The following is a 115,343-nucleotide window of genomic DNA, read 5'->3' on the forward strand; positions in this document are numbered from 1 at the left end:
GAGTCTCGCCCGCAGCGTGCGCGGTCCGTGGAGGGGAGTCACCCGCTGCGCCGCCCCGGCCCGTGCTCGCAGACCTGCCTGTCCCGCCTGAGGTGAAACCGGATGGCCGGCCGCCCTTCCGCCCGCCTCGGGTTCCGGCCCCTGCCCGCGCCGGAGTCGGTGCCCGCCATGCGAGCCCTCCTGTCGCAGTCGGAGTGATGACCCTACAATCACTCGCATGCGGTCTTTGCATAGTGCAATAAGTCTGAGGTCGACAGGTCGGCTACGAGCCGTGTGGACCTCACGTCGGGGTCTGCTGGTGCTCGCGGTGGTGGTGGGCGCGGGTGCAGGTGGTGGGGCGATCGTCTTCCGGTGGATGGTGATGACGTTCACCCGCCTGCTGTCCGGCCACGCCGACTACGCCGCGGCCGGACGTGCCGCCAATCCGTACGTCCCGTGGCTGGGGCAGTACTTCGTCCTGGTGGTGCCGGTACTGTCGGCGCTGGTGTACGGGCCACTGGTGTACCGGTTCGCCCGGGAGGCGCGCGGGCACGGGGTGCCCGAGGTGATGTACGCCGTGGCCCGCAAGCAGGGGCGGATCGCGCCGCAGGTCGCCGTGGTGAAGGCGCTGGCCTCGGCGCTGACGATCGGCGGCGGCGGGTCGGTCGGCCGGGAGGGGCCGATCGTGCAGATCGGCTCCGCGCTCGGCTCCTCGATGGGGTCGGCCCTGCGGGTGCCGGTCGAGCGGCTGCGGCTGCTCGTGGCGTGCGGCGCGGCAGGCGGCATCGCCGCGACGTTCAACGCCCCGCTGGCCGGCGTGGTCTTCGCGATGGAGCTCATCCTGCGCGACTTCGCCGCCGAGAGCTTCGGAGCCCTCGTGCTCGCCTCGGTCACCGCCAGCGTCATCGGCCGGTCGGTGCTCGGCGACACCCCCTTCCTGCGGCTGCCCGCCTTCCACGTCGACCACCTCGCCCAGTACGCCCTGTTCGCCGCGCTCGGTCTGCTCGGCGGCGCGGTCGGCGTGGTGTTCAGCAAGGTCCTCTACCTGATCGAGGACGCGTGCGACGCGCTGTGGCGCGGCCCCGAGTGGCTGCGGCCGGCAGTGGGCGGTCTGCTGCTCGGAGTGGTCCTGCTCCTCCTTCCGGAGATGTACGGCGTCGGCTACCCCGTCCTGGAGCACGCGGTCGGCGGCGGTTACGCGGTCGGGTTCCTGCTGCTCCTGCTGGTCGGCAAGATGTTCGCCACGTCGCTGACGATCGGCATCGGCGGCTCCGGCGGTGTGTTCGCCCCGAGCCTGTTCATCGGCGCGATGCTCGGATCCGCCTTCGGCCAGAGCGCCCACGCCCTGCTGCCGGGTGTGGCGGGTCTCGTCGGTGCGTACGGGCTGGTCGGGATGGGCGCGGTGTTCGCCGGTGCGGCGCGCGCGCCGATCACCGCGGTGATGATCCTCTTCGAGCTCACCGGCGAGTACACGATCATCCTGCCGCTCATGGCCGCCATCGTGCTGGCCGAGCTCGCCAGCCGGAGGCTGTCCCGCGACACGGTCTACACCGCCAAGCTCCGCCGCCGCGGCATCGACCTCGACCAGGTCGCCCCGCAGCCGGACGCGGCGCAGCCGCAGCCCGTGCCCGCCGGTGCGTAGCAGGCCGCCCGGCCGCATCCGCCTCCCGCGCCGCCGCAGTCGCGCCGCACCATCCTGCACCGATCGCCCACGCACCGGGGAACCCTGACCATGTCGATGACCGAAGAGCGAACCGTGCCGCCTGTGCACGGATCGGACGAACTGCAGACGGAGAGCGCAGGCGCGGCACGCGCCCGTCGACGGGCTCTGGTGCCGGACGGCGCCGCCGTGGTCGCGGTCGTGTCGCTGCTGCTCCTTGCCGTGATACCGCTCGCAGGCCTGGCCTCCGGCGCGACTCCACAGCGTCAGCCGCCCGCCTCGCGGGCACGGGTGGAACAGCCCGGGCACGTCCGTCACTGTCCGATCGTCCGCAGACGCCACCTGCTCTGCCTGCCCCACTCCACCCGTCACCGCCGTGGAAGCCCGTCGCGGTAAGGGACGTGCCCGTCACTTCCGAGGGCGCTGGGGGGCGGCGACCTGGTGGTGGTCGCCGCCACGCGGGAGGGTCTGGGGCTGCTGCTGGGGCGTGACGGCGGTCTGCGGTGAGCCGTCACCAGCCGAGCAGGTCGGCCGGGTTCCGGTCGGGTGCCGACGGCTCGCCGCCCGCCTCGGCGAAGGCCTGCAGTGCGTCGACGAGGCCGGTGCGCTGTTTCGCGGGCATGGCGGCGACGATCCGGGAGATCTCCTCGCGGCGGCGGTCGGTGGCGTCGACCACGGTCCGGACCCCGGCCTCGGTCAGGGTGATGCGTACTTCGCGGCGGTCCCCGGGGCTGACCTCCCGGGCGACGACGCCGGCGGCGACGAGCCGTTCGATCATCCGCATGGCGGTCGACGGGTTGACGGCCAGGAGCTCGGCCAGGCGTGACATGCTCATCGGGCCCCGCGAGTGCAGGACGACGAGCATCCGGAACTGGGGCAGGGTGAGCGCCTCGGCGACCTCCCCCAGCGATCGCGCGGAGATCGCCACCAGGACCCGGGAGGCGGTCAGCACGGCGGTGACCAGGTCCTCCTCGACGGGGCCGGAGGGCCGGTCGCGGGAGGCGTGCACGGTGAGGTCGTCGGACATGTGTCCTTTTTACCTCCCCGACGCGTCCGTGCACACGTTCATTCGATCTTCCCGCCGTCGCGCAGCGGCCTCGTGCCGCTTCGAGTTCACCCGCAGGGAACTGGCGTCCCGTCCGATTTCTTTGCATAATGCAAAGAGTGCGCCGGTGCTCCGGCCGGCCGCAGGCGCCCCGCGTCCGCGATCGGCCGACGTCCGCCCGCCAACCGAAGGCGCACAGCGGGATCGGCGCGCGACAGCCGGGCGAGTGGCGGACGGAGGTGGATGTCCAGGTGTCAGGGGATTCGCCCCGGCGGCCCGGCCGTTCAGATCGGGAGCGGGCCGCCGGCGGCAGGTTGGGCGGCGCGGATGACCGCGACCGGCTGGACTTCATCCACACCATGGAACTGGCGCGTGTTCCCGATGGTGACGCCCGGGCCATGCTCGATGTCTTCGACGCCCTGCGGGCTCTCGGAGTCCGTACGGCGGCGCGCGTGGAACGACTCGCGGCCGAGGCCCCGGAGTTCGAGGGGGGCCGGGCGTGAGCGGCCCACTCGCGGGATGCGGCGGGGAGCCGCCGAAACCCCGGTGGACCGTTCATCGGCGTCGGAGGGGGTGCCGGACGCCGGGTCGTCCGGCCGCGATGCACGGCGGCCGGTGGTGTCCGCCGGGGCCGGCCCGCCGGGGGCGGAATCGGAGCGGCCGGGCGTGCGCCCGACGGGGAGCGGGCGGTGTGACCACGTGGTTGAAGCGCAGGCCGGCACTGCGGAAGCTGGCGCTCGCCGCGTCGTGGCTCACGGCGCTCACCCTGGTGTCGAGGTTCGCGAGCGGAGTGGTCGACCCCTCGCCGGTCCCCGGGTGCGGAGGATCACTGGCCGGGTCCTACCTGCGGGGTGTCGCCGTCGGAGCCTGGTTGGCGGCCCGTACCTGCCTGTTCGTGGCCGCGCTGCTGTTCGCCGGCGGCGTGGTCTCCGCGGTGGCGGGTGCGCTCCGGGGCCTTCTGCTGTCGATCGGCCGTCGGCCCTGGTGAGGTCGTGGTCCGCCGTGGCGGGGCCGGCCGCGGAGGTCGACGACGGGCCGGCCCCGGCCGGCGTGCCCTAATCGGCCGGTCGCGCGGCGCGGGAGGTGAGGCGCTCCCAGTTGCGGTGACCGATGTCGGCCTTCTGGTCGTCGGTGAACGGCGAGTCCTCCAGGAAGGAGCGGGCGCTGCCGTTGCTGGTGTCGACGTAGGGGAAGCCGCCGGGGCGGAAGCCGTAGGTGAAGGGGTAGTCGGTGGAGTACAGCATCCGGTCGGTTCCGATGACCTCCGACGTCCAGCGCAGGTACCGGGGGCTGTTGGTGCCGCTTCCCGCCACCCAGAAGTTCCGCTTCCAGTAGTCGGCGAGAGGCTGCGTCAGACCGCCCGCCTCGGCGAAGAAGCCGATGTGGTCGAGGTAGAACATGGTGACCTCGCCCCAGTGTCCGGCGATGACCTGGAGGTCGGGGAAGCGGTCGAAGACGCCGGAGAAGATCATGCGCAGGTACTGGATGCCGAGGTCGTAGTACCAGCCGATCCCGGCTCCGGCCAGGATCGGGCCGATGTCACCGAGGCCGGAGTAGTAGGCGTCGACGACGGGTTCGACCGGTGTCTGCGGGTGGAAGTGCAGTGGCACGCCGAGGCGCTCGGCCGTGGCGTACAACTCGTCGTTGTCGGGATGGTCGGCCAGCTTGTCGCCCGTGCGGCCGTAGAGCATCGCGCCGGGGAAGCCCGACTCGATCACCGCGCGTTCCAGCTCGGCCGCGGCCGCGGCCGGCGACTGGGTGGGAATAGCGGCGAACGCCTGGAAGCGGTCGGGGCGGGAGGCGACGATCGCGGCGAGCTCGTCGTTGGCGTCGCGGGCCACGGCGATCGCGTCCGCCTCGGGCAGGTCCTGCACGCCCGGCGACGACAGGGACAGTACGGCCACGTCGATGCCCTGGTCGTCCATGTGGGCCAGGCGCCGCTCGCCGACCTCGTGCAGGTTCCTCGCGATGGTGCCGTCACCGAAGCCGCGGGCCGGGACCTGCGGTGATCCGGCCCGCCGGTAGGCCTCGAAGACGGAAGGGACGATGACGGTCTCCTCCAAGCCGATGATCTTGAGACGACCGGACACGGGTGCCCCCCTTGAGGTGTTTTCAGTGGAACTGACCTGGTGGTTCCATTGATAGTAACAATGGAATCGCTATCTGGGTATCGCCGATATCGCGGCGGTGTCGTCCGGTGGTTAACATTGATCATGGCCATGGACCCCACGCCCGGGCGGCGCGTCGCGGAGACCGCCCCCTCGCCGCGCGAACGAACCCGCCGCAGGATCGTCGAAGCGGCGATCGACCTGCTGGAGCGCGGGGGGCGTGATGCGGTCACCACCCGTGCCGTCGCCGACGCGGCCGGGCTCCAGCCGCCCGCGCTGTACCGGCTGTTCGGCGACAAGGAGGGTCTGCTCGATGCCGTGGCCGAGCACGGCTTCGCGCAGTTCCTGGCCGCGAAGGACCACGTCGGTGAGGATGCCGACCCGGTCCGCGCCCTGCGGTCCGGCTGGGACGTGGCGGTCGAGTTCGGTCTGGCCAATCCCGCGCTCTACGTGCTGATGTACGGTGAGCCCACCCGGGCTTCGGCCGTCTACCGGGTGGGTGTCGAGATCCTCATGGCGCGCATCCGCCGCCTGGCCGTCGCGGGCCTGCTGCGCGTGGGGGAGGACCTCGCGGCCCAGATCGTCAACGCCACCGCGCGCGGCGCCGTCCTGACGTGGCTGTCCCTGCCCGAGGGCGACCGCGATCCGGCCCTGCTGACCGCGATGCGCGAGGCGATGGTCGGCGCCGTCACCAGTGCGGAGCCGGCAGTCCGCGAACGCGGGCCGGCCGGCGCGGCCCGCGCCCTGCGGGCGTCACTGCCTGAGCAGAGTGTCCTCACCCCCGCCGAACAGCACCTCCTGGCCGAGTGGCTCACGCGGCTGTACGAGTAGTCCGCGTGGCGGGATCGCCGCACGGGTCGGGGTGTGCCGCGGTCGGACCGGCCGCGGAGGCCCGAGGGGGCGCCGCCGGTGCGGCGTTCGTTCCGCAGCCTCGCGGAGAGGGGGCGGGTGGGTGGCGGGTGAGCGCCCGTGCCGGCTGCCCTCACCCCCGGGGTCGGTCGGCGTCCGACGGTACGAGGGTCGCGAAGGGGATGTGGTCGCGTCCGGCGAGGAAGTAGTCGCGTTGTGTCCCGTCGACGTGCAGGCCGCAGAAGCGCATCAGCGACCGGGCCGCGCGCGGGTGCTGTTCCGCGTAGCGGGCCAGGGCCAGCCCCGACCCCGTCGGGTTCAGCGGGTGGGCGGTCGCGGTGAAGGCGTGTCGGCCGATCTGGACCGTCACCTCCGGCGTGTGCGCGATGTTGCGGTACCACTGCGAGGACGGGCCGAACCCGGAGGCCACGAGGTAGCCCCCGCTCAGCGGGTCGCGGCCGGTGACTTCGAGGACCACTCGGCGGTGTGCACCGCTCGTGCGGCCGATGTGTGTCAGCAGGAGGAATCGGCTCCCGAGGAGCCATCCGAGGCGCCACCGGTACAGGTGGATCGGGGCCCGCAGGAGCAGGCGGCGCAGGCCCGAGGGGGCGGCGGCGGTCCGGGTTCTGATGACCATGGTCCGGCTGCCTCCTGTGCGTGATGGGGCGTTGCTCGCCCGTGAGCGGCCCCGGCTTGCTAGTCATATTATTTGCATAATGCAAAGGCGTCTGGCGATCGCGCAACCTCGCAGGTGCCGCCGGGCGGCGACGCTCCTGCCGCCGCACATCGACACGGCGGGGCGGATCCGGTCCGGGCCCCGGCGGACGGCTTCGTCCTCCCACTGTCCGGTCAGGACCTTCCCGCCCTCGGGACGCCGACCCACGCGCGTCCGCTTGCGTGACGGCGGGGTGCCACGCCGGTGGCGCCGTCCGGCGAGGCGGGACCGCTGAGCCCGTCCTTCAGGGGCCGACCCCGCACGATGCCCCGGACGAGGCGCCGGACGAGACGCCGTCGCCGGGCACCGGTAACCCCGAGGGCGCGCTGCGTCTGTTCCGGGCGGTGAAGGGCCGGGGCGGGGAGGTGTAGGGCCGTCCGGCCCAGTCGGGGTGGCGGTCGGGTGGTCGGGGGCGAAGGCTCGGTTGCGTTGCCGACGTGGAGGCGCCCGTGAGACTGCTCCTGATCCATCCGAGCGCGCTGATGTACTCGGAGATCTTCCTCCGGCTGGAGCCGTTGGGCCTGGAGCGGGTCGCGGCGGCGGCCCGTGAGGCCGGGCACCAGGTCCGGCTCGTCGACCTGCAGGTGACCCGGCGCTCGCGCCTGGAGGCCGTCGTCGAGTCGTTCGCGCCGGACGCGGTGGGCGTCTCGCTGAACTACCTGGCGAACATTCCGGAAGCGATCGAGATCGCGCAACACGTGAAGCGGGTGCTGCCGGGCTGTTTCGTGTTCTTCGGCGGCCACAGTGTCTCCTTCGTCGCGGAGCACGTCCTCGACCAGGCCGGCGGTGCGCTCGACGCGGTGGTCCGCGGCGAGGGCGAACCGGCGGTGCGCCCCCTGCTGGAAGCGGTGCGCGACGGCGGCCTGGCCGAGGTCCCGGGCATCGTCACCCGTGAGGGGCGCGGCCCGGCGCCCCGGATGATGCACGGCCTCGACGAACCCCGCCCGGCCCGTGACCTCACCGCGCACCGCCGCCGCTACTTCATCGGGGAACTCGAACCCTGCGCCTCGATCGAGTTCACCCGCGGCTGTCCGTGGGACTGCTCGTTCTGTTCCGCCTGGACGTTCTACGGCCGCAGCTACCGCAAGGCCACCCCCGAGGCGGCCGCCGCCGAACTCGCCTCGATCCGTGAGCCGAACGTGTTCATCGTCGACGACGTGGCCTTCATCCGTCCCGAGCACGGCGACGCCATCGCCGCGGAACTCGAACGCCGCCGTATCCGCAAGCAGTACTACCTGGAGACCCGCTCCGACGTCCTGCTGCGCAACCGGGAGGTCTTCGAACGCTGGGCCCGGCTGGGTCTGCGCTACATGTTCCTCGGCATGGAGGCCCTCGATGCGGAGGGCCTGGAGCTCTACCGCAAGCGCGTCGACCCGGACGAGAACTTCCGCGCCCTGAAGGTGGCCCGGAGCCTGGGCATCAACGTCGCCGTCAACCTCATCGTCGACCCCGCATGGGACGCCGAACGGTTCCGAACGGTACGGGAGTTCGCCCTGTCCGTGCCCGAGATCGTCCACCTGACCGTGATGACCCCCTACCCCGGCACGGAGATCTGGCACACCGAGTCCCGGCGCCTGACCACCCTGGACTACCGGCTCTTCGACATCCAGCACGCCGTCGTCCCCACCGCCCTGCCGCTGGAGGAGTTCTACCGCGAACTGGTCCGCACCCAGGCCGTCATCAACCGCAAGCACCTCGGCCTGAGCAACGCATGGGGAGCGGCCCGCATCCTGGGCGGCAACCTGCTGCGGGGACGGACCAACTTCGCCCGGATGCTGTTCAGGTTCAACAGCGTCTACAACCCGGAGCGGCAGATCGCCGACCACGCCCGGCCCGTGCACCACGAACTGCCCCGGCCCGTCCACACCGCACCCGCGGGCCGGCGCGAGCTCTACGTGCACGCCGCACCCGCCGCGCACCGCAGGCCCCCCACCCCGCCGCCGGCCTGAACCGGCCCCGCCGCTCCTGCCCGAACGATCCGCAACCACTGGGAGAACCCATGCCTGACGACCGGCCGGCGGACGAGGCGGAGCCGCCCGCCCCGAAGACCGAAGACGGCGGCAGCAGCCTCCGAGCCGGCGTCGACCTCAGGCGCGTCGGCATCAACCCCGACTTCTGGTACCCGGTCGCCGTGGCCCGCAAGGTACGCAAGGGCCGGACGCTCGCCGCCGTGTTCGCCGGCGAGCGGATCGCCCTGTTCCGCGGCGAGAGCGGCACCGTCCACGCCCTGGAGGACCGCTGTGCCCACCGCCAGGTGCCGCTGAGCATGGGCGTGGTGGAAGGCGAGACGCTCCGCTGCTGCTACCACGCCTGGGCCTACCGCGGGAACGGCCGCATCTCGCAGATCCCGTACCTGTCCAAGGAGACCGGGCGGCCGCCCAGAGGCGTGCGGGCCTACCCGGTCCGGGAGGCGTACGGCCTGGTGTTCGTCTTCCCGGGGGACCCGGGCAAGGCCGCGGACACGCCCTTCCCCGAACTGCCCGCCCTCGGCTCCGCCGGGCACCGGACCATGACGTTCTCCCGGCTCGTGCGCTGCCACTACTCGTTCATGCACGAGAACCTGCTCGACATGAACCACCAGTTCCTGCACCGGCGCATCCTCGGCAGGATCCGTCCCGAACTCCTGGAACACCGCAGCACCCCCGTCTCGGTGGAGGCCCGCTACCTCTTCACCCACACCGGAGGGAAGAGGAACCGCGGAGCCGGCTTCCTCGCCGCCGAGGGGATCGGCGGCAAGGACTCGGCGGACGTCATGACGATCCGGACCGAGTACCCGTACCAGACCCTCGAACTGGTGCCGGAGGACGCCCGGGCCCCCTCCTTCTCCCTCTGGGCCGCCTACGTGCCCAAGGACGCCGAACAGCGCACCAGCCACGCCTACGGCCTGCTCACGATCGCCAAACCGCCCGTCCCGGGCGCACTCCACCTCGCCTGGCCGGTCATCCGGCGCTTCACCGAGCGTGTGTTCGCCCAGGACCGGATGGCGGTCGAAGCCGAGCAGAAGGCATGGGAGGAACAGGGCGAGGACTGGAACCACGAGGTGTTCCCCCTGATCCTCGACGTACGGAAGCTCCTGCGCGTCAACGGAGTCCCGCTGCGCCCCGTGCCGCGGCGTACGGAGTCCGTGTCGCCGCCCCACCCGCCGGCCACTTCCGCGGCACCGGTCGACGAGCGCCGCCCGGCCGACCCGGACGCTCCGGCACGGCCGTAGCCGCCGCCCGTCGCGCGGCCGCCCCGCCTGTCCGCCCCGCCCCCGTCCCACGACTCTCGGTGCGGGCGGCGGTGGCGGCGAGGTCGCCCGGGAAGGCCCTGGGCGCGGTCAGCCCGGGCGGGCCGGCGCCCGGCGACGCGCACAGGGCGAGGCGGACGCGCCGGCGGGGACGGCCCCGGCGCCGTTGCGAAGGCCGCCTCCGCGCCCACGTCGAGCGCGACGTCCGCGACCGCGCCGACCTCGTGCCTCCCCACGTGATCCGGCCGTGGAGGGGCGCCGGGTGAGGACGGGGTGCCAGCCGGTACCGGGCGACTGCCACCTGCCGTACGATCCGGTCGGCCCGGGCCGCTCACTGCTCCCGGTCACGGCCTTCACCGGTCGGAGGCTGTGCCGAGAAGCCGTCCTTGATGGCCCTCCACCGCTCGGCCTGAAGCGGGGTGAGCGCTCCGCGGAGCTCGGCGAGTTTGAGGAGCTGGGCCTCGGCTTCGGGGCCGAGGGCCTGGGCTTCGGCCCGGTAGTGGTCGGTGATCAGGGCTTCGACCTCGGCGTCGTCCATGACCGGGACGATGCGCTGGGTGAGCTTGGCCATGTTGCGGTAGGAGCCCTGGAGGCGGAAGGGGGGTTCGGTGCGGGTGTGGTCGGCCTGGGCGGCGGAGCCGATGTAGGCGCGGTTGACGGCGAGGACGGTCTCGCGGACGCGCAGAAGTCTGGCGAGGACCGCGATCATCCGTTCGGTCCGGTCGGCCGGCCACGGGAGGGACACGGACGGGGTGCCGGTCCCGCCGGCCGCGCGATGGAGGAGGGCATCGAGCTGGGGACGTTCGGCGCCGGCGAGCGGTGCGAGGTGCGGGTTGGAGGTGAGGGCGTTCTCGATGAAGCTGAGGGCGAAGAGGTCCTGGCGGCCGGCGATCGCGTCGCCGAGGTTCCACACGTCGGCGCGGTTGGCCAGCATGTCGGGGATGCGGAAGAGCCGTCCCGTCTCGGTGTAGGGGTTGGCGGCCATGACGACGGCGAACCGCTTGCCACGCAGGTCCCACTCGCGGGCCTGGCCCTCCCAGACACCGTCGATGCGGCGCTGGGCGTCGCACAGCGGGATGAACCGCTGCAGGAATTCGGGCGAGGTGTGCTGGACGTCGTCGACGTAGAGCAGCACGTTGTTGCCCGCGTGGAGCGCGAAGTTGAGCTTCTCGACCTCGCGGCGGGCGGTGGCGTTCGGCGCCTCGGCGGGGTCGAGGGAGGTGACCCGGTGGCCGAGCGCCGGGCCGCTGATCCGGACGAGGAGCAGTCCGAGCCGCTCGGCGAGGTACTCGACGAGGGTGGTCTTGCCGTAGCCGGGCGGGGAGACGAGCAGCAGGAGCCCGCTGCGGTCGGTGCGGGCGGTGCCGCCCGCGGTACCGAGCTGTTTGGCGAGGTTGTCGCCGACCAGGGGGAGGTAGACCTCGTCGATGAGGCGGTTGCGGACGAAGCCGTTGAGGGTCGCCGGTCGGTACTGGTCCAGGCGCAGCCGGGTGCGTTCGGCCTCCAGCAGGTTGGTGCGCAGTCGCTGGTACGCGCGGAAGCCGGGCACCTGGGTGGCGCAGAAGTCGGCTGTGCGGGTGAGGAGTTCGTCCAGGCGCACGGTGAGGTTGCCGGAGTGGATGCGGGGGTGGTCGCCGATGAGGCCGGTCACGGTGGTCTCGGTGGTGGCGGCGGCGGGGTAACGGGGCAGACCGGGGCCGAGGAGGACGGCGGCGGCCTCGGCGAGGTCGCCGGCGGTGGCCCGGTGGCCGGTGGCGGTGGTGAAGGCCTTCAGCCAGGCGAGGGCGAGTTGGCGGCGCGCGGGCAGCAGCGCGGGCTCGTCGGGCAGGGCGGCGAGGGCCTCGCCGAGACCGGCGGACTCCGCCTGGGCGTGGAACTTGTCGAGCAGCGCCGTGGTGGCGGGCCGGGTGGCGAAGCCGAACACCGGGCCGGCGAGTTCCTCGACGAGGTACCGGCCGGCCTGGTGCGCCGGTGTTCCGGTTCGGGCCGCGAACTCGTCGATGCTCTGCTGGAGTTCGGCGGCGAGGTCGTCGAGGGCCGGGATCGCGCCGAAGGCGCGGCGCGCCAGGCCGAGGGAACGGGCGCGGCTGCTCCACACGGCTCTGGCCGCCTCGGTGGTGCCGTGCACCCAGTAGAGCTGGGCGGCGGTTCGGGCGGTGGCCGGGTGGCGGAGCGTTCCGGCGTCCGAGTGCCGCTGGAGGAGCGCGGTGAGGATCGCGGCGGCGTCGTGGTCGTGGACGCCGCGCTGGTAGCCCTCGTCGTGCCGTGCCTCGGCGGCGTGGCGGACGAGTTCGAGGAGCCGGCCGTCCGCGGCGGCGTCGTGGAGGGTGTGGAGACCGTCCGGCTCGGCTTCGAGGAGCAGCGAGGCGGCGAGGTACTCGGCGCGGTACATGCCCGGGGTTTCGGAGACGAGCCGCTGGTCCCAGTAGCCGCTGGTCGCATCGAAGGCCGGGTCGGCGACGGGGGAGCGGTAGTCGGTGCCCGTGAGGGCGAAGGCGGGGCGGCCGTGCCACGGGACGAGGCTGAGTTCGGGCTCCCGGGAGGCGGCGGTGAACAGGTGGCGGCCCAGTCGTACGGTGCCGGGCCCGTCGGCGGAGAGGTCGGCGCGGTCGCGCAGCGAACGGCGGGCCTGTTCGCCGGCTGCGCGCAGCCGGCCGAGCAGTTCCTCGGCGCGTATCGGGTCGTCGAGGTCGCGGAGCTGGTCGGCGAGTTGGCGGGTCTTGACCGCCATGGGGTCGGAAGCGAGGGCGGCCTCGATCTCACCGGGGGACTGGAGGGCTGCGAGGTGGCGGCGCAGTGCGTCGAGGATGCGGTCGGCCGAGGCGGCGAGCCGGTCGGCGCGTCGGGCTTGTTCGTCGAGCAGGGCCTGGCGGCGGGTGGTGAGGGTGTCGTGGATCTCGGTGCGGCGGGTGGTGAGCTGCTCGGTGAGGGTGGGGTCGGCGTCGGCGAAGCGGGTTTCGAGCTGTTCGATGCGCAGCAGGAGCCGGCCGAGCTGTTCGTCGCAGCCCTGCGGGGTGTCGGCCGCGGCGAGGGCGGCGGCGGTGGCCTGGGCGAGCAGGGCGGTCTCGGCGGCGAACTCGGCGGCGGACTCGCGGGTACGCAGTTCGCGGCGGCGGGTGACGAGGGCGGTCCGGGCGCGGTTGAGCAGGCCGAGCACGTCGGCGAGGCGGTCGAGGATTCCGGTGCGGACGGTGGTGTCGGCCACGTCGAGGGTGGTGACCAGGTCGGCGACGGTCTGCAGCGCCTCGGTCTGGGCCGTGAGCTGTTCGGCGAGCGTGTCGGCCTCGGCGGTCGCGGTCAGAGCCTCGGCGCGGGAGGCCAGCTCCTCGGCCTGTCGGCGGTGACCGGTGAAGGCGTCCGGTTCGGCGAGGAACGCGGCGGCTCGGGCGGCGGCCTCGGCGAGGCCGCCGGCGAGGTGGGCGGCGAGCTCGTCGATCCGGTCCGTGTCCGCGCGGGGGACATCACGCAGGGATTCCACCTGGCCCTGGGCGCGGTGGAGTTCGGTCAGCTTGGCCACCCAGTCGGCGGCCGACGCGAGGGTCTCGCCGCGGGTGAGCCGCAGCAGGCCCTCGATCCGCTCGCGAGTCGCCTCGACCGATCGTGCGGCGTCGGCGGTGAGCCGGCTGACGGTCTCGTGCTCGGCGATGACCTGCCGGGCGGCCTCGCGGATCGCCTCCAGAGGCCGGTACAGGTCGCCGAGTTCGGGCTCGGTGAGCCAGTGGTGACGGTCGGCGGTACGGTTGCACGCGGCGAGGACGGCCCGGTATCCCTCGGTGGTGCCGGTGCGGGCGGCGGCCAGCCGGGTGAGGGCGAGGCAGTCGGCGAGGCCGGCCACGAGGTCGGTGTTGCCGATCCGGGCCAGCGGGCCGTGGCCGATCGGCTGTTCGGCGGCGTACCGCTCGCCGGTGAACGGGGTCCGCCAGATCTGCACCGGGTGCAGCCGGGCCTGCGCGTCGACCGTCCGGGGCAGGATGAGGGTGCCGTCCTCCAGGAGCGCGCAGCCCTGGCCGACCAGTGGTGCGGCGGCCTCCTGGCGGACGCTGTTGTACGGCAGCAGCAGGGTGCGGCCGTCCACGGGGTCGCGGAAGGCGAACAGGACGTCCTCGCCGTTGGGGGAGGCCACCGTCCGCTCGTGGCGCAGTCCGTCGGCGGGCTGGTCGAAGACCCGGACGGTCCCGTCGACGAGGACGTAGCCGCCGGGGAAGGCCACACCCTGGTCACCGGGCAGCCGCAGACAGGACTGCCCGAGCGCGTCGAGCCGGGTCACGCGCCCGGTGGGCAGGTGACAGGCCAGGTACCGGACCGTCCGCTCCTGGTAGGGCCGGATCCGTACCAGCAGCAGCGTGCCGAGCCGGCCGTACGCGATCTGCGCATCGGCCAGCGTCTGCAGCGCCTCGTCCAGCGACTCCTCGTGGATCGTGGTGCCCGCGGGGGTGGCGAGCCGAAGGGTACCGCCCTCGGTGGCGAGCAGGAGCTCACCGCCGAGGGACACCTGCGGAGGCCGGCCCGGAAGCCGGTCCTCACGGGTGGTCGCCGTCCAGTCGAGCTGCTGACCGTCGGGCAGCGCGTGGTCGCGCTCACCCCGGGCGTCGACGTAGACCGGGGTGCCGTCGGCGGTGAGCTGCCAGCGCAGCACCCGCAGGTCACCGGCGGCCGGTCCGGTCCGGAAGACGGCCAGCAGCTGGCCCCCGACCAGTCGGAGCTGTTCGAGGCGGGCGTCGCGGTAGTACCGGTGCAGCTCGTCGAAGTCCTGCCCGAGGCGCGGGTCGTCGAGCAGACCCGGCAGCACCTGTGCGGGCGCCTCGCTCAGATCCGGGTGGTGGAGGGTGAGGACGTCGCCGAGGCGGGCGGCGGTTCCGGCGGCGGGCCGGTGTCCGGCCAGCACCAGGCCGCCGACCGCCACCACGTCCCGCAGCACGCCGGCGTTCGGGGTGGCCAGACGCGCGGTGCCGGACAGGGCCAGCTCCCCGCCGCCGAACTCCGCCACCCGCCGGGCGTTCAACGCCTGGGCGCGCTCGGTCAGGTCCGCGGCCGCCCGGGCCAGACGGGCCCGCAGCACCTCGTACGTGCCCGCGTCGACGACGTCCTCGCTCACCTGCAGCTCCTTCTACTTCTTCGTGCCGTTGAGTGCCGCGAGCGGCGTCTCCGCGATGCCCAGCTGCTGAGCGGAGGCGAGCAACTGCTTCAGCGGACCGCTCTGGTCGCCCCCCGAGGCGATGAGCTTCATCAGCAGGGCCGAGACGGTGAGGTTCTGCACGTCGGCGGTGGAGACCGAGGACAGCACCCGGGTGAGGTCCTCGGTGAAGTTCGCGCTGCCGTCGAGCCAGGGCCCGGCCAGGGTGCGGGCGGTGTCGGAGTGGGCGACGAACGCGTCCATGCTCCGGCCGGCCGTCACGGACTGCACCAGGCGGTCGAAGAAGACGCTGTCACCGCCGACGATGTCGATGTTCGCCTTCTCCAGCCCGGCCGCGACCAGGGTGGCCTGGGCTTCGGCGATCTGCCGCTGGGCGTCCAGGCCGGCGAGGCGGATGTCCTTCTCGGCGGCCAGACGCAGCCGGTACTCCTCGTGCGTGCGGGTCGCGTCGTCGAGGGCGGCCATGGCGGCGGCCTTCTCGGTCAGGCCCTCGGCCTCGGCCTTGAGCTTCGCGCCGATCTCCAGCGCCGCAGCCTGGGCCTTCTCGGCGAGGACGGCGGCTTCCGCCCGGCCGACCCTCTCGATCGCGGCGGCCTCCTGCTCGCGCACCTGCACCCGGGCGAGGCCCTCGGCGGCGGCCTCCGCCTGGACGCCCTCGGCGAGGCGGATCTTCGCTGCGGCGTCCAGCTCGGAGGTCTGGCGGCGGGCCTCGGCGAGGACCAGGGACTCCTTGGCCCGGTGCTCGGCGGCCTGCTCGGCGGCCTCGGCCGCCTTGATGTCCTTGACCAGCTTCTCCTGCGCCTCGGCCTCGGCCTGGATGACCGTCGACTTCCGCAGCCGTTCCGCCTCCTCGACCGTGCGGAGGGTCTTGATGGACTCCTCCTGCTCGGCGACGGTACGGTCCACCGCGACCCGCTCGCGGATCACGTCCGCGATCTCCCGCTTCTGCGTCTCGACCTCCTTGTCCTTGGCGATGCGGGCGAGCTCGGTCTCCCGGTCGCGGCCGATCACCTCCAACAGGCGGTCCTTCTCGATCCGCTCCGTCTCCACGGCGATGACCCGCTCGCGGTTCTTCTGCGCGACGGCCACCTCGCGGGCCTGGTTCTCGCGCTGGATGCCGAGCTGCTCCTCGGTCTTGAGGAACGCTCCCTGGGCGCTGAGCCGCTCCTCCTCCTGGACGCGGGCGATCGCCGCCTCCTCCTTGGCGCGCAAGGTCTCGATCTCGCGGTGCTGGCGGATCTCCGCGTCAGCCTGCCGGCGTTCCAGTTCGAGGACGGCCTCGCGGGCGTCGACGTTCTGCCGCGTGATCTCCTTCTCTTCGGTGCGCTGGTACTCGTTGGTGCGGACGTGTTCGAGCGCCGTGAGCTCGGTGATCTTGCGGATGCCCTGGGCATCGAGGATGTTGTCGGCGTCCAGCTGCTTCATCGGGGTCTGTTCGAGGTGGTCGATCGCCGCGTCCTCCAGGCTGTAGCCGTTGAGGTCGGTGCCGATCACGGCGATGATCTGGTCGCGGAACTCGTGCCGGTGGGTGTAGAGGTCGGTGAAGTCCATCTGCTTGCCGACGGTCTTCAGCGCCTCGGAGAACTTGGCGGAGAAGAAGTCCTGCACGGCGGCCTGCTGGCTGGCCCGGGCGGTACCGATGGCCTGCGCGACCTTGATGACGTCCTCGACGGTCTTGTTGACCCGGACGAAGAACGAGATCCGGATGTCGGCCCGGATGTTGTCCCGGCAGATCAGGCCGTCGCGGCCGGTGCGGGAGATCTCGATGGTCTTCACCGAGATGTCCATCAGCTCGGCTTTGTGCAGGACGGGCAGGACGACCGCGCCGGTGAAGGTCACGTCGACCTTCTTCGTCTTGGAGACGATCAGCGCCTTGCCCTGTTCGACCTTCCGGTATAGCCGGCTGGTGAGCAGCAGCAGAGCGAGCACGATGAGCAGGGCGACGGCGACGAGTACGCCGAGGCCCACAGCGATGGCGTCCATCACGGGTCCTTTGAATGAAGAGAAGTCACGGCCGCGCGGAGCGCGCGGTCACCGTCCGAACAGCACCGGATCGAACGGGGCGACGAGGAAGTACTCGCCGTCGGGGTCGTAGTCGAAGACCAGTGCCGTGCGGCCGACGGACAGGCCCGCTTCCTCGGTGTGGGAACGGACCTGGATCACCGCGGTCGACCCGTCGGCGGCGGCCACCTCGGCCTGCCCGAAGTCCTCGGTGACCCGACCGGTGCGCACGACGCAGATCCGCCCCACGAAGTCGTGCCGCCGCGCCGCGCGTTCCTGCGGGAACAGCCGCGTGAGCGGCCGCAGCAGCGCCCTCGTCCCGGCCCACGCCGAACCGAGCGCCGCCACCAGGACGGCGGTGCGGGCCGGCAGACCGGTGGTCAGAGCCGAGCCGGACAGGCTCACGAACCAGGCAATGGCGACCAGCAGCGAAACCGCCACCGTCACCGGCACCCCGCCCAGGCCCAGACCCGCGAGTGCACCCCCGTGGGTGTCGACGCCCTGCCCCCCGTCCAGGGCGTCGACACCCAGGCCACCGAGCACCACAAGCCCCCAGTACCCGATGACCACCAGCAGCGCGAAGCTGAACAGGGCCGCTGGGAAACCCAGCGCGGCTTCAAAGAACCCGTGCATCCGCCCCGCCCCCCATGCCTCGCGCCGCGGCGCCGAACCGCTCGGCGCCATGGAGATCGTGACAGTCGGCGCACTGCCCGCACATTGCCAGGATCCGGCAATCTTTATGCGACTTTGACGCCTGGAACGCTCAGGGCCCGACCGTCGTCAGAGCGGCAGCCGCGGCCATCCCAGCAGCCGTGCGCCCATCGCCGCGGTCTCCAGGGTGTAACGGTGCAGGGCGTCCGAAGGGTCGTAACCCGTCAGGGTCTTGATGCGTTCGATCCGGTAGGCGAGGGTCCGTACGCTGACCCCCAGGCGCCGCGCCGCCTCCGCGTTCACATACCCCGCCTCGGCGTGCGCGGCGATCGTGTCCAGCAACGGCCGGGCGCCTCCGCGAGCACTGTTCAGGGGCCCGAGCACACTGCGCACCAGGTCCGCCATCGCGGCCCGGTCGCGCATCAGCACCGGGAACACGAGCAGCTCCTCCGCCTTCAGCAGCGCTGCGGGCAGGTCCAGCCGGTCCGCGAAGTCGAGCGCGTCCAGCGCTTCCTCGTAGCTGCGAACGACGCCGCTCGCCCCCGAATGCCGCCGCCCGGTCGCCACCCGCCGTGCGGGCCGGTACCCGGCTCCCGGGCGGAGCGTCAGCTGGGCGAACGCATCCAGCACCGCCCGCTCGCTCTCCGGGGCGACGCACACCAGCCGGCCGTCCTTGCTGGCCAGCAGCACATCCCGCTCGCCGAAGCGGCCCACCAGCTCCCGCTCCACCCTCCGCGCCAGCGGGTGCACGTCGTCGTACGGCTCTTCGCCGACCGCCACCGCCACCGCATGCGTACGAGCCAGCCGCAACCCGAACCGCTCCGCCCGCTCCGCCAGCGCTCCGAGGTCGCTCCGGCCGAACAGCAGGTCGTCGATGAACTCCCGGCGTGCCGCCTCTTCCTGCCGCATCGCCAGCCGCTGCGCCCGCTCGTGCCCCTCGCCGAGCGCGGCCAGGGCGGCGTCCGCCGTGGCGATCACCGCCTCGCCGGCCTGTCGCAGTTCGCTGAGCGTGGTGGCGGCGGCGACGCCGGGGAGGGACTGCCACGCCCGGCGGCCGGCACCGAGGCAGTGCGAGACCAGCTCGCGCAGGCCGTGCCCGGCCTCCGCGCTGCGTTCCCCGAAGGCTCGAAGGGTCTCCAGCTCCGACCGCCGCAGATGCCGGCCGGAGCGCGAGACGTCGGCGAGCAGTTCCAGGTACTGGGCTGTCAACTCGGTCGGGATGGTCTCGTCTTGCACGTGTCTACTCCGCTACCCGCATGGCCGGTGTGAAGGCCAGTTCGCGAAGCCCCTCGGCCCGCTCCGAGCCCCCGGCGCGAGCACCGCTCCCGCCGGCGTGCCGGCAGACGGCGATGAGCCCCCGAAACCCGCCAGCAGGGATGAAACCACACCCGTCCGGCGGCCGACCACGCTGCCGGCGCGGAGGCGGACCGCGGCCGCGAGCGTCGACGGGCTCCCGCCCCGGCTCGCCTGCGGGCGTCCGTGCGGGCCCGACCCACCCGGGCGTGTCACGGCCGGTGACAGGGTTGCGGCGGCTCCTGGCCCGGGGCGTCGGATGCGTTGGCCGTTAAAGGACTATCAGGGAGCGGTAAAAGTCGTATAAAGTTCGGGGCGGAGTGCCGGGAAGCCTGGTCGGCGATCAAGGGACAGTTCTCTTCGTCGATCCGGGGGTGACCTCTCGTGGTGCTCGTTGCGTGCTTCGGAGCCGCACTGCTTGTCGCAGTTCTTCTGTCGGGCTTGGCAGCCCGGTCCGTGCTCTCCACCTCGCTGCTGTTTCTCGTGGCAGGTGCGCTGGTCAGCGACGGCTTTCTCGGCCTGATCCACATCACGCCGGACAGCCCGATCGTCGCCGCCACCGCGGACCTCGCGCTGTTCACGGTGCTGTTCACGGACGGCATGCACGTCGCCTTCTCGTCGCTGCGCAGCGCGTGGCGCAACCCCGCGCGGGCGCTCGGCCTGGGGATGCCGCTGGCGTTCGTCGGCATGGCGCTCGTGACGCACTTCCTGGTCGGACTCGACTGGACCACGTCGTTCCTGGTGGGCGCGGTGCTGGCGCCGACCGACCCGGTGTTCGCGTCGGCGATCGTGGGCCGAAAGGAGGTCCCGGCCCGGTTGCGGCAGCTCCTGAACGTCGAGTCGGGGCTGAACGACGGCCTGGCACTGCCGGTCGTGCTGGTGCTGATCGCCGCGGCGGGACCCACCTCGCCCCACTTCGAGGCCTCCCTGCCGACGATCGGTCTGGAACTGGCCGGCGGCCTGGTCCTGGGCGTCGCGCTGCCGGTCCTGGTCCACCTTCTGGTGCGAGTGCCGGTCCTGGGCGCGGAGGCGAAGCTGCAGCCGCTGCTGCCGCTGGCGACCGGCGTCCTCCTGTACGCGGCCTGCCACCTCACCGGTGCCAACCCCTACCTCGCCGCCTTCTCGGCCGGCGCCGTCCTCGCCTCCGTGTCCCCGGAGTCCAAGGCGACCTTCGAGCCGCTCGGCGAGGCACTGGCCGAGCTCTCCAAGTTCGCCGCCCTCCTGGTCTTCGGCGCACTGCTCACCCCGCGCCTGTTCGGAGACCTGTCGCTCGGGGGGTACGTCGCGGTGGCGCTGGCGATCCTGCTCATCCGCCCGGCCTCACTGCTGATCTCCCTGGTCCGCTCCCGCATCGACCGGCGAGAGCAGCTGGTCGCGGCCTGGTTCGGGCCCAAGGGCTTCGCGTCCGTCGTCTACGGGCTGCTCGTCCTCCAGGCCGGCATCCCACAGGGCGAGCAGGCGTACACCCTGATCGCCGTGTGCATCGCCGCCTCGATCGCGGTGCACTCCAGCTCGGACGTACCCGTCGCCAGGCTCTTCCACGTCGACGTGCCGGTCCTGCCCGCGCCGGTCGACGATGGAGAGGGCGCCCCGGCGCGCGGACCACGGACCACGCCCGCGATCCCGACCCAGGCGACCGCCGACACCCTCGCGAAGGAGCACCCCGATGCGCGCACGTGACCTCGCCGAGCCCTACCCCGTGGTGAGCTTGGACGATCAGGCCCTGGACGCGGCCAGCCTGTTGGCCGAGCATCGGTTGCCCGGCATCCTCGTCGTCGACTCCGCAGACGTACCGGTGGCGGTCCTGCCGGGCTCCCAACTGGTACGTCTGCTGGTCCCGGGCTACGTGATGGAGGACCCGACGTTGGCCGCCGTGATCGACGAGGCGCACGCCGACAGGCTGTGCGCCGCCCTCACCGACCTGAGGGTGCGGGACTGCCTGCCGGCGGACGCGCCCGCACCGACGGTCGCACGTGCCGACGACACCGCGATGGAGATCGCCGCGCTGATGGCCCGGGCCCACAGCCCCCTCGTGGCCGTCGTCGACCACCCCGCCGGCCGACACGCCACGGGCGGCGGACGGTTGCTCGGCGTCATCACCGCCTCCCACCTGCTGCACCGACTCCTGGGGAACCCGTGAACAACTGGCAGGCCTGGGCCTCGCTCGCCGTCTTCGCCGCCGCCTACGTCCTGATCATCACCGAGTGGGTGCACCGGGTCGCCGCCGCCCTCGGCGGCGCGGGCCTGATGCTCGCGATCGGCGCCACGGACGACGAGGCCGCGTTCTTCTCGACGCACTCCGGCATCGACTGGAACGTCATCTTCCTGCTGATGGGCATGATGATGATCGTCGGGGTGCTGAGGAGAACCGGCGTCTTCGAGTACCTGGCGATCTGGGCGGTCAAACGCGGCAAGGGGCGCCCTTTCAGGGTGATGGCCATGCTGATGGTGATCACGGCCGTGGCCTCGGCGCTGCTGGACAACGTCACCACGGTGCTGCTGGTGGCTCCGGTCACCCTGCTGGTGTGCGACCGGCTCGCACTGAAGGCCGCACCGTTCCTCATCGCCGAGGTGTTCGCCTCCAACGTCGGCGGCATAGCGACCCTGGTGGGCGACCCGCCGAACATCATCGTCGCCAGCCGGGCCGGACTCACGTTCAACGACTTCCTCGTCCACCTCGCCCCCCTGGCGGTCGTGCTGACCGCGGTGCTGGTCCTGATGTGCCGGTTCATGTTCCGCCGCTTCTTCGTCTACGACGAGGACCGCGCGGAGGAGGTGATGTCCCTCGACGAGCGCGAGGCCATCAGCGACCCCCGGCTGCTCACGCAGGGCCTCGTGGTGCTCGCCCTGGTCATCGCCGGGTTCGTCCTGCACCCGGTCGTCCACTACGCCCCGTCGGTGGTCGCCCTCCTGGGCGCGGGCCTGCTGGTCGCGGTTTCGAAGGTCGAGATCAAGGACGTCCTCGGCGAGGTCGAGTGGCCCACCCTCGCCTTCTTCGCGGGCCTGTTCATCATGGTCGGCGCCCTCATCGAGACCGGTGTCATCGGAGAGGTCTCGCGCGCCCTCGCCGACGCCACCGGCGGCAGGGCACTGGCCTCGGTGATGGCGCTGCTGGGCGCCTCCGCCGTACTCTCGGCGATCGTCGACAACATCCCCTACGTCGCGACCATGGCACCGATCACCGCAGACCTCGTGAACACCGTCGGCGAGCCCCACGGTGTGGTGCTGTGGTGGGCCCTGGCCCTCGGTGCGGACCTGGGGGGCAACGCCACGGCCATCGGCGCCTCGGCCAACGTCGTCGTCCTCGGCATCGCCGAACGCAACCGCCAGCCGATCAGTTTCTGGACCTTCACCCGCTACGGCATCCCCGTCACCGTCGTGACCGTCGCCATCTCCGCGCTCTACCTCTGGATGCGGTACTTCCTCCTCGCCTGAGGGAGCCGCGGCCGTGCGGTGCGGACCGGCCGCGGCCACCGGTGCACTCCGAGAGCATCCGCCGGTCTCGAAACTCGGGGATGTCCACGGGACATCGGCATCGCGTGCTGCCGAAGCGGAGCCGTCAGCGCTGTGACACCGCACGCCCGCCGGCCGGAGCGGCTCCGCACCGGCCGGCGAGGCCTCGATCTCGTCGAGGAGTGCCGGCGCGTGCGCCGTTCGACGGCACGCCGTTCGACGGCACGCCGTTCGACGGCACGCCGTTCGACGACGTCCACGCCGTGCGCAATCTCCTCCTCGTTCCTCCTCGCCGAGCGCGTCGTGGCCCCACGGCGCCGAACCGCGGATGCCCCGGCGCTCGTGAAGGCCGCGAAGGCCGCTGACCGGCCTGTGGCCGCCGCAGACCGGGACGGCGCGTCTTGCCTCGGCGTTTGCACAGTGCAAAAGTAGCGTCCGGAGTCCGAGCCGTCCGAGTCGTCAGGAGGGGAACGTGAAGTACCAGCAGTCCGCCCGCCGTGCGCAGCTCGCCGGGCTGCCGTTCGGCGCGATGGCCGCGGTCGCGCTCGTCGACCTCCTGGCGGGCCCCGAGATCGGCTTCCTGGCCCTCTTCTCGATCGGGCCGGCGTTCGCCTGCGTGAGTGGCACCGTGCGCCGGGCCCTGGTGGTCGGCGCACTCGGCTTCCTGCTGTGCCTCTGCATCGCCTGGTACGACGGCATGCTCGACACCCGCCGGGCGGCGGTGGCCCTGGCCACGGTTGCCGGGGTGACCGGCGCTGCGGCCCTCGCGGCCACGCTGCGCGGCCGGTTCGAGCGCGAGCTCGCCGACGTCCGCTCCGTCGCCGAAGCGGCACAACGCGTGCTGCTGCGTCCGGTGCCGCGCCGTGCCGGGCGGATGCGCGTCGCGGTCTCGTACACGTCGGCAGCGGCCGAGGCGCGCATCGGAGGGGACCTGTACGAGGTCGTGCTCACACCGTCAGGCTCCACCAGGGTGATCGTGGGCGATGTCCAGGGCAAGGGACTGGAGGCGGTGGAGACCGCCGCCGTCGTCCTCGGCGCCTTCCGCGAGGCGGCACCGGACGAACCCGTCCTCGAAGCCGTCGGCGCCCGGTTGGAGCGTGCTCTCAACCGACGCCTGGAGGGCGAGGAGTTCGTCACCGCCGTGCTCGCCGAGGTCGACACCGACCACACCGTGACCCTCCTCGACTACGGTCATCCGCCGCCCCTGCTCCTGCGCGGCGACGGCGCGGTGCAGTTCGCGGAACCGTCGCTCACCGCACCTCCCCTCGGCCTCGCGGCGCTCGGCCCGGACGGCCCCAGGCCCTATCGGGTGGAACTCGCCCCCGGCGACCAGATGCTGCTCTACACCGACGGCGTCACCGAGGCCCGGGACGCGCGCGGATGCTTCTACCCGCTGGAACGCAGGGCCTTCCTGCTCAAGGACGACGATCCGGACAGCGCTCTGGAGGCGCTGCGCCGTGACCTGGTGGGGCACACGGCGGGGCCGTTGAAGGACGACGCGGCGATGCTGCTGCTGCGGTACCGCGACGACGGGCCCGCGACCCGCTGACCCGTCCGACCTGTGACCCGTCCGACCTGTGACCCGCCGAGCGCGTGGGCTTCCCCGGGGCTCGCCACCGGGTCGGCACTCTCCTGCCGTCCGGGCGGGCGGTGCCACCCGACGCCGGTGGGTGATCACCGCGGTCGGGGTTCCACGTGGTCGGGCTGAGCCGGTCACCCGGGAGCACCCACCGGTCGGAGTGGGTGCCGGGCGCCGTCGCGGCGGCGCGGTCGACCCGGGCGCGTGTGTTCCTCCGTGGCGGCTGCGGTTCCGGTGGACGAGTCCCGGATCGGTCCGCGGCGTTGCGTGCGTCGAGGGCCCTCGCCCGGCCCGCCCGTGCGCCACGTGCAGTGCGAGCCGGGTGAATGGCCGGGCGGGTGGGGAGGGGACTACGACGAAGCCTCCACCACCCGCCCGCTCCGGAGGGCCGTGCGACGTGGCGGGGATGCCGCGTCGAGCCTGTCCGGGCATGCCGGTCCGGTCTCCGGGTGGGGGTCCACCCGCGGCGCGAAGCACCTCGTGACCGTCGGAGCACCGACACTGCCTTTGCATTATGCAAAGAAGTTCGCCGGAGTGCCAGTAGGCGGGAGGTGAACGGCACGAGCGGGTGAAGCGAATGTGCGGCAGCTTGACCTGCTCGGTCGGTGGCGCCCCTGGACGGTGGTCCGGGGCCCGGGCGGGGCGACATCCCGAGCCCCTCGCGGGTTGCGGCGACCGCCGTCAGGTCGCCGTCGACGGGCCTGGAGGTCTCCGCCGGTGTCCGCGGGGGTTCGGGCGTGCCCGGGCGGGCGTCGGCGGCCCCGGGCGCGTCCGGCGTGGTCGGCCGCGTGGCCCGGGCGGCGCGGTGAGGTCATCCGCGCTGTTGCGCCATCGGGGCCGTCAGCACGGGACCGGCGTTCGCGTCGCGGCGGGCGGCGATGACCGCACTGCTGAGCGTCCGGTCGTCGGCGACCGCTTCGGCTGCGGTCTCGCGGATGTCGAACACGCGGCCCGCGCCGCAGGCGCCGAGTGTGTGCCTCGCCGGGGTGTCCGGGGCGGGAAGGACCAGACGCAGCTCGCCGCCGCGGGCGGCCATGTGCCTGCGGGCGGCCGCCAACACGGCGAACACGCCGGTGTCGCAGGAGTGCAGGCCTGCGAGGTCGATCACCAGGTGGCGGCAGCCCTGCCAGATGAGCCGGAGCAGGCGCTCGCGCGAGGCGTTGACCGCCGGGGTGTCCAGGTCGCCGCTGATGTGCACCGTCATCCAGCCGTGCCGTTCACCGTAGGTCAAGCGTGCTGCGGTCACTTGGGGCCTTTCGTCGGTCTTCGCCGCCAGGTCCGAACGAGGCGTTCTGTGCCCGCTCGTTTCGGCATGCGGTTCGTGGGGCAGGGGGGAGAGTCGTGCGGGGCGGCCGTGGCCGCCGGGACTTGCGAGGTCCCGGCAGCCTCGGCCGCTCTTGAACGGACCCTGTCCCGTGGCGGGGATTGTGCACGGTCGGGGCGTCCAGTCATCGCGGTCGGGGCAGGCTGGGGCGCCCGTGTGGGAGGCGGCTCCGCCGGGCCGGCCGAGAATGACCTTTGCATTATGCAAAGAATTTCCCCCGTTGGCCAGGCCTCCAGCCCGGTGGACGCGTCGTTCGATCGCGCGGTGCGGCCCGCGGTGTCCGGCTGGGCGGCGCGGACGGTGCCGGGTGCACCCGGCGCTCTTCCGTCGGGTGTGGCGGTCGGCCGCGGGCTGCGCTGTGCGGTGCCGTCCTCCGCCCGGATGCGTGGAATCGTCCGATCCTTCGGATCGGCCCGATCCGGGCACGTGTGCAGGCGTCGGCGCCCGGCGGCCGAACGGGTGAACTCGGGCATGGTGTCGTCGGCGTGGCGGCGCGCCCGCGTACTGTTGCACAGCGCAAAGGTTCCTTCGCCGGGGCGGCGCGTCCGCTCGGGGGAGGTCTGCGGACAGCCCTCGACTCCCGTCCCGCCGGATACCTCGCTCCGGAGCCCGTGGCTGAAGCGGGGAAGCTCCGGGCTCCACCCGCATCCGCAGATTGTGCGCACGTCCGATGCCGGGATGTAGAAAGGACGTATGAGCGACGGCCCGCCCGAGTCACACGACCTGCCTCCGGTTTCGGACTGGGTGGAGGCAGACCTGGTCACTGCTGTGCTCACCGCGTCCCGTGTGCTGGTCGCGATCTCGGCACGCTCGCTCGGCGATGTGGCCGACTCCGTCACGCTTCCCCTGTTCAGGACGCTCGTGGTCCTGCACACGCGGGGGCCGATGACTCCTTCCGCGCTGGCCGAACAGGTGGCGGTCAGCCCCTCCACGCTGGCGGGAATGATCGAACGTCTGGAGGTGGACGGGATGGTGGTGAGTCAGGCGGCCGAGCTGGACCGGGGCCGCCGGGAGGCGATCGTCACCCTGACGGAGCAGGGCGCGCGGACCGTCACCGAGGTCACCGAGCGCCGCCGGGCCGAGATCGCGCGGATCGTCGCGGCGATGCCGCCCAACGACCGGGCCGGGTTGGTCGTCGCCCTCCACTCCTTCGCCCGTGCCGCCAGCGAGCCACAGGCCGGCCCCTATCGGCAGCCGGACCTGCTCGGCTGGTAGCGGTCGCGCTGCTCCCGGGAGCGTGTGCCGATCGTGTGCCGGGGCGTCCGAAGGGATGCGGGGGCTGCCCGGCCGTCCGGGGTGGTCGACGCGGCGTGGTGCGGCACCGGGAACCCGGTGCCGCACCACGCCCTGGGCGTCCGCCCCGCTGATGTCAGGAGCCGGCCTGCTTGAGCTGGCTCGCCGCTTCGCCGCGCTCCCGGTCGGTGGTGGTGCGGGCCCGGTCCTGGAGTGCGGGCAGACCGATCCGGTCCTTGTCCTGGTGCGCGGCCTCGGCCCACAGACCGACCAGGTCGGAGGCCTGGTCGCGGAGGCGGGCGAAGCGGTCGGGAGCCGAGCCCACCTGCTGCAGCCAGCCCTGGGTGAGGCTTCCGGTCGGGTCGGCGGTGAATGCCGGGCGGTCACCCGAGGGCGCGAGCCCACGCAAGACCGCTTCCTGCCAGGCGATGCGGGCCTTGCCGTCGCGTCCGCGCAGGGCGTCGTCGGCGATCCCGTCGTAGACGCCGGCCGGAGCCGCCGCCCGGCTCAGCGGGTCGGTGATCACCGCCCCGACCGGGTCGGCGCCGATCGCGGCGAAGCCGGCCGCGCCCTGCCGGAGGTCGGCCGCGCGGAGGCCAGCGTACGCCGCAGGATCCTCCGACAGGCCCCGCAGGACGCCGATCAGTTGGTTCTTCGGGACGGCGACGTGGACGCCGCCGCCGTCCTGCCAGGCGTCGGCATCCGCGGCGTCGTGCGTCAGGTAGGTGTCGTTGATGCCGGTGAGCACCGCGTGGGTGTCGGCGGCGTAGTCGGCGAGGGCTGCGGCGAGCGGACCGCGTACGTCGGGATGGACGCGGTGGTCCGGGCGCGCGGCGACGGCCAGCAGGACGGTGCGCATGGCCCGGGCCTGTTCGAGGGTGTGGGTTCCGGGCTGACCGCCGGTCGTGGCCTTGCGCAGGCCGTCGGCCAGTTCGCCGCACGGCAGGTCGGAGCGCCAGGTGGCGCCGAGCACCGTGCGGACCCGGTCATCGCCGCGCAGTCCGGCGCAGTCCCGGTCCGGGTCGTCTCGGCCGAGCGCCCACCAGAGCCCCGCGCCGACCGCGGCCACCACCACGAGGACGGTGGCCGCGGCCACGCGGGCGGACGGCCGGGTGGCCGGCATCAGGCGTTGCCCCGGCCGAGGTAGCGGCTCGCGGTGTCGTTGCTGCGGTTGCGGCTGTTGAGCATGTCGTCCTGGAGGGAGTTGATGTCCGGGCTGTCGGGGTCCATGCCGCGGTCCCGGGCCCAGATGCCGACCATGTCCGACATCTGGCGGTTGGCGCCGAGGTAGGTGTCGGAGATCTTCGCGTTGGCCTCGGAGTTGTTCTGGTCCTTCTCCTCCAGGCTGACGGCGTAGGTCCAGGTGTCGACCAGGCGCTGGGCGGCGTCGCCGAGCGGGGCGATCGGGGTGATCGGCGTGCCGATGGTGTGGTACAGCACCTTGGCCTTCCAGTCGGCCTCGGCGTTCTTGTCGTCGCGCAGGTCCATCGCGGTGTCGGCGCGGATGGCGTCGAAGACGCCGAGCGCGGCCGCGCCCTTGCCCATCGGGTCCTTCATCTGGGCCTCGGTGGGGTGGGGCCCGATGGCGGCGAGCTCCTGGTCGATCCGGCCCGTCTCGGCGCGGTGCAGGGTGCCGTAGGCGGCCGGGTCGTCCGACAGGCCGCGCATGAACCGGACCAGGCTGTCCTGGCCGACCGCCATCCGTACCGTGTCGCCGTCCTTCCACACCGAGTCGTGCCCGGTGTGGCCGTTGTAGACGTCGTTGCGGCCGTTGAGCAGCTCGTGGGTGTCCCCGACGTAGTCGGCGAGCGCGTTGGCGAGCGGCTGGCGCAGGGTGGCCGTGACCTTGTCGCCGCCGTGGTCCTCGTCCAGGGTGACGATGGTGTCGTGCATGACCCGGGCCTGGGCCTCGGAGTGCTTGCCGTCGTGGGCGGTGCCGGCCCGCTCGCCGGTGGAGGCGGCCTCGATCGCGGCGGCCAGGCCGCTCTGCGACAGCGGGTCGTCGATCTTGATCACGCCGGTGTAGCCGGTGATGTAGCCCTGCGGCCAGTCCCGTTCCTTCAACAGGAAGTGCAGTCGCTTGTTGCCGCCGTCGGCGCCCGGGTCCAGGTAGGACGTCGCGGCCTCGGGCTGGCGGCCCATCACGCCGAGCACCTCGTCCAGCGGGTCCGCGCCCAGCGAGGTGCCGTCGTGGGAGGCCTTGTAGCTCCACAGCCCCGGGTGCTTCTTCTCGCTCGCGATGATGTCGTCGGCGAGGTCGGTGAGGAAGGGCGTGGAGTACTTCGCGTCGCCCTTGGACATCAGCGTGCCGAGGATCTGGTAGCCGTAGACCGGCTCCGTGTTGGAGCCGAAGTTCTTCGTCCCGTTCTCCTTCAGCCCCTCGCGCCACTTCCGGTAGAACTCGGTGTTCGGGTCCTGGGTGGCCGAGGCGATGACGCGGGTCAGGTCGGTCTGCAGGCCCGGGTAGGCGGCCTTCTTCCCGCCGTCCTTGCCGGGGTTGTTGAGCTTCTCGGCGAGGTCGAGCGTCTTCTCGGGGCCGAGCCGGTCGAGCAGGGTCTGCGAGAACTGCGGGCTGTCGGCGTTGGCCCGCATCAGGTTCGCCAGCTGCGCCCGCTCGTCGTCGTTCAGGCTGTCGATCCGGGTGGCGAGGTCGGCCGCGCGCTGCGCGTCGGCCGCGTCTCCGCCACCCAGGGCCTGGCCGTTGAAGGTGTTGTCGGCGCTGCCGGCCTTCGACGCGCTGCGCAGGGCGCGGGCGGCACGCTGGTCGGCGTCGGTGGCCCGCTGGATGCCGGCCTCGATGGCCTGCGTCCACTTGCCCGCGGCCTCCTGGTAGGCCCGCTGGGTGTCGGGGTCGTGGTGGAGGTCGTTCAGGGTGCCCTTGTCGAGCGTGCTCGGGTCGAGCACGGCGACCCCGGTGCCGGTCACCTTGAAGCCGGCCTTGACCGCGCCGTCCGCTGCCTCGCGCACCTGCTTCTGCGCGGCCTCGAAGTCCGCGCGCGCGTCGTCGAGCAGGGAGGCCATCGCGTTCGCCTCGACCTGGGCGGCGGCGATCTGGTCCTTGGTGAGCACGAGCTGGAAGTTGGCCAGACCGGCGGTGCCGCCCGTCCAGAGCCCGTTGCGGGTCACCGAGAGCACGTCCCGGTCGAAATTGCCCTCCATCGTGTGGAACTTCTGGGCCATCTCCCGCCACTTGGTCGCGGCGGTGGACAGGGTGCCGGGGTTCGCGTTGAGGACGTCCTCGTATCCGAGCATGGGTCACCTCACCTTGAGCGAGTCGGCGATGGACTGGTTGGTGGTGTGGTAGTTGAGCGTGGTCTGCTGCATGGCCGCGCTGTTCCGGTGCAGGCGCGCGGTCAGCTGGTCGACCTGCTCGTGCCACTCGGTCAGCGCGGCGCGCAGCGCGCCGGCGGTGTCCCAGCCCCTGTGCGCGGCGGCCGCCGCGTTGGTCGACTCGTCCGCGGTCGCGCCGATGGTCTTGCTGTCCAACGCCATCCCGTTGAGTGCCGACTGGGCCCCGCCCATGGCCTGGGTGTTGACGCTGAACTGGTCGTTTGCCGCAGGTGTACTCACGTCTGAACTGCCCCCGTTCGACTTTCGCCTCGCGTGTCTGACCGACGGCCTGACAGGGTCCCGCAGTCGCGCGGCCACCGGGCGCCCGGGCACTCACTGAGCGGGGCGCCGTGGAAGGCGTCGTCGATCATCTGACGCGTTGTCCGCCCGATCGTACTAGAGGCTGGGTGTTCGATCGTGAGAGGGAGGGGAGTTGGGCTCGGCGACCTGTCCATCGGTGACCGTCCGCTCCCGGCGCGGTCGGTGCTGTGCCGCCCGGCCCCGCCCAGCAGCTCCTCCGGGCCGGACCCCCGAGGCCGCCGGAGCGCCTCCGGCCCGATGGCGGAGGCGCTCCGGCGGCGTGCTCCGACCCTCAGTGGCCGGCCGCGAGCTCTCCGCTGAGGCGGCCGTGGAGGTGGGCGCTCGGGATGTTGAGGCCGATGATCTCGACGGTCTTGCCGCGCCGGGCGTACTTGGTCTCGATGGCGTCGAGGGTGGCGACGGAGGATGCGTCCCAGATGTGCGACCGGCTGAGGTCGATGACGACGTGGGAGGGGTCGTTCGCGTAGTCGAACCGGCCGACGAGGTCGTTGCTGGAGGCGAAGAACAGCTCGCCGGTCACGGAGTAGACGACCTGGTCGCCGTCGGGGTCGGTGACGGAGGTGACGTCGGCGAGGTGGGCGACCCGCTTGGCGAAGACGACCATGGCGGTAACCGAACCGACGACGACGCCGATGGCGAGGTTGTGAGTGGCCACGACGCAGACGACGGTGATCACCATGACGGCGATCTCGCCGGTCGGCATCCGCCTGAGCGTCGTGGGGGCGATGGAGTGCCAGTCGAAGGTCGCGAAGGAGACCATCACCATGACGGCGACCAGGGCTGCCATCGGAATGTCGGAGACGACCGGGCCGAAGACGATGCACAGCACCATCAGGAACGCACCGGCGAGGAAGGTGGAGAGGCGGGTGCGGGCTCCGGACACCTTCACGTTGATCATGGTCTGGCCGATCATCGCGCAACCGCCCATGCCGCCGAAGAAGCCGGTGACGATGTTGGCGATGCCCTGGCCGATGGACTCGCGGGTCTTGTCGGACCGGGTGTCGGTGATGTCGTCGACGAGCTTGGCCGTCATCAGCGACTCCATCAGACCGACCAGCGCCATCGCGAGGGCGTAGGGAGCGATGGTGGTCAGGGTGTCCAGGGTGAGCGGCACGTCGGGCAGGCCCGGTACCGGCAGGGAGGACGGCAGCGCGCCCTTGTCGCCGACCGTGGGCACCGCGATCCCGGCCGCTACGGTGATGGTGGTCAGGATCGCGATGGACACCAGTGGCGCCGGCACGGCGGTGGTGATCTTCGGGAAGAGCACCATCAGGGCCAAGCCGCCGACGACCAGCGGGTACACGGCCCAGGGGACGTCGCTCATCTCGGGGATCTGGGCGAGGAAGATCAGGATCGCCAGGGCGTTGACGAAGCCGACCATCACGCTGCGCGGCACGAAGCGCATGAGCTTCGCGACGCCGAGCGCTCCGAGGGCGATCTGGAAGACTCCGGCGAGGATGACCGCGGCGACCAGGTACCCGAGGCCGTGCTCGCGGTTCAGCGGGCCGATCACCAGGGCGACGGCGCCGGTGGCGGCGGAGATCATCGCGCGCCGGCCGCCGACGACCGCGATCGTGACGGCCATGGTGAACGAGGCGAACAGGCCGATCCTGGGATCGACCCCGGCGATGACCGAGAACGAGATCGCCTCGGGGATCAAGGCGAGCGCGACGACCAGGCCGGCGAGGACCTCGGTGCGCCAGACCTTCGGGTCGGACAGCCAGTCGGGCTTGAGGCCGCGAAGGCGCGCGGACGGCGAAGCAGCAGGAGAGGTCAAGGGGACACCTGTCGTGCTCGGGCGCACCGCTGCGACGGGCCGGGGTGCGGGGGAGGACGCGAAGGGCCGGGGCGGCACCCTGCGGGCGACTCCGCGAACAGGGGAGCCGGAAGTCGAATCGGACGCCGCGGAGCGTGCGTGTGAGCGCGGGCCGGGGTTCAGGTCCGAGGGCGGAGCGTCACGGCGGGCAGGCGGCGGCGCCGGGCGTCATGGGCTCGCGCACGCTTCTCTCCTGCGGGAATCGGATCTTCGCCGGGGTGGCACCGGCCGTGACGTGCGGTAAACCGCCGGGCTGCGGTCGGCCGCCCACGCCGCGAGCAACTCTACCCTAACGTTAGGGTAGGGGTCGCGGGCGCCCGGGCGGGCGCCGGCCGGGGGCGACGAGAAGGTCAGAGGATCACGGGCGTGGACGGCAAGCACATGCAGATCGGCGAGGTGGCCGCACGGACCGAGCTGTCCCTGCGGACCATCCGCCACTACGAGGAGACCGGTCTGGTGGTTCCCTCGGCCCGCTCCCAGGGCGGCTTCCGTCTCTACACCGAGAACGACGTCGCCCGTCTGATGGTCATCCGCCGCATGAAGCCGCTGGGGTTCACCCTCGACCAGATGCGCGACCTCCTCGATGCCACCGATCGCCTGGACACGGACGGGGGACTCGACGGCGACGAGCGGCACAAACTGATCGAGCGGGTCCGCGCCTACGAGTCCGACGCACAGGACCGGATCACCGACCTGCGCGTCCAGCTCTCCCGGGCCGAGGACTTCGCCGCCACGCTCCGCCTGAGGATCGACGCCGTCGATCGCTGACGACACGGCTCCCCCGACCGGTCCGGAGCCCGGTCGGGGGACTCCTGAGCAGTGGTGGCCGTCTGCCGGGTGCGGGCGGTGCGGTGGCGGGGCGTGCGATGCCGCCGGGGCCGACGCCGGTACGAGTACGGCCGGTCGCCTCCGGCGGAGGCGCCACCGCCTGCTCAGGGTGCGGGTTCCTCGACCCTGTCCGGGACGACGCGGGGAATCACGCCGCTGTCCGCGAGCTGGCGGCGCAGCTCCCGGATCTCGGCCGTGAGGAGCAGGATGGCCTCGTGGTTGAGGTGGTCGTCCCGTTCCTCGGCCTCGAAGCGGGCCACGAACCAGGCGGCGATGTTCGCGGTCACCACACCGAGCAGCGCGATGCCGGAGAGCATCAGGGCCACGGCGAGCAGCCGGCCGAGACCGGTGGTCGGGGTGAGGTCTCCGTAGCCGACCGTGGTCATGGTGGTGAACGACCACCAGAGCGCGTCGCCGAGTGTGCGGATGCTCGCGGTGGGTGAGGAGCGTTCGATCTCCAGGACCGCCAGTGATCCGAACACCAGCAGACCGAGGACGGCCCCTGCCACATAGGTCGTGAATCGCACCTGGGAGGCCATCCGGACCCGTCGGCCGGCCAGCAGCATGGTGGAGACCAGACGCAGCAGCCGCAGCGGCTGGACCAGCGGGAGGAGCACCGAGGCGAGGTCGAGCGGGCTGCTCCGGATGAACGCCCAGCGCTGCTCCGCGAGGAGCAGCCGGGCCCCGTAGTCCACGGTGAACGCCGCCCAGACACCCCACTCGACCCAGGTCGCGCCCGTGAGCACCCAGGGGGCGGCACGGGGGGCCAGGACCGGTACGGCGTAGGCCACGGCGAACACGACCGACAGGAGGATCAGCGGGGTCTGCGTGCGCTGTTCCCAGCGTTCGCGGCGCGTCATACGGTCTTCCCTCTCTCCTCGCGCACGGTGTGCGGTCCTCACCCGGGCGCCTGCGGAGCCGTCACTCCGTCGTGGACGCGATGTCGTGCAGGGCGCTCGCCGAGTGCGTGGTGGCTGGATCCGAACGATAGCGTTCCGGGGACGTGCCCCGGCCGGTGGCTCGGCGTGCGGACGGGTGTCGGGGGAGCGTGCGGGCGGGGTCGCGCACCCCGGGACAGGGGTCGGTGCGATGCGGCGCCGGGCCGGCCCGTGTGCGCCCCGAACCGGCGACGCGGGCGGGCCGCACGATCCCATCGGGACCGTGCGGCCCGCCTGCCGGCGACCTCAGGGGCGGCTGATCACCCAGCCGCCCGGAAGGCCCTTCTCAGCTGGTGGGAAGCCAGGCCTTCCAGGTGGCCTCGTTCGCCTTCACCCACTTCTCGGCGGCGGCCTCCGCGGAGAGCTTGTCGCCCGCGATCATCAGCGCGACCTCGTTCTGCTGCTCGGTGGTCCACTTGAAGTTCTTGAGGAACTCGGCCGCCTTGCCGCCCTTCCCGGCGAAGTCCGCGTTGAGGTACTTCTGGAGCGGGGTGTTCGGGTACGCGCACGCGATCTTCTCGGCGTCGGCGTCGCAGCCGGGCTGGTAGTCGGGGAGCTTGACCTCGACCATCTCCACCTGGGCGTTCAGCCACTGAGGGGTCCACCAGTAGGTGAGGAACGGCTTCCCCGCGTCGGCGTTCTTCTTGATCTCGGTGATCTGGGCCGCCTCCGACCCGGCGTACTTCGTCTTGAGGTCGAGGTGGAGGTTCGTGATGAGGGCGTCGTCGTGGGTGACGTAGTCGGGCGAGCCTTCGAGGATCTGGCCCTTGCCGTCGCTCTCGCCGGTGCGCAGGTCCTGGGCGTACTTGTTGAGGTTCTTCCAGTCCGTCACGTCCGGGTGGGCGTCGGCGAAGTACTTCGGCACGAACCAGCCGATGTGGCCGGTGACGCCGAGATCGCCACCCTTGACGACGCTCTTGCCGACGTACTGCTTCTCCTGCTCCGGGTGGCCCCAGTCCTCCATGATCGCGTCGATGTCGCCCTTGCCGAGGGCGTCCCAGGCGAGGACCTCGCCCATCTGCTGGGTCTTGACCTGGTAGCCGAGCTCCTTCTCCAGCAGGTACTCGGCGACGGCCACGTTGGCCTCGGCCCCGACCCAGGAGGGGACGGTCAGGCGTACGGTCTTCGCGCCGGCGGCGTCGCTCTTCTTCCCGGTGTCGGCCGCGCTGCACGCGTTGAGCGCGAGCAGGCCGAGGACGGCGGTGGACGCGACGGCGATGCGGATTCTGCTGGTGTTGCGCATGGGTGAGGATGTTCCTTCTGTCGGGTGCCGGCAGGCTGTCGTGCCGGCGGAGGGTGTGGTGGCCGAGTGGCCGAGTGGCCGGGCGGAACGTCAGCGCGGGCGGCGCGCGGCGGGCTGCGTCACCCGGTCGAGCACGATCCCGAGGCAGACGATCGCGGCGCCGGCGGTCAGACCGAGGGCGAGGTCGCCCCGCGAGAGACCCTTGACCACGTCGTAGCCGAGCGCGCCGCCACCGACGAGACCGCCGATGATGACCATGGCCAGGACCAGGACGACGCCCTGGTTGACGGCGAGGAGCAGGGCCGGGCGTGCCATGGGGAGCTGTGCCTTCACCAGCTGCTGCCAACGTCCGGCCCCCAGGGACCGGGTTGCCTCCATGACCGCCGGGTCGGCGTCCTTGAGCCCCTCGGTGGTGATCCTCACGACGGCCGGCAGGGCGTAGAGCACCGCGGCGACGATCGCCGAACTGCGGGTGACACCGACGAGGGCCACCACGGGGATGAGGTACACGAACTGCGGCAGGGTCTGGAGGAGGTCGAGGACCGGGCGCAGCCAGCGCTCGACCCACGCGACCCGGGCGGCCAGCACTCCGAGGCCGGTCCCGAGGACCAGGGTGACGAGGACGGCGGCGATCACCTGGGAGAGGGTGTCGAGCGAACGCGTCCACAGACCGAGGACCCCGGTGGCGGACATGGCCAGGGTGGCCGTCACTGCGGTCCTCCAGGTGCCCACCAGCCTGGCGAGCAGGGCGACGAGCAGGAGCAACGACCACCAGGGCAGCCCCGTGAGGGCGTCCCGGAGGGGGTTGAGCGCCCAGGCGGTGAAGTTCGCCGACCACACCTCGGTGCCCCCGAGAACCGGAACGCCGGAGGAGAGATGGGAGGTGAGCCATTCCTGCGCCTGGTTGACGGGAGTGGAGATCGCGTACGTCCAGGTGCCCGGCCACTCCGGGGAGCCCGCCGTCCGGGCGGCGAGGGCGGCGACGGCGGTGCCGACGCCGACCAGCGTCCAGGCGCGGCCGCCGTGGAACCAGGGCGTCCCGGCCGGTGGCGCGGGGTCGGCGAGCCGTTCCCCGGCCGCCGCGGTCGTGCGGTCCAGCCACACCGCGATCAGCACGATCGGGACTCCGGCGGTGAGGGCCCCGCCCACGTCCACGGTGGCCAGCGCCCGGTACACCTCCTCGCCGAGCCCGCCAGCACCGACGAGGGCGGCGATCACGACCATCGAGAGCGCCATCATGATCGTCTGGTTGAGACCGAGCAGCATCCGGCGTCGGGCCAGCGGAAGCCGGGCCGTCCGGATCAGCTGCCACGGACCGGCGCCGAGTGAGCGGGCGGCTTCCAGGGCGGCGCGGTCGGCGCCGCGGACACCGAGCGCGGTGAGGCGCGCCATCGGCGGCGCCGCGTAGATCACGGTGCAGAACAGGGCGGAGGGGGTTCCGGTCCCGAAGACCAGGACGAACGGCAGCAGGTACGCGAACGCGGGAAGGACCTGCATGGTGTCCAGGACGGGCCGCAGCAGACGGTCGACGCGGTCGACGAGTCCGGCGGCGAGGCCGAGCAGGAAGCCCAGGAACGCGGAGACCGCGACGCAGACGAGCATCAGGGCGATGGTGGCGACGGTCGGCTCCCACATGCCCAGGACACCGCAGAGGCTCAGGGCGAGGAGCGTCGTGCCCGCGGTGCGCAGGCCGGTCCGGCCCGCCCCGGCCGCCCGCCAGGCGAGGAGCGTGGCCGCGGAGATCAGACCCGGCCAGCCAACGAAGTCGAGCACGCTCTGGACCGCGTCGACCGCGTCGGTGGCGGTGTTGGAGAAGTGGAGCAGGAAGTAGAGGAAGAGCGGGCTGGTGTCGCGGTTGTCGACGATCCATGAGTTCAGGTCGTCGAGGGGACCGGACACGTCGACGGTGAGGGAGTCCGGCCAGGTGCCGCCGGTGGCTCCGGCGACCGCCGCCAGCAGGAGGACGGCCGTGGCCAGACCGGACACCAGGAGGCGTCCGCCGAGCCTGGTCCGTGCGGTGGCCCGGACCCACCCTTCCCCGGCGGTTCCGGACGCCGGCTTGGTGGTGCTGTCGACGGCGCTCACACGGGCCCCCCGGTGGACAGGGTCGGTCGCCCGTGCCGGCTCGGCGGGGGGACGGGGTGGACGTGCGTCATCAGGCGGCCTCCTGCTCGTCGGAGACGTTCGCGACGACCGCGAGCAGGCGGGAGTGGTCGACGACGCCCAGGCAGCGGCCGTCCTCCATCACCCGGGCGGGCACACCGCTGCGGACGACGGACTCGATGGCCGCCACGACCGTCGTGTCCGGGGTGACGACCGGACCGGACTCGCTCTCGCCGTCGCGGGCGGGCCGCATCGCGGAGCGCACGGTCATCACGTGTTCGCGGGGCACGTCGCGGACGAAGTCCCGCACGTAGTCGTCGGCCGGTGCACCGACGATCTCCTCGGGCGTGCCGACCTGGACGACCCGGCCGTCGCGCATCAGGGCGATGCGGTCTCCGACCTTCAGCGCCTCGCTGAGGTCGTGGGTGATGAAGACCATGGTCCGGCCCTCGTCGCGGTGGAGACGGATCACCTCGTCCTGCATGTCCCGGCGTATCAGCGGGTCCAGCGCGCTGAACGGCTCGTCGAAGAGCAGGACTTCGGGGTCGACCGCCAGGGCCCGGGCCAGCCCCACCCGCTGTTGTTGACCGCCGGAGAGCTGACCCGGTCTGCGGTGCTCCAGGCCCTCCAGCCCGACCTTGGCCACCATCAGGGCGGCCTTCTCCCGCCGCTCGGCCTTGCCCATGCCCTGGATCTCCAGACCGTAGGCGACGTTGTCGAGGACGGAGCGGTGCGGCAGCAGGCCGAAGTGCTGGAACACCATCGCGGCGCGGTGACGGCGGAGGTCGCGCAGCTGCGCGCGGTCCATGTCGAGGACCGGGCGGCCGTCCATGGCGATCGTGCCGGACGTGGGTTCGATCAGCCGGGTCAGGCAGCGGACCAGTGTGGATTTGCCCGATCCGGAGAGCCCCATGACGACGAACGCCTCGCCCCGGTGCACGTCGAACGAGACGTCGCGGACGGCGGCGGTGCAGCCGGTCCGGGCGTGGAGTTCGGCGGCGGACAGGTGGGCGTGCTCGGCTGCCGCCGGAATCCGGTCCGCGCCGGGGCCGAACACCTTCCACAGGTCGCGCACGGCGAAGACCGGCTCGGTGGAGGCCATCACGCGTCACCTCCGGGGTGGGTACCGGTTCGTGGTACGGACCCGGTGAGGAGGTCGGCGCACTTCTCTCCGACCATCAGAACGCCGATCATCGGGTTGACGGCGGTCATCGTCGGGAAGACGGAGGCGTCGGCGATGCGGATGCCGCGGAGGCCGCGGATCCTCAGGTCAGGCCCCACGACGGCGAGTTCGTCGGTCGTCGCCCCCATCCGGCAGGTGCCGGCGGGGTGGTACACGGTGTGCGCCACCTTGCGGGCGTACTCGCTCAGGTCCTCGTCGCCGGTCACCTCCGGGCCGGGGCAGACCTCCCGCTTGAGCCAGCCCGCCAGCGGTTCGGTGGCCGCTACCCGACGGGCGATCCTGATCCCGTCCACCAGGGTCCGTGCGTCGTAGTCGTCTTCGTCGGTGAAGTACCGGAAGTCGAGGGCCGGCTTGACGGCGGGGTCGGCGCTGGTCAGGTAGAGCCTGCCGCGACTGCGTGGCTTGGGGATGTTCGGGGTCATCGAGACGCCGTAACGGGGCCGCTGGTAGCCGAGCCGCTCGGGGTTGTCGGTGAAGGGGATCTGGTAGAAGTGGAACATCAGATCGGGTCCTTCGGCGTCCGGGGTGCGGCGGACGAACAGACCCGCGTCGGAGTCCATCGCGGAGTTATCCGGGATCGGGCCGTGCGTCTCCCAGACGATGACCGACTCGGGATGGTCGAGCAGGTTCTCACCGACGCCCGGGAGGTCGTGGACGACGGGTATCGCCAGTGCCTCCAGGTCCGCCTTCGGCCCGACACCCGAGTGGAGCAGCAACCGGGGGGTGTCCACGGCTCCGGCGCAGACCACCACTTCGCGGGTCGCCTCGACGAGCAGCTCCGTGCCGTCCTCGGTGCGGACCCGTACGCCGGTCGCCCGGGTGCCATCGAACTCGATCCGGTACGCCCAGGTTTCGAGCATCAGGTGCAGGTTGGGGCGGTCGAGGAACGGGTGGAGGTAGGCGACCGAGGCGCTGGAGCGCCGGTTGCCGTCCGGGTGGTAGGCGAGGTCGAAGAACCCGGCGCCCTCGTGGAACGGCTTCTCGTTGAAGCCCTCGACCTTCGGCACGCCGAGCGTCGTCGACGCCGCGTCGACGAAGTCGCGGGCGATGGCGTTCCGGTCCTTCTCGTCGACGGGGACGATGTTGTTGCGCAGCCGGCCGAAGTACGGCTCCATCGCGGCGGCGTCCCAGCCCTGTGCTCCGGCCGCAGCCCATTCGTCCCAGTCCGAGGGCAGTGGCTTGAAGGCGATCAGGGTGTTGTGGGAGGAGCAGCCGCCGAGCACCCGGGCGCGGCTGTGCCGGATGTGCGAGTTGCCGCGGGGCTGCTCGGTGGTGGGGTAGTCGTAGTCGAGCTCGCCGCCGAGCAGGTCCATCCAGCGTCGCAGGGTGAGGACTTCAGGGCGGTCGACGTCGCTCGGGCCGCCTTCGATCAGGGCGACGCGGACCTCGGGGTCCTCGGTGAGCCGGGAGGCGATCACCGATCCCGCGGTGCCGCCGCCGACGACGACGTAGTCGAATTCGGGCATGCGTGAGTGCTCCTCGTACGGAGGGACGGACTGTTGTGAAGGGGGGGGCGGTCAGCCCGCGAACCAGCGCACCGGCTCCGGGGCGAGGTTCTCGTAGACGTGCTTGGTCTCCCGGTACTCGGCCAGGCCGCTGGGCCCGAGTTCGCGGCCGATCCCGGAGCGGCCGAACCCACCCCACTCGGCCTGCGGGAGGTACGGGTGGAAGTCGTTGATCCACACCGTGCCGTGCCGCAGTCGGGCGGCCACCCTCCGGGCCCGAGCCTGGTCCGCGGTCCACACTGCTCCGGCGAGGCCGTACTCGGTGTCGTTGGCCAGGGCGACGGCCTCGTCCTCGGTGCGGAACGTCTCGACGGTCAGGACCGGTCCGAAGACCTCCTCGCGGACGACCCGCATTCCCCGGTGGCACTGGTCGAGCACCGTCGGGAGGTAGAAGTAGCCGCCGGCCGGGCGGTCCTGCGACGGGGCGGGGCGGGCCCCGCCGGACCGCAGTGCGGCACCCTCCGCGAGCGCGGACGCCACGTACGCCTCCACACGCTCCCGCTGCTGCTCGGAGACCAGGGGCCCGCACTCCACGCCGTCGGCCGTGCCGCGTCCGACCCTGATCCTGGAGGCGCGCCGAGCCAGCTCGGAGACGAAGCGGTCGCTCACCGACTCCTCGACGATGAGGCGCGAGCCCGCGGAGCAGACCTGGCCGCTGTGGATGAACGCGGCGTTCAGCGCCTGGTCCACCGCCGTGTCGAAACCCTCCTCGGTGGCGCAGGAATCGGCGAAGACGACGTTGGGGTTCTTCCCGCCGAGTTCCAGCGCGACCTTCTTCACCGTCGCGGCCGCCGCGCGCATCACCGCGGTGCCACTGGCCAGACCGCCGGTGAACGAGACGAGGTCCACACCGGGGTGCTCCGACAGCCGGGCGCCCACCGGGTCGCCCGGGCCGGTCAGGACGTTGGCGACACCGGGGGGCAGGCCGGCCTCGACCAGGAGCCGGACGAGGGCGACGGTGGTGAGGGGCGTGATCTCGCTCGGCTTCAGCACGAAGGTGTTGCCGGCCGCGAGCGCCGGCGCGACCTTCCAACTGGCCTGCAGCAAGGGATAGTTCCACGGGGTGATGAGTGCGCACACCCCGACCGGTTCGTGCACCACCTCGCTTCGCACGTCCGCCGACCCGGCATCCACGACCCGCCCGCCGTGCTCACCTTCGACCAGGCCGGCGAAGTAGCGGAAGGCGTCCGACGCGCAGTCGACGTCGGTCCGCCCCTCCTCGGCGGTCTTCCCGGCGTCCCGGCTCTCCAGCAGGCCAAGCTCCACGCGGTCCCGCTGGAGGAGGTCGGCCACCCGGCGGAGCAGTGCGGCCCGTTCGGCCGCCGGGGTGCCCGGCCACGGCCCTTCGTCGAACGCCCTGCGGGCGGCGGCCACCGCCGCATCGACCTCCTCGGCGCCCGCCTCGGCGACGACGGCCAGAAGCTCGGCGTCGGCAGGATCGGTGATCCCGCGGGTGGCTCCCGACGTCGCCTCCCGCCAGGTTCCGTCGATGTGAATGCTCTGTCGTTCTGACACGTCAGGTGTTGCCTTCCGTCTGCTGCGGCTTTCCCGGCGGCCGTCACCGGTGGCGTGCCCGCCGCGGGCGGGGACCCGGCGCGCCGGTGGTCGACGGGCGAGCGAATCGCCAGGAATCCGGTCGGACCCCTCCGGTGCGGTGGCCGCGTCCGCGGGCAGGTGCGGCGTGCCACCGGGGTGTCGACCGGCCCCGCCCCAGGCCGCGCCCGGTCCGGGCGGTGGGCGCCCCGGGTCGGGGCGTGGATGGGTAAGGCCGGTCGAACCCGACATATCTTTGCACAGTGCAAAGGTTTTCCCCACCCCCCGGGTGGGCCGACCGCCCTCCCGGGGGCGTCCGGCGCGGTCCGGAAGGCGTGCCGTGACGACCCGGGCCGCGGCTCGCGCGACCGGCCGGGTCGCTTCGAGCGGGGCGGCCGAAGCTGCCTGGGCCGCTGCCCGGCCGCGCGGTGGCGTGAAACCGCCGTGGCCCGGTCTTCTGCCCGGGGTCTCCATTGCCAAACCTTTACGCTGGAGAATGTTTGTGAACGGTCCTCCTCGCCGCCTGCTCGCAGGCCTGTGAATCCGGTCCGCATCCGCCTCGGTCGTGCCGTCGTGAGGGTTGCCGTGAGGGTTGCCGGGAGCGGTGCGCGCGGTGCGCCGGGGAGCCGCACGGGGGGAGCCTCGGGAGGCGTCGGGGGAGCGGCGGTCGGGCGGCGCCGTCCCGCACGGCCGGCGCCGGAAGGGGGGGCGGTGGCGGAGTGTCGGCGGCCGATAGGGGCCGGCTCCGGAGGGAGGCCGTGTTCCTGCCGGGCGGGAGTGGCGTGTGTCCCGATACTTGTGCACATGCTCAGGAGCGTCAGGGACCGTGTCCTGCCGGATCGCCAGAGACGTCTTCTCGGGGACCTGGCGGAGGATCTCGACCTGACCTCGGGCGATACCAGGGCGAAGCAGTCCGCGTTCTGGACGATGCTGACCCTGTCGGCGGTGATCGCCGCCGGCGGAATCCTGACCGACTCGACGGCCACCGTCATCGGGGCGATGATCATTGCCCCGCTGTCCACGCCGATCATGGGCATCGCCCTGGGCGCCGTTCAGCGCCGACGCAACGGGGCGGTCACCTTCGTCGTCCTCGGCTGCCTGCTCGTGGTGACGGTCGGTGTGCTGTTCTCGCTCGTCGTGCCGCGCACCTACGACCTGCTGTCCAACAGCCAGATCTCCGGCCGCACCTCACCGGGGCTGCTCGACCTGGTCGCCGCCCTGGCCACCGGATTCGCGGGCGCCGTCGCGCTCGCCCGCAAGGACGTCGCCGCCGTCCTGCCGGGGGTCGCGATCGCCATCTCGCTCGTTCCGCCGCTGGTGGTGGTGGGCGTGTGCCTCGGGCAGGCCGCCGGATGGCTCGCCCTCGGAGCCCTGGTGCTCTTCCTGTCCAACCTCCTCGCGCTGGTCTTCGCCGGCATGGTGGTCTTCGCCGCGCTGGGCTACGGCAGCGCGGAACCCGAAGGCGCCGCCCTTCGCCCCCTGCGCCGGGTGTACGTCATGGTCGCGCTGCTGCTCACCGCCGTGTTCCTGCCGCTCGCCGCGAACACCGTGACGGTGGTCCTGCTGAACATCTGGACCGCGCGGGTGGAGAACGCCGCCGAGGCCTGGCTCGCCGGGCGGCCGGGCGCGTCCGTCACCAGCGTGCAGGCGAAGTCCCGGACCTTCTACGTCTACGTCCGCAGCCCCGCAGGCATTCCACCGGTCGAGGACCTGCTGGCCGACCTCGAAGGGAAGGTCCCCGACGGCATCCCCATCGTCGTCGACACGACCACGGGCCAGAGCATCCAAGCCGGGCGGGTCGGGGGATGACGCGAGCCGGCGGGCACCGGGGCTCCGGGGCGCCCGGGGCCCCGGGCGCCCGGCCGCCTCCGAGGGCCGGACGCCGCCGGTGTCACCGGGCCGTCACTCGGCGTGTCCGCCGCCGGCGCCGGCGGTGGGGACGCGTCCCGCCGGAGCCGACCTTACGGAAGACGAACGTCGACCCCGGGGCGGCTCCCGGGCCGCGGCCGGTACTCGTATCCTCGGCGAGGTGAACGACAGCCCCCCTTCCGCCGGACCACCGGACCCCGCCCGCATCCTGGTGGTCGACGACGACCTCACCGTGGGCGAGGTCGTCGCCGGCTACCTCACCCGGGCCGGGCACCTGGTCGACCGGGCCGGCGACGGCGACCAGGGCCTCGCCCTGGCCCGCGCGCACCGCCCCGACCTCCTGGTGCTCGACCTCATGCTCCCCGGGATCGACGGCCTGGAGGTCCTGCGCAGACTGCGCGCCTCCGAGGACGGCGCCGACCTCCCGGTGGTCCTGCTCACCGCCAAGGGGGACGAGGCCGATCGCATCCTCGGCCTGGAACTCGGCGCGGACGACTACGTCACCAAGCCCTTCAGCCCGCGCGAACTCGTCCTGCGGGTCCAGTCCGTCCTGCGCCGCTCCCGAGCCGCCGCGCCGGCGGCGTCGGCCCCCGGACCGCTGGTTTCCGGGGACATCACCCTCGATCCGCAGGCCCGCCGTGCCCACCGGTACGGGAACGAACTCCTCCTCACGCTAAGGGAGTTCGACCTGCTCGCATTCTTCCTCCGGCACCCCCGGACGGTCTTCCCCCGGCAGGAGCTGATGCAGCGGGTCTGGGGCTGGGACTTCGGCGACCTGTCCACCGTCACCGTCCACGTCCGCCGCCTGCGCGAGAAGATCGAGGACGACCCCGCCGCGCCGACGCTGATCACCACGGTGTGGGGCGTCGGCTACCGCTACGACCCGGTCACGGACGAGAAGGACGGCCCCGCGTGAAGGACCTGCTGCTCATCGCCCTGTTCGCAGGGCTCGGCGCCACGGGCGCCGGCCTGCTCGGATGGGTCGCCGTACGGCTGCTCCGCCGCCGCTCGATGGCGCTCTCGCTCTTCTGCGTCGCCGCCGTCACCGTCCTCGCCGTCACCTCCGGGACGTTCGCGGTCGCCCAGGCGATGTTCCTGTCCCGGCACGACCTCGGCGTGGTGATAACGGTCCTGGGTATGGCGTCCGTGGTCTCGTTGCTCACGGCCGCCCTGCTCGGACGCCAGGTCGTGGCCGGCAGCCGCGCCCTGGCCGCCGCCGCCCGGACCGTCGGAAGCGACGCCGGCTTCACCGCGCCGGAGCACCCCCTCGGGCTCGAACTGGCCCAGCTCAGCGCGGAACTCGCCGCCACCAGTGCCCGGCTCGCCGAGTCGCGTGCCCGGGAGCAGACGCTGGACGCCTCGCGGCGCGAGCTGATCGCCTGGATCTCCCACGACCTGCGCACCCCGCTCGCCGGGCTGCGCGCCATGGCCGAGGCCCTGGAGGACGGAGTGGTCGACGAGCCGGAGCACTACCTCAAGCGGATCCGCACCGAGGTGGAGCGGCTCACCGGGATGGTCGACGACCTCTTCGAACTCTCCCGCATCCAGGCCGGTGCACTGTCCCTGTCGGTGTCGCGGGTGTCCGTCTACGACCTGGTCGACGACGCACTGGCCGGAGCCCACCCCCTGGCCCGCCAGCGCGGGGTCCGTCTGGAGGGCGGTCAGGTCGCAGCCGAGCCGGTCGAGGTGGACAGCCGGGAGATCACCCGGGTGCTGGGGAACCTCCTCGTCAACGCGATCCGCTCGACACCCGAGGACGGCGTCGTCGCGGTCTCGGCCCGCCGTGAGGTGGACGAGGTCGTCCTCGCGGTCACCGACGGCTGCGGGGGCATCCCCGAACAGGACCTCTCCCGCGTGTTCGAGACCGGCTGGCGCGGCAGCGCCGCCCGGACGCCGCGACGCGATCCCGGCGAGGGCGGGGACAGCGGGGCCGGCCTCGGACTGGCGATCGTCCGCGGCATCGTCGAGGCCCACGCCGGCCGCGCCCGGGTGCGCAACGTCGCCGGAGGCTGCTGCTTCGAGATCGCGCTGCCGGCGGCGCGCGGGTAGTCAGGCCCGCAGCGGCGCGGCGGCGAACTCCGCCATCCCGGCACGGAACGGCACCCGGGCCCGCCAACCCAGCTCGTCACGCAGCCGGGAGGAATCCGCGGTGATGTGCCGGACGTCCCCGAGCCGGTACTGCCCGGTCACCTCCGGCGCCGGCCCGCCGTAGGCGTCGGCCAGCGCCCGGGCCATCTCGCCGACCGTGCGCACCTCCCCGCTGCCCACGTTGTACGCGCGGACGCTGCCCGGAAGGCGGCCGCCGACGTCCTCCAGGGCGGCCAGGTTCGCCGCCGCGACGTCGTCGACGTGGACGAAGTCCCGACGCTGGCCGCCGTCCTCGAACACCCGGGGGGCCTCGCCGCGGGCGAGTGACGAACGGAACAGGGAGGCCACCCCGGCGTACGGGGTGTCGCGCGGCATGCCCGGGCCGTAGACGTTGTGGTAGCGCAGCGCCAGGACGGACCCGCCGCACGCGCGGGCCCAGGCGGCGGCCAGATGCTCCTGGGCGAGCTTGGTCGCGGCGTACACGTTCCGGGGATCGCCGGGCGCGTCCTCCGCCACCAGGCCCGGCCGGAGCGGGGTCCCGCACTGCGGGCAGGGCGGTTCGAACCGGCCGGCGGCGAGATCGTCCGGGTGCCGCGGACCGGGCGACACACTCCCGTGCTCCGGGCACGCGTACCGGCCCTCGCCGTAGATCACCATCGACCCGGCCAGAACCAGGTTCCGCACCCCCGCGCGCGCCATGGCGGACAGGAGCACCGCCGTGCCGAGGTCGTTGCAGCCGACGTACTCGGGCGCGTCGTCGAGGTCGAGACCGAGACCGACCATCGCCGCCTGGTGGCAGACCGCGTCCACCCCGGCCAGGGCTCGTTCCACCGTCGACGCGTCCCGTACGTCACCGTGCCGGAACTCGACGCCGGGAGGTAGGTCGGGGGCCGACCCCGACGGGTGGACCGCGGGCAGCAGGGCGTCCAGCACCCGGACTCCCCGGCCGGCCTCGGCGAGAGCACGTACGACCGCCGAACCGATGAACCCGGCGCCGCCGGTGACCAGAATCCTCATGGCCGGAACGCTACCGGCGGAGCTGACCCGTGGGCCGTCGCCGCCGAGGGGCGTCAGCAATCCGTAAGACGGACCCGCCGGGTCACCGGAGTGAGGCGGGCGAGCGCGTGCGCCCGGAAGTCAGGGGGCCGCCGTCGTGCGCCGCCTCACCAGCCGCCTGGTGCGGCTGCACGGAACGTCCCGCCCCCGCCACCCGGCCGCGGGCCCCGGCGCGGGACGCCGGACCGGCCGACTTCCCGCGCCGCGGCACCGCCGGGAAGGAGGCGCCCCGGCGGTGCCGGGCGCCCGCCGTCCCGCAGGCGGACAATGGAGAGCCAGTGCCAGGGTGTGCCGGAAGGGAGGCCGCCGCCGACACCGCGTGTGCGGGGCGGCCCCGCGGCCCGAGCACCCCTGTCCGGTCGCCGACCGGGAGGTGCCCATGCCGACCGTCCCCGTCCTCCACGGCAGCGTGCTGCTGCCGCGCCTCGCCCGCGTCGTGCACTGGCCCGGGCGCCGCCGCCCGCCGCCGCGTCCCGACCCGACCACTCAGCTGACCCGCCTGGCCGACGTCCTGGCCGAGGCGGTCGCCGAGCAGGTGCCGACGGACCTGGTGGTGGCCGGCTGCGGCGAGCCGGGTCCGGTGCCCGGCACGCTGGCCCGGGCCACCGGGCTGCAGGCCGTGCGCTGGTCCCGGCTCGCGACCAGGCTCCGGGACCTGCCCGCCGACGGGGACGTCGCCGGGCTGCGGGAGCACGCGCTCCGGCTGGTGCTCTACCACGAGTGGATGCTGCGGCACTCCGCCGACCTGGCCTTCACGTCCCACCCGGACGAGCGCACCGAGCAGGCCCGGCTCCGGATCAACGGCCTGGGGGCTCCGGCCGACCGGCTGCGCGAGCTCTACCTCATGGTCCGCGCGGAGTCCGACCGCACCCGCCGGGAGCGGGCGGGGCCCTGAACGGCGGTGCGGTCCGGCCCCTGGGATCACGGCGGTTTCCAGGGGCCTTCGCAGGTCCGGCCGGAGGCACAGGTCCGGCCGTCCCGCCGTCCGGCCGGCGTCGACCTCGCCGAACCGGCCGTTCACGTCGGCGAGGTCGTCGGCGGCGCCGCGCGGAGACGGGAGGGCGGTCAGGGGTGGCCGACGGGGCGTCGAGTGCCGGCTGGTGCCCGTGCGGAGCCGGCGGTCCGCTCATCCGGCGTGCCCGGCCCGCCGGACCGCTCACGGTGCGCCGGCGGTGGGCTCCTCGGTGGTGCGCCCCTCCTCGCTCGGCTTGCGCCGGGGGAGGTGGCGGGTGAACAGGAGGCTCACCGCGGTGATCCCCGAACAGGCGAGCACGGCCGTCTTGAGGCCGTCGAGCTGCGCCTGCCGGTAGTCGTCCACGATCGCGGCCGCCTCGTCGGGCGGCACCTCGGGGTGCGCGGCGAGGGCCGCCGCCACGTCGTCGGCGGGTACGAACGCCACACCCGCCTCCAGTTGGACGGCGGCCTGTTCGGCGACGGCGCCCGAGATGCGCGGGTCGTCCTCGATCCTGGTGCCGGCCGCGCCGGCCAGCGCGCCGATCAGGATGGCGCCGATGAGGGCCGTCCCGAGTGAGGAGCCGAGGTTCTGCGCGGTGTACTGCAGGCCGCCCGCCTCGCTGCGGTCCTTCGTCGCGACGCTCGACTGCACGGTGTTTCCCAGCTGGGAGGCGAGCATCCCGAGGCCGAGGCCGAGCAGGGCCATCGCGCCGGCGAACGAGGCGCCGCGCAGCTCGGGCTCGATGGCGGTGATCAGCCAGAGCGTGGCGGCGAGCAGGACGAGCAGGCCGGTCCGGACGATCGTCCGCGGAGAGGCGATCCGCAGCAGCAGCGTGCCGCTCATCGAGGCGGCGAGCATCGTCACGGAGACCGGCACCAGCTTCAGTCCGGTCTCGAAGGCGTCGAGCCCCTGTACCACCTGGAGGTACAGCGGGATGACGAAGAACAGCCCGAGCAGGATGGTGTTCTGGTTGAACAGCGTCGTCAGCCCCGAGCGGAGCGCGGAGTTGCCGAACAGGTCCAGCGAGACCAGGGGGTCCCGACCCCGGGCCTCACACCGGCGCTCGTGGCGGCAGAACGCGTACAGCAGCGCGGCCCCGAAGGCGACGACGAACAGGGTCGGCGAGAAGCCGAGGACGGTGAACGGCGGATTGCGCGGCTTCACCCAGCCCCAGGTGCCGCTCTGCAGCACGGCGAGGACCATCAGCGCGAGGCCGGCGGCCGACAGGACGACGCCCGCGGTGTCGAGCCGGGCCCGGTGCTCGGGCGGTGGCTCGGGCGGGATCCACCGCATCATGAGCAGGATCGCGACGACCAGCACGACCTCCCCGACGAACACCAGCCGCCAGGTCAGGTAGGTCGTCACCCAGCCGCCGAGGAGCGGGCCGACGGCGATCCCGGCCCCCGCCAGGCCGCCCACCACCCCGTACGCCACCGCCCGTTCCCGGCCGGTGTAGGAGCCGGCCACCAGCGCCGCCAGGGCGGGCAGGACGAGGGCCGCCCCGAGGCCCTCGATCACCGACCAGCCGAGGGCGAGGACCCCGAGCGTGGGCGCCGCCGCCGTGAGCCCGGAGCCGACCGCGTAGATCATCAGGCCGACGACGAAGACCCGGCGGCGGCCGAACATGTCGCCGAGCTTGCCGCCGGTGAGCATGAAGGCCGCCATCACCAGCGTGTAGAGGGTGATGACGGCCTGGATGGCGGTCACCTCGGTGTCGAAGTCCTCGACCAGCTGGCTGATCGAGACGTTCATCACCGAGGCGTCCAGCACCATGAGGAACTGGGCGGTCCCGAGCACGACCAGCGGCTTCCACCGGCCCATTGCGTCTCCAGGTCGTCGGGCCCGGCCCGGAGGGGGCGGGCCGGGCGTGGACGTCAGCGTGGTGCCGGCGGATGCCGGCCGGGCTTCCGACGCCGTCCTCAGCTGCCGAGGATCCGCGCCTTCTGGGCGGCGAACTCCTCCTCGGTCAGGACGCCCTGTTCCTTGAGGGTGGCGAGGTCCTTGAGCTGGTCGAGCTTGTCCTCCATGGTGACGCCGGCCGGCGGTGCGGCGGGCGCCGGCGCGACCGGCTGCGGGGCGGGCGCCTGCGGGGCGGGCGCCTGCGCGGCCTCCTGCTGCGCCCAGCGGCCGGCCTGGCGGCGCGAGACACGGTTCGACACGGCGGTGGCCGTACCGGCGACGACGGCCGTACGGGCGACTCCGCGAATGAGTCCTGGCATGGCTTCCTGCCTGGGGTCGGGGGGAAGGGTGGGCGCCGGCCGGACGGCGGGCGGCGCGGCCCGCGAGGGGCGCGTGGCACCGGGCCCGGCCGACGGGACGCGGTCAGACCGAGGCCTCCAGCGCATTGAGCGCCGCGACGACGTCCTCGACGGGGATCCGACCGCTCGCGATCATGCGGGCACCGGCGTGGCGCAGTGCCTTCACGAGCGGCGCGGCCCACAGGTTCTCGTAGAGGAAGACGGCGGCGGAGTCACCGGGGGCCAACAGGGCACCGGCCTCCGCGACGTCGTCCTCGCCGATCAGGCCGGAGGAGATGCCCTCGAAGAAGGTGAGGTCGAGTTCGCCGTCACCGGTGACGTCGGCCAGCGCGATGCCGCTGACCGTGCCGTCCTCGGCCTTCGTGATGAAGGTCAGGTCGAGGATGCGGATGATGCCGCGATCGACCAGGTCGACGAGGACGGGCATCCCCTCGCCGGTCATCCGGCTGCCCGGGAACTCCACGACCACGTAGTCGATGGGGCCGACTTCGTCGAGTTCGCTGGATTGGTTGCTCACGACGGCTCCTGACGGTGGGGTCCGATCGGCGCACCGCACGGCCCGGCGGGCGATCCGGTGCGCTCCTGCGACGCTAACCCGCCGCCGGGGGAGTGCGGATCACCTGCTGGGGGTGACCCGGAGCCGGTGCGGGGCCGACGGCGCGGGGGCGTTCGGGGGACCAGGGGTCACCCCGGTGGGGTAGTCCTGCTGGCCGCGTGCGGGGTGGCGGCACTTGGCTGGTCGGGAGGGCCCGTCACGGGCGCCGCAGCTGCGGGCCGCTGGAGGAGAGATACATGCCATCGTCTGAACCCGACAGTCCCCAGTCCGGTGGTGCCGAGTCCGGCGGTGCTCCGTCGGGTGGGACGGAGTCCGGCGGTCCCGCATCCGGGGGCTCGGAGTCCGGAGGTCCGGAGTCCGGTGTTCCCGCGGCCGGTGGCCCGGAGCCCGGTGCTCCCGCGGCCGGTGGCGCCGCGGCGGGTGGCCCCCCGCCCGCCGGCCCTCCGGCCGGTGCCCCGGCGCGCCCCGTGCCCGGGCCGACGGAGTCCGAGGAGCTGCGGGCGCTGCACGAGCGCGTGGCGCAGCTGGAGTCCGACGCCGCGAAGCGGGCGCCCACCCACCACCGGATGCGCACCTTCGGCTCCACCGTCCTGGTGATCGTCGCCTCGATCCTCTCCCTGCTGGCCGTCATCGCGGTCTGGGCCCACAACGAGGTGACCGACACGAACCGCTTCGTCTCCTCGCTCGCCCCGCTGGCCCGCGACCCCGACGTCCAGAACGCGCTGGCGAACCGGCTCACCAACGCCGCCGTCGAACAGATCGACGTCAAGGCACTGGTCAACGACCTCTCGCAGGCGGCCACCGAGCAGGGCGTGCCGCCGCGGCTCGCCGACCTGATCGGCGGGCTGAGCGGCCCCCTGGAGGGGGCGCTCACCAACGTCATCCACTCCGCCGCCGAGAAGGTGGTCACCAGCGACGCCTTCGCCACGGTCTGGGAGCAGGCCCTGCGCCTCGGCCACGCCTCGATGGTGAAGGCGCTGACCGGCGAGGGCGGTGGGGCCGTCCAGCTGAAGAACGACGAGGTGACCATCGACATCGGGCCGATGGTCGACAGGGTGAAGACGGAGCTGGTCGACGCCGGGTTCGCGCCCGCCGCGAAGATCCCGGCCGTGCACACCGACTTCGTGGTCTTCTCCTCGCCCGACATCGCCAAGATCAAGGGCGGCTTCCGGCTCCTGGAGGTGCTGGGCAACTGGCTGCCGGTGATCGTGGTGCTGGTCGCCGCGGCGGGCGTCTTCGTCGCCTTCAACCGGCGCCGCGCCCTGGTGGGGGCCGCGGTGGGCATCGCGCTGGCCATGCTGCTGATGGGCATCGCCCTGACGGTGTTCCGGTCCTACTTCCTCGACCACCTGCCGTCGGACGCCTCGCCGGCCGCCGCCGGTGCCGTCTACGACGCCCTGGTGACGTACCTGCGCACGACCGTGCGGGTGGTGGGCGTACTGGCCCTGGTGGTGGCCGTCGGGGCCCTCATGATCGGCCCCTCGCGAGCCGCCGTGACGATCCGCTCGGTCTGCGGCCACGGGGTCGCCGCGGTCCGGCACGCCGCCGACTCGGCCGGCTTCCACGCCGGTCCGGTGGACGCGTTCGTGCGGCGCTGGAAGCGGTGGATCGGCATCGTGGTGCTGCTCGGCGCCGCCGTGATCTTCGCCTTCTGGGACCACCCGACCGGCCTGGTGGTGTTCTGGTTCGCGGTGGTGGTGCTGGTGCTCTTCGCGATCCGCGAGTTCTTCGCCCCCTCGTACCCGGCCGGTGGCCCTCTCGTGCCGCGTGCCCAGGCCGCCGAGCCCGGTCCGCCGGCCGCGGCCGGCCACGGCGGCGCGGCCGGCGCCTGAGGACCGGCGTCCCGCCCGCCCGGGTGCGCCCCGGCCTCGCGCCGGGCTCACCTGGGCGGGGTGATGCCCGGGGGCGCCCGCGTCCGTGAGCATGGTGACGGGGCCGACCGGATCCCTCCGAGGGCCGGCGCGGTCCCGGGAGGCGTGGATGCGGTACGAGATCCGGGTTGCGGGCGCGATGACCGACGACCTGTTGCACGGCTTCCCCGAGCTGGAGAGCTTCGTCGTGGCCGGCCAGACCGTGCTGGTCGGCCGGATCGTCGACGAGGCGCACCTGTACGGGCTGCTCGCCCGCTTCCAGGCGCTCGGCCTGCGGATCGTCGAGCTGCGGCAGCGCTCCGAATGACCGGCCGGCCGGCCGGCCGCCCGGGCACGGTGACGGGCCGGGTGGCCCCGGGGAACCACCCGGCCCGGTCGTCGGCCGGTGTGGGCGCGGTCGGCACCGGCGGCCGTTCCCGCCCCCTCGGCGGGCGGCGCGCAGGCCCGGGCAGGCGGCGCGGCGTCAGACGGTGCGCAGCTCCTGCCACCGGGCGGGGTCGGCGAAGTGGACGTCGTACCGGTCCTGGTGCGCGTGCAGCGTGCCGAAGTCCTCCTCGCCCGCGGCGATCCGGCCCAGGTGGCGGAAGTAGCCGAAGCGCTCGACGCCGGGCGTCGCCACCACGAAGAGGTCGGCCGGTGTGCCCGGCGCCGCCCCGAACGCGTGCACCAGGCCGGGCGGCACCACCACCAGACCGCCCGCGGCGACCTCGACGAGCCGGTCGCCGAGCAGGAACGCGGCCCTGCCCGCGAGGACGTGGAACAGTTCGGTGCTGCGGGCGTGGTGGTGCGGGCGGGCACCGTCCGCACCGGGGGCGAGCAGCAGGCGGTTGGCCCCCAGGGCGCCGTGGGTGCCGCTGGCGTCGGCGAGCAGCCGGAACGCGCTGCCGGCGGTCAGCGGCACCTCCTCGGCGGCGTCGGGGTGCACCACCAGGGCTCCACCGTCGTCGGCGGGCGTGGGCCGACGGGCCGTGGCCGGAGCGGGAGCCGACGGGAACGGGCCGGACGGTGCAGGGCCGGACGGCGGCAGGACGGCGGGTGACGGCATGCGTGATCCTCCAAGTGGTCGCGCCCGGGTCCCGGCGGCGGGCCGGCCGGGCGGCCTTCATTCGACCGCGGGAATGGCGCCGCCACCAGGCGCGGTTGGCGATGGCACGGATCAGCTCCGGTGATGGGTGGACGGGAGGGCGGGGCGTGGAGCTCGGGCAGCTCAGGTATTTCCTCGCGGTCGTCGAGGACGGCGGCTTCGGCCGCGCAGCCGTGCGGCTCGGGGTGGTCCAGTCGGCGGTCAGCCAGCGGATCCGCGCACTGGAGCGGGGCCTCGGCCTGGAGCTGTTCGACCGCTCGGGCCGGCATGCGCGGCTCACCGCCGCGGGGGAACGCCTGCTCGTCGAGGCGCGGGCGGTGCTGGAAGCCGCGGACCGCACCCGTGAGGTTGCGGCCGGCCTCGCCGCCGGCGGCGACGGCCTGCTCCGGCTCGGCGTCGTGCACGGTCCCGGACCCCGGCTCTACCAGGTCCTCGGTGCGCTCGCCGAAGTGGCACCCGGGCTGCGCGTCCGCCCGGTCCGGCTCCCGCCGGCGCAGCGGCCCGCCGCGGTGCTCGCCGGCACCCTGGACGCCGCCTTCCTGCGCGGCCGGGTGACCGTGCCCGGGCTGGAGCTGCTGCCGATGTGGACGGATCCGCTGTACGCGGCGCTGCCCGCGGACCACCCCGCGGCGGCGGACCCGGAGCCGGAACCCGCCCGGCTGGCCGCCCTGCCGCTGCGCCTCGCACCGCGCGAGGCCAATCCGGCCTTCCACGACCTGCTGACGGGCGCCCTGCCGGACGGCGCGGGGTTCGTCCGCGGGCCGGAGTTCACCACGCTCGCCGGTGCGCTGAGCGGGATCGCCGCCGACCGTTCGTCCTGGACGGTGTTCTACCGGGTGGCGGAGCTGCCCGACCTGCCGGGCGTCGTGGTGCGTCCGCTGCGGACCCCGGCGCTGACGACGCACCTCGCCGTTCCCGCAGGGCCGCCCGGGCCGGCGGTGCGCAGCCTGCTCACCGCCCTGCACCGGGTGGCGCCCGGCGGGTGAGGGGCGGGCGGCCGGTACGTGCCGCGTCGTCCGCGTGTGCCGGGGCGGGCCGGTGCGTGCCGGGACGGCCGGGGTGGTGCGGCGAGCTCCGGTGGGCTACCCGGACGAGCCGTGGCGGACTACCGGACGGCGTGCGGGGCGCGGGGGCGGGAGCGACCGGCGAGGGCGGCGCCCGTGGCGGCGGTGGCCACCGCTCCGGCGGCCAGCAGCCCGCCGCGGGAGCGCCAGGACAGGACCGACCAGCGCGAGTTCGCGCAGAGCAGCGAGCCGAGGCTCAGCCAGGAGCCGGCGGACAGGACGGACATGGCCGAGCCGGCCGAGCCGATCGACAGGACGGACCCGACCGAGCCCACCGAGAGCACGGAGCCGACCGAGCCGATCGACAGCACCGAGCCGGCGGAGGCGATGGCGAGGACGGAGTCCTTGGACCAGAGCGTCAACGAGGATGCGGTTCGTGGCGACACCCGATGATCGTATGTCCGCCCTGGCACGTCGCGCAGCAGGTGGCGGAAGATCCGGGGTGGCCGGGCGGGAGGGGAGACCAGGGCTGCGGACGGGCGGCGGGCGTCCGGGCGCCGGGGGAGCGGACGGGGCGGCGCCGGGTGGGGCGGAGGGGAGCGGACGCAGGGGGTGCGGCCCGGTGCGGACGGGGCCGATGGCGGCCCCGCAGGCCGGATCGCTTCCGGCCGGTGCTGTGGCACGATTCCAGTGATCGGTACCGATCCGGTACCGGATCGGCATGCGTTCGGCCGCCCCACCGGAGAGACGAGGACCCCGTGCCCGAGACCACCCGAGAGACCGACCGGCCCCAGGCCGCCGCAACGACGGTCGACCTCGCCTTCCGTCCCGCGACCGTGGCCGACGTGCCCGCCCTCGTGGCGCTGGTCGAGTCCGCCTACCGCGGCGACGCCAGCCGGACCGGCTGGACCACCGAGGCCGACCTGCTGGACGGCCAGCGCACGGACGCCGAGGGCGTCACCCGCGCGGTCACCAACCCCGACGGCGTCGTCCTGGTCGCCGAGCCGGACGGCGAGCTGGTCGCCTGCTGCCAGCTGGAGCGCCGGGGGCGGCACGCCTACTTCGGGATGTTCTCCGTCAGCCCGGGCCACCAGGGCGGCGGGCTGGGCCGGGCCGTGCTGGCCGAGGCCGAGCGGTTCGCGGAGGAGGAGTGGGGCGCGGTCGAGCTGGAGATGACCGTGATCGAGCAGCGCGCCGACCTGATCGCCTGGTACGAGCGCCGGGGCTTCCGCCGCACCGGCGTCTACTCGCCGTTCCCGTACGGGGACGAGCGCTTCGGGATCCCGCGCCGGCCGGATCTGCGGTTCGAGAAGCTCGTGAAGGAGCTTACCCGGCAGTAGTCCTGACCTGCCGTCAAGCGACGAGCTGGGGCGATGCGGAGATGTCACACCTCGTTCATTATTGGTCTAGGCCAATGTGAGAGGGTGGCGGACGAACGGCCACGTTCCGTCCGAGCCCAGGGGGGCCATTTCCGCATGCCCGTAGCCCGTGGCACCGCCATGCCTGCTTCCGAGACCGGTCCGCGCCACCACGTCGCGGACGGTGCCCCGCGACCACCCGCTCCACCCGGACCTCCCGGTCCGCCTTCACCGCCAGTCCCGCCCCGGCTGCCCGCGCCGCCCGACGACGAGGAGCTCTACTGGTACTTCGGCCCGCAGCGCCGCTGGGTGCTGCTCTGCGCCACCCTCTCCTACGCCGGCGCCACCGCCACCCTCGGCCTGTTCGCGCTCAGCCGCCCGTTGCTGTGGCCCTTCCTGGTGCTGACCGTGCTCAACGCCGCCACCTGGCTGCTCTCCCTGACCGACGGCCAGCGCGCCCGCCGGTTCACCCGCGACTCGCACGACCTGCTGCTACGCGCCTGGCGGCCGGCCCGGTGCCCCTCCGTCGACCTCCTGCTGCCCACCGCCGGTGAACCGCTGGACGTCCTGGCCAACGCCTACCGGCACACCGCCGCCGTCCGCTGGCCCGGCGAGCTGACCGTCCTGGTGCTCGACGACGCGGCCCGCCCCGAGGTCCGCGAACTCGCCGAGTCCCACGGCTTCCGGTACCGGGCCCGGCCCGACCGCGGTCGGTTCAAGAAGGCCGGCAACCTCAACCACGGCCTGGCCGAGGGCGACGGCGACATCATCGCCGTGCTCGACGCCGACTTCTGCCCGCGACCGGACTTCCTGCACCACCTGGTGCCCTACCTCGACAGTCCCGAGGTCGGCATCGTGCAGAGCCCCCAGTGCTTCGACACCGACCCCGGCATGTCGTGGCTGGAACGGGCCGCCGGAGCCACCCAGGAGATCTTCTACCGCTGGATCCAGCCCTCCCGGGACGCCCAGGACGGCACCGTCTGCTGCGGCACCAATGCGCTCTACCGGCGTGCGGCGCTCGAACGGGTCGGCGGGTTCGCCGAGATCGACCACAGCGAGGACCTCTACACCGGCCTCTCGCTCGCCCGCGCCGGCTGGACCACCCGCTACGTGCCGGCCCTGGTCGCGAAGGGCATGTCGCCCACCGGCCTGCCCGCCTTCATCAGCCAGCAGTACCGCTGGTGCCTCGGCTCGCTCGCCCTGGTCGGCGATCCCGGCTTCCGGCGCGGTCCGCTCCCCCGCTCGGCCCGGCTCTGCTTCTGGAACGGCATCCTCGGCTACCTCACCAGTGCGGTGAACGTCTTCGCCGTGCCGCTGCCGGCGCTGATCATGCTGTTCTTCCGGCCCGACGAGATCGAGCCCTGGCAGGTGCTGCCGTTCCTGCCGCCGATCTGGGTCGCGCTGGTCCTGCTGCCCGCGATGTCCCGCACCCGCTGGCGGTTCGAGGTCACCCGGGTCCAACTCCTCGGCGGGCTCTGCCACGTGGTCGCCATCGCGCACGCGCTGCGCCGGCGCAGCGCCGACTGGGTGCCCACCGGTGCGGTCTCCGGCGGCAGTTCACTCGCCCGGACGGTCGCCCGGATCGGCGTCGGCTGGCTCGGCCTGGTCGTCCTCGCGGGCGCCGCCGGCCTCGCACGGGCCGTCGCCCTCCACGGCTGGCAGCCCTACTGGGCGCTCGCCGCGCTCCTCGGACTCACCGCCTACACGGCGGTCCCGCTCCTCCGGGCCCTTTGGCCCCTGCTGCGCGGCGGCAACGGTGCCGCCGTCGCCGAAGTCGCCCCGCCCGCCCGGCGCGGCTCGGACCTCGGCTTCGGCCGGGCCGAGGCGGTCGCCGTGACCGCCGTGCTGCTGCTCTGCGGCCTGCTGGCCTCGGGCTGGGCGGATCCGCTCGTCTTCTGACGTCCCGTCACCCATTCCTTCGATTCGCCGAGTTCCGTCGCGCGGCCGAGGCGCCGCCCGGTCGGCCTCCTCCCCGCTTCCTGCGCTCCCTGTTCCGCTGCTCTTCCTGCTCTTCCTTGCGTCGCCCCACCGGCGCGGACCCGCCGCCCGGCCGCCCCATCGGCCCGGCGGTCCCGACCCACCGCTGCCAGTCAGGCAAGGAGCACCGCCGTGACCACGGCCGTACCACCGAACGCCGTACCTCCGAACGCCGGGCGCCCGCCCGGCGAACCGTCGCGCGCAGAACCGAAACCCCGGGGCGCCGTCCGTCCCGCCCCCGAGACCGTCGCTCCCGACAGCGGCGACGCAGCCGATGCGGCGGCCCTGCCGGCCGTCTCGCTCGGGCTGGTGCACCGGCCGGCCGCCGTCGTGGCGTCCGCGTCCGCGACGTCCGCGTCCGTCGTCGCCCAGGGTGAGGAGACCCGTCGGCGGGCGGCCTTCCGCCCCGACATCGAGGGCTTGCGGGGCGTCGCCGTCCTCGCCGTCCTCGCCTTCCACGCCGCCGTCCCCGGTTTCACCGGCGGCTACGTGGGCGTCGACGTCTTCTTCGTCGTCTCCGGGTTCCTGATCACCGGCCTACTGCTGGCCCGACCGATCGGCCTCCGGGACTTCGCCGCCCGCCGCGCCCGCCGCATCCTGCCCGCCGCCGCCGTCGTCCTGGTCGCCACCGCCCTGGCCGGAGGAGCACTGCTCGACCCGCTCCGCGGCACCGATCTGGCCAGGGACCTGATCGCCGCTGCCGGGCAGTTCGCCAACTGGCGTTTCGTCGGGCAGCAGACCGACTACCTCGCGGCCGGACGCGACCCGAGCCCGTTGCAGCACTTCTGGTCCCTGGGCGTGGAGAACCAGTTCTACCTGCTCTGGGGTGTCCTGCTGCTCGGCCTCGCCCGCTTCCTCACCGGCCGCCGCCGCACCGTGGCGACGGCACTCGCGACCGTCGCGATCGGCGCCGGGTCGCTCGTGCTCTGCGTCCGCTGGACCGCCGGCTCCGCGCCGCTCGGCTACTTCTCGACCGCGAGCCGCCTCTGGGAGTTCGCCGCCGGCGCCTGCGCGGCGCTGCTCGGCCCGGCGCTGGCGCGCAGGTCCGCGCGTACGGGCGCCACCGGGCGGTCACTCGGTCGGGTGCTGCGCCTGGCCGGTTGGGCCGGCGCGGCGGCCGTCGTCGTCGCGGTCTTCCGGTACGACCGCGACACGCCGTTCCCCGGTACCGCCGCCCTGCTGCCCGTCCTCGGCACGGCCGCCGTCCTGCTCGCCGGCCCGGTGCACCGGGCCCTCGGCGTCGCCGACGTCGGCCGCCTGTTGGCCGCACGCCCGCTGCGGGCCGTCGGCCGCCTCTCCTACGCCTGGTACCTCTGGCACTGGCCGGTCCTGACCATCGCCCAGGCCCGCTACGGCACGCTGCCGTGGAGCACGCTGGTTGCGCTCACGGCCACCGCCGCCCTGCCGGCCTGGCTCACCCTGCGGCTGGTCGAGCAGCCGCTGCGCTACGGCAGCAGCCCGGCGCCCAGCCGCGGCCTCGCGGTCGGCGCCAGCGCCCTGGTGATCCCGCTGATCGCCGGTCTGACCCTCGGCGGCGGGACCGTCCGGGCGCTGGGCAGCGCCGGCGCCCCCGTGGTGGTCCCGGCCGGCGCTGTGGACGGTCCCGCGTTGCTCGCCCCCGGTACCCGGGTGCTCGCCCTGACGCCGTCGCTGGCCCGGGCCAGGGAGGACTTCCCGCCCGGCAAGGGCTGTGAGATCCCGCTCGGCGCCGACACCAGCCCGCGCTGCCTGTTCGGCGACCAGGACAGCCCCGACCGGATCGTGCTGCTCGGCGACTCGCACGCCGGACAGTGGATCTCCGCCGCGCTGACCCTCGCCGAGCAACGGCACTGGGCCCTGGAGGTGCTGGTGAAGCCCGGCTGCCCGCTGGCCACGCTGACCGTGCGGAACAACGTCCTCGGGCGCACCTTCGAGGAGTGCGACCGCTGGCGCGAGAACACCCTGACCCGGTTGGCCACCGGCCACCGGCCGAAGCTGGTCCTGATGGCCGGCCTCAACCGGTACGGGAGCCAGGAGGAGCGCGCGGACGGCTGGGCCCGCACGCTGGACCGCCTCACCGCGGTCGGCGCGCCGCTCGCCTACCTGGGCGACACGCCGATGCCCGGCAAGGACATCCCGACCTGCCTGGCCGCCTCGGACGGCCGGTCGGACGCCTGCTTCTTCCCCCGGGAGTCCGCCTTCGAGCGCGACCCGCTGATCGAGGGCGGGCTCGCCGAGCGCTACCGCGTCCGGGTGCTCGACCTCGGCCCGCTGCTCTGCCCGGGCACCGGCCCGGACTGCCCGGCGGTGCTGGAGGGCGTCGTGCTCTACCGGGACACCGGGCACATCACCGACACGCTCGCCCGGGTCCTGGCGCCCCGGCTGGACCGGGGGCTGCTGGGCGCGGGGTGAGGGGTGGGTTCGCACGGTTCGTCGGTGGCGGGGTGGCCGGCCGGCCCCCCGCCCCGTCAGCCGTAGAGGCCGTGGCAGAGGCGGGCCTGGTCCGATCCGGCCGGCCAGCGGCCCAGGCGCTCGGCCTGCTCGCAGAGCGATCCGATGCCGGGCACGGTGGGGCCGGTCGCCGGCGGGCTCGGGGCCTTGTTCGGGGCCGGGGCAGGGGCCGCCGGCGCCGCGCCCTGCCCTGCCGCGCCGCCGCCCGCAGGTCGTCGCGACGGCCCGGGCCGCGCCGTACGGCTCGGCGTGGACCGGGGCGCCGCGGCGTGGTCCGACCCGGTGGGATCGCCCTCCCCGGCGGTCCGCCCACCCGGTGCCTGCGCCTCCTCGGGCGAGGGGGTCGCCCCGGGTGCGGGCGAGGCCTCCGGCAGGGCCGAGGCGGCGAGGGGCGCGGTGGTGGGCGTCGACCCGCCCGGTACCGACACCGCCTCGGGGGCGCCGCCCACGGGTGTGGCGAGGGCGGACGACGGGGCGGAGGAGGGGGATTCCCCCGGGAAGCCCACCACCCCGGAGTTCTCGTCAGCCGACCCGGGCCCGCACATCACCAGGACGGCCGCCAGGGCGGCCACCGTCCCGCCTGCGGTGACCGCCCACCGCAGGCGCCGCCGGTGCTGCGGCCTGGTCGCGGACGCCGCCGCGCTGCCGGACCCGCCCGCGCGAGCCGAGCCCGCCGAGCCCGCCGGGGCAGCCCTGGGGAAGGGCACGGACGTGGACGTCGGTGCGGAGCGGCCGGCCGCCGGTCCGGGCGGCGGCGGTGGCACCGGCGGGGGCTGCCACGCGTGCTCGGGCCACTTCCACTGCCCGCTCTCCGGTTGCCCGCCCATCGCTCACGTCCTCCCGCCGAATGCCGCCGACCACCGGCGAGCCGATCCCCGTGCTCAACGAGCCCGCCGTCGCGGGGACATGACTGGAAAGGGGGTTCACCCCCCGGGCGTCGTCCCGCGCGTCCCTTCCGGCCCGCACACCGCCGCGTCCACCGGCCCGCCGCCCGGTTCGCCACCCGCCCCGCGCCGCCCTACGCTGCCTGCCGTACCCCGGGTGCGGACGTCCGGGGTCCGCCACATGCTGGGGGCATGGAAACCAACAAGCCGCTGGTCGAGGTCGCCGAGTTCCGCACCGACAGCCGCTACCGCCTGGTCCGCTTCGAGGGCCACGGCTGGGAGCCGCTGGGCCCCGAGGAGTTCGAGCCCCGCATCCACCAGCTGTTCCCGGACCTCGACCCGCACGACCCCGTCCGCGTCCAGTGGGCCGACCGACCCTGGGAGTGGCCCGCCTGGCACCCCGGCGAGGCCTGACCCCGGGCTCGGTCGGGGCCGGCGGGCCGGCCCTCGGCGCCGGCCGCTCCGCCGCGCCCGGGCCGCCGTTCCGGACGCCGTGCGAGAAGCCGAGGGGGAGCCGGTGGGCGTCGAATGTCCCGTCCGGGGTGGCGGCGCCCTCGGGGGACTCACTGCAACCGGGCCCTGACGTGCGACGTCCACCGGCGGTTGAAAGGGCGCGGAGACCAGGGCAAGATCGTCGTGAACGTGCGGGCCGAGCGTTGCACCACGGCCGGCGTCGCCGTCCCGGTGCCGACCGGGCGTCGACCGACCGGGTGGAGGGGACGCCACGGCCCGCGGTCGAGCGCCGGAGGGGGAGCTGTGCCGAACGGGCTGGCGAGCAACGCGGGTTACGGCGAGCAGGCGGAGGAGCTGGTGCGCCAGTACGAGGGTGTGACGTTCGAGGAGGTGCACCGTGAGGTCCTGCACCTCTTCCCCGAACAGCCCTCCGCTGTACTCGACTTCGGCGCCGGTACCGGCCGCGACGCCGCCGCGCTCGCCGCCCGCGGCCACCGGGTCGTCGCGGCCGAGCCGACCGCCGAACTGCGCCGAGCCGGGCAACGGATCCATGGGGACGCCGGCATCCGCTGGGTCGACGACGCGCTCCCGGAGGCGTCGGGGATCCGTGCATCGGGCGAGCGCTTCGACCTGGTCCTGCTCTGCGCCGTCTGGATGCATCTGGCCGACCACGAGCGGCCGTCGGCGATGGACACGATCGCCCGACTGGTCGCGCCCGGCGGGCGTGTCCTCCTCTCGCTGCGGCACGGTCCGGTGCCGCCCGGCCGGCGGATGTTCGAGATCACGCCGGAGGAGACCGTCGAGCTCGCCCGGGCCCGCGGGCTGGACCTGTTGCACGTGAGCGAGCGGACGGACCTGCACGGCCGGCCGGGCGTCAGCTGGCACCTGCTCGGGTTCGAGTCGCCCGCCTCACCGGGCCGGCCGACGGCCTGACTCAGTCGAGGCAGAACTCGTTGCCCTCGGGGTCTCCCAACACACAGAACTGGATGTTCTGGAGTGTGAGAGATGGCAGCGGCATCTGTGCTGGTCAGGGGCAAGGCGGGCTCCCCAAGTGGGACATGGAAGATGCGCGCAACCCACTGTCCGGCACGGTGTTCACCGAGACCCTTCGGGGTGTCCGGTGCATCCGGCTGTCCGTCCTCACGGACGAGACCACCAGCCCCGAGCGCCAGCGGGAAGCGTGCGACCACGTAGCCGGAGACCTGCGGGTCACGTTCGGCGAGGGTGAGGCGCTCCGCGAAGCGGTGGACCTTGACGTCAGCGCGTCCAAGACGTCCCCGTGGGAGCGCCCGCAGCTTCTCCGCTGGCTCAGTAACCCGGGCGCGTACGACGCGCTGGTGTTCTGGCGTTTTGACCGTGCCATCCGGTCCATGGGGCACATGTACGCCCTCGCCAACTGGGCGCGCGAGCAACGAAAGGTACTCATCTTCGCCGAGGGTCTGGGCGGGGGCCGGCAGGTGTTCGACTTCCGCAACCCCATGGACCCCATGGCGGAACTCCAACTGTTCATGCTGGCTTTTGCCGCACAGTTCGAGTCGCAGTCCATCAGCGACCGCGTCAGCGGCGCACAGGCCGCCATGCGCAAGATGCCGCTTCGCTGGCGCGGCGGTGGCCGCCCGCCGTACGGCTACATGCCCGCACCCATGCCCAGGGTCATTGCGTGATCGAGAAGTGTCCGATTCGCGATTCTCGCGAGTGATGCACCGTCATGAGCCGTTCTGTGGCGGATCGGGCGGGAAAGCAGTGCAGGCACGGTGCCGGTGATCATGTGGTTGTCGAGACCCATGAGAACCGAGCGAGACCGTGCCTGCCCGAACATCATCCCCTATGCCCCCGGCGTTGGAGCAGTTGACTGCCCATGTCTCCCCGCTCGCCCCGGAGGGCGCCGCTGACCTGCGCCGATTCCTAGCCGCCGTCCCCGACCGAGGCCCTGGGCTGAGCGGGACCTGTCCGAACGCGGACTCATGGTCACCGCCGAGCGTGGCACGGTGAAGAACGGCGCCGCCACCATCGCAGCACAGTACCGCTCTCAACTCTCGCGATATATCAGAGAATTGGGGCTCTCGCCGAGTGCGCGAGTGGCCATTGCCCCGCCGGAGTCAGCAGACGACTCCGATATCTGGGACTGATCGGTCCCGCGCACATGAACGCCCCCGTCCCTTCCGCCTTCATCGGGTGGTTGGGCCGGGGCCTTGTTGCGTTCCCGCCCGCCACCCTGCCTTCACTCGCCCCTTCCCACGTGCTCGGTTCGAACCGGTGTTGGCCCAGCAGCGCTGGTCCTACTCTTACCCCATGGCTATGGCTGTTGATCCGGCGCTGTCTGTTGGCCAGCGCATCAAGCTTTTCAGGGAGCGCGCGGGCAAGTCCCGTGCCGTGCTGGCCGGGTTGGTAGGCCGTTCAGAGGGATGGTTGAAGGCTGTTGAGAACGGCCGGCTCCTTCCGCCTCGTCTGCCCATGCTGGTGAAGATCGCAGAACACTTGGGCGTCGAAGACCTGTCGGCCCTGACAGGGGACGTATCGATGCCCCGAGCGCTGTTCTCCGGAGCGGAGCATCCGGCGCTGTCGGTGGTCCGGCGGGCCGTTGACTCGGCGCCCCTGGGCCTGGCCGATGGCTCAGTCCCGAGCATCGATCACGTTGCGGCTCAGGTGGCTGTGGCTTGGCAAGCTCGGGACTCCCGAGGCGACCACCGTACGGCTCTTGGGGAACTGCTCCCGGCGCTGGTATCGGCCGCGTCGGTCGCCGCATCGCACCCTGACTGCCCGGATCGTCGGCGTGCTGAGGCACTGTACGCCTCTGCTCTGAATCTCGTTCAGATGTTCGCCGCCTACCAGGGGGATGGAAACCTGGTCTGGCGCGTGGCGGAGCGTTCCTTGGCGACCGCCCGAGCGTCCGGTGATGCCGTCGCGGTTTCGCAGGCTTGTTGGTTCCTGGTGGAGGCGTTCCGGAAGTCCGGACAGTGGGACAGCGCCCAGACGCTCACTGAAGAGGCTCTGCGGCTGCTCGGGCCGGTCAGGGGTGATTCCCCGTCGCTTGCTGCGGCATGGGCAGACATGGCGTTCCATGCGGCCATTACGTACGCTCGCGCGGGAGAGTCGGGCGAGGCTTGGGGCTGGTTCGACCGAGCCGAGGAGGTCGCCAGGACCCTGCCGTCTGATTTCTGGCACTCGCCGACATCCGGATCTGCACGGGTAGTCCCGGTGCACGCTGTGACAGTCGCTGTCGAGCTGCGACAGGTCGGCACCGCCTTGCGGTGGGCTGACCGGCTGGCACCGGCGGAACTTCCTGCGCGGCCGAGGCGGGCACGGCACTTGATCGAGGTCGCGCGGGCATACGCGCTGCGGGGCGAACCGGATTGGGTGGCATCGCTGCTCACCGACGCAGTGGAGGCAGCGCCCGACACCGCCCGGTGGAACCATGAAGCTCATGACTTGGTCAGGGGCCTGCTGGACGGCCCGCCATCTGTTCGAACTGCCGCCCGAGACCTTGCAACCGCTACCGGGCTTGCTGCCTGACGGATAGTCATGGGCGCAAACTGTGCCCCTCGGCCGCGCTGAGTGCCCGTACCGTCCATGGGACGTGACGGGCACTCAGCACTTTGGAGGCCGAATGAGCAGCATGCCGACCAGGGAACTCCCGTCGGTTCTGACCCGAATCCGCAGGTAGTGGCCGACGGCCTGTCAGTTGGTCTCTTTGCTGGCCGTCGGCGCCGTTGTGGCGTGGCCGGGTAGGCCGGTGGCCCGGCTGTCGCGCGGGTGGGCGGCTTTCCAGGGCGGTGTCGGGTGGTTCGGGCCCGGTCGGGGCAGTCGGTCAGGCTGCTGAAAGGTGCCGGTGGGCACGGATCCGGGCCAGCGTGTTGGCGATCAGCGCACGGGCCGCGGCGGTGAAGCGCAGTTCGTGGCGGCGGGCGGTGACCGTCCATCGGGCGGCGCGGTGGATCAGCAGGCGTCTCACGGTGGCGATGCGGCGGCGGGCGGTGCCGATGGGGGCGAGCATCTGGAGCCACGCGGTGAGGTTGTAGGCCAGGAGCGCGCCCCACGTCCACATGCTGTTGACCGCGTGGGAGCCGGAGGGAAGGTGGTTGAGTCCCGCGCCGTGGGCGGTGTCGCGGAACAGTTCCTCGATCCGGGTGCGGCGGCGGAACTCCCACTCCGCGGCCGCGATCTCCTCGTCCAGGTCCAGCTCCTCGTTGGTGACGAAGAACGAGTAGGCGTATGCCTGGTCCTCCAGACCCTCCAGGGCCAGGGCGAGCTGGTCCTTGCCGACGGTGCGCGAGCGGCGCGAGCGCGGATCCGCGGACAGCTCGGCGGCCTGGTAGCGGACCCGACGGGCGATCACGCGGGTGCCCTCGGGTCAGCCGGGCGGAGCGTAGGCCAGCACGGCGACCTGCGCGGTCGGGTAGTCCAGGGCGTCGATCCAGTCGTCCTCGTGCACGGCGGCGACCGCCCGCCACAGCGGCCGGCTGCGCGGGACGCCGAGGCGGAACAGGCATCCGCGGGCCGCGATCTTCTCCGCGACCTTCCCGGCGTAGTAACCCGTGTCGCCCTGGATGAGGACCGGACCGGTGGCTCCGGCCGTGCGCACGGCGTCCACCGCCCGGTCGATCTGACCGGGGGCGTGGGTGCGGCCGTCCGAGCGGCCGTCCAGGAGGTCGGCGGCCAGGACGGTGCCGGCCTGGGCCCAGTGCGCGGCGTGCACCCGGCCCGAGACCTCGCCCTTGTAGGAACGGACGACCTGTTCCTTGCGGGTCGAGTAGACCTCGATGTCCTTGGCGTCCAGGTCGACCGTCACCCGCCCGGCCAGGATCCGGGCCCGCTCGGCGACCGGGAGTCCGGCCAGCGCGCGGGCGGTGACCTGCGCACACGCCCGCTCGATACCCTCCCGCCTGGCCTGGTCGAACCGCGCGGCGAGCGTGGCGGCCGTCGTGGACGGCGGGACGGGCGCAGGCAGCAGCCCCTCACCGACGACATCCGCCCGCAGCCGGTCGAAGCCGACCAGGTGGTCCTCGCCGGTCAGCTGCACCGCTGCCAGCGCCAGCGCGAACTCACCCCCGGACAAGCCCCGGTCACGCTCCTTGACCGGACCGACCGCCGCGTCCAGCGCGGCCGTGACGCCCAGCGCCCGGTCCAGCTCGGCCACCAGCACCAGGCCGCCGTTCTCGGTCAGCGACCCGTCCACCCCGCCCAGCTGGGCGTTCAGCCGGGTCCAGCGCCTACCGGGGGCACGGAAGGCGGTACGGCGACGCGATATCTTGTTCACCTGGCAGGTGTCCTTGCCGGTAGAGCGATCAGGCGTAGAGAACCTCGATCATCTCAAACCGGCACGGACACCTGTCGTCGTATCAGCCGCTACACCGCACCACTACCTGCGGATTCGGGTCTGACACACACGGACTGCCAGGAGACGAACCGGACCGTTACTCGCTTCGGGGACTGGAAGTTGCGCCCGGATGACCCTCGGATCGTACCGGCGCGCTACGTCCTGTCCTGTGTGTCCGAGGACGAAGACGGCACCATGTGCGGCGAGACGTCCCGGCCGAGTGCGGACGTGGGGGCCGTGGCGGAGTGGGCGCGCACGCACACGTGGCTCAACCAGGACCACCGGTCGTACAGCCTGGACGCGGCCTCGGTCCCGATGGTGCTGGTGCCCAACGAGGAACCGGCGTGAACCGCAAGGCTCTTGCTGCCTGTGCCTTGGGCGTGACGCTCGCCCTGGGGCCCGCCGTTCTGGTGGTCGCCCTCGCCAAACTCGACCCGTACGCCGCGCGTCGGTGGGTGTGGTGGTTCTTCGCCCTGGCGGTCGCCATGCTCGGCATCGTCTACGGCGGAGACTGGGAAACCTGGTGGCGCCGAAGACGTGCCGCTCGGCGGATCACCGTTCGCCACGTACGCACCGGAGACCCGCCGTGACCCTCGCTGTCGAGGTGCTGCCCGCGCTCGGCGGGCTCGGCCCCGGCCGAGCTGTTCCACCGGGCTCCGTTCCTGACGCCGCACAGCCCAGCGTTCTGATGGGCCCATCACATCGTGGTGCCGCAGCACGCTGCCGGGGTCGTACCAACAGGTCCCCTACGAACCGGAAGGAATCGCACAATGACCGGCGCGCTCACCACCATCCGACAGCCGTTCAACCTGGCTGCGGCGAGCGCCGAGCTGCGCGCCCTCGGGCGCACGCTCGACAACCAGGTGACCAGCCAGACCGGCGCGACCACGGCCGAGCTTGACGCCACGCTCGACAAGATGCGGGCGGTACACGACAGCGTGATGCGCTACCACGGCGTTGACATGGCGGCCGTCCGAGCGCGCGTCGCCCGCCGGCACCGCACCGCCGACCCGGACGCGCACCAGAGCGTCATCCAGGCGGCCTGACACCCAAACGCCACCCGAGACCCCCGGCAGGTACCTGATTTGCCGCCAGGCTGCACAACCCCCGCCCTGGTGACGTGACGGTGGACGGCACGGACGACCAGGGCGGGGCGCAGACGATTCATGGTATGGAGTCGAGATGCACGAGTGCCCCCAGGGGCCCGGACACAAGGTCGAGACGACCACGGAGCCCGGTGCCTTACAGAGCGGTCCGGGCGGGCCCTTCTGGCGGTGCCTGACGTGCGGCCGATGGGGCGGTGTCATGAGCGCCGAGTGGGCCGAGCTGTTCCCCGGTGAGCCCGTGCTGTTCCCCCTCGGGTGGACGCACCCCGGCGAGCCGGCCCGCTCCGCACTGCGTGCCCCCTCGGGCGTGGATAGTCGCGCCCGGTGAACTCCCGTTCCGGCGGGCGGGGAAGGGTCAACGCCCCCGCCGGGACGGGGCCCAACTCCCGCTCCGGGCACATCATCCTCCGTGTCCGGAGCGGGGCACGACCACTCCGACCGGTTCGACCCTGGACAGGGCGATTCGGCCGAGGTGGGATAGACAACTCGGCTTCGCAGCCGAGGTGTTGAACTTCGACGTTCGCAGGAAACGGAGGTACAGCACAGATGACGCAGACGCCCGCACCGTGGGGCACACAACGGATGGGGCCGTACGCGGCCACCACCACGGTTCCGCAGTACACGCCCGTGATCGACCCCGAAACCCAGATCGCGGTCATCGTGGACGAGCACGGCCGAACGGTCGAACTGGGCAACCACGGCACCAGCACAAGCGGCCTGACCCCCACCACGACCACGCCCGGTGACGGCTCCGGCCCGGGTGGCGCAACCGACTCCGACAGCACCGAGTCGTACGACCAGGACCAGAGTTCCGGCTGATGCGCGACAGCAGGTCGGTACTGGTGCTGACCAACCCCTACGACGTGACAGCGGACGTGGTGCTCAGACTTCTAGCCGAGCGCCGGGTTCCTGTGGTCCGTCTCGACCCCGGCACCGACCTGCACACGGGTGCCTCGCTGACCGCCACGTACCGCACGGGCGCCCAGCGGGGCACCCTGCGCACGGCGAGCCGGGAGATCGACACCACCCGGATTCGGTCCGTGTGGGTGCGCAGGCCCTCGCCCTACGAGGGGCCGCCGGAGTTGAGTGGCCAAGACCGGCGGTTCGCTGCCGAACAGGCCCTGTGGGGCGCCGGGGGCATCCTCGCGTCACTGCCCGGCGCGCACTACGTCAATCATCCGTGGAACAACCGTGCTGCCGAGTTCAAACCCGTGCAGCTCTCGACCGCGCAGCGCTGCGGGTTCCCTGTGCCCAGCACGGTGATCACCGACGACCCGCGCGAGGCTCGGACGTTCGCAGCCCAGCAGCCCGGCGGAGTGGTCTACAAGCCCGTGTGGAACACGCCCTACCGCGTGGACGATCAGCCGCACAGCGTGTGGGTCCGGGAGGTGCACGCGGCCGAGATCACCGACGCCGTGTCCGCCTGCCCCCACATGTTCCAAGCCAAGGTGGACAAGGCGTTCGACGTGCGGGTGACCGCCGTGGGCGACCGACTGTTCGGGGTCCGGATCGACAGCCCCGATCTCGACTGGCGCTACCGTCAAGACCTGATGACGTGCACCTCGATCGAGGTACCCGCGTCGGTCGCCCGTGCGGTCGCGGCCTATCTCGCCGAACTCCGTTTGCACTACGGCGCGTTCGACTTCGCTGTGACCCTAGCGGGTGACTGGTACTTCCTTGAGTGCAACCCGAACGGCCAATGGGCGTGGCAGCCAGCGCAGACCACCGCCGCTGTCGCCCAAGCTCTTACCGACCAACTGGAGAAAGGCCCCGACACGTGAGCACATCGGCTCAGCTTCGCAGCGCCCTGGCGGACAGGCTCGCCGAGGACGGCACCCTCACCGAACCCGAGTGGCGCAGCGCGGCCACCACGGTTCCCCGCGAACTGTTCACGGGGTCCTACTTCCTGCCGGTGGCGGGCAGCGTTCCCACCAGCTACCGGCCCGTCCGCGAGGGCGATCCCGGGTGGCTGGAGGGGGTCTACTCCGACGAGACGCTGATCACCCAACTGGACGGCCGGACCAGGCCCGACGACGTGACCGAGGAGGCCGTGACCGGCTCCCCGTCGTCGTCGTCCACCCTGCCGTCACTGGTGCTGCGGATGTGGCAGCAACTCGGCGCGGAGGCCGGTCAGCGGGTGCTGGAGATCGGCACCGGAACCGGGTACTCGACCGCCCTCGGCGCACACCGCCTCGGGGACGCCAACCTGACCAGCATCGAGTATGACCCGGTGGTCGGCGGGGCTGCTGCTACGGCGCTCAAGGCGGCCGGGTTCGCGCCCCGGCTGATCATCGGTGACGGGCTGCGCGGCGACCCGCAGGGCGGGCAGTATGACCGGCTCATCGCTACCTGTTCGGTTCGGTACATCCCGCTGCCATGGCTGCACCAGGTGAAGCCCGGCGGGAAGATCCTGGCCACCCTCTCCGGGTGGAGCTACGCCAACGCCCTGGCGCTGCTCGACGTGACCGGCCCCGGAGAGGCCACGGGCCGGTTCCTCCCCGGCTACACCAGTTTCATGATCGCCCGGCCGCACGACCGGCCGCCGCGCCCTACGCTGGCCCTGCTGCCCGGGGATGAGCGTCCGAGCCAGATCGACCCCGCCAAGCTCGACAACTGGACCGGCGGTTGGGTCGCGCAACTCGCGGCCCCATCGGCCGAACGCATGGGGGCGGGAGCGGAACAGATCCTCTGGGACGTGTCCACCGGTTCGCAGGCCCGGACGGCTCCCAACCCTGACGGCGGGTGGACCGTTGTCCAGCGCGGTCCCGTTCGTCTGTGGGATCGCGTGGAGCGGGCTGTGGAGCGCTGGCAGGACGCCAACGAGCCCCACCAGGAGAAGTTCGGGATCACGGTCTCGGCCGCCGGTCAGCGGGTGTGGCTCGGCACCGAGGACGGCCCTGGGTGGGACCTTCCGATCTGACGCACGCGGGTCCGGCGGTCAACATCACGCACCGCCCTGGCGGGTGGTCAGACAGCAAAACGCCCCGTTCGGCCAAGTGCCGGGCGGGGCTTCTTTGTTACTTGACCTGCGGCTATGCTGCGCAGAACTGGTAGTCGCGTGTGTTGGGGTCCTGCATCGGGATGCAGGCATCGTCGCCGTCGTACAGCGTCTGCACGTGAACCGCCCCGAGCGGGACCAGTCGTGCACATTCGGCCTCCAGTGCGGCGAGGCGCTCCTCGCCCACGAGCCCGGTGCCGACCCGCACGTCGAGGTGCACCCGGTTCTTGGCGGCCTTCCCCTCGGGGACGCGCTGGAAGTACAGCCGCGGGCCCGCACCTGAGGGGTCGATGCAGGCGAACCAGGAATCCCGCTCCTCGGGGGACTGCGAGCCCTTGTACTCGTCCCACGTGGCGAACCCCTCGGGCGGCGGCGGTACGACGTACCCCAGCACCTCGCACCAGAAGCGCGCAAGGCGCTCAGGTTCTGCGCAGTCGAAGGTGACCTGGACCTGCTTGATGGTGGACATCGGCGCACCATACCAAGGCGGACGCTGCCGCTCAGCCCGTTTCCCGCCGGCGCCGGTCGAGGCGATTGTCAGCGGCGGCAGGCGAGTTCGCCGGCGGAGGCGGGCAGCGGCCGATGATGGCGCGTTCACGGCCGGATGAGTTCGCAGAAGCGGTCCAGGGCGCGATCGGCGCGTTGGCGGTCCCCGGTGTTCGCGAGGTCGAACAGGAGGCCCCGGATCACGGCCATGACCAGCGTGGGAGTGGCGGTGTCGTCAGGGCCGGTGGTGATGTCGCGGAACGTGGCGCCGAGGGTGTCGAACCAGCCCGTGATCGCCTCGGCCCGGTCCGGGTAGTTCTCGGGGTGGACGAGGCCGTCGGCGTGCACCTCGAAGAACAGCCGGACGAACGGGGCGCGCTCCGGTGCGCTCATCCACGCCCAGATGCCGCGCAGTCGTTCCTCCGGGGAGCCCGCCGCTGCCGGGAGGTTCGCGGCCAGCCGTGTCGCACCGCGGCGGCGGGCCTCGGCAAGGACGGCAGCCACCAACTCCTGCTTGCTGCCGAAGTCGTAGAGCAGCATCCGCGGACTGGTGTCGAGAGCCGCAGCCAGCGGCCGCAGGCTCAACCCGGCCAGGCCGTGCGCCAGTACGTAGTCGGTCGCCCGGGCCAGCGTGGCCTCCCGTCGAGCGGGGTCCGGCGGTCGTCCCACGGTGAATCATCCTCTCGATCCTGCCGGTCTGAGTCCGCGTCAGTATATGGTACGACTGTTTCAATAACGGGAGGGAGACAGTCGTGCACTCACTCGATCGGGCACTCGCACTGGGTGCGGGAGGCCCCGTCGGTGCGGCCTGGACGGCCGGACTGGCCTGTGGACTGCGCCGCGGCGGGGTGGATCTCGGCGAGGCCGATCTGATCGTCGGCACGTCGACCGGCGCGATCATCGGCGCAGTGCTGGCCACCGGTCAGGATCCCGGTCGGCTCGCCACGCCGGTGCGCCCCGCCGGCTCCGCCGGCACCCCGCCCCAGGTCGACGGGCGCCGGCTCGGCGAGGCGTTCGCGGTGCTGGGAGCTGCGGCCTCCGACCCGGCCGAGGCGCGGCGCCGAGTGGGCCGGATCGCGCTCGCCGCCGAGACCGGCCCCGAGCAGGCGCACATCGCCCGGATGCGCGCGCTGGCCGGCGTGGACCACTGGCCGGACCGGAGGCTGCTCATCACCGCGCTGGACACCGAGACCGGCGAGCAGGAGGTCTTCGACCGCACGAGCGGCGCACCGCTGCCCGCCGCCGTGGCGGCGAGCACGGCCTTCCCGGGCGTCTATCCGCCGATCACCATCGGCGCCCGCCGGTACATGGACGGCTCCCTGCGGTCGGCGACCAACGCCGGACTCGCGGCCGGAGCCCGCACGCTCGTCGTGATCGACCCGCAGGCGCACCTGTTCCCCCGCGAGTTGCTCGACCGGGAACTGGAGGTCGCCGCGGCGCACACGGTGGTGACCGTCGAGCCCGATCCGGCCGCGGTGCGTGCCTTCGGTCCGGACCTCGGCGACCGCACGGCCTGGGAACCGGCCTACCGGGCGGGTCTTCGCCAAGCCCCTGACGCCGCAGCGCAACTCCGGCTCGCCTGGAAGCCCGGATCCGACACGGACTGAGCGCCGCCCGACCTGCAGCAGCCGACACGGCAGGCGACCCCCACGCCCGGGCGCGGGGATCGCCACGTTCCGTGCGCCGGCCCGTGACCGGTGCGGGGGGCACCTGCGGACCGGGTGCGGACCGGCTCCTCGGACCCGCGCGGGAGCACCCTGCCTCCGATCCCGCGCCGCGGGTCGGCGATGGCCGCTGAGCTCGCCGGCACGTTCGTTCACACGGATGCCCGCGCCTTCGCCGCTCTCCGGGCGTCCGTGCCGATCGTGCCGAGGCCCCGAGCCCGGCCGTCCGGAAGGCGGCGGGCTGGTCCACCCCCGCCGGCACCGTCCATGAGCGGAGTCGTCCGCCCGTTCGCCGGCAGTGGGGCGGGCCGCGGTCTCGTACTAGATCCGGGGAGGCCGCACGATCGCAGCCGGGCGTGCGGCCGGGCCGTCCCTCGCCCCGGGCGAGGGGCGGCCGCTTCGTCGAAGCCGTCTGCCGTCCGGGCTCGCCTGCCGGGAGCGGAGGCGCATCAGCGGGTCGACGTCCTGCGCCGCACTACTGGGAGGGCAGGGACCGGGTGAAATCCTCGATCGCGAGGGCGAGTTCGCCGGAGTAGGCGGCCTGGGGGAGCGGAGGGGCCGGGATGAGGCGGACCAGCGTCGAACAGGTCGCCAGCAGGGCGGCCACGCGGGCTCGTTCGGACGAGCGGCGGGCCTTCCGGAGTGCGGTTCCGGCACGGCGGGCCGCACCGGGACGGTGCGAGGGGAGCTCGGCGACCGCGGTGAGGTCCGACCCGAGATGCGGGGGTGCGATCAGGACGAGGCCGGACACGCGGTCCGGATGGTCGGCCGCGTAGCGCAGCGCCGCAGCGGCGGCGGTCGAGTGCGCCACCAGGACGGGGCGCGTCCTCGCCGGCGCGAGCAGCTCGGCCAGCCAGTGGTGGTCCGGGGCGGTGGCCCGGGAGGACCGGCCGAGTCCGGGCAGGTCGGGGGCCAGGGCCGGTCCCGTGAGCTCGGCGGCGACCGTTCGCCAGGCATCCGCATCGGTGCCGGCCCCGTGGAGGAGGACGTGGCGGGGGGCCCCGCGGTCCCCGAGGAGGTAGCTGCGGCTCCCGGCGACGGTGGCGAAGCCGATCGCGGCGAGGGGCGCCGCGGAGTCGGTGCCGGCGGTGGAGCCGTCGCCCGCCCCGAAGCCGTCGGCCGCCAGTCGGGCGGCCCAGCGCTGCAACAGGGGCAGGACGGGCGGGTGGTGGAGTCCCGCGGCGTCGGCGAGGCGGTCGGCGGACGTCGTGTCGTAGGTGTCCTCGGAGAGGAAGGTGAGGGTCTCGGGATCGGAGCCGGTGAGTGCACGCGGCAGCCGTCGGACCAGGCCGACCGGGACCAGCCGGCGGGGCGCCGGCACCCCGAGGTGGTCTGCGACCACGGCGACCAGTTCGGTCAGCGGCGGGGTGGACGGATCGAGCACGGTGTGGGCATGGGCGGGGCCGTGGTCGTGCTCCGGGACGGCGGCGAGGAAGCGGGCGAGGTGGTCGACCGCGACCACCGGCAGGAAGGTGCGCGCCGTGCCGGGCAGCAACGGCAGCCGGCCGTGCCAGAGTTGGCGGACCAGCTCGGCCAGGCCGAGGTACTGCCCGGCCTCGCCGGTCACGGAGTGGCCGACCACACTGCTCGGGTTCACCGTGGTGAGCGGCACGCCGAGTCGGGGGGCCTCGACGCGGACGGCGGAGTCGCCCAACTGCTTCGACGCCTCGTACGCGCCGAGGCGGGCGTAGAGCGCGTCGGTCTCGGCGGCCGGGAGCGGATGGCGCGGTGTGAGGTCCCGGCCGACCCGGTAGCCGGAGAGGTGGACCAGCCGGCGGAGCCCCGATCGCGTCGCCGCCCAGTGGAGGACGTGGAGGGCGCCGTCGACGTTGGCGGCGTGCGCCTCGGCGCGGGGGAGGCCGAACTCGTAGCGGGCGGCGAGGTTGTGCACGTCGCGGACGTGGGCGAGCCGGGTGTCGTCCTCGGGCGACAGGCCCAGGCCGGGGTGGGTGAGGTCGGCGGCGACGGTGGTCAGCGGTGTGTCGTCCACTCCGTGCGCGCGGAGCCAGCGGCGCAGCTCCTGGTCCTTGGGCGTGCCGCGCCCCCCGCGGACGGCGGCGGCCACGGGTTCGCCCCGGCCGAGGAGTTCGAGGATCAGCCAGCGGCCGATGAAGCCGGTGGCGCCGAGGACGAGCGTGCGGGGCGGGCGCGGCGGTGAGGCGGGGGTGGCGGTGGGGCTGGTGCCCGGGCTGGTGGTCATGGCAGGGGATCCTTATCTGTAGACCGGTCTGCATATTTTTGGGAGCTGCGTGAGCTGCGTGAGCGGCGGAGGGGTGGACGGGTGGCTAGGGTGCCGTCGGCCGAGGCGTTGTCTGTGGACCGATCGGCGTGTTCGCGAGTCGCCGGTCGGTCGAGTCCGCCGGACGGCTCGTCAGACGGGAGCGGTGACGTGCGGTGGGCCGCATCGCGGCGGGCCTTCGCGCGTCACCGTTTCGGTTCCCTGGCCTTGAGCAACGAGGCAACGGCGTACCGGGCATCGTCCAGGGGGCGGCGACTGCGCCGCACGCGGGCCAGCAGGACCGCCCCCTCCAGCAGGGCGAGTGCCTGGCCGGACGTGGTCTCGGCCTCGGCGGGGCCGAAGCCCTGGGCGGCCAGGCGCTCGGTGATGACCTGCTGCCAGCTGTTGTAGACCTCGGCGCAGGTGCGGCGCAGCGCCTCGTTGCTGCCGGCCACCTCCAGGCCGACGGTCGCGATCGGGCAGCCCTTGGTGTAGTCCGACGCTTCCAGACGGGCGGTGAAGAGCTCGGTGAGCTGCCCGATGATGGTGGCGGCGTCCGTGCCCTCGCGGGCCAGCGACCTGAGCAGTTCCTCGATCTCCTGGCCCGCCTGGACGAGCGCGGCGGCGACCAGTTGGTCCTTGCCCTCGGGGAAGTGGAAGTAGAGCGAGCCGCGCGGCGCCCCGCTCTCGGTGACGATCTGGTTGAGGCCGGTACCGAAGTAGCCCTGCGCCTCGATCAGGTTGCGCGTGCCGGCCACCAGCCGGGCGCGGGTCTCCTCGCCCTTGACTCCCATGCCGGAAACAGTAGACCGGTCTGCATATTTCTGTCCACCTGTTTCCGCCGGGGGAGCGGCTTCCCGGGCTCCGGGGGGAACCCTGATCTACTGCGTGCCGTCGAATCGGACTCCAAAGGGAGGACCGTGCGCGTGTTGACGGGCTACTCGGTTCGGCGGCCGCCGTGTCCGGGACAGTCGCGAAGGAGTCGTAGCCCGCAGTGGCGGCGTCCGCCCGCAGCCGCCGCCACGGCAGATCGACGACGTGCGAGGGGCCGCGTTCACGCGCCTCCGCGCGTTCGGCTTCACGGGCCTCGGCCTGGTTCTCCGGTCCTTCACGCCCCCAGTCCGACCGGCCCCGTCAGGCCGGCGCGTCGGGTGCCCCGCCTGTGGCTCCGGTCCGGGCCGGTGCCGCCGTTACGGCAGGCGGGTGGATTGCCGGACCACGGCGCGCGGCGGCGGCCGGGGCCGTCCCGGGCCGTCGAATACTCGCGCCGTGAGGCGGACGGCGGCGTGTCGGATCGGGGCCGCGCCGCCCGGACGAGGGAGGACGGACACCTTGATGCATCGTCACGGCCCGGTCCGGTGGATGGCCACCGGGGCGAATCGGAGTGCGGCCCGGCCGGGGGTGCGCGTCGCGGCGCCGTTGCTGGCGGGCCTGTTGTTGAGCGGCCCGCTGCTCGCCGGGTGCACCTCGGCGGCCGCCACCGACCCCGCGGCCGCGCCCACCCCGAGCCCCGCGTCCACCCCGTCCGGCACGGTGGCGACCGCCCCGCCGCCGCAGCCGCCACCCCAGTTGACGCAGGAGCAGGTCTCCGCCGCGGTGGGCCGGATCGACGGCTACGTGCAGGACGCCATGGCGAAGACGGGCGTCCCGGGGCTGGCCCTCGCCGTCGTGTACCGGGACAAGGTGGTCCACGCGAAGGGGTTCGGCGTCCGCGAGCTCGGCAAGCAGGAGCCCGTGGGCCCGGACACCGTCTTCCAGCTCGCCTCGGTGTCCAAGCCGATCGCCTCGACGGTGGTCGCCGGGGCGATCGGTCAGAAGGCGGTGAAGTGGGACGACCCGATCTCCGTCCACGACCCGGGCTTCGCGCTGTCCGACCCCTGGGTGAGCAGCCACGTGACGATCGCCGACCTCTTCTCGCACCGCAGCGGCCTGCCGGACCACGCGGGTGACCTGCTGGCGGACCTCGGCTACCAGCGCGACTACATCCTGCAGCACCTGCGGGACCAGCCGCTCGCGCCGTTCCGGGCGAGCTACGCCTACACCAACTACGGCCTGACCGAGGCGGCCGTGGCCGTGGCCAAGGCCAAGGGGGCGGCCTGGGAGGACCTGGCGGCGGAAGTCCTCTACAAGCCGTTGGGGATGAGCTCCACGAGTTCGCTGCGCTCCGCCTACGACGGCGCGGCGAACAAGGCGGTGCCGCACGTCCGGACCGACACCGGCTGGCAGGTCAGCGCCACCGAGAACCCGGACCCGCAGTCCCCGGCCGGCGGGGTGAGCTCCAACGTGCAGGACCTCGGCCGGTGGATGCGGCTGCAGCTGGCCGACGGCACGTTCGAGGGCCGGCAGATCGTGGACGCGGCGGGCCTGAACGAGACCCGGGTGCCGCAGATCGTCTCCAACCCGCCGATGGCGCCGGCGGGCAACGCCGGCTTCTACGGCCTCGGCTGGAACGTCAGCTACGACCCCGAGGGGCGGCTGCGGCTGAACCACTCCGGCGCCTTCGAACTGGGCGCGGCGACCGTGGTGACGCTGCTGCCGTCCGAGCAGATGGGGATCGTCGTGCTGACCAACGGTCAGCCGATCGGCGTGGCGGAGGCGGTGGCCCAGGAGTTCCTGGACCTCGCCCAGAACGGCCGGGAGACGGTCGACTGGCTGGGCTTCTTCGGCAAGGTCGTCCCCGCCGCGGCACTGGAGGGCGTCTCGCCGACCGACTACGCCGAGCCGCCGGCCGGCGCGGCCCCGGCCGGGCCGGACGCCGCCTACGTCGGGACGTACGGCAACGGCTACTACGGGCCGCTGACCGTGAGCGCCCGGGACGGCGGGCTGGTGATGAGCCTGGGGCCGGACGACCTGGAGTTCCCGCTCCAGCACTACGACGGCGACGTCTTCAGCTTCCGGACCAAGGGGGAGAACGCCGTCGGCCTGTCCGGAGTGACGTTCACCGTGGGCGCCGACGGTCGGGCCTCGGCCGTGGTGGTCGAGCAGCTCAACCACGAGGGACTGGGGACCTTCACCCGCAGCTGACCGGCGCCGGACCGGGCCCCGAGCTGCGGCCGCGAGGAACCGGAGCCGTGCCCTTCGGCGGGCCCGGGTCCTTGTGTGATTGGCTGCTTCCGTGATCGACAAGCAGTCCGGCGCAGCCCGTCGACCTGAGCGATGCCTCGTCCGGCGGCGGGAACCCTCGGACCTGGACGCGTGCGTTCGCGTGCTCGGTGCAGTCCACGGCAGTGACGGCTATCCGGTGAACTGGCCGGACGATCCGGTCGGGTGGCTGGCTCAGCCGTCCCTGCTGGAGGCCCGGGTCGCCGAGCGCGAGGGCGAGGTGGTGGGCCACGTCGCCCTCTGCCGGAGCACTCCGGGGGACCTGGCACCGGGCGAGTGGAGCCGCCGTTCGGGCCTTCCCGGCGAAGCGACGGCGGTGGTCAGCCGCCTGTACGTGTCGCCGGCGGCGCGTGGCCACGGCATCGGCGCCCTGCTGCTCGGCGAAGCCGTACGCGCGGCACGGCTCCACGGTCTGCACCCCGTCCTGGACGTGCTGGCCTCCGACTCGGCCGCGGTGGAGCTGTACCACCGCGAGGGCTGGAGCCTGCTGGCCGCTGTGGAGGAGGAGTGGAGCCCGCTCCAGAGGGTCACCGTCCTGTGCTACGCGGCGCCGGCGGACGCCGCCCCGTCCTGCCGACCTCCTGGCAACCGGTCGGTGCCCGCGTCGCCCGTCCGCCCCGGGAATCCGGCGGATCCCCCGTGCACCCGCTGAACGGAGGGGGAGGGTGGTCCTCGGCGCCGCACGGCGGGCCCCCGGCGGACGGTAGGGTTCACCCTGCCCGGTGACGGGCACAACCCGCTGAACGACCGGGGGCCGAAGGCACCGGGGCAGCGTCCGGGGGCACGTGCGGACCGCCTCCGGGAGGCCGGCCGACCGTGGGACGAGGATGGGGCGACACAAGCAGGGCATGGAACCGGACGCGGAACCGGACGCCGGACTGGTCGGGCGCCGGCGCGAGACCGAGCGGCTGGCGGCCGCCCTGGAGCGGGCCGCGGGCGGTGCCGGCGGCTCGGCCGTGCTGCTGCGGGGCGAGGCGGGTATCGGCAAGAGCGCGCTGCTCGACTGGGCCGCGCGGCGGGCCGGCGAGCGCGGGTTCACCGTGCTGCGGGCGGTCGGTGCCGAGGCCGAGCGGGAGTTCGCCTTCGGTGCGCTCCACCAGGCGGCCTGGCCCCTGCTGCAGGCCTCCCGCGCTCTCACCGAGTACCAGCGGGACGCCCTGGAGTGCGCCCTCGGTGTCCGCGCCGGCACCCCGCCGAGCGGCTTCGCCGTCGGGGCCGCCGCCCTCGCGCTGCTCGCCGAGGCGGCGCAGGCCGGTCCGCTGCTGCTCCTCCTCGACGACCTGCACTGGATCGACTCGTCCAGCGCCGCCGTGTTCGCCTTCCTCCAACGGCGCTGCGCCGAGCTGCCGTTGGTGATCGCCGGCGCCGGCCGTCCGGACGGCGCGGCGGCCGAGGCCTGGCCCGTCGAACCGGTCGAGGTCGGGGAGCTGTCCCGGCCGGACGCCGCCGCCCTGCTGCTGCGGAACTGCCCGGAGCTGGCCGCCACCACCGCGGACCGGGTGCTGGACGAGGCGGCCGGCAACCCGCTGGCCCTGGTGGAGCTGCCGCGCCAGTTGCGCGGCGAGGAGCAGCGCGGGCTCACGCCGCTGCCCGACCGGCTGCCGCTCGGCCGACGGCTGGAGCGGATGTTCGCCGAGCGGCTGGGCGCACTGACGCCCGAGGCCGGCCGGGTCCTGCTGCTGGCCGCCCTGGCCACGGGAACGGACGCCGACGGCGGGGTCTGGCTGCGCGACGTCGCCGGAGCGGGGACCGAGGTGGCCCTGGCCCGGATCGAGGCCGAGGGCCTGGCCGGGCTCGACCCGGCCGGGCGGCTGGTCTTCCGCCACCCGCTGGTCCGCGCCGCCGTGATCTCCACGGCGCCGGAGTCCGCGCGGCGTGCCGCCCACCGCGCACTGGCCGGCCGGCTGGCCCCGGACGACCCGCGCGGACTCGTCCACGAGGCGTCCGCCGCGCTGCTCCCGGACGAGGGGCTGGCGGCCCGGCTCCAGGACGCCGGCGGCCGCCTCGCCCGCCGCGGCGGCGAGGCGGAGGGCGCGCTGCTGCTGGAGCGCGCCGCCGCGCTCAGCGCCGACCCGGCCGCCCGGGCCCGCCGGCTGACCTGGGCCGCCGTCATGGCGGCCCGCGGCGGGCGGCTGCGGCACACCGCAGCCCTGGTTGAGGAGGTGCAGCGGGCGCCGGTGCCGCCGGACATCGCCCCGCTGTTGGCGTACGCGGTGGTGTACGTGGACCAGAGCCACCGGGTCGACTTCGAGTCCTCCGCCGCCCTGCTGCCGGCGGCGCTCGACGCGCTGACCGCACCCGGCGCCGAGACCTTCGGCGGTCTGGTCGACCAGGTCTACTTCAAACTGCTGCTGGCCGCCACGTACACCGGCGACGCCCGGGCCTGGCAGGCGCTGGAGCGGCACCGGGCGAACGTCTCGGCGCCCGGCCGGCTCTGCCACCGGGCCTGGTCCGACCCGGCCCGGACCGCCCACGGCGTGGCCGAGGAGTTGCGGGCGATGGCCGACGGGCTGAGAGAGGAGCAGGAGGCGGGCACCGCCTGGCTGCTGCTCTGGACGGCGACCGCGGCCGACACCGCCGACTGCGAGCTGTGGCGGCGCTTCACCGGGTTGCACGGCTACGCCACCCAGGGCTCGGTGGCGAAGGCCAAGGCCTACCAGGACTTCCTGCGCGGCCGCTGGGAGCTGGCCCGGGTCTGCCTGCGGGAGGCCGAGGTGGCGGACGAGCTCGGCTACCACTGCAACGCGCTGATGTTCCGGCACTACTACGCGCACTTCCTGGCCGGCCGGGGAGACGAGGAGGGGCTGCGCGAGATCGAGCGGCTCGTCCGGCCGGCGGCGGCCCGCGCCCGGATGCGCTTCGTCCTGGACCGGCTGACCCACCTGCGGGGCCTCGCCGCCCTCGCCCACGGCCGCTTCGAGCAGGCGTACGCACACTTCGCCGACCTCACCCCGCCCGGCCGGCTGCCCCGGGGCCTGCCCTGGTTCCACCCGCTCTTCTTCGACCTGGTGGAGGCCGCGGTGCACACCGGGCGGCGGCACGAGGCCAGGGCCCACGTCGCGGCCGGGCGGGACGCGCGGGCCGGCGAGATCTCGGGTCACCACGCCTTCCTGCTGGCCGCGGCCGCCGCGGTGGCCGCGGACGACGACGAGGCCGAGGCCGCCTACCGGGCGGCGTACGCGGTGCCGGGGGCCGAGCAGTGGGTGTTCGAGCTGGCCCGGTTGCGGCTGGCGCACGGCTCCTGGCTGCGCCGCCGCCACCGGGCCGAGGCCCGCGAGGCGCTGCGCGCCGCGCACCACACCTTCCGCCGGCTCGGGGCCGGCCCCTGGGCGGACCGCTGCGAGGAGGAGTTGCGGGCGGCCGGCGGCCCGGTCGGCGACGAGCCGGCCGCAGCGGCGGCGGCCGGCTCGGCGGTGTCGGCGCCAACGGCCGCCGCGCTGACCGGCCAGGAGCTGCGGATCGCCCGGCTCGCCGCGACGGGCCTGAGCAACAAGGAGATCGGTCTGCGGCTCGGGCTGTCCCACCGCACCGTCGCGGCGCACCTCTACAAGATCTTCCCGAAGCTCGGCATCGCCTCGCGGGCCGCACTCGCGCGCGCCCTCGGCGAAGGCTGAGGGCGGCGCGGAGGCCTGCCTCATCCCCGCCCCGCCGCCCTGCTCGCCGCCCCGTGCTGTCCGTGCACCCGGGCTTGACTCCGCGCGCACACTCCCAGGTCGGGCGCAGAGCGGCAGTCAAATGACCTAGAGGACGCCGCCGCCCCCGGACGAGGCTTGTCGGGTAAGGCCTCGGCCGGAAAGGGGCAGGTCAGGTGAGTGTGGTGTGGACGACGGCTTCCGTCCCGGACGGCGAGAAGGCGGCGTTCTGGGGCGAGGCCGTCTCGCGGACGCTGGCACCGGTGGAGGTGGTGCCGCACGCCGACCGGCCGTTCGACGGCCGCCTGTCGTCGCACCGGCTGGGCTACGTGCAGGTGTCCACGATCGAGGCGGACGCCGCCCGGCTCTCCCGCACGGCCGGCCTGGTCGCCCGCTCCGCCGAGGCAGGGGCGGAGGCACAGCTGGGGGTGGGTGTGCAGGAGTCCGGCCGCGCCGTGCTGGTGCAGGACGGACGCCGGGCGGAGGTCGGGCAGGGCGGTCTGGTGGTCTACGACACCGCGCGGCCCTACTCCATCGACTACCCGGAGCGCTTCCGCGCCCACGTGTTCCAGGTGCCGCGCCGGCTGCTCGGGGTCTCCGAGCGCGAGGCCCGGCAGGTGGCCGGCAGTGCGCTCACCGCCGACCAGGGCTTCGGCGCCGTCCTGCTGCCGTTCCTCGGCACCCTCGCCGACTCCGCGCACGCCTACCCCGCGTCCGCCGGCGACCGGCTGGCGGGCAGCGTCGCGGACCTGCTCATCACCCTGATCGCCCAGCTCAGCGGGCCCGCGGCCACCGAGCAGCCCGGCGCCAACGCACACCTCGTCGGCAGGATCCGCGAGCACATCGACCGGAACCTCGGTGACCCGGAACTCTCCCCCGAGGGCATCGCCCGGGCGCACCGGATCTCGGTGCGCTACCTGCACCGGATCTTCGAGGGGGAGGGTGTCACGGTGGGGCGGCTGGTCCAGCAGCGCCGGCTCGAGGAGTGCGCCCGGGAGCTGTCCCGGCGCGGGCGCGCCGTGCCGACGGTGTCGGCGGTCGCCCAGCGCTGGGGCTTCGTCAACCCGGCGCACTTCAGCCGGGCCTTCCGCGCCGCGTACGGGGTCTCCCCGCGCGAGTGGCGCGCCCTCCGGGCCGCCGACGGCGCCTGACCTCGGGCCCGGGAGGGCCTGACGCGGCCGCACACCGGCCCGCGGTGTGCACCGTCGGGCAGACCGTGGTTCCCGCTCGGTACGGTGGCGGCCACCTGCACGCCTAGGTTGGGCGGGGTGCCCGCGCGGGCTCGGCGAGCCCCGCCCGGGGCACGGCCCGGGGCGTGCGCTCCCACCCGACCGACCCCGGGGGCCGCCGGCGCGGAGCCGTGGGGCGAAGACCCGCCGAGCGGGGACCGTGGGGCACGGGGCCAACCGGGTCGGGCCGTCGGACCGAGGACGACCACCGTGGAATCCGGCCGACCGGCCGCTACGCCAGGAGACAAGCGTGTCCGACACCACCCCCTCATCCGAGCGGCGCCCGGCCCTCGAACCCTCGGTCCGGGCGTTCCTCGACGCCCTCGCCGGCCGCCCGGCTCCGGCGGGTTGGCCGCCCGGGGCCTCCGACCGCACGGCGACGAACGCCTGGGGCCGCGAGCGCGGCGAACCGGGCGAGGGGCCCGCCGACCTGTTGGCGGACCTGGCCGAGACCCGGCTGGACGATGCCTCGGACACCACCGCCGAATGGCTCGCCCTGCCCGGCGGACCGACCGGGCGGGTGCGGGTCCAGGTGGTCAGACCGGCCGGCGCCGCCGAGCCCGTCCCCGTGGTGCTCTTCCTGCACGGCCTCGGCTGGGCGCTCGGCGACGCCGACTCGTACGGGCGGATCCTGCGGGAGTTCGCGGTGGGCGCGGACGCCGCCGTGGTCTTCGTCGACTACGACCGGGCGCCCGGGGCGCGCTACCCCGTCGCCGTCGAGCAGTGCTGGGCGGTGGCCCGGTGGATCCGCGACCACGGCCGCGAACTCGGCCTGGACGGGGAGCGGATGGCCGTCGCGGGGGACTCCTCGGGTGCCAACCTGGTGGCCGCCGTCACGCTGCTCGCCCGCCGGCACGGACCGGTGCCGCTGCTCCACCAGGTCCTGATCTGCCCGGTGACCGACGCGGACTTCGACACCCCCTCCTACCGCGAGTACGCCGAGGGGTACCTCCTGCACCGCGAGGACATGCGCCGGTACTGGGACGCCTACCTGCCCGACCTCGCCCGCCGCCACGAGGCCACCGCCGCCCCGCTGCGCGCCTCCCTGGACCAACTGGCGGGCCTGCCGCCGGCGCTGGTGATCACCGCCGAGGCGGACGTGCTGCGGGACGAGGGTGAGGCGTACGCCGCGCGGCTTCGGGCGGCCGGCGTCCCCGTGGTGGCCACCCGGTACCAGGGCGTCGTGCACGGCTTCGTCCTGCTCGACGCCTGCCGCCACGCCCCCACGGCCCGGGCCGCGCTGATCCAGGCGGTGGACACCCTGCACGTCGCCCTCCACCGCTGGCCCGGCTGAGAGGCCGCGCCGAAGCCGGGCCGGGGGCGGACGGAGGAGGCCGGGTCCTCTCAGGCCCCGTGTGAACGCGCCGTCCCCCGCGTCCGGCGCGGGGGACGGGCGGCGCCGGGGCGCGTCCGGGCACGCCGACGGCCGCCCGAACCGGGGGACGGTTCGGGCGGCCGTGGTCCGGGGAGCGGTTCAGCTGCCCGCGTGCTCGACGGTGCCGGGCCGGGCGGCCGGCGCGACCGCAGGGTCGGTCGGCGACCGCCGGTGCAGGACGAGCCTGGTCAGCAGACCGCTGCCCACGCCGGCGACCAGAGCGGCGCCGGACCACCAGAGCGGATACGGCGTCAGGCCGATCGCGTGGTCGGCCGACCACGCCCCCGGCCCGGTCGCGGCCAGGGCGGCGGCGGTCACGACGAGGACCAGCGGGTACTCGTAGCCGTCGTTCTGGACCCAGAGGCCGTGCGGCCGCTTGACGGTCAGCGCCACGGTCATGACGCCGATCGCGCCGGTGGCGGCGAGCGGGGTGAGCAGGCCCGCGGCGAGCAGCAGGCCGGAGCCGATCTGCCCGGCCCCGGCGGCGAGCGCGGTGGCCCACCCGCCGCGGAAGCCGTCGCCGCGGAACTCACGGGTGCCGCCTTCGAGCCCCTGGCCGCCGAGGTGGAAGCTCACCTTCTGGACCCCGTGGCCGGCGATCAGCAGGCCGGCGACGACGCGCAGGACGAACAGGCCGAGGTTCATCGCCGCCCCCGCTCGGGGCGGGGGATCCGGTGGCGCACCGGCTCAGCCCGCCGCGTGGGCGCCGAGGATGCTCTGCGCGTACACCACACCGAGCCCGTAGGAGCCGGCGTGCTCCTTCACGATCTCCATCACGGCGCCGTAGCTCTCCTGGCGGGCCCAGTCGCGCTGGAGCTCCAGCAGCACCTGCACCCAGGTGACCGGTACGGCGCCGGCGGCGGTCATCCGCTGGAGGGCGTGCTCGTGGGCGGCCGGGCTGACGCCGCCGGAGGCGTCGGCCACGACGTAGACCTCGTAGCCCTGGCCGAGGGCGGACAGGGCGGGCAGGACGAGGCAGACCTCGGTCCAGAGGCCGGACAGTACGATCTTGGTGCGGCCGGTTGCCTTGATCGCCTCGACGACGGCGGCGTCCTCCCAGGCGTTCATGCTGGTCCGGTCGAGGACCTCGTGCTTGGGGAACACCTCGGCCAGCTGCGGCAGGAGGGGGCCGGAGAACGACTCGGCGGCCACCGTGGTGAGCACCACGGGCACGTCGAAGGCGCGGGCGGCCTTGGCGAGGCCGACGGTGCTGTTGATGATCGCGGTGCGGTCGCCGCTGCCCACGCCGAAGAACATCTGCGGCTGGTGGTCGACGAAGAGCATCACGGCGTTGTCGGGAGTCAGCAGGTCGGGGCTGGGCGCGGCCTTGACCTGGGTGAAGTCCATCACGGGGGAGTCCTTTCACAGCGGGTCCCCGCACTCGCAGCGGGGCGAGGCGGAGGGGGAGGATGACGGCGGCGGGCCGGGCCGCGCGCCGGAGACGGCTCGGAAGGTCCTTCGACCGTCTCGGCGTCCGGCGCGGACTTCCCTGCCGCGTCGCAGAGTTGACGTTAGGCGAGGGTTCAGGTGCGTTCTGTTCCCATCGCGCCCCGCCGCTGTCCCCGCACTGCATGCCGCCGCCTGGGGCGTTCTGTCGTCGTGGCCGCCGTCGTCGTCGCCGTCGCCGGGAGGTGGAGTTCTTCCTGCTGTTCTTCCTGGTGGCCGCAGGACCGGCAGGGTGTGATGGAGGAGGAAGAGGGGCCGTACCGCGTCCCGTCCCCACTCCCCCCGACCTCACCCGACCGACCGTCCGGGCCCGCCCCGCCGGTCGTCGCAGGAGTAATGAGATGCCTCCCGTTGCCACCGCCGGCGAGACCGCCGTCGAAACCGTCACCGCGACTGCGCCCGCGACTGCCGCTGTCACTGCAGCCGCCACGACCCTCTCCACCACCGCGCTGCCGACGCCGGACCGTGCCGAGTACTGGCACGAGGCGGTCGCGCAGACGTTCATCCCGCTGGACGTCAGGCTGCTCGAACCCGCGCCCTCCGTCGGGACCATCACCAGCCACCGCCTCGGCGCCCTGCAGGTCTCGCTCGTCCAGGCCGGCCCGCAGCGCGTCGTCCGCAGCGGCAGCCTGATCGCCCGGGGCGGCGAGGACCACGTCACCCTGGCCCTCCAGCACCGCGGCACGGCCCGACTCGTCCAGGACGGCCGTCAGGTGCTGTTGCGGCCGGGAACGTTCGCCGTCTCCGACGCCGGGCGTCCGTTCAGCAAGGAGCTGACCGAGCCGTTCTCCTTCACCGCCTTCCACTGGCCGCGGGCGGCCGTCGGGGTCTCCGACGAGGAACTGCGGGAGCTCACCGCGACGGACTTCGGGGCGGAGGGAGGCACCGCCGCGCTGGTCGCCGCCCACCTGGGCCGGCTGGCCCGGGCGGTGGGTGCGCTGGATCCTCAGGCCGCGGTCCGGCTGGCCGCGACCGCGCTGGACCTGCTCGCCGTCCTCGCCCAGGAACGCCGGGGCCGGCCGCCCGGCGCGGAGCCCTCCGAGGCGGCCCTCGCCCTGCTCGCCCGGATCAAGGACCACATCCTGCGCCGCCTGGGCGATCCGGGGCTGGACCCGGAGCAGATCGCGGCCGCCCACCACCTGTCGGTGCGGTACCTGCACAAGCTGTTCCAGTGCGAGGGCATCACCGTGGGCCGCTGGATCCAGCGGCAGCGCCTCGCCATGTGCCGGCGCGACCTGGCCCGTCCGACCGTGCGCCCCGTCACGGTGGCGGCGGTCGCCGGGCGGTGGGGGTTCGTCAGCGCCAGCCACTTCAGCCGTTCGTTCCGGGCGGCCTACGGGGTCTCCCCACGGGAGTGGCAGGCCGGCGCCCGCGTCGCGGCCGGGGCCCGCACCGTGGACGTGCGGATCCCGGCACCGCGCCGGTCGGACGCGGGGGCCACCGCGGTGCCGGCGTGACGGCCGGGTACGTCGCGGGCCGCGGTCGGCGGCCCGTCGCCGGACCGTCCCCGGACCGCTGACGGGCCGGGGACGGCCCGCTCGGGGTCAGGCCCGGCAGCGCAGCATGGTCAGCGCCGGGTTGGAGGTGAAGTCCTCCCAGAACTCCTCGCCGAACTCGCGCACGCCGGCGGCGGAGATCTCCAGCGGCACCCAGGTGACGTCGCTGAACCCGGCCGCCCGCAGGCACTTCTCGTAGACCTCGCGGCCGGGCGGGTTGGCGACGAAGGAGATCGGCGGGTCGAGGAGCGCGGTGATCCGCACGCGCGGCCCGATCTCGGTCTCCTCGCCGAGCGATTCGCACAGGAAGCCGTACTTCGCCAGGGACGGCCCGTCGAAGCGGTAGTCCGGGTGCTGTACGAAGGCGAAGAGCTCGGCCCCGTCCGCCAGGCTGCGGTGGATCCTGCGGCACATCCGCTCGATCGTGGCGACGTCCTCGGCGTAGTTGAACGCCTGGACGGCGATCGCGAGGTCGAAGGGCTGCTCGAAGGCGCGCAGCTCGGCGACGTCGCCCACGTCGTACTGCACGCCCAGCGGGTCGCTCTCCTCCAGAGCCCGGGCGGCGTCGACCATCGCGGAGGAGATGTCGACGCCGAGGACGCGGGAAGCGCCGCGGCGCTTGAGCTCCCGGCTGTAGAAGCCGGTTCCGGAGGCCACGTCGAGGACCGACCTGCCCGTCACGTCACCGACGAGGGCGAGGAATCCGGCCACCTCCCCGTAGCGCGCGAGCGGGAGGTTCTTGAAGCCCTCGAACGCCTCGCCGATCTCGTCGTACAGCTGACCACTCATCGGGTCGTCCCCCTCTGTTCGTTGGCGTCGGCCTCCGGAACGGGCCGCGGCCCCTGGCCGGAAGTCTCCCTGCCGCCGGAGGGGGCGGCGTACTGGTGGAAACCCCAAAGATGCCGGGGCTTGAGCTCGTTCGCTCTTCGTGTTCGTATCGGACGGCCGGCGAGGAGACCCCGCTGCTCGCCTACCAGCCGGGCCGGTTCGTCCTCGGCAGGCGGGTCGGGCGGGCCGGGCGGGTCGGGCGGAGCCGGCTTCACCGCGACGTTGCGTGCCGGAACGGCTTTCTCCGCAGGCCCGTTGACGTCGTGGTTCACGGAGGCGGGTCGGCCATGGCGGCGTGACGTCAGGGCGCCGCACGCCCCGGCCGGGCTGATCGCCGGGTCGTCAGCTCCCCGTCGGGTCCGACCAGGCCTCCACCAGGGCGGTGGCCTCGGTGAGGCGGGCGGGGTCGTCGGCGGCCCCGGCGAAGGTCACGGCGTCGCGGGCGGCGGTCAGGGCCCGTGCGCGGTCGCCGAGCGCGTCGAGGGCCTTGGCCTGGCCGAGGGCGGCGATGCCCTGGAGCAACGGCACGCCGACGCGGGCGCCGATGCGGCGTGCCTCCGTGTAGGAGCCCTGGGCGTCCCGTGCGCGGCCGAGGTCCAGCTGGGCCTTGCCCCGCTGGGCGAGCGCGTTGGTCATGGTGAAGTCGGTGATGTGCGGGGCGGGAGCGGTGGCCGGGTCGGTGAGCAGGGCGATGATGGTGTCGGCCGTCCCGATGGCGCCCTCGGCGTCGCCCTGTTGCTGTTGGGCGGCGGCCAGCGCCAGGAGGGCCTGCGGCCGGCCCTCGTGGTCGCCGGCCACGGCGAAGAGCTCGGCCGCCCGGCGGGCCCGGTCGGCGGCCGCGTCGAGGATGTTCAGACGGTTCCCGGCGGCGGCCGCGTAGAAGTGGGCCCACGCCTCCTGGGCGGCGTCGCCGCCGCGGCGGGCGAGCTCGGCGGCCTGCTCGGCGACGGTCAGCGACTCGCCGGGCTGCCGCAGGCAGTACAGCAGCGCCCATGCCAGGTAGTTGGCGTGGGTCGCCTCCAGGGTGTCGTCGCCGAGAGCGCGGGCGCAGGCGCGGGCGAGGCCGAACACGGTGTGCCAGTGGCCCCAGTTGGTCCAGCGGTCGGAGAACCAGTGCATGGACTCGGCGGTCTGCACCACCTCGGCGTGCCGGCCGGCGGCCGCTGCTCCGTGCAGCGCGGCCAGCCAGTTGGCGCTCTCCGTCTCCAGCCACCCCTGTGCTGCCCGCGCCGTCGCGAACGGGGCCGCGCCGGCGGGAGGCGGGTCCGGCTGGAACCACTGGCCGGCGGCCGAGGCCGTGTCGAGCAGCCAGCCGTACAGCGCCGCCTCGGCGCTGCTCCGTTCCTCGGGCGACTCCTCCTCCTGCAGCCGCTCGCGTGCGTAGAGGCGGATCAGATCGTGGAACAGCAGCCGGTCGGCGGAGGTTCGGCCGAGCAGGCCCAGCTCCAGCAGCTCGTCCAGCATCTCCTCCACCCGGCCGAGGTCGAGCCCGGTGAGGGCGGCGCCCAGCCCGGCGTCGAAGTGGGGTCCGGGAACGAGCGCCAGCCGGCGGAACAGCCGCCGCAGCGGCCCGGGCAACTGCGCGTAGGAGAGGCCGAAGGCGGAGCGGATCCGCAGGTCGCCGGCGGCGAGCCGCTGCAGGCGCAGGTCCTCGTCGCCCAGGCGCTCGGCGAGGTGGTGCACGCTCCACCCCGGCCGGCTCAGCAGCCGGTGGCCGGCGATGCGCAGGGCCAGCGGCAGATGGCCGCAGAGGTCGGCGATGAGCGCCAGCGCCGCCGGGTCCGGCCCGGCCCCGGTGTCCGGTGAGGTGCCGTCACCCGGGGTGCCGTCCCACCGGGCGTCGTCCTGCTGGGCGAGGATCGCCCCGAGCAGGGCGGTGGCGGCATCGGCGGGCAGCGGTTCGAGGAGCAGCCGCCGTGCGTGCTCGATGCCGGTGAGCGTGCGCCGGCTGGTGACCCAGGCGGCGCCCGCGCCGGCGCCCGGCAGCAGGGCCCGCACCTGGCCCTCGTGGGCGGCGTTGTCCAGGACGACGAGGGCGTTCCGCTCCCGCATCATCCGGCGGTAGAGGACCTGGCGCTCGTCGGTCTCGACCGGGAGGTCCCGCTCGCGCACGCCCAGTGCGCGCAGCAGCCGGGCCAGGGCGTCGTGCGGGGTGACGGGTTCGGTGTCCAGCCCGCGCAGGTCGACGAAGAAGCAGCCGTCCCGGAACCGGTCGGCGAGCCGGGCCGCGGTGTGCACGGCCAGGGCGGTCTTGCCCAGGCCCGGGGCGCCGGAGACGATCGAGACCGGCAGGCGCCCCGGCTCGTCGGCGCTGCGGGCGAGCCAGGCGGCCTCGGCCGGGCGGCCGGTGAAGTCCGGGACGGCGGGCGGCAGGTCGCAGAGGCCGGGCGGGGTCGGCCGCTCGTGCCGGCGGCGGCCCGCCCGGGCGGCGCCGAGCAGGGCTGCGGTGCCGGCGGGGGAGAGCGCCAGTGCGCCGGCCAGGGCCTCGACCGTACGGGCCTGCGGACCCCGGCTGCGGCCGCGCTCCATGTCGCCGATGGCACGGGCGCTGACGCCGGATCCCTCCGCGAGCTCCTCCAGCGTCAGCCCGGCCGCGCGGCGGTGTGCGCGCAGCATCGGCCCCAGCTCCTGGGACTCGTCGTGGTGCATGTGTCCGCCCCCCGTTTGTTGAATGATCATCATAACGGGGGAATGTGTCGAATGTTCCCTGCCTCGGCCGGCGCCCGTGAGCGCGGCGGGGCGGAGTGCCGGGTACGAACCCGGGGTGCGACCAGGAAGCTGCTCGGGCACCGGGAAGGGGCTGACCGTCCCCCGGCCCCCGGCCGGCCGGTCGGTCGGCAGGTATGGACGGAGACCCCCGTCTCCGTCCCGGGGGAGCCGTCGGGTCCGGCGGCGACCGGGTCGGCAGGGCCGGTCGCCCGGTCGCGCGCGCGACTGCGGCCCGCCGCACGGGGCGACGGGCCGCAGGGGAGGATCCGGGGGCGGGAGGTCAGGCGACCGAGACGGCGCTCCAGGCGGCCGCGACCGTCTTGTACTCGGTGCTGTTCAGCCCGTAGAGGTCCTTGGCGGCGTTCAGGGACGCGGTGCGGGCGCCCTTGTAGTCCGTGGTGGACGTCATGTAGACGGTCAGCGCGCGGTACCAGATCTTGGCGACCTTCTGGTTTCCGATGCCGGTCACCGTGGAGCCGTCGCAGGTCGGGCTGTCGTAGGTGAAGCCGTTGATGGTCCGGCTGCCGCTGCCCTCGCTGGCCAGGAAGAACCAGTGGTTGCCGACGCCCGAGGAGTTGTGCACGTCGAGCCGGCCGACCTTGCGGGTCCAGCAGTCGGCGGAACGGCCGTCGAGCGAGGGCTTGTCCATCCGGCGCAGCCACGGCGGGGTGGACTGGTCGCTGAACAGGTAGTCCGGCTTGTCGACCGCGTTGTTGGCGTACCACTCGACCATGGTGCCGAAGATGTCGCTGGTGGCCTCGTTGAGGCCGCCGGACTCGCCGCTGTAGCGCAGGTTGGCGGTGGCGCTGGTGACGCCGTGGGTCATCTCGTGGCCCATGGTGTCGAGGTCGACCTGCTCGGGGTCGGTCACGCCGTCGCCGTCGCCGGTCATCATGCAGAAGCAGTTGTCCGACCACTGGGCGTTGTCCCAGTTGGTGCCGACGTGGACGAAGACCGTGGCGCCCTTGCCGTCGTTCTTGATGCCGTTGCGGCCGAAGGTGTTCTTGTAGTAGTCGTACGTCCAGGCGGTGTTGGCATGGGCGTCGACGGCCGCGGTGGAGCGGTCGGTGGAGAACTTCCTGCCGTCGCCCCAGACGTTGTCGGCGTCGGTGAACAGCGTGCCCGAGTTCGCGTTGAGCGAGTTGGCCGAGACGTTGTGGGCGTCCTTGGTGACGGTCCCGCGCACCGGGTCGATCAGCGCGTAGCCACCGGACTGCGGGGTGGTGTCGATGGTGACGTCGCCGGTGTACTCGGAGTGGCCGGTGCCGCTGGCCTGGTGCTCGGAGTCGTAGGTCTCGATCTGCCCGCCGGTGGTGGCGTCGGTGACGACGACCTTGCCGGCCGGCTGGCCGTGCTCACCGACGCCGGCGACGGTGGTCTTCCAGGCGAGCCGGGGCGTGCCGTCGGCGGCCCAGACGACCAGCTCGGGCGAGCTGGTGGCGGAGTTGATGCTCGGCGCGGCCTGGAGCGCCTGGCGGGCGCTCGCCTGCGCCGGGACCTTCGGGACGGTCGACTTCACGGCGGCGTCGTGCGCGGCCGCGCGGGTGGAGTCCTTGATCCGGCCGCGGGCGTCCTGGTGTACGACCAGGTCGCCGCCGACGACGGGCAGGCCGAGGTAGGTGCGGTCGAAGCGGACGTGCTGGGTGCCGTCGGCGTCGACGATGACGTCCTTGACCTGGAGGTCCTGGCCGTCGCCGAAGCCGAACACGCCGGCGTTGCGGGCCACGTTGGCGCGGGCCTGGGCGATCGCCGCGTCACGGCCGGTGGGGGCGGCGTTCGCGGTGCCGGCCTGGAAGGTGGCGGCGACGAGGGCGGCGGTGGCCGCTATGGCTCCGGCCGCGAGGTGGCGGCGGTGAGAGGAGGTGGGGCTCACTCTGACTCCAGTCGGGGTAGCTGCAGGGAAAGAGCTGCGTCAGAGATTGACGGTGCGCCGCCAACCCCGGCTAGGTGCTGAGTCAGATCTTGACCATTTCGTGTCCTTTCATGATCGAAACTGATCGAGTGTGAATTCTCACTGTGAAAGCCGCTGTTGAAGCACTGAAAGCCGGTGTGAACGACGGTGTGATGGCTGTTGCGAGCGGACGCCCCGAGGAGCACTCCATGACGACCCGGTACACCTGGCGCGTGGGGGACGTGGCCGGGCCCGTCGGATTGCGGCCGGTCGGCCGGGTCGGATAGGAAGCTCGCATGCTACGAGGCGAGAAGGTCGGGCTGCGGGCCCGGCACGACGAGGACGTCCCGATCCTGCGGACCGAGCTCTACGACGACGTGGTCAACTCCTCGCGGGCCGAGAGCGGACCGTGGCGGCCGATCGCGCCCGGCTCGAAGGACCCGCGGCTCGTGGCGGACGACACCGCGGAGGGGCACGTCCCGTTCTCCGTGGTGGAGTTGGACGGCGGGACGCTGGTCGGTACCGCGACGCTCTGGGGCATCGACAACCACCACCGGTCCGCGCACATCGGGCTGGGGATGCTGCCGACCTCCCGCGGCAAGGGCTACGGCACCGACGTGGTCGCGGTGCTGTGCCACTACGGCTTCGTCGTGCGCGGCCTGCAGCGGCTGCAGATCGAGACGCTGGCGGACAACGTCGCGATGCTGCGCTCCGCCGAGCGCAACGGCTTCGTCCGCGAGGGCGTGCTGCGCTCCTCGGCCTGGGTGATGGGCGAGTTCCTGGACGAGGTGGTCCTCGGACTCCTCGCCCGCGACTGGAAGCCCGAGCCGAAGGCCTAGGCCGCCGCTCGGGGTGCTCGCCGAGCCGACCGGCCCCGCCGGGGTCCGATGCACGGAACGGCTCGGTGTTCGGCCGTCTCAGGCCCCCGGCCGTCCCGGAGAACGTAGGCTCGTCGGATGGACGGATGGGTGGAGGCCTGGACGGGCGGGTTGCGGGCGGTGCACCTGGGGAACGTGGCCGACTTCAACGAGCAGTTCTTCGGCGCCGCCATGGACGACGCCCAGCGGGCGCGGCGGCTGCGCCAGGCGCACCACTACGCCTGCATGGCGACCTGCTACAGCCCCGAGCCCGCCCTGGTCGTACTGCCGGCCGAGGTCGAACCGGCCTGGGTGGCCTGGCTGGCGCGGGAGTTGGCGTGGGAACCCGTCGAGCTGTACGGCGGGATCGCGCCGGACGGGACCCTGGCGCAGGCGCTTGCCGCCCGCCCGGCGCTGGCCGAGCGGATCGCGGGGTGCGGCCGCCCGGTCCTGCCCTGGGGCCGCACCGCCGCCCAGGGGGAGGGGCCCGCACTGGCGGCGGTGCGGCGCTACGAGTCGAAGGCGGCCACGAACGCGCTCTTCGCCGAACTGGCCCCCGCCCACCCGGGAGTCGCGGTGCCGCGCCAGGAACAGCCCGACACGCCGCGGCGCGCCGCCCGCAGGCTGACCGCCCGGGCGGTCCGGGGCCTGACCACGGTGGTGAAGAGCCCGCACGGCGTCGGCGGCTACGGGACCGCCGTGGTGACGCCGCAGGAACTGTTCGCAGCCGGTGGCGGCGGCGCGCTGCTGCGCCGGCTGGCCCGTGCCGAGGTGCTGGCCGGGGACGGCGGACTGCTGCTGGAGGAGTACGTCGACGGCGGCCGGGCCGACCGCCTGCGTGACCTCACCTTCGACGCGGTGATCGGCCCGGACGGGCGCGTGCACCCCGTCGGGGTGGGCGAGATGGCCGTCGACGGCACGTGCTACCAGGGTGTGACGGTCGGTCCGGGCGTGGTGCCGCCGGGCGTGGCGGCCACGGCCGGACGGTTCGGGCTCGCGGTGGGCGAGCGCCTCGCCGCCGCGGGCCACCGGGGCTGGTTCGACGTCGACTTCGTCACCGACCGGGAACGCCGGCTCGCCCCCACCGAGGCCAACCTGCGGCTCACCGGCCCGGCGATCGCCTTCAACCTGCGCGCCCGGCTGGACCGGGTGCGCGGCCCCGGGCACGTGGTCCGCACGATCGACGGCCTGCGGCTCGGCGCCCGGCTCTCCCAGGAGGCGCTGTACGACCACCTGGACCGGCTCCGACCGCGCTGCGCCCGCCTCGGCGTCACCCTGCTGCCGCTGGTGGTGACGGCCGGCTACGAGCCGGAGCCGGCCGTCGGCCTGGCGCTCGCCGCCCGCTGTGCCGGGGCGGGCGAGGCACTGGAGGCCCTGGACGCCGCCGAGGCGCTGGTCGCCGCGGCCGGTCGGTCGCTGGGGCGGATGTTCGCTGCGCTGCGCTGACCGGCCGGCCAGCCGGCTGGCCGGCCGTCGCGTCGGTCGGCCGTAGCGTCGGTCGGGCCGTCACTTCCGCCCCGCGGACGGTCGCTTCCGCCCGGTGGGCGGTCGCCAGACCAGGAACCGGACCACGATCGCGGCCGCGATCATCAGCGCGATGTTGAACACCGAGACCAGCAGCGCCTGTCGCGGCCAGTCCGTCGACGGGCTGGTCCGGTAGAGGTTGTCCTGCGGCCACCAGGAGGCCAGCAGCCAGAACACCGAGACGTGCGCGGCGAGGGAGAGCCCGAGCGGGCGCCCGAGCCGGGCGACGGCCCGGGCGCCCGCCAGGAGCCAGGCCACCCCCAGGCCGAACGAGAACCACTCGAAGAGGTGGAGGATGCGGAACCACCCGGCGTAGGGCCCGGGCACGGCCGAGACGTCCGTGGAGCCCGGCCAGAGGCCGTAGGTGAGCAGCCAGGCGACCACGGCGACCGGCAGGGCCACCAGGAGCCAGCCGCAGCCCGTGAGCGGCGCGTCCTCGCCCGGCTTCCCGACACCGGCCTTGCCCCCGCCCCGGCCGGCCTTGCCGCGCAGCGACGCGGAGCCGTCCGTCGGCGCGGCCCCGCCCAGCGACGCGGAGAAGGAGAAGTAGTCGCGCGGCGCCGGCAGCGGCAGGGCGGTGCGGTCCAGCTTCCCGGCCCGGGTGCGGGGGAGCGCGGGCAGGGCCACGACGGCGGCGGGCGCCTCCCCGGCCGGCAGCTCCTCGGCCAGCAGGGCGGTGAGCGACCAGGTGTCCGGCTCTCCGGCGCCGGGTGCCGTCACCGCGTAGCCCACCAGGGCGCGCCGCCCCGGCTCCGGTTCGACCTCGGCGACGGCGGCCTCCCGCACCGCCGGGTGGGAGCGCAGCAGCCCCTCGGCCCGCGCGGCCTCGGTGACCCGCCGGAGCACCGCGGCGGCCCGGACGCGCTCGGTCGGGCCGACCACGCCTTCGGCGCGGGCGGTGAACTCCAGCACGCCGTCCTCGCGGATCCGTCCGAGGTCGCCGGTCAGCAGGACCCGCATGTCCGGGTCGAAGGCCGCCGGCACGAAGCGCCGCTCCGTCTCCTCGGGCCGGTTGACGTACCCGCGGCCCAGGCCCGGGCCGGCCACGGCGATCTCGCCGACCTCCCCGGGCGGCGCCGGGGAGCCCTCCGGGCCGAGCACGTAGACCCGCGCACCGGGGAAGGGCCGGCCGACCAGCGAGACCCGTTCGCTGCCCTCGCCGCCCGTCGCGCCGGCGGCGTCGAAGTAGGTGCTGTCGACGGACGCCTCCGCGAGCCCGTAGACGTTGAGCACCCGGGTGCCGGCGCCGAGCAGCCGTTGCAGGCCCAGCTGCTCGTCCAGGTACCACTTCTCCGCCCCGACCGTGAGCAGCCGCACGCCCGGCAGGGATTCCCCGGCGGCCGCCAGGTGGTCGTACAGGCGGCGTGCCGTGCGGACGTTGAGCTCCAGGACGGTGATCCGCTCGGCGGCCACCAGGGCGGGCAGATCGGCGATGTCGGCGGTGCGGTCGAGGGTGAGGTTGCGCGGCGTGACCACCAGGGTGGCGCCGGTGCAGAGTGCCCGTACCCAGTCGGCGGTGAAGACGTCGAACTCCAGGCTCGCCGTCTGCAGGACCCGGTCGGCGGGGCGCAGCCCGTACACCTCGCGCCAGCCCCGGTGGGCGGCCAGCAGGTTGCGGTGCTCGATCAGCGCGCCCCGGGGCAGGCCGGTCGAACCGGAGGTGAAGAAGAGGCAGGCGAGGTCGTCCGGCCCGGTGGTGACCGGCGGCGGACCGGCGGGCAGCGCCGCGATCGCTTCCGCCGCCGAGTCCAGGCAGACCACCGCCCGCCCGCCGGTGTCCGTCAGCCGCACCCGGTGCGCCTCCTCGGTCACCACCAGTACCGGATCGGCCTCCGCCAGCACGTGGCGCAGCAGCGCGTCCGGTGCGCCCGGCTCCAGAGGCACGTACGCGCCGCCCGCCTTCAGCACCGCGAGCAGGGCGACGAACACCTCGGTGCCCCGGCCGAGCGCCACGGCCGCCCGGCGGCCCGGCTCCAGCCCCAGCGCGACCAGGTGGTGGGCCAGCCGGTCCGCCCGCTCGTCCAGCTCACCGTACGTCAGTTCCCGGGCGCCGCACCGGACGGCGACCGTCCCCGGCGACTGCCGGGCCTGCTCCTCGAACCGTCCGTGCAGCGTGCCGGTCCGCCCTGCCGGTTCCGCGTCCCACCCCATCCGTCCATCCCCCTTCGTACCGTGCTTCCCTCCGATCCTGCCGCCAACTGCGGCCCGGCGACAGGGGCGTACGGCGTACCCGGCCGTTCGCGCCCCCACCGATCGGCCCCGTCGAGTGGGGCTCCCGTCGATCGGGCCCCTGCCGGTCGGCGTTCACCGTGCGCCCGCCGGCCGGCGTCCACGCCTCGGACCGCACCGGCCGCCGCCCCGCCGACGGTTGTACTCTGCACGCGGAGGGTCGGCGCCGGCCCGTCCGGCGCGGCGGCGGCTCAGGCCCCGATTCCTGCCCGACGCCGAACCCCCGGAGGACCGCCCGCCATGAGTACGTCCGACCCGCTGCCCACGGGCCCGCTGCTGCGCACCCGCGACGTCGAGGTGGTCCGCAACGGACGCCACCTGCTGCGCGGGATCACACTGGCCATCGAGCCCGGCGAGCACTGGGCGCTGCTGGGGCCCAACGGGGCCGGCAAGTCCACCCTGCTCGGCCTGCTCGGCGCCGTCTCCCACCCGACCCACGGTGAGGTGGACGTGCTCGGCCGCCGGCTGGGCCGGGTCGACGTCCGCGACCTGCGCGCCCACCTCGGCCACGTCAACCCGCGCCACCCGCTGCGCTCGCCGCTGACCGTACGCGAGGTGGTGCTGACGGGCCTGGCCAACACCATCGAGCCGGATCTGCACCGCAAGCCCGGCCCGGAGGCCGTCGACCGGGCCGAGCGGTTGATCGAGACCCTCGGCATGGCCGCGGTCGCCGAGTCGCCGTGGCCGACGCTCTCCCAGGGCGAGCGCGGCCGCGCGCTGATCGCCCGCGCCCTGATGCCCAGCCCGCGCCTGCTGCTGATGGACGAGCCGGCCACCGGGCTCGACCTGACCGCCCGCGAGCTTCTGCTGGAGAGCCTGGACCTGCTGCGCCACCAGCACCCGGCGCTGGCCAGCGTGCTGGTGACGCACCACCTGGAGGAACTGCCGGAGAGCACCACCCACGCGCTGCTGCTCCGCGAGGGGGAGTGCGTGGCCGCCGGACCGGTGGACGAGGTGATGACGACCGAGCTGATCAGTGCCTGCTTCGGTCACCCGATCCGGATCAGCCGGCACGAGGGGCGCTGGACGGCGCGTACGGCGGCCCGGCGCGTGCCAAGGGCGTGAGTGGAGCCGCCGAGGGCGCGTCGGAGTGGTGGCGCGCCTGGCGCAGCGGTCGCGCGCCGGGGCTTCGCCGCCGGGGCTCGCGCGCCGGGGCCGCGTAGGGGCGGGGCGGGAGGCGCGCGGGCATCGTGCGGAGCTCGCGCGGAGGTGCGTTCGCAGGTGGGACGAGGGGGCGGGTGGAGGAGTGGCGTGAGGGACCGGTGAGGCACCCCCGTCGTTCGGCGGGGGTGCCTGGCCGAAAATCGTCGGTGGGCTGACGACTCCCCGCTGCCGGGGCGGCCTCCACCTGCACCGATCGAAGTCGGACCCCGGTGTAGACGGCGAAATCGGATGTCCCTAAGGTATGCCTTAGCTAAGTGGATGGGGGCGCCGGACCGGCTTCGGTTCCCGCACCCGCCCGCAGCCCTGCCCCGGTACACCCTGCCCTTCCGTTGGAGCCCGCATGTCCGCCCGTCGTTCCACCGCAGCCACGCTGCTCACCCTCGCTGTGGCGACCGCCGCGCTGGCCGGCTGCTCGCAGAAGAAGGACGACAAGGCCTCCTCCGACGCCGTGAAGGTGAACGCCACCGACACCGCCTGCGAGGTCTCGAAGACCAGCTTCCCGGCCGGCCACGTCGTCCTCGACATCGCCAACAAGGGCTCGAAGACCACCGAGGTCTACGTCTACGCCGCGGGCGACAAGATCGTCACCGAGCGCGAGAACATCGGCCCCGGCACCAAGGCGACCATCAACGCCGAGATCAAGGCCGGCTCCTACGAGATCGCCTGCAAGCCGGGCATGGTCGGCGACGGCATCCGGCAGAAGATCACCGTGACCGGCGACGCCTCCGCCGCGGCCGCCCCGGCGGACCCGCGGCTGACCGCCGCCGTCGACGCCTACCGCACGTACGCGCAGGAGCAGGCCGACCTGACCATCCCGGCCGTCGAGGCCTTCGCCACCGCGATCAAGGACGGCGACGTCGAGAAGGCCAAGTCGCTCTACGCCCCGTCGCGCACCGGCTGGGAGCGCACCGAGCCGGTCGCCGAGAGCTTCGGCGACATCGACCCGAAGACCGACACCCGCGAGGACGGCCTGGAGGCCGGCCAGGAGTGGACCGGCTGGCACAAGCTGGAGAAGTCGCTCTTCGCGGACGCCAAGATCGGTGACGACGAGAAGAAGCTGGCCGACCAGCTGGTCACCGACCTGAAGGACTGGCAGAAGAAGATCCCCGAGGCCGAGATCACCGCGACCAGCATGGCCAACGGTGCCAAGGAGCTGCTGGACGAGGTCGCGACCGGCAAGATCACCGGTGAGGAGGACCGCTACAGCCACACCGACCTCGCCGACTTCGCCGCCAACGTCGAGGGTGCGAAGAAGGCGTACGAGCTGCTGAAGCCGGTCGCCTCCGAGCGGGACGCCGAGCTGGCCAAGACGCTGGACGCGGAGTTCGCCGCGACCGAGGCGCTGCTCGCCAAGTACAAGCAGGCCGACGGCACCTACACCTCCTACGACAAGGTCGCCGACGCCGAGCGCAAGACCTTCTCCGACGCGGTGAACGCGCTGGGCGAGCCGCTGTCGAAGCTGGCCGCCGCCGTCGTCGTCAAGTAGCCCCGACAGCGACACCCCGCACCGAGGACCACCCCCACCCACACCGCCGTGGCGGCCCCCAGTGGCCGCCACGGCATCCGTGAGACAGCACAGAGAAGGGCCCGCCCGCCGATGGACGCCGAGAACGAGCAGCAGAACGGGACGCCGGCCGGTACCGGTGCCACCGCCACCGCAGCCGTCGCCGCCGAGCAGGACGGCACCGGCCGCACCGCGGTCAGCCGCCGCGCCGTGATCGGCTGGGCCGGTGCCGGGGTCGCCCTCGGCGCCGCCGGCGTCGGCTCGGTCGCCGCGGCCACCCGGCAGGACGACCCGGCCCCTGCGGCGGCCGCCGCCGTCGGCGGGGACATCCCCTTCTACGGGGACCACCAGTCCGGCATCTCCACCCCGGTCCAGGACCGGCTCCACTTCGCCTCCTTCGACGTCTCCGCCACCGCGACCCGCGAGTCGCTGGTGAAGATGCTCAAGGAGTGGACGAAGGCCGCCGCGGCGATGACCGGCGGCCGCGAGGTCGGCAGCGGCGCCGCCAGCGGCCTGCCCGAGGCGCCTCCGGACGACACCGGCGAGGCCCTCGGCCTGCCCGCCTCCCGGCTCACCCTCACCATCGGCTTCGGCCCGACCCTGTTCGAGAAGGACGGCGTCGACCGCTTCGGTCTCAAGGCCCGCCGCCCCGAGGCCCTGATCGACCTGCCGAAGTTCAAGGGCGACAACCTCGACCCGCAGCGCACCGGCGGCGACCTCTGCATCCAGGCCTGCGCGGACGATCCGCAGGTCGCCGTGCACGCGATCCGCAACCTGGCCCGGATCGGCATGGGCACGGTGAACATCCGCTGGTCGCAGCTGGGCTTCGGCAAGACCTCCTCCACCACCCCGGACGCCCAGACGCCGCGCAACATGATGGGCTTCAAGGACGGCACCCACAACATCGCGGGCACCGACACCGAGAAGCTCGGCGAGCACGTCTGGGTCGCCCCGGGCGAGGGCCCCGACTGGATGACCGGCGGCTCGTACCTGGTCGCCCGCCGGATCCGGATGCACATCGAGACCTGGGACCGCACTCCGCTCAAGGAGCAGGAGGACATCTTCGGCCGTACCAAGGGCGAGGGCGCCCCGTACGGCAAGGCCAAGGAGCACGACGCCCCGGACCTGAAGGCGATGCCCGAGGACTCGCACGTCCGGCTGGCCCACCCGGACAGCAACAACGGCCTGATGATCCTGCGCCGCGGCTTCTCCTTCACCGACGGCACCGACGGCCTCGGCCGCCTGGACGCCGGCCTGTTCTTCCTCGCCTACCAGCGCGACAGCCGGAAGGCGTTCGTCCCGCTGCAGCAGCGCCTCGCCGGCAGCGACGCGCTCAACGAGTACATCCAGCACGTCGGCTCCGCCCACTTCGCCTGCCCGCCCGGTGTCCGGAAGCCCGGCGAGTGGTGGGGCCAGGCCCTCTTCGGCTGATCCCGTCCCGCACAACCCCGAGGAGAGTGCCTTGTTCGGCAACTACCTGATCGGCCTGCGCGAGGGCCTCGAAGCCAGCCTCGTCGTCTGCATCCTGATCGCCTACCTGGTCAAGACCGGCCGGCGGGACAAGCTGCCGCCGGTCTGGGTCGGCATCGGCTCGGCGGTCGGGCTCAGCATGGCCTTCGGCGCCGTGCTGCAGTTCGGCTCCTCGCAACTGACCTTCGAGGCACAGGAGGCGCTCGGCGGCTCGCTGTCGATCATCGCCGTGGGCCTGGTCACGTGGATGGTCTTCTGGATGCGCCGCACCGCCAGGCACCTGAAGGCCGAACTGCACGGCAAGCTGGACGCGGCGCTGGCCATGGGGACGACGGCACTGGTGGTCACCTCCTTCCTGGCGGTGGGCCGCGAGGGCCTGGAGACGGCGCTGTTCATCTGGTCGGCCGTCCAGGCCACCAACGACGGCTACAACCCGATCATCGGCGCGGCGCTCGGCCTGTTCACCTCGGTGGTGCTCGGCTGGCTGTTCTACCGCGGCGCGCTGAAGATCAACCTGGCCAAGTTCTTCACCTGGACCGGCGCCATGCTGGTCGTCGTCGCGGCCGGCGTGCTGGCCTACGGCGTGCACGACCTGCAGGAGGCCGGCTGGCTCGGCGGTCTGCACGACGTGGCCTTCGACATCAGCAGCACGATTCCGAAGGACAGTTGGTACGGCACCCTGCTGAAGGGCGTCTTCAACTTCCAGCCGGACCCGACCGTGCTCCAGCTGGCGGTCTGGGCGGCCTACCTGGTGCCGACCCTGGCGATCTTCCTGGGCCTGTTCGGCGGCAAGCCGGCCAAGCCGGTCGCGCCGGCGCCGAAGGCGGGATCCGCCAAGTCGGCCGCCTGAGGCGCCCCGGAGGCGCCTGAGGCCCCTTCCCCGCTCGAACCGCCCCGTCCGGCACCACGCCGGGCGGGGCGGTTTCGCGTCCGGCCGTTGCGGGGCCGTGCGTCCGCGGCTCCGTCCGCGGCGGGCCTGGGTGTTCGGCGTCGCGGAACCGTCCGTTCGTCGCTGCGGAACCCTCCGTTCGCCGTTGCGGAACCGTCCGTTCCGACCTCGTGGACGACTTGACGGTCACTCAAGTGTTCACCTCCAGGGTCTACCCGCGTAAACCGATCCAGGGCATGCTGGTTGGCGGCCCGGGCCGCTCCGCCCGGTGGCTTCCGCATGCCCTCACACCACCCTGGAGTCCCTGCATGTCCGCGATACGCACGCCCCGCCGTGCCCTGGTGGCCGTCCTCGGCGCCCTGCTGCTCGCCCTCACCACCCTGCTCGCCGGCGCCGGAAGCGCCGCGGCCGCGCTGCCCACCCCGGTCTCGGCCGCCACCGCCCGGTCCTACCTGGCCTCGATGACGGTGGCCGCGGAGTCCCACGACAGCACCTACGACCGGACGCTGTTCCCGCACTGGATCACGATCTCCGGCACCTGCAACACCCGCGAGACCGTCCTCAAGCGCGACGGCAGCGGCGTGGTGACCGACTCCGCCTGCGCCTCCGTCAGCGGCAGCTGGACGTCCGCCTACGACAACGTCACCACCACCAAGTCCTCGTCCTTCGACATCGACCACGTGGTGCCGCTGGCCGAGGCCTGGCGCTCCGGCGCCTGGTCCTGGACCACCGACCAGCGCAAGGCCTTCGCCAACGACCTGACCCGTCCGCAGCTGATCGCCGTCTCCGCGAGTTCCAACCGCAGCAAGGGTGACCAGGACCCGTCCACCTGGCTCCCGCAGGCCTCCTACCGCTGCACCTACGCCCGCGCCTGGGTGCAGGTGAAGTACTACTACGGCCTCTCCGTGGACAGCGCGGAGAAGAGCGCCCTCGGCTCGATCCTCAACGGCTGCTGAGGAAACGATCCTGCCGGAGTCCGACGACTCCCCGGCACCCGCAAGAGCCGGAGCCCCGGCCGGTACCCGTTCCGGCCGGGGCTCCACCGCGTCCGCGCGGGATCGGGTGGGGACGCCTGGGGACGCCTGGGGGCGCGTGGGGTCAGCCGCTCTTGATGGCGTCCAGGATGTCCGTGCGGGCGGCGCGGTGGGCCGGCCAGAAGGCGGCCAGCAGGCCGATCAGCGCGGCGGCGACCAGGAAGCCGGCGATCCGCAACGGCGGCACCACCATCGTCATGTCCTTGAACACGTTGGCGAGCGTCCGGGTGCCGGCCCAGGCGGTGACGATGCCGAGCAGCACGCCGACCAGACCGCCGAACAGGGCGATCAGCAGGGACTCCAACCGGACCATCCGGCCGACGCCCCGCCGGTCCAGGCCGATCGCCCGGAGCATGCCGATCTCCCGGCGGCGCTCGAACACCGACATCGCCATGGTGTTGACCACACCGAGGACGGCGATCACCACGGACATGCCGAGCAGCCCGTACATCATGTTCAGCACGGCGGTCACCATCTGCCGGCTCTCCGCCTTGATGTCCTTCTCGCCCTTGACGGCGATCAGCGGGTTGCCGCCGGTGGCGTCGCGCAGCGCCTGCTTGAGCCCGGCGTCCTCGCCGTTGGCGCCCTTGACCAGCACCTTGTCCAGGCCGGTGCCGGGCGCGGCGTGCGGGCCGACGACGGAGTCCGGGGCGGTGAGCCCGGAGAGCTCGGTGTTCTGCTCCACCAGGGCGCCGACGGTCAGGGTGCCGCGGGTGCCGTCGGGGTAGGTGACGTCGAGCACCGAGCCCACCGTGAGGTGGTTCCGCTCGGCGTAGCCGGTGGTGGCGAGCAGCTTGCCCTGCTTGAGCGCGTCGGCCGCGCCCTCCCTGACCTTCACGGTGACCAACTGGTCGAAGGCGGCGGCGTCCACCGCGCGGAGCCACGAGGTGTCGCCGTCGGCGACGGCCTTGACCGGGACGGTCCGGATCCCGGTCATCGCGGTGACCCCGGGGGTCTTGGCGATCTGCGGGGCGACCTCGGGGGAGAGCATGGAGAAGTTCGCCATGGCCACGGTGTAGTCGGCCTCGCGGTCGTGCGCGGTGGCCTCGTCGACGGCCTTGTTCACCGAGGCGCCGACCACCGTCAGCGCGGTGATCAGGGTGACGCCGATGGTGAGTGCGGAGGCGGTGGCGGCGGTGCGGCGCGGGTTGCGGACGGCGTTCTCGCGGGCGAGTCGGCCGGGTGTGCCGAACAGCCCGTGCAGCAGCGGGGCGAACAGGGCGATCAGCGGCCGGGACAGCAGCGGGGTGAGCACGAAGACGCCGATCAGCAGGGTGCCCGCGCCGAGGCCGACCAGCTTGACCTCCTTGGTCGCGGCACCGGCCAGCAGGCCGGCCGCGCCGGCGGCGGAGAACAGCAGGCCGATGATGTTCCGGATCAGCAGCGACTTCTGGGTGGCGGGCTGCTCGACCGAGCTCATCGCCGCGACCGGCGCGATCCGGGAGGCGCGGCGGGCCGGCAGCCAGGCGGCCAGCACGGTGACCGCGACGCCGACGCCGACCGACCAGACCACGGTGGACGGGCCGATCACCAGCGGGCCGTCCGGCAGGTTGGCCTCCATCGGCCCGTTGAGCAGGGCACGCAGGCCGGTCGCGATGCCGATGCCGGCGAGCAGACCGCCGAGCGAGGCGGTCAGGCCGACCAGCAGCGCCTCGACCTGCACCGAGCGGGTGATCTGCTTGCGGCTGGCGCCGACGGCGCGCAGCAGGGCGAGCTCCCTGGTGCGCTGGGCGACCAGCATGGTGAAGGTGTTGGCGATGATGAAGACGCCGACGAAGAGCGCGATGCCGGCGAAGCCCAGCAGGGCGGTGGAGAGCCACTTGGTGCCCTCCTGGATCATCCGGTCCTGCTCCGCGGCCAGTTCGCGGCCGGTCCGGGCGTCAAAGGCGTCGGGTTCCGGGAAGGCCTTCTTGACGGCGGCGAGCAGCGCGGTGTCGTCGGCGCCGGGCTTGCCCCTGACGTCGATCTCGGCGTACCGGCCCGGGCTCAGGTAGAGCTGCTGGGCGGTGGCGGTGTCGAACGCCGCCAGCGATCCACCGGAGGCCACGCGCGGGTCGTTGGTGTGCACGGTGCCGGTGAGCCTGAGCTCCATGACCGGGCCGTTGACGGCCACCCGGACGGTGTCGCCGACCTTGTACCCGCCCTTCCCGGCGGTCCTGGCGTCCAGCGCGATCTCGCCGGAGTCGCGCGGCCCGCGGCCGTCGACCAGCGGGTAGCGCGGGTCGGTGCCGTCGGCGCCGGGCACGTAGTTGGTGCCGGTGGTGGAGAAGCCGTCGCCGATCAGCGCGCCCTTCCGGTCGGCGATTCCGGCGAAGCCGCTCACCACGCCGCGCGCGTCGGCGGCGCCGGGCAGGGCGGCGATCGACGTGAGGACGGTGTCGGTGAGGACGGGGCCGTCGTCCGCCGTGCCGCCGTGGTCGTACCCCTTGCCGACGGCACTGCGGTCGCTGACGGTGACGGTGATGTCGGTGTAACTCTTGGCGCTCTGTGAGCGGAGCGCGTTGCCGAGCGTGTCCGTGAAGACGAGGGTGCCGGCGACGAAGGCGGTGCCGAGCATGACGGCCAGAGCCGTCATCAGCAGTCGGCCCTTGTGGGCGAGCACGTTGCGCAGTGCGGTGCGGTACATGGGGTGTCCTGTGGTCTGCGGAGGGGCGGGCTGCTGCGGGTGGGGCGTCAGCTGGTCCGGCCCTTGGCGTCGAAGCGGCGCATGCGGTCCAGGACGGTGTCGGCGGTGGGGTGGGTGAGTTCGTCGACGATGCGGCCGTCGGCGAGGAAGACCACGCGGTCGGCGTAGGCGGCGGCGACGGGGTCGTGGGTGACCATGACGACGGTCTGGCCGAGTTCGCGGACGGAGTTGCGGAGGAAGGAGAGGATCTCGGCGCCGGAGCGGGAGTCGAGGTTGCCGGTGGGTTCGTCGGCGAAGACGATGTCGGGCTTGCCGGCGAGGGCGCGGGCGCAGGCGACGCGCTGCTGCTGGCCGCCGGAGAGCTGGCTGGGGCGGTGGGAGAGGCGGCCGGAGAGGCCGACGGTGTCGACGACGCGGTCGAGCCAGGCCTTGTCGGCCTTTCGGCCGGCGATGTCCATCGGGAGGGTGATGTTCTCCAGGGCGGTGAGGGTGGGGAGGAGGTTGAAGGCCTGGAAGATGAAGCCGATGTGGTCGCGGCGCAGCTGGGTGAGCTGCTTGTCCTTGAGGCCGACGAGTTCGGTGTCGCCGATGGTGGAGGAGCCGGAGGAGACGGTGTCGAGGCCGGCCATGCAGTGCATGAGGGTGGACTTGCCGGAGCCGGAGGGGCCCATGATGGCGGTGAACTCGCCCTGGGCGAAGGCCACGGTGACGTTGTCGAGGGCGACGACGCGGGTCTCCCCCTCCCCGTAGACCTTGTTCAGGCCGGTGGCGCGGGCGGCCGCCCGGCCGGTGCGGACGGCGGTTGCGGGCATCGTCACGGGGAACTCCTGCGGGGACGGATTCGGATGATCGTGTTCCGTTCAATCCTCCCAATCCGCGCAGGTCGGAATTGTCGCCCCGGGGTACGGAGGCTCCCCGCCGTCCCGGCGGGACGGCGGGAAGCGCTCTCCTCCTCAGGTATGACACGGACCCCCGAGGCCACGGTCCCCGAGGCCGTAGACCCCTGGGGCTGCGGACCGGGGCCGGCCCTCGGCGGGCCCCGGCCCCCGGGCTAGTCGATGGCGACGCCCCACCGCACGGCGAGGCCGGCCAGCCCTCCCGTCACCGCTTTCCCGGACGGGGTGAACGTCCAGGCGCCGCCGCGCCGTTGGAAGGAGCCGACCAGCATCGCGGTCTCCGGCATGCCGCCCGTCGTGGCCACCCAGCGCTCCGGCCCGGTGGCGTGCGGGCCGTACGAGCCGGTCAGGGCCAGCCCGTGCACGTAGCCGAGCGGCAGGGCGGGCGGGTCCTCCTCCTCGGTCGAGACCGCGACGACCACCTCGTCCGCCCCGGCCGGCAGCCGTTCCGGATCCAGCGTCAGCTCGGCGGTCCGGACCGGCTCGCCGGGCACCGAGCGGGTGGGGTGGAGGCGCACGGCGCCGTCCGGGTCCTGCGGGTTGTTGAAGAACACGAAGTGCTCGTCGCCGACCACCCGCCCGCTCGCGCAGACGAAGGCCGAGACGTCCAGCTCCACCGCGTCCCCGCCGGCCGTCCGGCTCTGCCAGGACAGCCGCACGGTGGTGGCGGGCTCCGCGGCCTCGGCGGCGTCCGCCGCGGCGGTCCGCCGGGGCGCGGCGGACCCGCCGCCGCCGAGCCGCCCGCGCAGGCCCTGCTCCGCCAGCAGTTCGACCAGCTCCGGCCCGCTCACCAGCGTCAGCGGCTTGTTGCGGATGTACTCGTAGGAGCCCGGCCCGAATCCGGCCGTGGTCACCAGGATGCCCTTGATGGCGCCGTGGTGGCGCACCGTCGAGTCCAGGTCGCGCACGGCGGTGGGGGAGACCGTCGAGCGGTACCGCTTGGCCTGGATGACGATCCGTCCGCCGGTCACCGGATCGAGGTCCTCCGCTACCACGTCCACGCCCGCGTCGCCGCTGCGGGCGGTGGTCATCACCCGGAACCCGCGCAGCCGGAACAGCTCGGCGATCAGCTCCTCGAACTCGATCGGGTCCATCTCGAAGAGGTCGGGCTCCTCCTCCTCGCCCTGCCCGGCCACACTGCCGCCGACCGTCTCCGGCAGCCGGTCCGGCCGCACCTCGTCCAGCCGCTCCGGCCGGGCCGACAGCTTGCCGCCGAGCCCCTGGAAGCACTCCACGGCCGCCACCCGGTCCAGCGCCAGCCCCGCGAACTCGGCCCGGTCCACCGTCACCGTGGACAGGAACCTCTCCGCCTCCCGGCCGGTCGCCGGGTCGATCCCGCGGACGAAGCCGTTCAGCACCACCGAGGCCAGCAGCCCGTCGCCGTCCGCCCGGAACAGCTCGGTCACCACCCGCAGCGCGCTCTGCGCCAGCACCTCCTTGTAGAGGGCCTTGCGCTCGGTGGCCGGGCGGGCCACCTCGGCCTCCCGGTCGTCCGACTTCACGTACCGCACCCGCGCGCTCGACGGCACCACGTCCGCGGCCGGCAGCTCCCAGTTGACCACCAGCTGGCGGGTGGACGCCTCCCAGGCCGCGACCAGCCGGTGCGGGAAGCCCTCCGGCCAGCCCGCCGAGCCGTACAGCACGGCGCTGAAGTACTCCTGCACCGCCTCCGCCTCGCCGGCGCGCAGCCGGTGCAGCAACTCCCGGGTTCCGGCGACCCGTTCCTCGTCCTGCCGGCGGTGCTGGGCCACCCACTCCAGGTACTGGCCGTGGTACTCGGCCAGCCGGCGCTGCCGGTCCGCCTCCGCAGCCTGTGCCGCGTACCAGTCCTGCTCGAACCGGGCCCGGGCCTGTGCCACGTACTGCTCGTACTGCTGCCACACCCCCGGGTTGCGCGCCTGCACCGGGTCCGGCGGCGGTACCTGGTAGCGCGCCTGGTCCGGCATCGGCACCGGCTCGCCGAGCCGGCCCGGCTCGAACGGCGGCAGCGTGCGGGGCGCCAGCAGCGCCTGCGGGCTGAACGCCGGTCGGCCCAGCCCGGCAGCCAGCAGCCCGCGCAACTCCTCGATCCGGCCGTCCAGTTCGGCCGTCCGCCGGGCCGCCTCGGCCTCCCGGGACTGCTGGTACGCCCGCAGCGCCTCGCGCTCGCCCCGGGCCGCCGCCCGCTGGGCCTCCCGGGCCTCCCGCTCGCGGCGCCGCTCCTCGGCCGCCTCGGCGCGCCAGCGGGCCTCCTCCCGGCGCTGCTGCTGCCGCTGCGCCTCCGCCCAGACCGTCAGCACCCCGTCGTTCCGCCGCCCCGCCACCGTCCACCCCTTCGCTCCGCACCCGACCGGCGCGGCGCCGGCCTCCCGACCGCGCCGCCCACCGCGCCCGCCACAATAGAACGTGAACGGGCGAACCGGCGAAGCCCCCTGTGACCTGCGGCGGCGTCAGGAGAGGGTCACGGCCGGCCCTGCGGATCGGGCGGCATCTCGCCGACCGGCTTCCGGTCCGCGGAGGTGTGGAAGGCCTGCGGTGCCTCGTCGAAGCCGGACTCCCCCGCGATCGCAGGCCGGGTGGGGCCGGGGGAGCCGGGTCGGTCGAGCGGTACGCGTGCACGAAGGGGATCCTCGCGCTGGTCGGGACCGATCCTCGCCCGGGCGGTGCGCCGCGCCGGTCCCCTCGGGAGTGGGCGCGGTGGGAGGTCGAGCGGACGTCCGCGTGCCAGCGCCACTCGTACGGCGGGGCGGCCGGGCGGTTCGGCGTGGCCGGTGACCCGGAAAGCAGGGCCGGCCGGGGTCCGGCGGCGTCGGGCGCGCCGTGCAGGCTCTCGGCGGTGAGGCGCAGGACGAGCGCGAGGTCGCCGGGGGTGGCGGGGCCGGCGTCGGGGGCGGTGGCGCCGGCGCGTGCGTCGGGACCGGGGGCTGTCCGGGGGGGTGCCGGTCCCGATGTGGCCGTAGCCGTCGCGCTCGACCGCCAGGATGCCCCGGGGGGTATCTGCTACAGTCGAAGTCATATACCCCTGGGGGTACACCGTGAGACATTGCGAGAAGGAGCGAGCACGTGTTCTTCGTCGACACCCTGGAGATCGAGGGCCTCGGCAACCGCAGCTACCTCGCCGGCGGCCCCGGTGGGGCGGTCGCCGTCGACCCGCCGCGCGACATCGACCAGGTGATCGCGGCGGCAGCCAGGCGCGGCGTCCGTATCTCCTACGTGGCCGAGACCCACGTGCACAACGACTACGTCACCGGTGGACTGGAACTGGCCCGGCTCACCGGTGCCCACTACCTCGTCCCCGCCGGGGCCGACGTCTCCTACCGGCGCGTGCTGGTCCACGACGGCGACGACTTCGACGTCGACCCGGCGGCAGGCCTGAGCCTGCGGGCCGTCGCCACCCCCGGCCACACCCCGCACCACACCGCCTACGTCCTCAGCGAGCAGGGCCGCGACGTCGCCGCCTTCACGGGGGGTTCCCTGCTGATCGGCACCGTCGGCCGCCCCGACCTGGTCGAGCCCCGGCTCACGGAGAGGCTCGCCCGGGCCCAGCACGCCTCCGCCCACCGCCTCGCCGACCAGCTGGCCGACGAGGTCCCCGTCCTGCCGACCCACGGTTTCGGCAGCTTCTGCTCCGCCGGTCAGGCCGGCACCGACGCCACCACCGTCGGTGCCGAACGGCGCCGCAACGACGCGCTCGTCAAGGACGTCGACACCTTCGTCGCCGACCTGCTCGCAGGCCTCGACGACATCCCCGCCTACTACATTCACATGGGCCCGGTGAACAGCGCCGGGCCCGCGACGGTCGACCTCACCCCGCCGAGCCTCGCCGACCCCGCCGAACTCGCCCGGCGCCTCGCCGCCGGCGAGTGGGTCGTCGACCTGCGCGCCCGTGCCGCCTTCGCCGCCGGGCACCTGGCCGGCTCCTTCAACTTCGAGGGCGACGGCAAGCTCGCCACCTACCTGGCCTGGCTGATCCCCTGGGGCAAGCCGGTCACCCTGCTCGCCGAGAGCCCGGCGCAGCTGGCCGCCGCCCAGCGCGAACTCGTCCGGGTCGGCATCGACCGCCCCGCCGCCGCGGCCACCGGCGACCCGGTCGGCTGGCCGCGCCCCGGCGAGCAGCTGCGCACGTTCCGGCGTGCCACCTTCGCCGACCTGGCGAAGGCGCTCACCGAGGACGAGCCGCCGCTGGTCCTCGACGTCCGCCGCGACGGCGAACGGACCGCCGGCCGGATCGACGGCACGCTGCACATCCCGCTGCACCAGTTGCACCGTCGCAGCGGCGAACTGCCCGAGGGCGTCCTCTGGATCCACTGCGCCGGCGGCACGCGCGCCGGGATCGCCGCCTCGCTGCTGGACGCCGCCGGGCGGCAGGTCGTCGCCGTCGACGACGGCTTCGGAGCGGCGGACGAGGCCGGGCTGCCGATCACCACCGGCGCCGAGGGCGCGGCGGGCGCCTGAGCGGCGCGCGCCGCCGGCACCGCCTGCCCTGGCGGCACCCACTGCACTGCCCGTACCACCGCACCACCCGGAGCCACGCCCATGCACCTCCCTCACGGCCCCCGACGTCACGCCTCCCGACCGCCCTCCGCCCGATCGCCCGGGCCCTCGGCCCGCCGAACGGTCGCCCGGCGCCCGCGGCCCGGCGCGGCCGGGCGAACACCCCGGGCCGTACCCGCGGGCGCTCCGCCCGGGCCGGGCAGCGTCGGCCCCCCGCGTCCCGCGGCCCCGCACCCCGGGCGGTGCACGTGATCACCGTGGTACTGGCCCTCGCCGCCGGGGCCGTGGTCGGGCTCGTACTCGGAGGCCTCGGCGGGGGAGGCGGCATCCTGGCCGTCCCCGCACTGATCTACCTGCTCGGGCTGAGCCCGGCCGCCGCCACCACCGCCGGGCTGATGATCGTCCTGGCCACCTCGGTCTCCGCGATCGTCGCCCACGCCAGGGCCGGGAACATCCGCTGGCGCGTCGCCCTCGCCTTCGCCGCCGCCGGGCTGGTCCCCGCCGCCCTCGCCGGAGCCGCCGCCGCGCGACTGCCACAGTCGCTGCTCACAGCGGCCTTCGCCCTGGTGGCGGCGCTGGCGGCGATCCGGATGCTGCGCCCGGCCCGGCAGCGGGAGGCCGTGACGGCCCGCCCGGCACGGGCGGCCGCCACCGGGGCCGGGCTCGGCGCCGTCACCGGACTGCTCGGAGTGGGTGGCGGCTTCCTCGCGGTGCCGGCCCTGGTGACCGCGGTCGGCCTGCCGATGGAGGCCGCCGTCGGCACCAGCCTCCCGGTGATCGCCGTGAACGCCTCGGCCTCCCTCGCCACCCGCGGCGGCGCCGGCTCAGGCCTGGACTGGGCGGTGATCGCGCCCTTCACCGCCGCCGCCGTGCTCGGAGCCTGGGACGGCAAGCGGCTGGCGGGCCGCTTCTCCGGCTCCACCCTGCAGCGGGTCTTCGCGGGCCTGTTGCTGGCCGTCGCGGCCGTCATGGGCGCCGACGCGGTCCTCTGACCCGAATCCGCAGGTAGTGCGGCGTACGTCGGGCTGATACGGCGACAGGTGCCCGTGCTGGTTTGAGATGATCGAGGTTCTCTACGCCTAACCACTCAACCTGCAAGGACACCTGTCTGGTGAAGAAGATATCGCGTCGTCGTACCGCCTCCCGCACCTCCGGCGGGCGCTGGACCAGGTTGGACGCTCGGGTGGGTGGGGTGGACGGGTCGCTGACCGAGAACGGCGGCCTGGTGCTGGTGGCCGAGCTGGACCGGGTGCTGGGGGTCACGGCCGCTCTTGATGCCGGGATCGGGCCGGTCAAGGTACGTGATCGGGGCCTGTCGGGTGGGGAGTTTGCGCTGGCAACGGCGGTGGTTCAGCTGACCGGCGAGGACCACCTGGTCGGCTTCGACCGGCTGCGCGCGGACGTGGTGGGCGAGGGGCTGCTGCCCGCGCCACTCCCGGCCGCGACCACCGCCGCCACCTTGGCGGCACGCTTCGGCCAGGTGCAGCGCGAGGGCATCGAGACCGCGTGCGCCAAGGTCACCGCCCGCGCGCTCGCCGCGCTGCCGGCCAGGGATCGGGCCCCGATCCTGTCCGGGTCGGTCACTATCGACCTGGACGCCAAGGACGTCGAGGTGTTCTCCACCCGCAAGGAACGGGTCGTCCGCTCCTACAAGGGCGAGGTCTCGGGGCGGGTGCACGCCGCGCACTGGGCCCAGGCCGGCACCGTCCTGGCCGCCGATCTCCTCGACGGCCGCTCGGACGGCCGCACCGTCGCCCCTGCCCAGATCGACCGGGCCGTGGACGCCGTGCGCACGGCCGGAGCCACCGGGCAGATCCTGATCCAGGGCGATACGGGCTACTACGCGGGGAGGGTCGCCGAGAAGATCGTCGCCCGCCGGGCGCTGTTCAGGCTTGCCGTACCGCGAAGCCGACCGCTGTGGCGGGCGGTGGCCGCCGTGCACGTCGACGACTGGATCGACGCCCTGGACTACCCGGCCGCGCAGGTCGCACTGTTGGACTACGCGCCACCCGGCTGGCCCGAAGGCACCCGGGTGATCGCGCGACGGGTGCGCTACGACGCCGCCGAACTGTCCGCCGACCCGCGCTCGCGCCGCTCGCGCACCGTCGGCAAGGACCAGCTCGCCCTGGTCCTGGAAGGCCTGGAGGAACAGGCATACGCCTACTCGTTCATCGCCACCAACGAGCCGTTGGACCTGGACGAGGAGGTCGCGGTGGCGGAGTGGGAGTTCCGCCGCCGCACCAGGATCGAGGAACTGTTCCGCGACACCGCGCACGGAGCCGGACTCAACCACCTGCCGTCCGGCTCCCACGCCGTCAACAGCATGTGGATGTGGGGCGCGCTGCTGGCCTACAACCTCACCGCCTGGCTGCAGACGCTCGCCCCGATCGGCCGGGCCCGCCGCCGCATCGCCACCGTGCGACGGCTGCTGATCCGCCGCGCCGCCCGCTGGACCACGACCGCCCGCCGCCACGAACTCCACTTCACCGCCGAAGCCCGCGAGCTGATCGCCAACACGCTGGCCCGGATTCGAGCCCACCGGCACCTGACGGCCACCTGACCTACCGCCCCTACCGGCCCGAACCACCCATCCCCGCCCTGGAAAGCCGTCCACCCGGCACGACAGCCGGACCGTCGGCCTACCCGGAAACCCTGAACCCGGGCCAACGGCCAGCACAGAGATCAACTGACGGACCGTCGGCCACTACCTGCGGATTCGGGTCTGAGCTCCCCCTCCTGCCCCGCCCCCTCTCCACCACGTAAGGAAGCCGCTGTGCAGGAACCCGTTGTGCCGCCCTCCACCGCACTCACCCCCGAGCAGGCCCACCCACGCCTGTCCACTCTCACCGTCGTCGACGTCCGCACCCCCGGCGAGTACGCGGCCGGCCACGTCCCCGGCGCGCTGAACGTCCCGCTCGACCAGCTCGCCCGGGCCCTGCCCGCGCTGCGCGAGGCCGCCGGGCGCGGCGGGCTGCTGGTGGTCTGCGCCTCGGGGGCCCGCTCCGGCCGCGCCTGCACGGAGCTCGCCGCCGCCGGTATACCGGCCGCCACGCTCGTCGGCGGCACGTCCGCCTGGGCCGCCACCGGGCACGCCGTCCACCGTCCCGAGGACGCACCCGCCGAGACACCATGGCCGATGGACCGTCAGGTCCGTTTCACCGCAGGCGGCCTGGTGCTGGCCGGCCTGCTCGTCGACCCGGTGCTGCCCGGTACGCGCTGGTTCTCGGCCGCGGTCGGCGCGGGCCTGCTGTACTCCGCCGCCACCAACAGCTGTGCGATGGGCGCGATGCTGTCGCGTCTCCCGTACAACCGCCCGCGCCCCGGCCACCGCCACGACCTGGCCGCCACCCTGGCCGCCCTCGGCGCGGGGCGCTCCGAGCCGGGTGCGCCCAGCGGGTCGTGACGCCGGGCTGCTCGTCCGTACGCAGCGGCGCCCCGGCCCGGTGGCCGGGGCGCCGTGGGGTGCGGTGCCGGAGCGTCAGCTCCGGCTGGCGCGACGGCGGCTGACGGCGACGAGTGCGGCGCCGGCGGCGACGGCCGCGGCGGCGCCGCCGGCCTCCCAGCCGAGGCCGTCCGCGCCGGTGGCGGCGAGCTGGCCGGTGCCGGTGGTGCCGGTGGTGCCGGTGAAGACCGGGGCAGGGGCGGTGACCGGGTTGGAGACGGTGGTCACGGCGGCGGTCTGCGCGCTCCGGGTGCCGGCCTGTTCCTGCGCGGCGGTGGCGCTCTGGGGCCGGGGCTGCTGTTCGCCCGTCTTCTCCTGTGTGGCCCTGGCGGCGGCCGCGGCGGCCGTGGCGGCCTCGTCCTCGGCGCGGGCGGTGTACTGGCCCTCCTTCAGGAAGTACAGGATGTCCCCGTAGGTCCCGCTGAACGCCTTGTCGGCGGCCTTGCGGACGGCGGGGCCACCGGCGCCCCCGATCCGGGCGGCCTTGACGCGGTTGTCGTCCTGCCGCTGCTTCTCCAGCTCCACCTGGAGGAAGTGGCGGAAGTCGGCGGCGGTGCCCTTGAGGGCCTTCTCGGCGGCTTCGCGGACGCCGGGGCCGGTCTCCTTGTCGGCGAGGATGCGCTCGATCTCGGCGCGGTCCTGGTCCTCGGCGCGGGCGGTGTACTGGCCCTCCTTGAGGAAGCGGACGACATCCGCGTAGGTGCCGTCGAGCGCCTTGCTCGCCGCTCGCTGGACGGCAGGGCCGCCCTGGGCCATGATCCGGGAGAGCCTGACGCGGTCGTCGTCCTGCTGGGCCCTCTGCATCTCAACCGTCAGGAACTGCCGCAGGTCGGCGGCGGTGC

90 protein-coding genes and 2 pseudogenes (1 of these 92 only partly in view) are annotated in these 115,343 nt (G+C 73.6%); 51 read left to right on the plus strand and 41 right to left on the minus strand.

Translation table 11 applies throughout. The annotated features are described in order from the left end of the window. Positions 1 to 295 precede the first annotated feature (295 nt). Positions 296 to 1,576, plus strand: a pseudogene (locus tag ACF9IK_RS32770) (chloride channel protein); the annotation flags it as partial. A 574-nt stretch (positions 1,577 to 2,150) separates the two neighbouring features. On the opposite strand, the gene ACF9IK_RS32775 reads toward ACF9IK_RS32770, so the two are convergent. Beyond that, entirely contained in the window at positions 2,151 to 2,666 is a 516-nt protein-coding gene (locus ACF9IK_RS32775) for a MarR family winged helix-turn-helix transcriptional regulator (protein WP_395293057.1), read from the minus strand. A 709-nt stretch (positions 2,667 to 3,375) separates the two neighbouring features. On the opposite strand from ACF9IK_RS32775, the gene ACF9IK_RS32780 reads away from it, so the two are divergent. After that, complete coding sequence (locus ACF9IK_RS32780; protein WP_395297692.1) at positions 3,376 to 3,672, plus strand: hypothetical protein; 297 nt, start codon at positions 3,376 to 3,378, stop codon at positions 3,670 to 3,672. A 67-nt stretch (positions 3,673 to 3,739) separates the two neighbouring features. Here ACF9IK_RS32780 and ACF9IK_RS32785 read toward each other — a convergent pair whose 3' ends face one another. Then, positions 3,740 to 4,774: an amidohydrolase family protein gene (locus tag ACF9IK_RS32785; RefSeq protein WP_395297693.1), complete on the minus strand. Its 1,035-nt coding sequence runs from the start codon at positions 4,772 to 4,774 to the stop codon at positions 3,740 to 3,742. A gap of 129 nt (positions 4,775 to 4,903) precedes the next feature. Between ACF9IK_RS32785 and ACF9IK_RS32790 the strand changes: the two genes are divergently transcribed. Continuing rightward, positions 4,904 to 5,623 carry a TetR/AcrR family transcriptional regulator gene (locus ACF9IK_RS32790; RefSeq protein WP_395298748.1) on the plus strand — a complete coding sequence of 240 codons (720 nt, stop codon included), beginning with the start codon at positions 4,904 to 4,906 and terminating at the stop codon, positions 5,621 to 5,623. Between the two features lie 151 nt (positions 5,624 to 5,774). On the opposite strand, the gene ACF9IK_RS32795 is transcribed toward ACF9IK_RS32790, so the two are convergent. Further along, positions 5,775 to 6,278 carry a nitroreductase family deazaflavin-dependent oxidoreductase gene (locus ACF9IK_RS32795; protein ID WP_395297694.1) on the minus strand — a complete coding sequence of 168 codons (504 nt, stop codon included), beginning with the start codon at positions 6,276 to 6,278 and terminating at the stop codon, positions 5,775 to 5,777. Positions 6,279 to 6,805: 527 nt separating this feature from the next. Between ACF9IK_RS32795 and hpnR the strand changes: the two genes are divergently transcribed. Both hpnR and ACF9IK_RS32805 read left to right on the plus strand, forming a co-directional pair. After that, on the plus strand, positions 6,806 to 8,305 hold the full coding sequence (gene hpnR, locus ACF9IK_RS32800) for a hopanoid C-3 methylase HpnR (protein WP_395297695.1): 1,500 nt from the start codon (positions 6,806 to 6,808) through the stop codon (positions 8,303 to 8,305). Between the two features lie 50 nt (positions 8,306 to 8,355). Further along, entirely contained in the window at positions 8,356 to 9,567 is a 1,212-nt protein-coding gene (locus tag ACF9IK_RS32805; RefSeq protein ID WP_395297696.1) for a Rieske 2Fe-2S domain-containing protein, read from the plus strand. A 349-nt stretch (positions 9,568 to 9,916) separates the two neighbouring features. Here the strand turns inward: ACF9IK_RS32805 and ACF9IK_RS32810 are convergent, their stop codons facing one another. The 4 genes from ACF9IK_RS32810 to ACF9IK_RS32825 form a co-directional block, all read right to left on the minus strand. Continuing rightward, positions 9,917 to 14,680, minus strand: coding sequence for a DNA repair ATPase (locus ACF9IK_RS32810; protein WP_395297697.1), 4,764 nt, complete (start codon positions 14,678 to 14,680; stop codon positions 9,917 to 9,919). A gap of 12 nt (positions 14,681 to 14,692) precedes the next feature. Next, a complete protein-coding gene (locus ACF9IK_RS32815; RefSeq protein ID WP_395297698.1) occupies positions 14,693 to 16,702 on the minus strand; it encodes a flotillin family protein in 2,010 nt (669 codons plus the stop codon). A 48-nt stretch (positions 16,703 to 16,750) separates the two neighbouring features. Continuing rightward, positions 16,751 to 17,353, minus strand: a complete 603-nt coding sequence (locus ACF9IK_RS32820; protein WP_395297699.1) for a hypothetical protein — start codon at positions 17,351 to 17,353, stop codon at positions 16,751 to 16,753. A gap of 147 nt (positions 17,354 to 17,500) precedes the next feature. Then, positions 17,501 to 18,607 carry a PucR family transcriptional regulator gene (locus ACF9IK_RS32825; protein WP_395297700.1) on the minus strand — a complete coding sequence of 369 codons (1,107 nt, stop codon included), beginning with the start codon at positions 18,605 to 18,607 and terminating at the stop codon, positions 17,501 to 17,503. 441 nt (positions 18,608 to 19,048) lie between these two features. On the opposite strand from ACF9IK_RS32825, the gene ACF9IK_RS32830 reads away from it, so the two are divergent. The 4 genes from ACF9IK_RS32830 to ACF9IK_RS32845 all read left to right on the plus strand — a co-directional run bounded on the left by ACF9IK_RS32830 (position 19,049) and on the right by ACF9IK_RS32845 (position 23,666). Further along, complete coding sequence (locus ACF9IK_RS32830; protein ID WP_395297701.1) at positions 19,049 to 20,344, plus strand: cation:proton antiporter; 1,296 nt, start codon at positions 19,049 to 19,051, stop codon at positions 20,342 to 20,344. Further along, positions 20,331 to 20,804, plus strand: coding sequence for a CBS domain-containing protein (locus ACF9IK_RS32835; RefSeq protein WP_395297702.1), 474 nt, complete (start codon positions 20,331 to 20,333; stop codon positions 20,802 to 20,804). The genes ACF9IK_RS32830 and ACF9IK_RS32835 overlap by 14 nt, the downstream gene beginning before the upstream one ends. Continuing rightward, positions 20,801 to 22,099, plus strand: a complete 1,299-nt coding sequence (locus ACF9IK_RS32840; RefSeq protein ID WP_395297703.1) for an SLC13 family permease — start codon at positions 20,801 to 20,803, stop codon at positions 22,097 to 22,099. Before ACF9IK_RS32835 ends, ACF9IK_RS32840 begins: the two co-directional genes overlap by 4 nt. Before the next feature lie 547 nt (positions 22,100 to 22,646). Then, on the plus strand, positions 22,647 to 23,666 hold the full coding sequence (locus ACF9IK_RS32845) for a PP2C family protein-serine/threonine phosphatase (RefSeq protein ID WP_395298749.1): 1,020 nt from the start codon (positions 22,647 to 22,649) through the stop codon (positions 23,664 to 23,666). A gap of 841 nt (positions 23,667 to 24,507) precedes the next feature. On the opposite strand, the gene ACF9IK_RS32850 is transcribed toward ACF9IK_RS32845, so the two are convergent. Beyond that, on the minus strand, positions 24,508 to 24,942 hold the full coding sequence (locus tag ACF9IK_RS32850; RefSeq protein ID WP_395297704.1) for an STAS domain-containing protein: 435 nt from the start codon (positions 24,940 to 24,942) through the stop codon (positions 24,508 to 24,510). A 771-nt stretch (positions 24,943 to 25,713) separates the two neighbouring features. On the opposite strand from ACF9IK_RS32850, the gene ACF9IK_RS32855 reads away from it, so the two are divergent. Continuing rightward, positions 25,714 to 26,235: a MarR family winged helix-turn-helix transcriptional regulator gene (locus tag ACF9IK_RS32855; protein WP_395297705.1), complete on the plus strand. Its 522-nt coding sequence runs from the start codon at positions 25,714 to 25,716 to the stop codon at positions 26,233 to 26,235. 154 nt (positions 26,236 to 26,389) lie between these two features. Here ACF9IK_RS32855 and ACF9IK_RS32860 read toward each other — a convergent pair whose 3' ends face one another. The 4 genes from ACF9IK_RS32860 to ACF9IK_RS32875 form a co-directional block, all read right to left on the minus strand. Further along, positions 26,390 to 27,376, minus strand: coding sequence for a hypothetical protein (locus ACF9IK_RS32860; RefSeq protein ID WP_395297706.1), 987 nt, complete (start codon positions 27,374 to 27,376; stop codon positions 26,390 to 26,392). Beyond that, complete coding sequence (locus tag ACF9IK_RS32865; RefSeq protein ID WP_395297707.1) at positions 27,376 to 29,505, minus strand: hypothetical protein; 2,130 nt, start codon at positions 29,503 to 29,505, stop codon at positions 27,376 to 27,378. Before ACF9IK_RS32865 ends, ACF9IK_RS32860 begins: the two co-directional genes overlap by 1 nt. 3 nt (positions 29,506 to 29,508) lie before the next feature. Then, positions 29,509 to 29,823, minus strand: a complete 315-nt coding sequence (locus tag ACF9IK_RS32870) for a hypothetical protein (protein WP_395297708.1) — start codon at positions 29,821 to 29,823, stop codon at positions 29,509 to 29,511. Between the two features lie 352 nt (positions 29,824 to 30,175). Next, complete coding sequence (locus ACF9IK_RS32875; protein WP_395297709.1) at positions 30,176 to 31,681, minus strand: SulP family inorganic anion transporter; 1,506 nt, start codon at positions 31,679 to 31,681, stop codon at positions 30,176 to 30,178. Positions 31,682 to 32,086: 405 nt separating this feature from the next. Here ACF9IK_RS32875 and ACF9IK_RS32880 point away from each other — a divergent pair, with 405 nt between their 5' ends. Next, positions 32,087 to 32,488, plus strand: a complete 402-nt coding sequence (locus ACF9IK_RS32880; protein ID WP_395297710.1) for a MerR family transcriptional regulator — start codon at positions 32,087 to 32,089, stop codon at positions 32,486 to 32,488. A 164-nt stretch (positions 32,489 to 32,652) separates the two neighbouring features. Here ACF9IK_RS32880 and ACF9IK_RS32885 read toward each other — a convergent pair whose 3' ends face one another. The 6 genes from ACF9IK_RS32885 to ACF9IK_RS32910 form a co-directional block, all read right to left on the minus strand. Further along, the gene (locus ACF9IK_RS32885) at positions 32,653 to 33,408 is read right to left on the minus strand and encodes a potassium channel family protein (RefSeq protein ID WP_395297711.1); all 756 of its coding nucleotides are present in this window, start codon (positions 33,406 to 33,408) and stop codon (positions 32,653 to 32,655) included. Positions 33,409 to 33,772: 364 nt separating this feature from the next. After that, the gene (locus tag ACF9IK_RS32890) at positions 33,773 to 34,729 is read right to left on the minus strand and encodes an ABC transporter substrate-binding protein (protein ID WP_395297712.1); all 957 of its coding nucleotides are present in this window, start codon (positions 34,727 to 34,729) and stop codon (positions 33,773 to 33,775) included. 90 nt (positions 34,730 to 34,819) lie between these two features. Then, on the minus strand, positions 34,820 to 36,814 hold the full coding sequence (locus ACF9IK_RS32895) for an ABC transporter permease (RefSeq protein WP_395297713.1): 1,995 nt from the start codon (positions 36,812 to 36,814) through the stop codon (positions 34,820 to 34,822). Between the two features lie 70 nt (positions 36,815 to 36,884). Then, positions 36,885 to 37,934: a quaternary amine ABC transporter ATP-binding protein gene (locus ACF9IK_RS32900; RefSeq protein WP_395297714.1), complete on the minus strand. Its 1,050-nt coding sequence runs from the start codon at positions 37,932 to 37,934 to the stop codon at positions 36,885 to 36,887. Then, entirely contained in the window at positions 37,934 to 39,481 is a 1,548-nt protein-coding gene (locus ACF9IK_RS32905) for a GMC family oxidoreductase (RefSeq protein WP_395297715.1), read from the minus strand. The genes ACF9IK_RS32900 and ACF9IK_RS32905 overlap by 1 nt, the downstream gene beginning before the upstream one ends. Before the next feature lie 51 nt (positions 39,482 to 39,532). Then, entirely contained in the window at positions 39,533 to 41,035 is a 1,503-nt protein-coding gene (locus tag ACF9IK_RS32910; protein ID WP_395297716.1) for an aldehyde dehydrogenase family protein, read from the minus strand. A gap of 822 nt (positions 41,036 to 41,857) precedes the next feature. On the opposite strand from ACF9IK_RS32910, the gene ACF9IK_RS32915 reads away from it, so the two are divergent. The 3 genes from ACF9IK_RS32915 (at position 41,858) to ACF9IK_RS32925 (ending at position 44,971) form a co-directional block, all read left to right on the plus strand. Next, positions 41,858 to 42,862 (plus strand): DUF389 domain-containing protein, encoded by a 1,005-nt coding sequence (locus tag ACF9IK_RS32915; protein WP_395297717.1) that lies wholly within the window; start codon positions 41,858 to 41,860, stop codon positions 42,860 to 42,862. A gap of 220 nt (positions 42,863 to 43,082) precedes the next feature. Next, positions 43,083 to 43,838 (plus strand): response regulator transcription factor, encoded by a 756-nt coding sequence (locus ACF9IK_RS32920; RefSeq protein ID WP_395297718.1) that lies wholly within the window; start codon positions 43,083 to 43,085, stop codon positions 43,836 to 43,838. Further along, positions 43,835 to 44,971 (plus strand): sensor histidine kinase, encoded by a 1,137-nt coding sequence (locus ACF9IK_RS32925; RefSeq protein ID WP_395297719.1) that lies wholly within the window; start codon positions 43,835 to 43,837, stop codon positions 44,969 to 44,971. Before ACF9IK_RS32920 ends, ACF9IK_RS32925 begins: the two co-directional genes overlap by 4 nt. On the opposite strand, the gene ACF9IK_RS32930 is transcribed toward ACF9IK_RS32925, so the two are convergent. Next, a complete protein-coding gene (locus ACF9IK_RS32930; RefSeq protein WP_395297720.1) occupies positions 44,972 to 46,027 on the minus strand; it encodes an NAD-dependent epimerase/dehydratase family protein in 1,056 nt (351 codons plus the stop codon). 418 nt (positions 46,028 to 46,445) lie between these two features. On the opposite strand from ACF9IK_RS32930, the gene ACF9IK_RS32935 reads away from it, so the two are divergent. Further along, a complete protein-coding gene (locus tag ACF9IK_RS32935; RefSeq protein ID WP_395297721.1) occupies positions 46,446 to 46,961 on the plus strand; it encodes a hypothetical protein in 516 nt (171 codons plus the stop codon). A 261-nt stretch (positions 46,962 to 47,222) separates the two neighbouring features. On the opposite strand, the gene ACF9IK_RS32940 is transcribed toward ACF9IK_RS32935, so the two are convergent. From ACF9IK_RS32940 to ACF9IK_RS32950, 3 genes are all read right to left on the minus strand, one after another. Further along, on the minus strand, positions 47,223 to 48,842 hold the full coding sequence (locus ACF9IK_RS32940; protein ID WP_395297722.1) for an MFS transporter: 1,620 nt from the start codon (positions 48,840 to 48,842) through the stop codon (positions 47,223 to 47,225). A 98-nt stretch (positions 48,843 to 48,940) separates the two neighbouring features. Then, on the minus strand, positions 48,941 to 49,240 hold the full coding sequence (locus tag ACF9IK_RS32945) for an SHOCT domain-containing protein (protein WP_395297723.1): 300 nt from the start codon (positions 49,238 to 49,240) through the stop codon (positions 48,941 to 48,943). A 103-nt stretch (positions 49,241 to 49,343) separates the two neighbouring features. After that, positions 49,344 to 49,796 (minus strand): DUF6325 family protein, encoded by a 453-nt coding sequence (locus tag ACF9IK_RS32950; protein WP_395297724.1) that lies wholly within the window; start codon positions 49,794 to 49,796, stop codon positions 49,344 to 49,346. A 506-nt stretch (positions 49,797 to 50,302) separates the two neighbouring features. Here ACF9IK_RS32950 and ACF9IK_RS32955 point away from each other — a divergent pair. Beyond that, a complete protein-coding gene (locus ACF9IK_RS32955; protein ID WP_395297725.1) occupies positions 50,303 to 51,667 on the plus strand; it encodes a hypothetical protein in 1,365 nt (454 codons plus the stop codon). A gap of 148 nt (positions 51,668 to 51,815) precedes the next feature. Further along, complete coding sequence (locus ACF9IK_RS32960) at positions 51,816 to 52,013, plus strand: hypothetical protein (protein WP_395297726.1); 198 nt, start codon at positions 51,816 to 51,818, stop codon at positions 52,011 to 52,013. A gap of 156 nt (positions 52,014 to 52,169) precedes the next feature. On the opposite strand, the gene ACF9IK_RS32965 is transcribed toward ACF9IK_RS32960, so the two are convergent. After that, entirely contained in the window at positions 52,170 to 52,751 is a 582-nt protein-coding gene (locus ACF9IK_RS32965) for a cupin domain-containing protein (RefSeq protein WP_395297727.1), read from the minus strand. Positions 52,752 to 52,897: 146 nt separating this feature from the next. On the opposite strand from ACF9IK_RS32965, the gene ACF9IK_RS32970 reads away from it, so the two are divergent. Beyond that, complete coding sequence (locus tag ACF9IK_RS32970; RefSeq protein WP_395297728.1) at positions 52,898 to 53,776, plus strand: LysR family transcriptional regulator; 879 nt, start codon at positions 52,898 to 52,900, stop codon at positions 53,774 to 53,776. Positions 53,777 to 53,895: 119 nt separating this feature from the next. On the opposite strand, the gene ACF9IK_RS32975 is transcribed toward ACF9IK_RS32970, so the two are convergent. Next, positions 53,896 to 54,240, minus strand: a complete 345-nt coding sequence (locus tag ACF9IK_RS32975) for a hypothetical protein (RefSeq protein ID WP_395297729.1) — start codon at positions 54,238 to 54,240, stop codon at positions 53,896 to 53,898. 312 nt (positions 54,241 to 54,552) lie between these two features. Here ACF9IK_RS32975 and ACF9IK_RS32980 point away from each other — a divergent pair, with 312 nt between their 5' ends. From ACF9IK_RS32980 to ACF9IK_RS32990, 3 genes are all read left to right on the plus strand, one after another. Continuing rightward, entirely contained in the window at positions 54,553 to 55,134 is a 582-nt protein-coding gene (locus ACF9IK_RS32980; RefSeq protein ID WP_395297730.1) for a GNAT family N-acetyltransferase, read from the plus strand. A 135-nt stretch (positions 55,135 to 55,269) separates the two neighbouring features. Beyond that, entirely contained in the window at positions 55,270 to 57,051 is a 1,782-nt protein-coding gene (locus ACF9IK_RS32985; protein WP_395297731.1) for a glycosyltransferase family 2 protein, read from the plus strand. Positions 57,052 to 57,261: 210 nt separating this feature from the next. Further along, positions 57,262 to 59,520 (plus strand): acyltransferase family protein, encoded by a 2,259-nt coding sequence (locus tag ACF9IK_RS32990; RefSeq protein WP_395297732.1) that lies wholly within the window; start codon positions 57,262 to 57,264, stop codon positions 59,518 to 59,520. Between the two features lie 56 nt (positions 59,521 to 59,576). Here the strand turns inward: ACF9IK_RS32990 and ACF9IK_RS32995 are convergent, their stop codons facing one another. Next, positions 59,577 to 60,131, minus strand: coding sequence for a hypothetical protein (locus ACF9IK_RS32995; protein WP_395297733.1), 555 nt, complete (start codon positions 60,129 to 60,131; stop codon positions 59,577 to 59,579). Between the two features lie 504 nt (positions 60,132 to 60,635). On the opposite strand from ACF9IK_RS32995, the gene ACF9IK_RS33000 reads away from it, so the two are divergent. The 5 genes and pseudogenes from ACF9IK_RS33000 to ACF9IK_RS33020 all read left to right on the plus strand — a co-directional run bounded on the left by ACF9IK_RS33000 (position 60,636) and on the right by ACF9IK_RS33020 (position 64,409). Continuing rightward, positions 60,636 to 60,857, plus strand: a complete 222-nt coding sequence (locus ACF9IK_RS33000; protein ID WP_395297734.1) for a hypothetical protein — start codon at positions 60,636 to 60,638, stop codon at positions 60,855 to 60,857. 342 nt (positions 60,858 to 61,199) lie between these two features. Further along, positions 61,200 to 61,829, plus strand: coding sequence for a class I SAM-dependent methyltransferase (locus ACF9IK_RS33005; RefSeq protein ID WP_395297735.1), 630 nt, complete (start codon positions 61,200 to 61,202; stop codon positions 61,827 to 61,829). 125 nt (positions 61,830 to 61,954) lie between these two features. Next, positions 61,955 to 62,545 (plus strand): annotated as a pseudogene (locus tag ACF9IK_RS33010) (recombinase family protein); the annotation flags it as partial. Positions 62,546 to 62,842: 297 nt separating this feature from the next. After that, positions 62,843 to 63,025, plus strand: a complete 183-nt coding sequence (locus ACF9IK_RS33015) for a P27 family phage terminase small subunit (protein ID WP_395298750.1) — start codon at positions 62,843 to 62,845, stop codon at positions 63,023 to 63,025. A 163-nt stretch (positions 63,026 to 63,188) separates the two neighbouring features. Further along, complete coding sequence (locus tag ACF9IK_RS33020; RefSeq protein ID WP_395297736.1) at positions 63,189 to 64,409, plus strand: helix-turn-helix domain-containing protein; 1,221 nt, start codon at positions 63,189 to 63,191, stop codon at positions 64,407 to 64,409. Between the two features lie 295 nt (positions 64,410 to 64,704). Here the strand turns inward: ACF9IK_RS33020 and ACF9IK_RS33025 are convergent, their stop codons facing one another. Together ACF9IK_RS33025 and ACF9IK_RS33030 are read right to left on the minus strand one after the other, a co-directional pair. After that, positions 64,705 to 65,232, minus strand: coding sequence for a transposase (locus ACF9IK_RS33025; RefSeq protein WP_395297737.1), 528 nt, complete (start codon positions 65,230 to 65,232; stop codon positions 64,705 to 64,707). Between the two features lie 15 nt (positions 65,233 to 65,247). After that, positions 65,248 to 66,153, minus strand: a complete 906-nt coding sequence (locus ACF9IK_RS33030) for a transposase (RefSeq protein ID WP_395292269.1) — start codon at positions 66,151 to 66,153, stop codon at positions 65,248 to 65,250. A gap of 231 nt (positions 66,154 to 66,384) precedes the next feature. Between ACF9IK_RS33030 and ACF9IK_RS33035 the strand changes: the two genes are divergently transcribed. The 7 genes from ACF9IK_RS33035 to tgmC all read left to right on the plus strand — a co-directional run bounded on the left by ACF9IK_RS33035 (position 66,385) and on the right by tgmC (position 70,239). Continuing rightward, complete coding sequence (locus tag ACF9IK_RS33035) at positions 66,385 to 66,561, plus strand: hypothetical protein (RefSeq protein WP_395297738.1); 177 nt, start codon at positions 66,385 to 66,387, stop codon at positions 66,559 to 66,561. Next, the gene (locus ACF9IK_RS33040) at positions 66,558 to 66,803 is read left to right on the plus strand and encodes a hypothetical protein (protein WP_395297739.1); all 246 of its coding nucleotides are present in this window, start codon (positions 66,558 to 66,560) and stop codon (positions 66,801 to 66,803) included. The genes ACF9IK_RS33035 and ACF9IK_RS33040 overlap by 4 nt, the downstream gene beginning before the upstream one ends. 180 nt (positions 66,804 to 66,983) lie before the next feature. Next, a complete protein-coding gene (locus ACF9IK_RS33045; protein WP_395297740.1) occupies positions 66,984 to 67,259 on the plus strand; it encodes a PE domain-containing protein in 276 nt (91 codons plus the stop codon). Between the two features lie 259 nt (positions 67,260 to 67,518). Further along, positions 67,519 to 67,647 carry a hypothetical protein gene (locus tag ACF9IK_RS33050; RefSeq protein ID WP_395297741.1) on the plus strand — a complete coding sequence of 43 codons (129 nt, stop codon included), beginning with the start codon at positions 67,519 to 67,521 and terminating at the stop codon, positions 67,645 to 67,647. Positions 67,648 to 67,865: 218 nt separating this feature from the next. Further along, complete coding sequence (tgmA, locus tag ACF9IK_RS33055; protein ID WP_395297742.1) at positions 67,866 to 68,138, plus strand: putative ATP-grasp-modified RiPP; 273 nt, start codon at positions 67,866 to 67,868, stop codon at positions 68,136 to 68,138. Then, positions 68,138 to 69,100 (plus strand): ATP-grasp ribosomal peptide maturase, encoded by a 963-nt coding sequence (gene tgmB / locus ACF9IK_RS33060; RefSeq protein ID WP_395297743.1) that lies wholly within the window; start codon positions 68,138 to 68,140, stop codon positions 69,098 to 69,100. Before tgmA ends, tgmB begins: the two co-directional genes overlap by 1 nt. Next, positions 69,097 to 70,239 carry an ATP-grasp peptide maturase system methyltransferase gene (gene tgmC, locus ACF9IK_RS33065; RefSeq protein ID WP_395297744.1) on the plus strand — a complete coding sequence of 381 codons (1,143 nt, stop codon included), beginning with the start codon at positions 69,097 to 69,099 and terminating at the stop codon, positions 70,237 to 70,239. Before tgmB ends, tgmC begins: the two co-directional genes overlap by 4 nt. A 112-nt stretch (positions 70,240 to 70,351) precedes the next feature. Here the strand turns inward: tgmC and ACF9IK_RS33070 are convergent, their stop codons facing one another. After that, complete coding sequence (locus ACF9IK_RS33070) at positions 70,352 to 70,786, minus strand: VOC family protein (protein WP_395297745.1); 435 nt, start codon at positions 70,784 to 70,786, stop codon at positions 70,352 to 70,354. A 125-nt stretch (positions 70,787 to 70,911) separates the two neighbouring features. After that, positions 70,912 to 71,472: a TetR family transcriptional regulator gene (locus ACF9IK_RS33075; protein WP_395297746.1), complete on the minus strand. Its 561-nt coding sequence runs from the start codon at positions 71,470 to 71,472 to the stop codon at positions 70,912 to 70,914. An 83-nt stretch (positions 71,473 to 71,555) separates the two neighbouring features. Here ACF9IK_RS33075 and ACF9IK_RS33080 point away from each other — a divergent pair, with 83 nt between their 5' ends. Then, complete coding sequence (locus ACF9IK_RS33080) at positions 71,556 to 72,410, plus strand: patatin-like phospholipase family protein (RefSeq protein ID WP_395297747.1); 855 nt, start codon at positions 71,556 to 71,558, stop codon at positions 72,408 to 72,410. A 532-nt stretch (positions 72,411 to 72,942) separates the two neighbouring features. Here the strand turns inward: ACF9IK_RS33080 and ACF9IK_RS33085 are convergent. Further along, on the minus strand, positions 72,943 to 74,667 hold the full coding sequence (locus tag ACF9IK_RS33085; RefSeq protein WP_395297748.1) for an alpha/beta fold hydrolase: 1,725 nt from the start codon (positions 74,665 to 74,667) through the stop codon (positions 72,943 to 72,945). Positions 74,668 to 74,891: 224 nt separating this feature from the next. Beyond that, on the minus strand, positions 74,892 to 75,479 hold the full coding sequence (locus ACF9IK_RS33090) for a TetR/AcrR family transcriptional regulator (protein ID WP_395297749.1): 588 nt from the start codon (positions 75,477 to 75,479) through the stop codon (positions 74,892 to 74,894). Positions 75,480 to 76,020: 541 nt separating this feature from the next. On the opposite strand from ACF9IK_RS33090, the gene ACF9IK_RS33095 reads away from it, so the two are divergent. From ACF9IK_RS33095 to ACF9IK_RS33115, 5 genes are all read left to right on the plus strand, one after another. After that, on the plus strand, positions 76,021 to 77,709 hold the full coding sequence (locus ACF9IK_RS33095; RefSeq protein WP_395298751.1) for a serine hydrolase: 1,689 nt from the start codon (positions 76,021 to 76,023) through the stop codon (positions 77,707 to 77,709). Between the two features lie 181 nt (positions 77,710 to 77,890). Next, positions 77,891 to 78,439, plus strand: a complete 549-nt coding sequence (locus tag ACF9IK_RS33100) for a GNAT family N-acetyltransferase (RefSeq protein WP_395297750.1) — start codon at positions 77,891 to 77,893, stop codon at positions 78,437 to 78,439. A gap of 196 nt (positions 78,440 to 78,635) precedes the next feature. Further along, on the plus strand, positions 78,636 to 81,401 hold the full coding sequence (locus ACF9IK_RS33105; RefSeq protein ID WP_395297751.1) for a BREX system ATP-binding domain-containing protein: 2,766 nt from the start codon (positions 78,636 to 78,638) through the stop codon (positions 81,399 to 81,401). A 194-nt stretch (positions 81,402 to 81,595) separates the two neighbouring features. Continuing rightward, positions 81,596 to 82,570 (plus strand): helix-turn-helix domain-containing protein, encoded by a 975-nt coding sequence (locus ACF9IK_RS33110; protein WP_395297752.1) that lies wholly within the window; start codon positions 81,596 to 81,598, stop codon positions 82,568 to 82,570. Between the two features lie 328 nt (positions 82,571 to 82,898). Then, the gene (locus tag ACF9IK_RS33115) at positions 82,899 to 83,942 is read left to right on the plus strand and encodes an alpha/beta hydrolase fold domain-containing protein (RefSeq protein ID WP_395297753.1); all 1,044 of its coding nucleotides are present in this window, start codon (positions 82,899 to 82,901) and stop codon (positions 83,940 to 83,942) included. Positions 83,943 to 84,122: 180 nt separating this feature from the next. On the opposite strand, the gene ACF9IK_RS33120 is transcribed toward ACF9IK_RS33115, so the two are convergent. Together ACF9IK_RS33120 and ACF9IK_RS33125 are read right to left on the minus strand one after the other, a co-directional pair. Beyond that, positions 84,123 to 84,668 (minus strand): DoxX family protein, encoded by a 546-nt coding sequence (locus tag ACF9IK_RS33120; protein ID WP_395297754.1) that lies wholly within the window; start codon positions 84,666 to 84,668, stop codon positions 84,123 to 84,125. 42 nt (positions 84,669 to 84,710) lie between these two features. Next, positions 84,711 to 85,373 carry a hydrolase gene (locus ACF9IK_RS33125; protein ID WP_395297755.1) on the minus strand — a complete coding sequence of 221 codons (663 nt, stop codon included), beginning with the start codon at positions 85,371 to 85,373 and terminating at the stop codon, positions 84,711 to 84,713. A gap of 437 nt (positions 85,374 to 85,810) precedes the next feature. Between ACF9IK_RS33125 and ACF9IK_RS33130 the strand changes: the two genes are divergently transcribed. Next, positions 85,811 to 86,926 carry a helix-turn-helix domain-containing protein gene (locus ACF9IK_RS33130; RefSeq protein WP_395297756.1) on the plus strand — a complete coding sequence of 372 codons (1,116 nt, stop codon included), beginning with the start codon at positions 85,811 to 85,813 and terminating at the stop codon, positions 86,924 to 86,926. An 87-nt stretch (positions 86,927 to 87,013) separates the two neighbouring features. Here ACF9IK_RS33130 and ACF9IK_RS33135 read toward each other — a convergent pair whose 3' ends face one another. The 3 genes from ACF9IK_RS33135 to ACF9IK_RS33145 all read right to left on the minus strand — a co-directional run bounded on the left by ACF9IK_RS33135 (position 87,014) and on the right by ACF9IK_RS33145 (position 92,375). Then, on the minus strand, positions 87,014 to 87,754 hold the full coding sequence (locus ACF9IK_RS33135) for a class I SAM-dependent methyltransferase (RefSeq protein ID WP_395297757.1): 741 nt from the start codon (positions 87,752 to 87,754) through the stop codon (positions 87,014 to 87,016). A gap of 381 nt (positions 87,755 to 88,135) precedes the next feature. Further along, the gene (locus ACF9IK_RS33140) at positions 88,136 to 90,442 is read right to left on the minus strand and encodes a helix-turn-helix domain-containing protein (RefSeq protein WP_395297758.1); all 2,307 of its coding nucleotides are present in this window, start codon (positions 90,440 to 90,442) and stop codon (positions 88,136 to 88,138) included. A 340-nt stretch (positions 90,443 to 90,782) separates the two neighbouring features. Continuing rightward, positions 90,783 to 92,375, minus strand: coding sequence for a M4 family metallopeptidase (locus ACF9IK_RS33145; RefSeq protein WP_395297759.1), 1,593 nt, complete (start codon positions 92,373 to 92,375; stop codon positions 90,783 to 90,785). A 314-nt stretch (positions 92,376 to 92,689) separates the two neighbouring features. Between ACF9IK_RS33145 and ACF9IK_RS33150 the strand changes: the two genes are divergently transcribed. Together ACF9IK_RS33150 and ACF9IK_RS33155 are read left to right on the plus strand one after the other, a co-directional pair. Beyond that, positions 92,690 to 93,232: a GNAT family N-acetyltransferase gene (locus ACF9IK_RS33150; protein ID WP_395297760.1), complete on the plus strand. Its 543-nt coding sequence runs from the start codon at positions 92,690 to 92,692 to the stop codon at positions 93,230 to 93,232. A 117-nt stretch (positions 93,233 to 93,349) separates the two neighbouring features. Continuing rightward, positions 93,350 to 94,696 carry a hypothetical protein gene (locus ACF9IK_RS33155; protein ID WP_395297761.1) on the plus strand — a complete coding sequence of 449 codons (1,347 nt, stop codon included), beginning with the start codon at positions 93,350 to 93,352 and terminating at the stop codon, positions 94,694 to 94,696. A gap of 60 nt (positions 94,697 to 94,756) precedes the next feature. Here ACF9IK_RS33155 and ACF9IK_RS33160 read toward each other — a convergent pair whose 3' ends face one another. Further along, complete coding sequence (locus tag ACF9IK_RS33160; RefSeq protein WP_395297762.1) at positions 94,757 to 96,925, minus strand: amino acid adenylation domain-containing protein; 2,169 nt, start codon at positions 96,923 to 96,925, stop codon at positions 94,757 to 94,759. Positions 96,926 to 97,243: 318 nt separating this feature from the next. Here ACF9IK_RS33160 and ACF9IK_RS33165 point away from each other — a divergent pair, with 318 nt between their 5' ends. The 5 genes from ACF9IK_RS33165 to ACF9IK_RS33185 all read left to right on the plus strand — a co-directional run bounded on the left by ACF9IK_RS33165 (position 97,244) and on the right by ACF9IK_RS33185 (position 102,986). Beyond that, positions 97,244 to 98,068, plus strand: coding sequence for an ABC transporter ATP-binding protein (locus tag ACF9IK_RS33165; protein WP_395297763.1), 825 nt, complete (start codon positions 97,244 to 97,246; stop codon positions 98,066 to 98,068). Positions 98,069 to 98,507: 439 nt separating this feature from the next. Continuing rightward, positions 98,508 to 99,653: an iron uptake system protein EfeO gene (gene efeO, locus ACF9IK_RS33170; protein ID WP_395297764.1), complete on the plus strand. Its 1,146-nt coding sequence runs from the start codon at positions 98,508 to 98,510 to the stop codon at positions 99,651 to 99,653. A 111-nt stretch (positions 99,654 to 99,764) separates the two neighbouring features. Then, positions 99,765 to 101,102, plus strand: a complete 1,338-nt coding sequence (gene efeB / locus ACF9IK_RS33175) for an iron uptake transporter deferrochelatase/peroxidase subunit (RefSeq protein ID WP_395297765.1) — start codon at positions 99,765 to 99,767, stop codon at positions 101,100 to 101,102. Positions 101,103 to 101,133: 31 nt separating this feature from the next. Beyond that, the gene (gene efeU, locus ACF9IK_RS33180; RefSeq protein ID WP_395297766.1) at positions 101,134 to 101,991 is read left to right on the plus strand and encodes an iron uptake transporter permease EfeU; all 858 of its coding nucleotides are present in this window, start codon (positions 101,134 to 101,136) and stop codon (positions 101,989 to 101,991) included. Between the two features lie 347 nt (positions 101,992 to 102,338). Continuing rightward, the gene (locus tag ACF9IK_RS33185; protein WP_395297767.1) at positions 102,339 to 102,986 is read left to right on the plus strand and encodes an HNH endonuclease family protein; all 648 of its coding nucleotides are present in this window, start codon (positions 102,339 to 102,341) and stop codon (positions 102,984 to 102,986) included. 142 nt (positions 102,987 to 103,128) lie between these two features. On the opposite strand, the gene ACF9IK_RS33190 is transcribed toward ACF9IK_RS33185, so the two are convergent. The 3 genes from ACF9IK_RS33190 to ACF9IK_RS33200 form a co-directional block, all read right to left on the minus strand. Next, positions 103,129 to 105,690, minus strand: a complete 2,562-nt coding sequence (locus ACF9IK_RS33190) for an ABC transporter permease (RefSeq protein WP_395297768.1) — start codon at positions 105,688 to 105,690, stop codon at positions 103,129 to 103,131. A gap of 47 nt (positions 105,691 to 105,737) precedes the next feature. Then, positions 105,738 to 106,508 carry an ABC transporter ATP-binding protein gene (locus ACF9IK_RS33195; protein ID WP_395297769.1) on the minus strand — a complete coding sequence of 257 codons (771 nt, stop codon included), beginning with the start codon at positions 106,506 to 106,508 and terminating at the stop codon, positions 105,738 to 105,740. A 233-nt stretch (positions 106,509 to 106,741) separates the two neighbouring features. Beyond that, positions 106,742 to 108,889, minus strand: a complete 2,148-nt coding sequence (locus ACF9IK_RS33200) for a restriction endonuclease (protein WP_395297770.1) — start codon at positions 108,887 to 108,889, stop codon at positions 106,742 to 106,744. 739 nt (positions 108,890 to 109,628) lie between these two features. On the opposite strand from ACF9IK_RS33200, the gene ACF9IK_RS33205 reads away from it, so the two are divergent. The 4 genes from ACF9IK_RS33205 (at position 109,629) to ACF9IK_RS33220 (ending at position 114,462) form a co-directional block, all read left to right on the plus strand. Further along, positions 109,629 to 111,020, plus strand: a complete 1,392-nt coding sequence (locus tag ACF9IK_RS33205) for an MBL fold metallo-hydrolase (RefSeq protein WP_395297771.1) — start codon at positions 109,629 to 109,631, stop codon at positions 111,018 to 111,020. Between the two features lie 287 nt (positions 111,021 to 111,307). Further along, a complete protein-coding gene (locus ACF9IK_RS33210; RefSeq protein ID WP_395297772.1) occupies positions 111,308 to 112,051 on the plus strand; it encodes a sulfite exporter TauE/SafE family protein in 744 nt (247 codons plus the stop codon). Between the two features lie 119 nt (positions 112,052 to 112,170). Then, the gene (locus tag ACF9IK_RS33215) at positions 112,171 to 113,619 is read left to right on the plus strand and encodes an IS1380 family transposase (protein ID WP_395292754.1); all 1,449 of its coding nucleotides are present in this window, start codon (positions 112,171 to 112,173) and stop codon (positions 113,617 to 113,619) included. 213 nt (positions 113,620 to 113,832) lie between these two features. Continuing rightward, on the plus strand, positions 113,833 to 114,462 hold the full coding sequence (locus ACF9IK_RS33220) for a rhodanese-like domain-containing protein (protein WP_395297773.1): 630 nt from the start codon (positions 113,833 to 113,835) through the stop codon (positions 114,460 to 114,462). A gap of 75 nt (positions 114,463 to 114,537) precedes the next feature. On the opposite strand, the gene ACF9IK_RS33225 is transcribed toward ACF9IK_RS33220, so the two are convergent. After that, positions 114,538 to 115,343, minus strand: the 3' portion of a protein-coding gene (locus ACF9IK_RS33225) for an ALF repeat-containing protein (RefSeq protein ID WP_395297774.1). The gene runs 532 nt beyond the window's last position; only the last 806 of its 1,338 coding nucleotides appear in the window; its start codon lies beyond the right edge, outside the window; it ends in the stop codon at positions 114,538 to 114,540.

The organism is Kitasatospora hibisci (genome assembly GCF_043950205.1).
GTDB lineage: Bacteria > Actinomycetota > Actinomycetes > Streptomycetales > Streptomycetaceae > Kitasatospora > Kitasatospora hibisci.

What these genes read in the sequence shown, in the direction of transcription:
- ACF9IK_RS33150 (WP_395297760.1), top strand. Translation starts at nt 92,690, where the DNA reads ATGCTACGAGGCGAGAAGGTCGGGCTGCGGGCCCGGCACGACGAGGAC.
- ACF9IK_RS33045 (WP_395297740.1), top strand. Translation starts at nt 66,984, where the DNA reads ATGACCGGCGCGCTCACCACCATCCGACAGCCGTTCAACCTGGCTGCG.
- ACF9IK_RS33190 (WP_395297768.1), bottom strand. Translation starts at nt 105,690, where the DNA reads ATGTACCGCACCGCACTGCGCAACGTGCTCGCCCACAAGGGCCGACTG.
- ACF9IK_RS32790 (WP_395298748.1), top strand. Translation starts at nt 4,904, where the DNA reads ATGGACCCCACGCCCGGGCGGCGCGTCGCGGAGACCGCCCCCTCGCCG.
- ACF9IK_RS32930 (WP_395297720.1), bottom strand. Translation starts at nt 46,027, where the DNA reads ATGAGGATTCTGGTCACCGGCGGCGCCGGGTTCATCGGTTCGGCGGTC.
- ACF9IK_RS33160 (WP_395297762.1), bottom strand. Translation starts at nt 96,925, where the DNA reads ATGGGGTGGGACGCGGAACCGGCAGGGCGGACCGGCACGCTGCACGGA.
- ACF9IK_RS32915 (WP_395297717.1), top strand. Translation starts at nt 41,858, where the DNA reads ATGCTCAGGAGCGTCAGGGACCGTGTCCTGCCGGATCGCCAGAGACGT.
- ACF9IK_RS33130 (WP_395297756.1), top strand. Translation starts at nt 85,811, where the DNA reads ATGCCTCCCGTTGCCACCGCCGGCGAGACCGCCGTCGAAACCGTCACC.
- ACF9IK_RS32815 (WP_395297698.1), bottom strand. Translation starts at nt 16,702, where the DNA reads ATGGACGCCATCGCTGTGGGCCTCGGCGTACTCGTCGCCGTCGCCCTG.
- ACF9IK_RS33085 (WP_395297748.1), bottom strand. Translation starts at nt 74,667, where the DNA reads ATGACCACCAGCCCGGGCACCAGCCCCACCGCCACCCCCGCCTCACCG.
- ACF9IK_RS33020 (WP_395297736.1), top strand. Translation starts at nt 63,189, where the DNA reads ATGGCTATGGCTGTTGATCCGGCGCTGTCTGTTGGCCAGCGCATCAAG.
- ACF9IK_RS32865 (WP_395297707.1), bottom strand. Translation starts at nt 29,505, where the DNA reads ATGCTCGGATACGAGGACGTCCTCAACGCGAACCCCGGCACCCTGTCC.
- ACF9IK_RS32890 (WP_395297712.1), bottom strand. Translation starts at nt 34,729, where the DNA reads ATGCGCAACACCAGCAGAATCCGCATCGCCGTCGCGTCCACCGCCGTC.
- ACF9IK_RS32805 (WP_395297696.1), top strand. Translation starts at nt 8,356, where the DNA reads ATGCCTGACGACCGGCCGGCGGACGAGGCGGAGCCGCCCGCCCCGAAG.
- ACF9IK_RS32985 (WP_395297731.1), top strand. Translation starts at nt 55,270, where the DNA reads ATGCCCGTAGCCCGTGGCACCGCCATGCCTGCTTCCGAGACCGGTCCG.
- ACF9IK_RS33050 (WP_395297741.1), top strand. Translation starts at nt 67,519, where the DNA reads ATGAGCGCCGAGTGGGCCGAGCTGTTCCCCGGTGAGCCCGTGCTGTTC.
- ACF9IK_RS32820 (WP_395297699.1), bottom strand. Translation starts at nt 17,353, where the DNA reads ATGCACGGGTTCTTTGAAGCCGCGCTGGGTTTCCCAGCGGCCCTGTTC.
- ACF9IK_RS33105 (WP_395297751.1), top strand. Translation starts at nt 78,636, where the DNA reads ATGGAACCGGACGCGGAACCGGACGCCGGACTGGTCGGGCGCCGGCGC.
- ACF9IK_RS33070 (WP_395297745.1), bottom strand. Translation starts at nt 70,786, where the DNA reads ATGTCCACCATCAAGCAGGTCCAGGTCACCTTCGACTGCGCAGAACCT.
- ACF9IK_RS32960 (WP_395297726.1), top strand. Translation starts at nt 51,816, where the DNA reads ATGCGGTACGAGATCCGGGTTGCGGGCGCGATGACCGACGACCTGTTG.
- ACF9IK_RS32860 (WP_395297706.1), bottom strand. Translation starts at nt 27,376, where the DNA reads ATGCCGGCCACCCGGCCGTCCGCCCGCGTGGCCGCGGCCACCGTCCTC.
- ACF9IK_RS33185 (WP_395297767.1), top strand. Translation starts at nt 102,339, where the DNA reads ATGTCCGCGATACGCACGCCCCGCCGTGCCCTGGTGGCCGTCCTCGGC.
- ACF9IK_RS33135 (WP_395297757.1), bottom strand. Translation starts at nt 87,754, where the DNA reads ATGAGTGGTCAGCTGTACGACGAGATCGGCGAGGCGTTCGAGGGCTTC.
- ACF9IK_RS32940 (WP_395297722.1), bottom strand. Translation starts at nt 48,842, where the DNA reads ATGGGCCGGTGGAAGCCGCTGGTCGTGCTCGGGACCGCCCAGTTCCTC.
- ACF9IK_RS32935 (WP_395297721.1), top strand. Translation starts at nt 46,446, where the DNA reads ATGCCGACCGTCCCCGTCCTCCACGGCAGCGTGCTGCTGCCGCGCCTC.
- ACF9IK_RS32905 (WP_395297715.1), bottom strand. Translation starts at nt 39,481, where the DNA reads ATGCCCGAATTCGACTACGTCGTCGTCGGCGGCGGCACCGCGGGATCG.
- tgmB (WP_395297743.1), top strand. Translation starts at nt 68,138, where the DNA reads ATGCGCGACAGCAGGTCGGTACTGGTGCTGACCAACCCCTACGACGTG.
- ACF9IK_RS32795 (WP_395297694.1), bottom strand. Translation starts at nt 6,278, where the DNA reads ATGGTCATCAGAACCCGGACCGCCGCCGCCCCCTCGGGCCTGCGCCGC.
- ACF9IK_RS33140 (WP_395297758.1), bottom strand. Translation starts at nt 90,442, where the DNA reads ATGCACCACGACGAGTCCCAGGAGCTGGGGCCGATGCTGCGCGCACAC.
- ACF9IK_RS32845 (WP_395298749.1), top strand. Translation starts at nt 22,647, where the DNA reads ATGGCCGCGGTCGCGCTCGTCGACCTCCTGGCGGGCCCCGAGATCGGC.
- efeB (WP_395297765.1), top strand. Translation starts at nt 99,765, where the DNA reads ATGGACGCCGAGAACGAGCAGCAGAACGGGACGCCGGCCGGTACCGGT.
- tgmA (WP_395297742.1), top strand. Translation starts at nt 67,866, where the DNA reads ATGACGCAGACGCCCGCACCGTGGGGCACACAACGGATGGGGCCGTAC.
- ACF9IK_RS32900 (WP_395297714.1), bottom strand. Translation starts at nt 37,934, where the DNA reads ATGGCCTCCACCGAGCCGGTCTTCGCCGTGCGCGACCTGTGGAAGGTG.
- ACF9IK_RS32965 (WP_395297727.1), bottom strand. Translation starts at nt 52,751, where the DNA reads ATGCCGTCACCCGCCGTCCTGCCGCCGTCCGGCCCTGCACCGTCCGGC.
- ACF9IK_RS33090 (WP_395297749.1), bottom strand. Translation starts at nt 75,479, where the DNA reads ATGGGAGTCAAGGGCGAGGAGACCCGCGCCCGGCTGGTGGCCGGCACG.
- efeO (WP_395297764.1), top strand. Translation starts at nt 98,508, where the DNA reads ATGTCCGCCCGTCGTTCCACCGCAGCCACGCTGCTCACCCTCGCTGTG.
- ACF9IK_RS32885 (WP_395297711.1), bottom strand. Translation starts at nt 33,408, where the DNA reads ATGACGCGCCGCGAACGCTGGGAACAGCGCACGCAGACCCCGCTGATC.
- ACF9IK_RS32775 (WP_395293057.1), bottom strand. Translation starts at nt 2,666, where the DNA reads ATGTCCGACGACCTCACCGTGCACGCCTCCCGCGACCGGCCCTCCGGC.
- ACF9IK_RS33000 (WP_395297734.1), top strand. Translation starts at nt 60,636, where the DNA reads ATGGAAACCAACAAGCCGCTGGTCGAGGTCGCCGAGTTCCGCACCGAC.
- ACF9IK_RS33120 (WP_395297754.1), bottom strand. Translation starts at nt 84,668, where the DNA reads ATGAACCTCGGCCTGTTCGTCCTGCGCGTCGTCGCCGGCCTGCTGATC.
- ACF9IK_RS32835 (WP_395297702.1), top strand. Translation starts at nt 20,331, where the DNA reads ATGCGCGCACGTGACCTCGCCGAGCCCTACCCCGTGGTGAGCTTGGAC.
- ACF9IK_RS32945 (WP_395297723.1), bottom strand. Translation starts at nt 49,240, where the DNA reads ATGCCAGGACTCATTCGCGGAGTCGCCCGTACGGCCGTCGTCGCCGGT.
- ACF9IK_RS33165 (WP_395297763.1), top strand. Translation starts at nt 97,244, where the DNA reads ATGAGTACGTCCGACCCGCTGCCCACGGGCCCGCTGCTGCGCACCCGC.
- ACF9IK_RS33155 (WP_395297761.1), top strand. Translation starts at nt 93,350, where the DNA reads ATGGACGGATGGGTGGAGGCCTGGACGGGCGGGTTGCGGGCGGTGCAC.
- ACF9IK_RS32855 (WP_395297705.1), top strand. Translation starts at nt 25,714, where the DNA reads ATGAGCGACGGCCCGCCCGAGTCACACGACCTGCCTCCGGTTTCGGAC.
- ACF9IK_RS33095 (WP_395298751.1), top strand. Translation starts at nt 76,021, where the DNA reads ATGCATCGTCACGGCCCGGTCCGGTGGATGGCCACCGGGGCGAATCGG.